General features: G+C 35.0%; 111 protein-coding genes and 9 pseudogenes (2 of these 120 only partly in view). 93 read left to right on the top strand and 27 right to left on the bottom strand.

Translation table 11 applies throughout. The features are described from left to right. From LCF45_RS16950 to LCF45_RS16940, 3 genes and pseudogenes are all read left to right on the top strand, one after another. On the top strand, window positions 1–518 hold the 3' portion of the coding sequence (locus LCF45_RS16950) for a MerR family transcriptional regulator (protein WP_002167877.1). The gene continues 304 nt to the left of window position 1, outside the view; the window shows 518 of its 822 coding nt (coding positions 305–822); the start codon falls outside the window, past its left edge; it ends in the stop codon at window positions 516–518. Window positions 519–599: 81 nt separating this feature from the next. Then, a pseudogene (locus LCF45_RS16945) lies at window positions 600–2,342 on the top strand (amidohydrolase). Window positions 2,343–2,438: 96 nt separating this feature from the next. Then, window positions 2,439–3,488 (top strand): agmatine deiminase family protein, encoded by a 1,050-nt coding sequence (locus LCF45_RS16940; RefSeq protein WP_002128422.1) that lies wholly within the window; start codon window positions 2,439–2,441, stop codon window positions 3,486–3,488. 54 nt (window positions 3,489–3,542) lie between these two features. On the opposite strand, the gene pepF is transcribed toward LCF45_RS16940, so the two are convergent. After that, a complete protein-coding gene (gene pepF / locus LCF45_RS16935) occupies window positions 3,543–5,330 on the bottom strand; it encodes an oligoendopeptidase F (RefSeq protein ID WP_050000670.1) in 1,788 nt (595 codons plus the stop codon). 118 nt (window positions 5,331–5,448) lie between these two features. Continuing rightward, window positions 5,449–6,240 carry an arylamine N-acetyltransferase family protein gene (locus LCF45_RS16930; RefSeq protein WP_002033438.1) on the bottom strand — a complete coding sequence of 264 codons (792 nt, stop codon included), beginning with the start codon at window positions 6,238–6,240 and terminating at the stop codon, window positions 5,449–5,451. A 216-nt stretch (window positions 6,241–6,456) separates the two neighbouring features. Here LCF45_RS16930 and amyS point away from each other — a divergent pair, with 216 nt between their 5' ends. Continuing rightward, complete coding sequence (gene amyS / locus LCF45_RS16925) at window positions 6,457–7,998, top strand: alpha-amylase (protein ID WP_033729931.1); 1,542 nt, start codon at window positions 6,457–6,459, stop codon at window positions 7,996–7,998. A 92-nt stretch (window positions 7,999–8,090) separates the two neighbouring features. Here the strand turns inward: amyS and betA are convergent, their stop codons facing one another. Further along, the gene (gene betA / locus LCF45_RS16920) at window positions 8,091–8,717 is read right to left on the bottom strand and encodes a collagen-like exosporium glycoprotein BetA (protein ID WP_263892997.1); all 627 of its coding nucleotides are present in this window, start codon (window positions 8,715–8,717) and stop codon (window positions 8,091–8,093) included. Between the two features lie 448 nt (window positions 8,718–9,165). Here betA and LCF45_RS16915 point away from each other — a divergent pair, with 448 nt between their 5' ends. The 5 genes from LCF45_RS16915 (at window position 9,166) to LCF45_RS16895 (ending at window position 14,189) form a co-directional block, all read left to right on the top strand. Beyond that, entirely contained in the window at window positions 9,166–9,882 is a 717-nt protein-coding gene (locus tag LCF45_RS16915) for a hypothetical protein (protein ID WP_002167882.1), read from the top strand. A 505-nt stretch (window positions 9,883–10,387) separates the two neighbouring features. Beyond that, a complete protein-coding gene (locus LCF45_RS16910) occupies window positions 10,388–12,289 on the top strand; it encodes an endonuclease MutS2 (RefSeq protein WP_263892996.1) in 1,902 nt (633 codons plus the stop codon). Between the two features lie 6 nt (window positions 12,290–12,295). Beyond that, window positions 12,296–12,820, top strand: a complete 525-nt coding sequence (locus tag LCF45_RS16905) for a GNAT family N-acetyltransferase (RefSeq protein ID WP_263892995.1) — start codon at window positions 12,296–12,298, stop codon at window positions 12,818–12,820. Between the two features lie 160 nt (window positions 12,821–12,980). Continuing rightward, window positions 12,981–13,691 carry a histidine phosphatase family protein gene (locus LCF45_RS16900; protein ID WP_078203385.1) on the top strand — a complete coding sequence of 237 codons (711 nt, stop codon included), beginning with the start codon at window positions 12,981–12,983 and terminating at the stop codon, window positions 13,689–13,691. A 45-nt stretch (window positions 13,692–13,736) separates the two neighbouring features. Continuing rightward, window positions 13,737–14,189, top strand: coding sequence for a hypothetical protein (locus LCF45_RS16895; protein WP_002014201.1), 453 nt, complete (start codon window positions 13,737–13,739; stop codon window positions 14,187–14,189). Between the two features lie 76 nt (window positions 14,190–14,265). On the opposite strand, the gene LCF45_RS16890 is transcribed toward LCF45_RS16895, so the two are convergent. Beyond that, the gene (locus tag LCF45_RS16890) at window positions 14,266–15,231 is read right to left on the bottom strand and encodes a quinone oxidoreductase family protein (RefSeq protein ID WP_002128409.1); all 966 of its coding nucleotides are present in this window, start codon (window positions 15,229–15,231) and stop codon (window positions 14,266–14,268) included. A 122-nt stretch (window positions 15,232–15,353) separates the two neighbouring features. On the opposite strand from LCF45_RS16890, the gene LCF45_RS16885 reads away from it, so the two are divergent. Then, window positions 15,354–16,241 (top strand): LysR family transcriptional regulator, encoded by an 888-nt coding sequence (locus LCF45_RS16885; protein WP_016127368.1) that lies wholly within the window; start codon window positions 15,354–15,356, stop codon window positions 16,239–16,241. Between the two features lie 287 nt (window positions 16,242–16,528). Here LCF45_RS16885 and LCF45_RS16880 read toward each other — a convergent pair whose 3' ends face one another. Continuing rightward, window positions 16,529–17,017, bottom strand: a complete 489-nt coding sequence (locus tag LCF45_RS16880; protein WP_078203384.1) for a DinB family protein — start codon at window positions 17,015–17,017, stop codon at window positions 16,529–16,531. A gap of 202 nt (window positions 17,018–17,219) precedes the next feature. Here LCF45_RS16880 and LCF45_RS16875 point away from each other — a divergent pair, with 202 nt between their 5' ends. Continuing rightward, window positions 17,220–17,675, top strand: coding sequence for a DinB family protein (locus LCF45_RS16875; protein ID WP_002014205.1), 456 nt, complete (start codon window positions 17,220–17,222; stop codon window positions 17,673–17,675). 279 nt (window positions 17,676–17,954) lie between these two features. Beyond that, window positions 17,955–18,991 (top strand): annotated as a pseudogene (locus tag LCF45_RS16870) (DUF4003 domain-containing protein). 122 nt (window positions 18,992–19,113) lie between these two features. On the opposite strand, the gene LCF45_RS16865 reads toward LCF45_RS16870, so the two are convergent. Beyond that, window positions 19,114–19,878, bottom strand: a complete 765-nt coding sequence (locus LCF45_RS16865) for a DUF817 domain-containing protein (protein WP_063225733.1) — start codon at window positions 19,876–19,878, stop codon at window positions 19,114–19,116. 276 nt (window positions 19,879–20,154) lie between these two features. Between LCF45_RS16865 and LCF45_RS16860 the strand changes: the two genes are divergently transcribed. From LCF45_RS16860 to LCF45_RS16835, 6 genes are all read left to right on the top strand, one after another. Then, entirely contained in the window at window positions 20,155–21,189 is a 1,035-nt protein-coding gene (locus LCF45_RS16860; RefSeq protein ID WP_002128403.1) for a FecCD family ABC transporter permease, read from the top strand. Further along, on the top strand, window positions 21,190–22,206 hold the full coding sequence (locus LCF45_RS16855; RefSeq protein ID WP_016120579.1) for a FecCD family ABC transporter permease: 1,017 nt from the start codon (window positions 21,190–21,192) through the stop codon (window positions 22,204–22,206). Window positions 22,207–22,227: 21 nt separating this feature from the next. Next, entirely contained in the window at window positions 22,228–23,136 is a 909-nt protein-coding gene (locus LCF45_RS16850; protein WP_078203382.1) for an iron-hydroxamate ABC transporter substrate-binding protein, read from the top strand. A gap of 378 nt (window positions 23,137–23,514) precedes the next feature. Beyond that, a complete protein-coding gene (locus LCF45_RS16845; RefSeq protein WP_002128401.1) occupies window positions 23,515–24,066 on the top strand; it encodes a GNAT family N-acetyltransferase in 552 nt (183 codons plus the stop codon). 79 nt (window positions 24,067–24,145) lie between these two features. Next, on the top strand, window positions 24,146–24,505 hold the full coding sequence (locus tag LCF45_RS16840) for a nuclear transport factor 2 family protein (protein ID WP_002128400.1): 360 nt from the start codon (window positions 24,146–24,148) through the stop codon (window positions 24,503–24,505). A 232-nt stretch (window positions 24,506–24,737) separates the two neighbouring features. Then, complete coding sequence (locus tag LCF45_RS16835; protein ID WP_002111012.1) at window positions 24,738–24,965, top strand: coiled-coil domain-containing protein; 228 nt, start codon at window positions 24,738–24,740, stop codon at window positions 24,963–24,965. Between the two features lie 71 nt (window positions 24,966–25,036). On the opposite strand, the gene LCF45_RS16830 is transcribed toward LCF45_RS16835, so the two are convergent. Then, entirely contained in the window at window positions 25,037–26,362 is a 1,326-nt protein-coding gene (locus LCF45_RS16830; RefSeq protein ID WP_002014220.1) for an ArsB/NhaD family transporter, read from the bottom strand. A gap of 262 nt (window positions 26,363–26,624) precedes the next feature. Here LCF45_RS16830 and LCF45_RS16825 point away from each other — a divergent pair, with 262 nt between their 5' ends. Together LCF45_RS16825 and bshB2 are read left to right on the top strand one after the other, a co-directional pair. After that, a complete protein-coding gene (locus LCF45_RS16825; protein ID WP_000407039.1) occupies window positions 26,625–26,975 on the top strand; it encodes a YojF family protein in 351 nt (116 codons plus the stop codon). Between the two features lie 15 nt (window positions 26,976–26,990). Next, window positions 26,991–27,653 carry a bacillithiol biosynthesis deacetylase BshB2 gene (gene bshB2, locus LCF45_RS16820; protein ID WP_000439465.1) on the top strand — a complete coding sequence of 221 codons (663 nt, stop codon included), beginning with the start codon at window positions 26,991–26,993 and terminating at the stop codon, window positions 27,651–27,653. 69 nt (window positions 27,654–27,722) lie between these two features. Here bshB2 and LCF45_RS16815 read toward each other — a convergent pair whose 3' ends face one another. Further along, on the bottom strand, window positions 27,723–28,955 hold the full coding sequence (locus LCF45_RS16815) for a MerR family transcriptional regulator (RefSeq protein ID WP_002185253.1): 1,233 nt from the start codon (window positions 28,953–28,955) through the stop codon (window positions 27,723–27,725). Window positions 28,956–29,142: 187 nt separating this feature from the next. Here LCF45_RS16815 and LCF45_RS16810 point away from each other — a divergent pair, with 187 nt between their 5' ends. The 10 genes from LCF45_RS16810 (at window position 29,143) to LCF45_RS16765 (ending at window position 42,617) form a co-directional block, all read left to right on the top strand. Then, window positions 29,143–30,429, top strand: a complete 1,287-nt coding sequence (locus LCF45_RS16810) for an NAD(P)/FAD-dependent oxidoreductase (protein ID WP_002128397.1) — start codon at window positions 29,143–29,145, stop codon at window positions 30,427–30,429. Window positions 30,430–30,442: 13 nt separating this feature from the next. After that, window positions 30,443–31,915, top strand: coding sequence for an aldehyde dehydrogenase family protein (locus LCF45_RS16805; RefSeq protein ID WP_263892985.1), 1,473 nt, complete (start codon window positions 30,443–30,445; stop codon window positions 31,913–31,915). A gap of 45 nt (window positions 31,916–31,960) precedes the next feature. Continuing rightward, complete coding sequence (locus tag LCF45_RS16800) at window positions 31,961–33,379, top strand: MATE family efflux transporter (RefSeq protein WP_078203380.1); 1,419 nt, start codon at window positions 31,961–31,963, stop codon at window positions 33,377–33,379. 44 nt (window positions 33,380–33,423) lie between these two features. Further along, window positions 33,424–33,705 carry a cupin domain-containing protein gene (locus tag LCF45_RS16795; protein ID WP_002128394.1) on the top strand — a complete coding sequence of 94 codons (282 nt, stop codon included), beginning with the start codon at window positions 33,424–33,426 and terminating at the stop codon, window positions 33,703–33,705. A gap of 169 nt (window positions 33,706–33,874) precedes the next feature. Then, window positions 33,875–35,335, top strand: a complete 1,461-nt coding sequence (locus LCF45_RS16790; protein WP_002128393.1) for a CoA-acylating methylmalonate-semialdehyde dehydrogenase — start codon at window positions 33,875–33,877, stop codon at window positions 35,333–35,335. A 30-nt stretch (window positions 35,336–35,365) separates the two neighbouring features. Beyond that, a complete protein-coding gene (locus LCF45_RS16785) occupies window positions 35,366–36,721 on the top strand; it encodes an aspartate aminotransferase family protein (RefSeq protein WP_161793966.1) in 1,356 nt (451 codons plus the stop codon). Window positions 36,722–36,828: 107 nt separating this feature from the next. After that, the gene (locus LCF45_RS16780; protein ID WP_263892983.1) at window positions 36,829–38,448 is read left to right on the top strand and encodes an amidohydrolase; all 1,620 of its coding nucleotides are present in this window, start codon (window positions 36,829–36,831) and stop codon (window positions 38,446–38,448) included. 357 nt (window positions 38,449–38,805) lie between these two features. After that, complete coding sequence (locus LCF45_RS16775; RefSeq protein ID WP_063225737.1) at window positions 38,806–40,005, top strand: multidrug effflux MFS transporter; 1,200 nt, start codon at window positions 38,806–38,808, stop codon at window positions 40,003–40,005. Between the two features lie 137 nt (window positions 40,006–40,142). Further along, a complete protein-coding gene (locus LCF45_RS16770) occupies window positions 40,143–40,691 on the top strand; it encodes a hypothetical protein (protein ID WP_263892982.1) in 549 nt (182 codons plus the stop codon). 534 nt (window positions 40,692–41,225) lie between these two features. Then, window positions 41,226–42,617, top strand: coding sequence for an amino acid permease (locus tag LCF45_RS16765; RefSeq protein ID WP_002167898.1), 1,392 nt, complete (start codon window positions 41,226–41,228; stop codon window positions 42,615–42,617). Window positions 42,618–42,665: 48 nt separating this feature from the next. On the opposite strand, the gene LCF45_RS16760 is transcribed toward LCF45_RS16765, so the two are convergent. Beyond that, window positions 42,666–43,685, bottom strand: a complete 1,020-nt coding sequence (locus tag LCF45_RS16760) for a zinc-binding alcohol dehydrogenase family protein (protein ID WP_002128387.1) — start codon at window positions 43,683–43,685, stop codon at window positions 42,666–42,668. 166 nt (window positions 43,686–43,851) lie between these two features. On the opposite strand from LCF45_RS16760, the gene LCF45_RS16755 reads away from it, so the two are divergent. Together LCF45_RS16755 and aiiA are read left to right on the top strand one after the other, a co-directional pair. Further along, on the top strand, window positions 43,852–44,064 hold the full coding sequence (locus LCF45_RS16755) for a hypothetical protein (protein WP_002128386.1): 213 nt from the start codon (window positions 43,852–43,854) through the stop codon (window positions 44,062–44,064). Window positions 44,065–44,200: 136 nt separating this feature from the next. Further along, window positions 44,201–44,953, top strand: a complete 753-nt coding sequence (gene aiiA / locus LCF45_RS16750) for a quorum-quenching N-acyl homoserine lactonase AiiA (RefSeq protein ID WP_002167900.1) — start codon at window positions 44,201–44,203, stop codon at window positions 44,951–44,953. A gap of 41 nt (window positions 44,954–44,994) precedes the next feature. On the opposite strand, the gene LCF45_RS16745 is transcribed toward aiiA, so the two are convergent. From LCF45_RS16745 to LCF45_RS16735, 3 genes are all read right to left on the bottom strand, one after another. Beyond that, window positions 44,995–45,474 (bottom strand): hypothetical protein, encoded by a 480-nt coding sequence (locus LCF45_RS16745; protein WP_002128384.1) that lies wholly within the window; start codon window positions 45,472–45,474, stop codon window positions 44,995–44,997. Between the two features lie 104 nt (window positions 45,475–45,578). Continuing rightward, the gene (locus LCF45_RS16740; protein WP_002014128.1) at window positions 45,579–46,043 is read right to left on the bottom strand and encodes a DMT family transporter; all 465 of its coding nucleotides are present in this window, start codon (window positions 46,041–46,043) and stop codon (window positions 45,579–45,581) included. A 13-nt stretch (window positions 46,044–46,056) separates the two neighbouring features. Continuing rightward, complete coding sequence (locus tag LCF45_RS16735) at window positions 46,057–46,479, bottom strand: DMT family transporter (RefSeq protein WP_002128381.1); 423 nt, start codon at window positions 46,477–46,479, stop codon at window positions 46,057–46,059. A gap of 134 nt (window positions 46,480–46,613) precedes the next feature. Here LCF45_RS16735 and yeiL point away from each other — a divergent pair, with 134 nt between their 5' ends. The 5 genes and pseudogenes from yeiL to LCF45_RS16715 all read left to right on the top strand — a co-directional run bounded on the left by yeiL (window position 46,614) and on the right by LCF45_RS16715 (window position 49,604). Next, window positions 46,614–47,306, top strand: a complete 693-nt coding sequence (yeiL, locus tag LCF45_RS16730; protein ID WP_002033401.1) for a transcriptional regulator YeiL — start codon at window positions 46,614–46,616, stop codon at window positions 47,304–47,306. 13 nt (window positions 47,307–47,319) lie between these two features. After that, window positions 47,320–47,673, top strand: a complete 354-nt coding sequence (locus LCF45_RS16725; protein WP_002014124.1) for a glyoxalase superfamily protein — start codon at window positions 47,320–47,322, stop codon at window positions 47,671–47,673. A 42-nt stretch (window positions 47,674–47,715) separates the two neighbouring features. Further along, window positions 47,716–47,893 (top strand): annotated as a pseudogene (locus LCF45_RS27065) (metallophosphoesterase family protein); the annotation flags it as partial. A gap of 131 nt (window positions 47,894–48,024) precedes the next feature. After that, window positions 48,025–49,059 (top strand): flavin-containing monooxygenase, encoded by a 1,035-nt coding sequence (locus LCF45_RS16720; RefSeq protein ID WP_002128378.1) that lies wholly within the window; start codon window positions 48,025–48,027, stop codon window positions 49,057–49,059. A gap of 296 nt (window positions 49,060–49,355) precedes the next feature. Beyond that, window positions 49,356–49,604 carry a hypothetical protein gene (locus LCF45_RS16715; protein ID WP_002087603.1) on the top strand — a complete coding sequence of 83 codons (249 nt, stop codon included), beginning with the start codon at window positions 49,356–49,358 and terminating at the stop codon, window positions 49,602–49,604. A 48-nt stretch (window positions 49,605–49,652) separates the two neighbouring features. On the opposite strand, the gene LCF45_RS16710 is transcribed toward LCF45_RS16715, so the two are convergent. Further along, window positions 49,653–50,690, bottom strand: coding sequence for a serine hydrolase domain-containing protein (locus LCF45_RS16710; RefSeq protein WP_002185284.1), 1,038 nt, complete (start codon window positions 50,688–50,690; stop codon window positions 49,653–49,655). A 110-nt stretch (window positions 50,691–50,800) separates the two neighbouring features. Further along, a complete protein-coding gene (locus LCF45_RS16705) occupies window positions 50,801–50,995 on the bottom strand; it encodes a hypothetical protein (RefSeq protein WP_002087600.1) in 195 nt (64 codons plus the stop codon). 280 nt (window positions 50,996–51,275) lie between these two features. Here LCF45_RS16705 and LCF45_RS16700 point away from each other — a divergent pair, with 280 nt between their 5' ends. Beyond that, window positions 51,276–51,557, top strand: coding sequence for a hypothetical protein (locus LCF45_RS16700; RefSeq protein ID WP_002128376.1), 282 nt, complete (start codon window positions 51,276–51,278; stop codon window positions 51,555–51,557). Between the two features lie 29 nt (window positions 51,558–51,586). Here LCF45_RS16700 and LCF45_RS16695 read toward each other — a convergent pair whose 3' ends face one another. Beyond that, window positions 51,587–51,877 (bottom strand): DUF3784 domain-containing protein, encoded by a 291-nt coding sequence (locus LCF45_RS16695; protein ID WP_263892981.1) that lies wholly within the window; start codon window positions 51,875–51,877, stop codon window positions 51,587–51,589. Between the two features lie 122 nt (window positions 51,878–51,999). Here LCF45_RS16695 and LCF45_RS16690 point away from each other — a divergent pair, with 122 nt between their 5' ends. The 8 genes from LCF45_RS16690 (at window position 52,000) to LCF45_RS16655 (ending at window position 60,693) form a co-directional block, all read left to right on the top strand. Further along, window positions 52,000–52,281, top strand: a complete 282-nt coding sequence (locus LCF45_RS16690; RefSeq protein ID WP_012261329.1) for a MazG nucleotide pyrophosphohydrolase domain-containing protein — start codon at window positions 52,000–52,002, stop codon at window positions 52,279–52,281. Window positions 52,282–52,424: 143 nt separating this feature from the next. Next, window positions 52,425–53,198, top strand: a complete 774-nt coding sequence (gene bla2, locus LCF45_RS16685; protein WP_002128375.1) for a BcII family subclass B1 metallo-beta-lactamase — start codon at window positions 52,425–52,427, stop codon at window positions 53,196–53,198. 732 nt (window positions 53,199–53,930) lie between these two features. Further along, window positions 53,931–55,217 (top strand): hydroxylamine reductase, encoded by a 1,287-nt coding sequence (hcp, locus tag LCF45_RS16680; RefSeq protein WP_002137545.1) that lies wholly within the window; start codon window positions 53,931–53,933, stop codon window positions 55,215–55,217. A gap of 582 nt (window positions 55,218–55,799) precedes the next feature. Then, entirely contained in the window at window positions 55,800–56,120 is a 321-nt protein-coding gene (locus LCF45_RS16675; protein WP_002165337.1) for a PadR family transcriptional regulator, read from the top strand. 75 nt (window positions 56,121–56,195) lie between these two features. Continuing rightward, window positions 56,196–56,537: a DUF1048 domain-containing protein gene (locus tag LCF45_RS16670; RefSeq protein WP_002014108.1), complete on the top strand. Its 342-nt coding sequence runs from the start codon at window positions 56,196–56,198 to the stop codon at window positions 56,535–56,537. 168 nt (window positions 56,538–56,705) lie between these two features. Further along, window positions 56,706–57,467, top strand: a complete 762-nt coding sequence (locus LCF45_RS16665) for an ABC transporter ATP-binding protein (RefSeq protein WP_002128370.1) — start codon at window positions 56,706–56,708, stop codon at window positions 57,465–57,467. Further along, window positions 57,468–58,217: an ABC transporter permease gene (locus LCF45_RS16660; RefSeq protein ID WP_016120570.1), complete on the top strand. Its 750-nt coding sequence runs from the start codon at window positions 57,468–57,470 to the stop codon at window positions 58,215–58,217. It abuts the gene before it with no gap. 1,156 nt (window positions 58,218–59,373) lie between these two features. Then, the gene (locus tag LCF45_RS16655; protein WP_002128366.1) at window positions 59,374–60,693 is read left to right on the top strand and encodes an aromatic amino acid transport family protein; all 1,320 of its coding nucleotides are present in this window, start codon (window positions 59,374–59,376) and stop codon (window positions 60,691–60,693) included. Window positions 60,694–60,985: 292 nt separating this feature from the next. Here LCF45_RS16655 and LCF45_RS16650 read toward each other — a convergent pair whose 3' ends face one another. Continuing rightward, the gene (locus LCF45_RS16650) at window positions 60,986–61,948 is read right to left on the bottom strand and encodes a helix-turn-helix transcriptional regulator (RefSeq protein ID WP_002128365.1); all 963 of its coding nucleotides are present in this window, start codon (window positions 61,946–61,948) and stop codon (window positions 60,986–60,988) included. 110 nt (window positions 61,949–62,058) lie between these two features. Here LCF45_RS16650 and LCF45_RS16645 point away from each other — a divergent pair, with 110 nt between their 5' ends. From LCF45_RS16645 to LCF45_RS16635, 3 genes are all read left to right on the top strand, one after another. Next, window positions 62,059–62,538: a GyrI-like domain-containing protein gene (locus LCF45_RS16645; RefSeq protein WP_002014101.1), complete on the top strand. Its 480-nt coding sequence runs from the start codon at window positions 62,059–62,061 to the stop codon at window positions 62,536–62,538. Continuing rightward, a complete protein-coding gene (locus LCF45_RS16640; RefSeq protein WP_078178994.1) occupies window positions 62,525–63,034 on the top strand; it encodes a phage tail protein in 510 nt (169 codons plus the stop codon). Before LCF45_RS16645 ends, LCF45_RS16640 begins: the two co-directional genes overlap by 14 nt. A 165-nt stretch (window positions 63,035–63,199) precedes the next feature. Beyond that, window positions 63,200–63,457 (top strand): DUF3963 domain-containing protein, encoded by a 258-nt coding sequence (locus tag LCF45_RS16635; RefSeq protein ID WP_002128363.1) that lies wholly within the window; start codon window positions 63,200–63,202, stop codon window positions 63,455–63,457. A gap of 115 nt (window positions 63,458–63,572) precedes the next feature. On the opposite strand, the gene LCF45_RS16630 is transcribed toward LCF45_RS16635, so the two are convergent. Then, window positions 63,573–64,331: an NAD-dependent epimerase/dehydratase family protein gene (locus LCF45_RS16630; protein WP_002128362.1), complete on the bottom strand. Its 759-nt coding sequence runs from the start codon at window positions 64,329–64,331 to the stop codon at window positions 63,573–63,575. A gap of 142 nt (window positions 64,332–64,473) precedes the next feature. On the opposite strand from LCF45_RS16630, the gene LCF45_RS16625 reads away from it, so the two are divergent. The 8 genes and pseudogenes from LCF45_RS16625 to LCF45_RS16590 all read left to right on the top strand — a co-directional run. Then, a complete protein-coding gene (locus LCF45_RS16625; RefSeq protein WP_002128361.1) occupies window positions 64,474–65,361 on the top strand; it encodes a LysR substrate-binding domain-containing protein in 888 nt (295 codons plus the stop codon). A gap of 147 nt (window positions 65,362–65,508) precedes the next feature. Continuing rightward, window positions 65,509–65,752 (top strand): annotated as a pseudogene (locus LCF45_RS16620) (GNAT family N-acetyltransferase); the annotation flags it as partial. Between the two features lie 386 nt (window positions 65,753–66,138). Next, complete coding sequence (locus LCF45_RS16615; RefSeq protein ID WP_001142154.1) at window positions 66,139–66,813, top strand: response regulator transcription factor; 675 nt, start codon at window positions 66,139–66,141, stop codon at window positions 66,811–66,813. Continuing rightward, window positions 66,810–68,177 carry a sensor histidine kinase gene (locus LCF45_RS16610; protein ID WP_002128359.1) on the top strand — a complete coding sequence of 456 codons (1,368 nt, stop codon included), beginning with the start codon at window positions 66,810–66,812 and terminating at the stop codon, window positions 68,175–68,177. Before LCF45_RS16615 ends, LCF45_RS16610 begins: the two co-directional genes overlap by 4 nt. Before the next feature lie 182 nt (window positions 68,178–68,359). Further along, on the top strand, window positions 68,360–69,340 hold the full coding sequence (locus tag LCF45_RS16605; protein WP_002128358.1) for an alpha/beta hydrolase: 981 nt from the start codon (window positions 68,360–68,362) through the stop codon (window positions 69,338–69,340). A 293-nt stretch (window positions 69,341–69,633) separates the two neighbouring features. Continuing rightward, a pseudogene (locus tag LCF45_RS16600) lies at window positions 69,634–69,729 on the top strand (YjcZ family sporulation protein); the annotation flags it as partial. Between the two features lie 511 nt (window positions 69,730–70,240). Then, window positions 70,241–70,689: pseudogene (locus LCF45_RS16595) on the top strand (CPBP family intramembrane glutamic endopeptidase); the annotation flags it as partial. Between the two features lie 405 nt (window positions 70,690–71,094). Beyond that, window positions 71,095–71,310 (top strand): annotated as a pseudogene (locus LCF45_RS16590) (hypothetical protein); the annotation flags it as partial. Window positions 71,311–72,039: 729 nt separating this feature from the next. Here the strand turns inward: LCF45_RS16590 and LCF45_RS16585 are convergent. Further along, window positions 72,040–72,672 (bottom strand): lysozyme family protein, encoded by a 633-nt coding sequence (locus LCF45_RS16585; protein ID WP_002035240.1) that lies wholly within the window; start codon window positions 72,670–72,672, stop codon window positions 72,040–72,042. A gap of 267 nt (window positions 72,673–72,939) precedes the next feature. Between LCF45_RS16585 and LCF45_RS16580 the strand changes: the two genes are divergently transcribed. Next, complete coding sequence (locus tag LCF45_RS16580) at window positions 72,940–73,107, top strand: hypothetical protein (protein ID WP_002137499.1); 168 nt, start codon at window positions 72,940–72,942, stop codon at window positions 73,105–73,107. A gap of 1,017 nt (window positions 73,108–74,124) precedes the next feature. Continuing rightward, window positions 74,125–74,319 carry a hypothetical protein gene (locus tag LCF45_RS16575; RefSeq protein ID WP_078203377.1) on the top strand — a complete coding sequence of 65 codons (195 nt, stop codon included), beginning with the start codon at window positions 74,125–74,127 and terminating at the stop codon, window positions 74,317–74,319. Between the two features lie 168 nt (window positions 74,320–74,487). Here LCF45_RS16575 and LCF45_RS16570 read toward each other — a convergent pair whose 3' ends face one another. Beyond that, window positions 74,488–75,744: an ATP-binding protein gene (locus LCF45_RS16570; protein ID WP_002066319.1), complete on the bottom strand. Its 1,257-nt coding sequence runs from the start codon at window positions 75,742–75,744 to the stop codon at window positions 74,488–74,490. Between the two features lie 1,031 nt (window positions 75,745–76,775). Here LCF45_RS16570 and LCF45_RS16565 point away from each other — a divergent pair. Then, window positions 76,776–80,057, top strand: a complete 3,282-nt coding sequence (locus tag LCF45_RS16565; protein WP_078203376.1) for a VaFE repeat-containing surface-anchored protein — start codon at window positions 76,776–76,778, stop codon at window positions 80,055–80,057. Window positions 80,058–80,571: 514 nt separating this feature from the next. Here LCF45_RS16565 and LCF45_RS16560 read toward each other — a convergent pair. After that, window positions 80,572–80,826, bottom strand: a complete 255-nt coding sequence (locus LCF45_RS16560) for a SunI/YnzG family protein (protein ID WP_002128348.1) — start codon at window positions 80,824–80,826, stop codon at window positions 80,572–80,574. A 244-nt stretch (window positions 80,827–81,070) separates the two neighbouring features. On the opposite strand from LCF45_RS16560, the gene LCF45_RS16555 reads away from it, so the two are divergent. Then, window positions 81,071–81,814, top strand: coding sequence for a M15 family metallopeptidase (locus tag LCF45_RS16555; RefSeq protein ID WP_033709884.1), 744 nt, complete (start codon window positions 81,071–81,073; stop codon window positions 81,812–81,814). 1,279 nt (window positions 81,815–83,093) lie between these two features. After that, window positions 83,094–83,465 (top strand): hypothetical protein, encoded by a 372-nt coding sequence (locus LCF45_RS16550; protein WP_078203925.1) that lies wholly within the window; start codon window positions 83,094–83,096, stop codon window positions 83,463–83,465. Between the two features lie 68 nt (window positions 83,466–83,533). Here the strand turns inward: LCF45_RS16550 and LCF45_RS16545 are convergent, their stop codons facing one another. Further along, window positions 83,534–83,740: a hypothetical protein gene (locus LCF45_RS16545; protein WP_000834521.1), complete on the bottom strand. Its 207-nt coding sequence runs from the start codon at window positions 83,738–83,740 to the stop codon at window positions 83,534–83,536. A gap of 503 nt (window positions 83,741–84,243) precedes the next feature. On the opposite strand from LCF45_RS16545, the gene sigI reads away from it, so the two are divergent. The 3 genes from sigI (at window position 84,244) to LCF45_RS16530 (ending at window position 86,803) form a co-directional block, all read left to right on the top strand. Beyond that, a complete protein-coding gene (sigI, locus tag LCF45_RS16540) occupies window positions 84,244–84,966 on the top strand; it encodes an RNA polymerase sigma factor SigI (protein ID WP_002128341.1) in 723 nt (240 codons plus the stop codon). Beyond that, window positions 84,959–86,356, top strand: a complete 1,398-nt coding sequence (locus LCF45_RS16535; RefSeq protein ID WP_078203927.1) for an anti-sigma factor domain-containing protein — start codon at window positions 84,959–84,961, stop codon at window positions 86,354–86,356. The genes sigI and LCF45_RS16535 overlap by 8 nt, the downstream gene beginning before the upstream one ends. Before the next feature lie 180 nt (window positions 86,357–86,536). Then, entirely contained in the window at window positions 86,537–86,803 is a 267-nt protein-coding gene (locus tag LCF45_RS16530; protein WP_000661861.1) for an ArsR/SmtB family transcription factor, read from the top strand. 247 nt (window positions 86,804–87,050) lie between these two features. Here the strand turns inward: LCF45_RS16530 and LCF45_RS16525 are convergent, their stop codons facing one another. Continuing rightward, complete coding sequence (locus LCF45_RS16525) at window positions 87,051–87,374, bottom strand: winged helix-turn-helix transcriptional regulator (protein WP_002033301.1); 324 nt, start codon at window positions 87,372–87,374, stop codon at window positions 87,051–87,053. Window positions 87,375–87,498: 124 nt separating this feature from the next. Here LCF45_RS16525 and LCF45_RS16520 point away from each other — a divergent pair, with 124 nt between their 5' ends. The 4 genes from LCF45_RS16520 (at window position 87,499) to LCF45_RS16505 (ending at window position 91,365) form a co-directional block, all read left to right on the top strand. Beyond that, the gene (locus LCF45_RS16520) at window positions 87,499–88,032 is read left to right on the top strand and encodes an NAD(P)H-dependent oxidoreductase (protein ID WP_002128335.1); all 534 of its coding nucleotides are present in this window, start codon (window positions 87,499–87,501) and stop codon (window positions 88,030–88,032) included. Window positions 88,033–88,243: 211 nt separating this feature from the next. Beyond that, on the top strand, window positions 88,244–89,746 hold the full coding sequence (locus LCF45_RS16515) for a class I adenylate-forming enzyme family protein (RefSeq protein ID WP_050001051.1): 1,503 nt from the start codon (window positions 88,244–88,246) through the stop codon (window positions 89,744–89,746). A gap of 144 nt (window positions 89,747–89,890) precedes the next feature. Further along, the gene (locus tag LCF45_RS16510) at window positions 89,891–90,454 is read left to right on the top strand and encodes a GNAT family N-acetyltransferase (RefSeq protein ID WP_002190220.1); all 564 of its coding nucleotides are present in this window, start codon (window positions 89,891–89,893) and stop codon (window positions 90,452–90,454) included. 11 nt (window positions 90,455–90,465) lie between these two features. Then, complete coding sequence (locus LCF45_RS16505) at window positions 90,466–91,365, top strand: PhzF family phenazine biosynthesis isomerase (RefSeq protein WP_078203922.1); 900 nt, start codon at window positions 90,466–90,468, stop codon at window positions 91,363–91,365. Between the two features lie 35 nt (window positions 91,366–91,400). On the opposite strand, the gene LCF45_RS16500 is transcribed toward LCF45_RS16505, so the two are convergent. Continuing rightward, complete coding sequence (locus tag LCF45_RS16500) at window positions 91,401–91,610, bottom strand: hypothetical protein (RefSeq protein WP_002014052.1); 210 nt, start codon at window positions 91,608–91,610, stop codon at window positions 91,401–91,403. A gap of 84 nt (window positions 91,611–91,694) precedes the next feature. Between LCF45_RS16500 and LCF45_RS16495 the strand changes: the two genes are divergently transcribed. The 18 genes and pseudogenes from LCF45_RS16495 to LCF45_RS16410 all read left to right on the top strand — a co-directional run bounded on the left by LCF45_RS16495 (window position 91,695) and on the right by LCF45_RS16410 (window position 108,277). Then, on the top strand, window positions 91,695–92,444 hold the full coding sequence (locus LCF45_RS16495) for a Nif3-like dinuclear metal center hexameric protein (protein ID WP_078203921.1): 750 nt from the start codon (window positions 91,695–91,697) through the stop codon (window positions 92,442–92,444). 5 nt (window positions 92,445–92,449) lie between these two features. Next, the gene (locus LCF45_RS16490) at window positions 92,450–92,941 is read left to right on the top strand and encodes an NUDIX hydrolase (protein WP_002014049.1); all 492 of its coding nucleotides are present in this window, start codon (window positions 92,450–92,452) and stop codon (window positions 92,939–92,941) included. Window positions 92,942–93,052: 111 nt separating this feature from the next. Next, window positions 93,053–93,892: pseudogene (locus tag LCF45_RS16485) on the top strand (phosphotransferase family protein). Between the two features lie 27 nt (window positions 93,893–93,919). After that, window positions 93,920–94,477: a DUF7010 family protein gene (locus tag LCF45_RS16480; RefSeq protein ID WP_002014046.1), complete on the top strand. Its 558-nt coding sequence runs from the start codon at window positions 93,920–93,922 to the stop codon at window positions 94,475–94,477. 28 nt (window positions 94,478–94,505) lie between these two features. After that, window positions 94,506–95,330 (top strand): MBL fold metallo-hydrolase, encoded by an 825-nt coding sequence (locus tag LCF45_RS16475; protein ID WP_002167930.1) that lies wholly within the window; start codon window positions 94,506–94,508, stop codon window positions 95,328–95,330. 16 nt (window positions 95,331–95,346) lie between these two features. Next, the gene (locus LCF45_RS16470) at window positions 95,347–95,913 is read left to right on the top strand and encodes an SGNH/GDSL hydrolase family protein (protein ID WP_002128326.1); all 567 of its coding nucleotides are present in this window, start codon (window positions 95,347–95,349) and stop codon (window positions 95,911–95,913) included. Between the two features lie 517 nt (window positions 95,914–96,430). Then, complete coding sequence (gene spxA, locus LCF45_RS16465; protein WP_000236196.1) at window positions 96,431–96,826, top strand: transcriptional regulator SpxA; 396 nt, start codon at window positions 96,431–96,433, stop codon at window positions 96,824–96,826. A gap of 30 nt (window positions 96,827–96,856) precedes the next feature. Next, window positions 96,857–96,991 carry a BA3454 family stress response protein gene (locus LCF45_RS16460; protein WP_000573513.1) on the top strand — a complete coding sequence of 45 codons (135 nt, stop codon included), beginning with the start codon at window positions 96,857–96,859 and terminating at the stop codon, window positions 96,989–96,991. Window positions 96,992–97,185: 194 nt separating this feature from the next. Further along, window positions 97,186–97,599, top strand: coding sequence for an Rrf2-family transcriptional regulator SaiR (gene saiR, locus LCF45_RS16455; RefSeq protein WP_001083471.1), 414 nt, complete (start codon window positions 97,186–97,188; stop codon window positions 97,597–97,599). A 125-nt stretch (window positions 97,600–97,724) separates the two neighbouring features. After that, window positions 97,725–98,060 (top strand): IDEAL domain-containing protein, encoded by a 336-nt coding sequence (locus tag LCF45_RS16450; protein ID WP_000987460.1) that lies wholly within the window; start codon window positions 97,725–97,727, stop codon window positions 98,058–98,060. Between the two features lie 1,154 nt (window positions 98,061–99,214). Then, entirely contained in the window at window positions 99,215–100,534 is a 1,320-nt protein-coding gene (locus LCF45_RS16445) for an aromatic amino acid transport family protein (RefSeq protein WP_078203920.1), read from the top strand. A gap of 112 nt (window positions 100,535–100,646) precedes the next feature. Further along, window positions 100,647–101,069: a SpoIIAA family protein gene (locus LCF45_RS16440; RefSeq protein ID WP_078178710.1), complete on the top strand. Its 423-nt coding sequence runs from the start codon at window positions 100,647–100,649 to the stop codon at window positions 101,067–101,069. A 218-nt stretch (window positions 101,070–101,287) separates the two neighbouring features. Beyond that, complete coding sequence (locus LCF45_RS16435; RefSeq protein ID WP_002014036.1) at window positions 101,288–101,797, top strand: heme-degrading domain-containing protein; 510 nt, start codon at window positions 101,288–101,290, stop codon at window positions 101,795–101,797. A gap of 388 nt (window positions 101,798–102,185) precedes the next feature. Beyond that, the gene (gene zwf / locus LCF45_RS16430; protein ID WP_263892978.1) at window positions 102,186–103,670 is read left to right on the top strand and encodes a glucose-6-phosphate dehydrogenase; all 1,485 of its coding nucleotides are present in this window, start codon (window positions 102,186–102,188) and stop codon (window positions 103,668–103,670) included. Window positions 103,671–103,765: 95 nt separating this feature from the next. Continuing rightward, the gene (gene gnd / locus LCF45_RS16425; RefSeq protein ID WP_002014034.1) at window positions 103,766–104,659 is read left to right on the top strand and encodes a phosphogluconate dehydrogenase (NAD(+)-dependent, decarboxylating); all 894 of its coding nucleotides are present in this window, start codon (window positions 103,766–103,768) and stop codon (window positions 104,657–104,659) included. 51 nt (window positions 104,660–104,710) lie between these two features. After that, a complete protein-coding gene (gene fsa, locus LCF45_RS16420; RefSeq protein WP_000667685.1) occupies window positions 104,711–105,379 on the top strand; it encodes a fructose-6-phosphate aldolase in 669 nt (222 codons plus the stop codon). 157 nt (window positions 105,380–105,536) lie between these two features. Continuing rightward, entirely contained in the window at window positions 105,537–107,078 is a 1,542-nt protein-coding gene (gene gntK, locus LCF45_RS16415; RefSeq protein ID WP_033708043.1) for a gluconokinase, read from the top strand. A 137-nt stretch (window positions 107,079–107,215) separates the two neighbouring features. Further along, on the top strand, window positions 107,216–108,277 hold the full coding sequence (locus LCF45_RS16410) for a lactonase family protein (RefSeq protein ID WP_002167935.1): 1,062 nt from the start codon (window positions 107,216–107,218) through the stop codon (window positions 108,275–108,277). Between the two features lie 70 nt (window positions 108,278–108,347). Here LCF45_RS16410 and LCF45_RS16405 read toward each other — a convergent pair whose 3' ends face one another. After that, window positions 108,348–108,521 (bottom strand): DUF1272 domain-containing protein, encoded by a 174-nt coding sequence (locus tag LCF45_RS16405; protein WP_001162783.1) that lies wholly within the window; start codon window positions 108,519–108,521, stop codon window positions 108,348–108,350. A gap of 195 nt (window positions 108,522–108,716) precedes the next feature. Here LCF45_RS16405 and LCF45_RS16400 point away from each other — a divergent pair, with 195 nt between their 5' ends. Next, window positions 108,717–109,571: a pentapeptide repeat-containing protein gene (locus LCF45_RS16400; protein WP_263892977.1), complete on the top strand. Its 855-nt coding sequence runs from the start codon at window positions 108,717–108,719 to the stop codon at window positions 109,569–109,571. Between the two features lie 107 nt (window positions 109,572–109,678). On the opposite strand, the gene LCF45_RS16395 is transcribed toward LCF45_RS16400, so the two are convergent. Beyond that, entirely contained in the window at window positions 109,679–110,566 is an 888-nt protein-coding gene (locus tag LCF45_RS16395; RefSeq protein WP_033729983.1) for a DMT family transporter, read from the bottom strand. Window positions 110,567–110,876: 310 nt separating this feature from the next. Between LCF45_RS16395 and LCF45_RS16390 the strand changes: the two genes are divergently transcribed. From LCF45_RS16390 to LCF45_RS16375, 4 genes are all read left to right on the top strand, one after another. Beyond that, entirely contained in the window at window positions 110,877–111,281 is a 405-nt protein-coding gene (locus tag LCF45_RS16390) for a MerR family transcriptional regulator (protein ID WP_078178706.1), read from the top strand. Window positions 111,282–111,400: 119 nt separating this feature from the next. Continuing rightward, window positions 111,401–112,723: a hemolysin family protein gene (locus LCF45_RS16385; RefSeq protein WP_002137356.1), complete on the top strand. Its 1,323-nt coding sequence runs from the start codon at window positions 111,401–111,403 to the stop codon at window positions 112,721–112,723. Between the two features lie 53 nt (window positions 112,724–112,776). Continuing rightward, on the top strand, window positions 112,777–113,190 hold the full coding sequence (locus tag LCF45_RS16380; protein ID WP_002084378.1) for an ATP synthase subunit I: 414 nt from the start codon (window positions 112,777–112,779) through the stop codon (window positions 113,188–113,190). A 220-nt stretch (window positions 113,191–113,410) separates the two neighbouring features. After that, window positions 113,411–113,962 carry a DUF2179 domain-containing protein gene (locus tag LCF45_RS16375; RefSeq protein ID WP_002014015.1) on the top strand — a complete coding sequence of 184 codons (552 nt, stop codon included), beginning with the start codon at window positions 113,411–113,413 and terminating at the stop codon, window positions 113,960–113,962. 21 nt (window positions 113,963–113,983) lie between these two features. Here the strand turns inward: LCF45_RS16375 and LCF45_RS16370 are convergent, their stop codons facing one another. Next, window positions 113,984–114,271 (bottom strand): DUF3923 family protein, encoded by a 288-nt coding sequence (locus tag LCF45_RS16370; protein ID WP_002014013.1) that lies wholly within the window; start codon window positions 114,269–114,271, stop codon window positions 113,984–113,986. Between the two features lie 75 nt (window positions 114,272–114,346). Beyond that, window positions 114,347–114,727 (bottom strand): hypothetical protein, encoded by a 381-nt coding sequence (locus LCF45_RS16365; RefSeq protein ID WP_263892976.1) that lies wholly within the window; start codon window positions 114,725–114,727, stop codon window positions 114,347–114,349. Between the two features lie 419 nt (window positions 114,728–115,146). Here LCF45_RS16365 and LCF45_RS16360 point away from each other — a divergent pair. Next, a pseudogene (locus LCF45_RS16360) lies at window positions 115,147–115,343 on the top strand (methyltransferase domain-containing protein) (its annotated part continues 262 nt past the right edge of the window); the annotation flags it as partial.

Here is a 115,343-nt window from a genome sequence, read left to right as displayed (position 1 = left end):
TGAATGAAATGGTAAATATGAATCATGCTTTAAATACTGCTTGTCATAGAAATTACGATATATTTATTGGAATGAGAAATGAAATAACAGTAATTGCTCAAAGACTGCAAATAAATATAGATGATATGGATGATTATTTTTATGACTTATATGAAAAAGTACAAAAGCATAACTTACAAATGGTCGGTTCGCCCTCTACGGTCTTTTATGATGAAGAGTATATTCCAAATGAAAGTGATGTTGAATTAAGGATTCCGGTCATGCATGGGAACAATAAAGATGTAGTACAAGAATATGAAATAAAAAAATTAAATCCACATCAAATCGTTACTACTATGCATTATGGAAGTTATGACTATATAGGCTACGCTTATATTGCGTTAGAAAAATGGATTGAAAGAAATGGTTATGTAATAGATGGTTCACCATATGAGGTCTACATAAAGGGACCTGAATGTGATTGTTTAGTAGAGGAGTATGTGACACAAATTTGTTTTTTAGTTACGAAAATAGACTGAGAATAAGGATTGACATTAACATTATGTCAATCCTTATTCTATTTATGTAAGTAATTCATCATAATAAAAAGGAGAAAGAATATGAAAAGAACAATCATGATTATTTGTCTGATTCTAAGTATGACATGGGTTTCAGCGTGTACTCCTGGAGTAGGAGAAGGTGAGAATGGTAGCTTCGTTCTACCAAATCAGTTGCCAAAAAATGTAGTGTTTAAAAATGGTACAATCTATACTTCAAATGACAAGCAAGACATTGTAGAGGCTGTAGCCGTTAAAGAAGGGAAAATTACATTTGTTGGTTCAAACAAAGATGTAGAAGGATTTATAAATGAAGATACGAAAGTGGTGGATTTATAAGGACGTTTTATTCTTCCTGGTTTTGTGGACAATCACAATCATATATTTGAGGCGAAATCGCCAGCAGCAGGGAATTGTAGTGTTTCACCGGATGCTGCGCTGCAAGAACAACGCTCGTATTTAAAGGCTTGTAAAAAAGATGTGAAAGATGGCGAATGGATAAGCGGAACAGGATTTAGTTTGGAAGAGCTGTTAAAAGATATGGACGAAAAATCAGAACAACAAACGCCATTACAAGTTCTTGATGAGTTATTTCCTAATAACCCTGTATTAATTATGGAAAGAACTTCTCATTCTGTATGGGTTAACTCAAAAGCATTGGAAGTAGCGGGAATAAATAAAGAGACGAAAGATCCGCAAGGCGGAAGAATCATCCGGGATCCAGAAACAGGAGAACCTTTCGGGCTTCTGTATGATACAGCAGGGGATATCGTGATGGAAAAAGCATGGAATTCCCAGCCCAATCTCTTTGAAAAAAATTATGAAGGTTTGTTAGATGGTTTAGATGAGGTTGCGAAGAATGGTATTACTACAGTCGGCGATGGACGTCTTTATTGGAAACGAGGCTGGTTAGATGTTTGGAATAAAGTTAATGATGAGAAAAAGTTAACGTCGCGAGTAGTACTTCGTCCGTGGGTATATCCGAACTTAAATGAAGCAGAGCAAATGGAGTATTTCAAAAAAATTAAGCGTGATGATGTATCATCTAGAATGCTTATTAATCAAGTGAAGATGTATAGTGATGGAATTAGCATTAACAGCACAGCTAAAATACTAGAAAAATATAAATTTGAGTGGTTTAAAGGAACACCGTACGGTTTGAACTATATTCCAGAAGAAAAAATGAAGTGGTGGTTGAGTGAACTCAATAAAATTGGTTACGGTGCACTCATCCACACAATTGGAGATGGCGGAGTAAGAGAAAGTTTAAATGCAATTGAAGCAGCGAAAAAAGAAGGGGCGAATCAACCTTATACGCTTACACATGTGGAAATGGTAGAAGATAGTGATATAAATCGTTTTGCTAAGTTAGGTATTAGCGCTGATTTCCAAGTAGGTCATGATTTTGCAGAAGATCCTAAACAAAGCTGGGCAAGTGCGTATTTTACAAATCAACAGATGAAACGAATTATGCCGTTAGGACGCATTTGGAAAACAGGAGCAAATGTATCGCTTAGTAGTGATTGGGACGTAAACGAACTGAATCCACTTGTGATAATTTCGAATGCGTTAAGTATTGAAGAGAAAGGCTTATCTGATATATATGCAGCTATTGATGCTTATACAATTAAGCCCGCCAAAGCATTAGGTCTTGATAATATTACTGGTTCAATTGAAGTAGGTAAATCAGCCGATATGGTATTACTAAATGAAGATATTACTAAAATGAGTGCCGATAAGATTCCGAATGCGAAAGTTTTAGTGACGGTTTTACAAGGAGAAGTAGTGTATCACAAGGGAAAATAAAGAATCAGTTTATGAAGTAGTTAATATATTTCTGTTGACCTTAACACGATGTCAAAGTTTAGACTGAACTTACATTCGAAGAAGGGGTGAACACGTATGAGAAATATAGAAAATAGTTTGTTTTATATGCCTGCTGAGTGGGAAAATCATGAGGGGACATGGCTCCAATGGCCTCATGATAAAGCTCATAGAGGTGAAGGTTACAGATCTAAGCTAGATGATATTTGGGTAACGATGGCAAAGGAGCTTCATTACGGTGAGAATGTGCATATTGTTGTATTTGATGAGGAAGAAAAAGTACATGTACAATCGAAGTTAATTGAAGCGAATGTAGATATGGATAAAATTGATTTTTTAATTGAAGAAACGGATGATGTTTGGATAAGAGATAATGGACCGATCTTTGTAAAAGATAAGGAAGGCAATCTCTGTTTAACACACTGGGTATTTAATGGTTGGGGGGATAAATATCCGTATGAAAATGATGCTGTTATTCCGGAAAAAATAAGTGAAATGTATAGCATTCCAAAAGTTAAATCTAGTGTCTGTATAGAAGGTGGAGGAATAGAGATAAATGGAAATGGCACCTTAATGGCGGCAAAAACTTCTATTATAAATGAAAATCGAAATCCTACACTAAATCAGGAAGAGATTGAAATAGAGTTAACGAAGTATTTGGGAGTAACGAATTTTATATGGATAACTGGTATTCGCGGAGAGGATAATTATGATGAAGATACAGATTACCATATTGATGGGGCAGCGCGTTTTGTAAATGAAAATACAATTCTTTATGAATATGATCCTTTTGGGGAAGGAGAGTCGTACCTTTTGGAGGCGCAGGAAAAGCATTATCAAGAATTGCGACAAGCGAGAAATATAGATGGAAATCCATTTCAGCTCATACCAGTACCGGTGACAAGAAAAGTGGTAAAAGAGGCAGACTGTAAAGGCTCGTATTTGAACTTTTATATTGGAAATGAAGTTGTATTGGTTCCTATATACGGTGATGAACATGATAAGTTAGGACTTCAAATCATTGAAGGGCAGTTTCCAGGAAGAAGAATTGTCGGTGTTTATGTAAATGAACTGTATGCGTATGGTGGTATGATTCATTGTGTGACGCAGCAACAAGTGAATAAATGAAATGTATATTTTATATGAAAAAGCATGCAGATTCTATAATCTGCATGCTTTTTTCTATAATGCTGAAAACTCTTCAACAAGTTGGGTGAATCGATTTAATGCACTTTCAATCGGTTCTGGTGTAGTTAAATCAACGCCAGCTTTTTTCAGTAGGTTTAATGGATAGTCAGAACTTCCGCCTTTAAGGAATTCAATATAGTTTTTCTGAGCATTTGGATCACCGCTTAATAATTTATCGGCGATTTGAATGGCAGAAGCGAATCCAGTTGCGTATTTGTATACGTAAAATGGACGGTAGAAATGAGGGATTCTAGACCAGCCATATTTTACTTCTTCGTCAAATACGAGAGAGTCGCCATTATATTCTCTAAATAAGTTTTCGTAAATTTCACTAAAGACTTTGGCATTTAATGGTTTACCTTGTTCGGCCATTTCATGTGTGATTTTTTCAAATTCTGCAAACATGATTTGTGTAAAGAAAGTACCTTTAAAGCTATCGATAAAGTAGTTAATTAAATGATTACGTACGTTCGTTTCTTTTGCTTCTTTTAATAAATAATGAATTAATAACACTTCATTTACTGTAGAAGCGACTTCTGCAACAAAGATAGTATAGTGTGCAGAAATTCTTGGTTGGTATCCGTGTGAGTAATGCGTATGCATACCGTGCCCGCATTCATGAGTAAGGGTGAAAAGGCTATTTAAATCATCATGATGATTTAAAAGAATGAAAGGATGAACACCGTATACACCAAAGTTATAAGCGCCAGAACGTTTTCCTGGTGTTTCTCTCACATCTATATAGCGTTTATCTTTAAAGTTTTTTAATGTTTCGATATATTCTTTACCTAAAGGAGCTAGTGACGCGATCATTATATCAAACGCTTCGTCGTATGTAATGTCTTGTTTTACACCTTTTACTAAATCAACACTCAAGTCGTATTGTCTTAGTTCATCTACATTTAATTTTTCTTTTCTAAGTTCATTATACGTATGTAATGATTGAATGTTTTTTTTCGTTGTCTCAATTAAATTTTCATATACTTCTTTCGGAACCATGTCGCCAAATAATGATTTTTCTAAAGCTGATGGATATTTTCGTAGCTTTGAGACAGTAACATTGTTTTTAATAGCTGCGGACAAAGTAGAAGCGATAGAATTCTTTAATTGAACGTATGGTTTGTAATAAGCTTTATAGGCTTCTTCACGTTTCTCACGATTCTCATCTTCTATTAGCTTTGAATACATTCCACGTGTTAAATTTACTTTTTCTCCATCATCAGTAGTCACTTCACCAAAAATTATATCTGCATTATTTAACATGCCAAATGTATGCTGCGGGGAGGAGAGTGCTTCACCCATTTGTGATAAAATCTCTTCTTGGTCTTTATTCAAAACGTGTTTTTTATAACGGTATAGCTCAAATAAGTCTTCTTTATAATAGTGTAAGCCTTCGGTTTCTTCTATGTAAGAATATAATGTGTTTTCATCTACGCTAAGTAAGAATGGAGAAAAGAAAGATTTAGCCGCACTTACTTTCACGTGTAATTGTGATACTTTGTCGACAAGGGATTGAGCGTCAGTATCGCGTGTATCAAGATCAGATTGTAATCGTGCATAAGCGAACATTAAAGATATTATGCTAGATATTTCTTCACTCTTTGTTAAATAAGCTAATAAACTATTGCCGTCATGAATATTTCCATTAAACTTGTGTAATTCATTCGTTAATACTTCAATTTTATGAAAATCGCTTTCCCAATCTTCAATTGTATGATAAATATCCGTTAAATCCCATTTTTCTTTATCAGCTACTTGTAGTCGATCTTTAAGTTCAGTCATAATCATTTCCTTTCTAAATATGTAGTTATATTCCTATATAACTATGAAATACAACAAATTGCAAAAAATCCCTGCTGGAAAATGAAAAGCCTTGCCGGAAATGGCGAGGCTTTAAAAGTTATAATGTAATGCCGAACGTTGAATGAAGGAGGTTTGTATATTGCTCTTTTGTAATTGTTTCTTTTGTTTTATTTCTATTTTTCGTTACTGTAAGGCTATCTTTTGTTAATGATGCGTGCCCGTCATGAGTAAGTTTTACAACAAGAGGTACTTTGTTAAATGGTGAACCTTCATGTTCAACAATAATTTTTTGTGCTGCATTTGCTTTCGTTTCATCCACTTCTTCCAAGTAAAATGCATAACCTACTGTCCAATCATCAGTAGAAGATTGATCTAGAAACTCATTGCTTTTACGCATTTCTAAAATATAATTACCTTTTTCAGTCGTTTCTTTACGAATACGATAGTCGCCTGTTACAGAATGAACGATCTCACCTGAGAAAGGAACAGGGGAAAGGGGTAAATATGATCCGAAACCTACTTCAATTAAGTAAAGTTCATTATGATGTTGTAAAACAGTTGCGATATGCCCTGAATCTACAGCCCATATAGAATTTGCAGCGTTATAAACTGTTCCTGAAACGAGATGGACATCGAATTTAGAGTCTTTAAGGAAGTAATACATAGCCGGATTCAATTCATAACAAAGGCCGCCACGGTTGTTTATTAAAATTTTTTCTTTTAGATTTTCTTTTGATATTTCTTTAAAGTTGTTTTCGAGAATATTTAAGTTTTCAAAAGGGACAGTTTGTGCCATTGCGTACATAATGTTAGGTAAATCTTCAAATGAAACTTTGTGTTTTTCTTCTATATTTAATCTTGCAAAAAATTGTTTTTGAAAGTCGGTCATAGAAATCCCTCCGTTATGCTTTTATAGATAAATTGTAAACAATTTTGAATCCGATGTGAATTTTAAACTATATGGGGTACTTGTGGAATAGTTGAATTCATATTTTGAAAAATAATGTGAGAGATTAAAAGATTGTTACTTTACTAACTGTAGAACGAATATTATAATAACTTTAATAAATTATGCAAACGTTTTCTTGAAAGGGATGGTGTAAATATGTTGAAAAGGATTACGGTAGTCTGTTTATTGTTTATTTTGCTTTTTCCTAATATATATGAGGGAAATAAGGCAGAAGCAGCAACAGTGAACAATGGAACATTAATGCAGTATTTTGAGTGGTACGCTCCGAATGATGGGAATCATTGGAATCGTTTGCGTTCCGATGCTGAAAGTTTAGCTCATAAAGGAATCACATCTGTATGGATACCACCTGCATATAAAGGGACTTCGCAAAATGATGTAGGGTATGGGGCCTATGATTTATATGATTTAGGGGAGTTCAATCAAAAAGGAACGGTGCGGACGAAATATGGGACAAAAGCACAGTTGAAATCTGCAATTGACGCTTTACATAAGCAAAACATCGACGTATACGGTGATGTAGTTATGAATCATAAAGGTGGGGCTGATTATACTGAAACCGTAACAGCTGTTGAGGTAGACCGTAACAATCGAAATATTGAAGTATCAGGTGATTATCAAATTAGTGCATGGACGGGGTTTAATTTTCCAGGGCGCGGAGATGCTTATTCTAATTTCAAATGGAAATGGTATCATTTTGACGGAACGGATTGGGATGAAGGAAGGAAATTAAATCGAATTTATAAATTTAGGGGTGTAGATAAAGCGTGGGATTGGGAAGTGTCTAGCGAAAATGGAAATTATGATTATTTGATGTATGCAGATCTTGATTTTGATCATCCTGATGTTGCGAATGAGATGAAAAATTGGGGAACATGGTATGCGAATGAATTAAATTTAGATGGCTTTCGTTTGGACGCTGTTAAACATATTGATCATGAATATTTACGCGATTGGGTAAATCATGCCAGACAGCAAACGGGGAAAGAAATGTTTACAGTAGCTGAATATTGGCAAAATGATGTTCAGGCTTTAAACAATTATTTAGCGAAAGTCAATTATAATCAATCTGTGTTTGATGCACCGCTTCATTACAATTTTCATTATGCTTCAACAGGAAATGGGAATTATGATATGAGAAATATTTTAAATGGAACAGTAATGAAAAATCACCCTGCACTCGCAGTTACTCTCGTTGAGAATCATGATTCTCAGCCTGGGCAGTCATTGGAATCTGTAGTAAGTCCGTGGTTTAAGCCGCTGGCATATGCATTTATTTTAACTCGTGCAGAGGGCTATCCTTCAGTTTTCTATGGTGATTACTATGGGACAAGCGGAAATAGTAGTTATGAAATTCCAGCGTTAAAAGATAAAATTGATCCAATTTTGACGGCACGAAAAAACTTTGCATATGGTACGCAGCGTGATTATTTAGACCATCCAGATGTGATTGGCTGGACAAGAGAAGGCGATGGTGTACATGCTAATTCTGGTTTAGCGACATTACTCTCGGACGGACCAGGAGGATCAAAGTGGATGGATGTTGGAAAGAATAACGCTGGGGAAGTATGGTACGATATTACGGGTAATCAAACAAATACTGTAACAATTAATAAGGACGGATGGGGGCAATTCCATGTAAGTGGAGGCTCAGTTTCCATATATGTTCAGCGGTAAATTGGTGATGAAAAGAAGAGGTAGACTGAAATATAAGTTTCCTCTTCTTTTTACATTGATATCATTCCTAAATCTTTATTTTAATAAATGAACTAGTCGACTTTTGAAACAACAAGAGATGCATTGGAATAAATAATGTCACCCGTGGCTTCTCTTATTCGTACTCGAAGGACATCTCCTTGGTTTAAAGGTAATAGATCAGTTCTAGCGGATGTAGTTCTTACCCCAGAACCACCACCAACTCGTGTTTCAATGGCGAATTGAATGGAATCATTTATTGTAAGGTTTAATATACTAGACGAAATAGCTTGTATCACAAATACAATTGAAAAAGATACAGAGTACACACCAGTGGTATCAATTGTAATGGAGTTGTCTACTGGGGTTAGAGTAGTTCCACTAACAGGTCCTGGAATTGTCAAATTAACATTTGTATTAACTACTGCTGAAAAACCGATACCTACTTCAGAAGTTATTGTTCCAAATACCGGGAGAATTCCTAAACCGGTCGCTCCAGTGGGACCGGTTATTCCGATTCCTGTAGCGCCGGTAGGTCCAGTTATTCCGATTCCAGTAATTCCTGTAACACCAGTAGGACCAGTTATTCCAATTCCAGTAGGTCCGGTTGGGAATGTAAATGATGGAATTGGTGGGAGTGTGGGGCCAATTAAATTTGGTTCAAGAGCAGGTCCATGTAAAATAATATTTTCTTTGCTCATATAGTAACCTCCTATGATTGCTTGTCATAATTATTAAATGTATTAGGGAAAGTAAATGACATTCGCAATAGCGGAGGCGCTTATTTAATTTTTTCGCAACGAAATTAAAGTTATTACTTTAAAGTTGATACAATAAAAACCGTACTGTGATTGCTATAGAACTAAATATTAGTATGTTTTTAACATGATTTTAATAGATGTTATATTTGCTTTACGATAAAATGATTATATTGTAAAATTACACTATAATTGTAAAGCGATAACAAATGGGTGTTTTTACACTTGTGGTTATTAGGGCTTTCTAAAGCAAGATGATGAGTTTTTATTATTCAAGTCAGCGAAGACAATTTGATGTAGCGGTTATTAGAAGAAGTTCTTTATATAAATCGTAATTTAAAATCCATAAGGACATTTCTGTATAGGCAGTAGTAGCAAAAGGAGACGCAAGATGAAAAAAACAAAAATGATATATATCATAATGTTTAGTTTATTCCTATTAACATCATGTGATATATCGAATGAAGAAATTGAACAAAAAGCACAAAGTTATACAAAATCGGAGTATGGTATTTCTGTTAAACTAAACCAAGTTGAAACACTGGATAATGGAAAGGATTTCCTTGGTCCAAAGGGACGGATAGCTTTTGTGCAGCAAGTAGATGAACCGTATTTGCAATTTCAACTTTATTTCGATGGACAAATCTCTCCAGAAGTAAATAATGATAACTATAAAATAAAAAAGGAAACAAATGATTTACAAGAAAAATTTAATAAATATTATGGGAAGAAAGGGAATAACACTATAATTAATTTTGATCAAATGCAGACAGGGGATACTGTTTTCGATAAAAATGCTGAGAAAGAAATAGCGAAGAAAAAATTGAAGCAGTATTATACGGCAGTTTTTAGAAGTGATACTGTTTTAGATGTAAATAATCCTTCACATATGGAAAAATTAGCGGAGGCTGCAAGAAGTATTCAGGAATTTAATAAAACAATTGATAATAATAAGAGTAGTGTGGAAGATATAACGATTCAGCTGCCAGACGTTAATAAGGATGTATTAAAAAATATTGCTATAGACTATATATTAACGGCTGAAGATGCGAAAAAGACCCTTGAGAAAAAGGCTAATTATATGAAAGTTTTACAGTCTACAAAATGAAAAAAGCATTATCCGAAAAAATTGACCTTCCTCAGGTGTGAAAGGCAATAGTCTGACACCTTTACTTCTTACAAAACATATAGTATGATGATTTCAATAAATTAGATTTCAATGAACATAAAATATAAATTAATGAGAGGTGCTTTTTGTGAGTGCGGTAGGTACTAAATAGGAAAAATTTAATGAAATAAATCGGATAAGACCAGGGGATTTTTATGTATATCATACCCCTAATTTTGTCATGCATTTATTTCGAAACCTATGAAGATACCTACAATACTTTATAAAGCGTGTAATAAGGGGAGTGCCATCCGTTTTTATGGCTTATTTCCTCATATGTTATTACTCATGCCTTGTAAATGTAAAAGCTGCGGTATCCCCGCAGCTTTTTTGTATATATTTATGATGTATAAAAATGGTAATTGAATAATGTAGAACTCATTGGAATCTAATGAGTAGGTATCTTCATTTATGATATAAATCAATCATAGTGAGGAGAAACAAAATGAATACGATGACTTTTGAAAAGTTACAATATAACGAATTAATGGAAATAGTGAAATCATATTGTATAAGTGGATTAGGTAAGGAATTATTAAATAAATTAGAGCCGAGTACGAGTATAAAAGTAGTGAGAAATCGCTTAAATGAAACGACAGAAGCACGAGCTATAGTAGATGCAGAAGGGCATGTGCCTTTCTTCGGAATTTCTAATATCGCTAGTACAATTCAAAAATTAGAAAAAGGGATGATTTTAGATCCAGCAGAGTTAGTGAGCGTTTCAGACTTTTTACGTGGGTGCCGAAAGATTAAAAAGTTTATGCTAGATAAAGAATTCTTTGCGCCAGTATTATCTTCGTATGCAAATTCAATGTCTGAATTTAAAAGTATCGAAGAAGAAATTAACTTTTCGATTAAAGGAAATGGCATTGATGCAGCTGCTAGTAAAGAGTTAAAACGAATTCGAAATAACATTGATTCTGTAGACGGAAAAATAAAAGAACGTTTAACAAAATTTTTAAATAGTAGTACAAATAAGAAGTATATTCAGGAATTCTTTATTAGTAAAAAGGATGATCGCTATACGATTCCAATCAAATCTACCTATAAAAATCAAGTTGTGGGAAGTATTGTTGAAGCTTCCGCTAAAGGTTCTACTGTATTTATAGAACCACATACGGTTACAAAGTTAAATGCGGAGCTCGCAAGTTTGAAAGCAGAAGAAGCGATGGAAGAGTATCAAATTTTAGCGACTTTATCAGGAATGGTATTAGAAAATATTTATCATATAAAAATTAATATGGAATTGATTAGTCAATATGATATGGTATTTGCGAAAGCGAAGTTTAGTAAATCAATCGATGGAATAGAGCCGAAATTAAATGATCATGGCTACATTCATTTAGTGAATTGTAAGCATCCGCTTTTAAGTGGGAAAATAGTACCATTAAACTTTGAAATCGGTCAAAACTACCGAAGTTTAATTATTACAGGACCGAATGCGGGCGGGAAAACGATTGTGTTAAAAACAATCGGATTGTTAACATTAGCGACAATGTCAGGCCTGCACATCGCTGGAGATAAAGAAACGGAAATTGCTATTTTTGACAACGTATTTGTAGATATTGGTGATAATCAAAGTATTGAAAATGCACTAAGTACATTCTCATCGCATATGAAAAATCTATCCGAGATTATGAGGATGTCAAATAATAATACATTACTACTATTTGACGAAATAGGAAGTGGTACAGAACCGAATGAAGGTGCGGCGCTTGCGATATCTATTTTAGAAGAATTTTACCTCGCGGGATGTATTACAATTGCGAGTACGCATTACGGTGAAATTAAACGCTTTTCAGAAATGCATGGTGATTTTATGAACGCAGCAATGCAATTTAATAGTGAAACACTAGAGCCACTTTATAAATTAGTGATCGGTAAATCTGGTGAAAGCAATGCACTTTGGATTGCAAATAAAATGAATGTAAAAGAACATGTACTGCAAAGAGCGAAAGCGTATATGGGAAATAAAGAATACGCTATAGAAAAATTGAATGAAAGTAAAATTAGAAAACCGAAATTCGTGCAAGAAAAAAGAGAAAATGACTATGAATATAAAATTGGCGACCGTGTGAATTTGTTAGATCATAACGATTTCGGGATTGTATATAAGGAAAAAGATAATTTCTATAATGTTGTTGTATATTATAACGGTGAATTCGTTGAAGTGAATGTAAAACGTATTACTTTAGAGGTAGCGGCGAAAGAATTATACCCAGAAGGATATGATTTAAATACACTATTTGTCGATTATAAAGAAAGAAAAATGCAGCATGATATTGAGCGCGGATCGAAAAAAGCGCTTCGTAAAATTGAAAAAGAAATAAGAAAGAATAGAGGATAATATAGAATGGTAACGATTAGACAAGAACAAAAAAATGATTATAGAAAGACAGAAGAAGTTGTAAAAGAGGCATTTTTAAATGAAGAATTTAGCGATAAAAAAGAGCATGAACTTGTAAAACGTATTAGAGAATGTGACGCATTTATTCCGGAGTTATCTATCGTTGCGGTAGATAAGGAAACAGTCGGTCACATTATGTTATCGAAAATTACAATAGAACAAGATGGGACTACTGTAGATTCATTAGCACTTGCACCAGTTTCAGTAGCACCAAGCCATCAGAAGAAAGGAATTGGTGGAAAGCTTATCACGGCTGCTTTAGAAAAAGCGAAAGAATTAGGATACGGGTCAGTTGTAGTATTAGGGCATCCAGAGTACTATCCGAAATTCGGATTTAAAAAAGCAAGTGAGTGGAATATAAAAGCACTATTTGAAGTGCCTGAAGAAGTGTTTATGGTAATGGAATTAACAGAAAATGCTCTTGAAGGTGTAGAAGGAATTGTACAATATTCGAGTGCTTTTACTGAGTAGGAGTATCGGTTAAGAAATGTAATCATAAAAGATGCTATCTTTTTGTAGGGATATACAGAAAGATAGCTTTTTTTATTAAGCAGATCTACTTACGTATATTTTGCTCAATGAATAATTGAGATGGTAAAATTGATATAGAAATGTAAAGGGAGAGAATAGAATGAAGAAGCGAGAAACAGATAGCAATGAGAATGTAGTTACGTTATATGTTACAAGACACGGAAAAACAATATTAAATACGAATCAGCGCGCGCAAGGTTGGGCAGATTCTCCGTTAGTAGAAAAAGGTGTGGAAGTTGCCTCTAATTTAGGAACGGGATTAAAAGATGTTCATTTTGCGAATGCGTATAGTAGTGATAGCGGCCGAGCGATTGAAACTGCTAGTTTAGTATTAAAATATAGTGAGCAATCAAAATTGAAACTTGAGAAAAGAAAAGATTTACGAGAATTAAATTTTGGTATTTTTGAAGGTGAAAAACTTGAAAATATGTGGGATGTGGTTGGAAAAGCTGCGGGCGTTGCATCACCAGAAGAACTTATGAAGTTCTCTATTCAAGAAGTGATTAATCTTATTAGAGCAGCAGACCCTACGAAACAAGCGGAAGATTGGGAATTATTTTCTACTCGCATAAAAACAGAGATTGATAAAATTAGTGAAGAAGCTGCTAAAAATGGAGGTGGCAACGTTTTAGTTGTCGTTCATGGGCTTTTGATTACTGCCTTAATAGAAATGTTAGACAGTAGTAAAACAAAACTGGGAGTAGAGAATGCAAGTGTAACGAAAGTTGTATATCAAGATGGGGAATATACAGTAGAATCGGTTGGAGATATGAGTTATGTTGCAAAAGGGAAAGAAAGTGTGGAAATTTAACAGGGTGTATTACGATTCCTTTTAGATTTTCAAAATGGGGGAATAATGGATTTTCAAGATTTGATGGAATTTAAAGGATATATATATTTAAACAAATTGTTTGAACCTGAAGAAAATTTATTGAGGGTACTTATTGATAGGTGCAAAGTTAATAAAACTAAGGGACTTATGAAAATTAAAGATGAGGTTGAAATAGAAGCATCATCCATTGATGTTGATGACAATCTGCCAATTGTGCAATTGGATTTTGAATCGTATATTGCTTACTCCGTTACTAATGAATCGTTTACTGTAATGGATGACTACGAAATTTCAGAAGGTAGAATTTTTAGAGTTTACTCAAAATCAAGATATTTGGATTTTGTTAAAGCAGGAACAATTGCTGAATTTATATTTCCTGAAGAGCAGTTCGTTCACTATCAAATTCCTTGTTTGAACCATATCATCGACATTATTTCATATGATGAGCCGAAAATTACTGGAATAAAAAGAAACTAACAAAATTCCATACTAAAAGAGCATCGGAATCGATGCTCTTTTATATGCTTATCTTTTCTTTTTTTTATTGTAAAGATTACGGAATTAATAAAATCTTCCCAGTACTTTTTCGGCTCTCTAATAATTCATGTGCAAGAGCACCATCTTGTAAAGAGAATGTAGTAGGACTCGCGATGTTTAATTTTCTACTAGCAATCCAATCAAATAATTGAGCGGAGCGCTGCTTACGTTCCTCAAAAGTAGTAAGTACATTCCAAAGGTCTCCACCTGTTAAAGTCTTTGAAGTATCCATAAGCATACGTGGATCTACAGGTATAGGATTACCGCCGGCCATTCCGTAAAATACGACAGTACCGCCAATTTTAGTAGCGTTAAAACTTTCCACGAGTGTAGAACCTACTGATTCATACACAACATTTACTCCGGCACCATTAGTCACCTCAAGTACTTTCGTATGCCATGCTTCAGTATATAAAAATACGTGATCAGCACCAGCTAACGTAGCTACTTGTGCTTTTTCTTTTGATGATGTAAGACCGATTACTGTTCCGCCCAGTAGTTTAATCATTTGAACGAGAAGTTGACCAACGCCACCAGCTGCAGCGTGTACTAAAGCTATATCGCCTTGTTTTATTTGATAGCTATCTTTCGTTAAATAATGTGCTGTTAGACCTTGCAATAAGACAGAAGCGGCTGTTTCAAAAGAAATAGAGTCTGGAAGTGTAATTGCTTTTTCAGATGGAACCGCAACTAATTCTGCATTTGAGAATGGAACGTCAGCAAATGCAATGTGGTCTCCGGGATTGATAGTAGTAACGTTAGCTCCTACTTTTTCAACAATACCAGCGCCTTCATAACCTAATATATAAGGCGGGTTACCAGCGAGATGATAATCGCCGCGGCGTCTATAAATATCAGCGAAGTTTAATCCGATTGCTTGCATGCGAACAAGAACTTCATTTGGATTTATGATTGGATCATGTATTTCTTTATATTGTAGTACATCTGGACTTCCAAACTGTTCGAAACAAAGTGCTTTCATATGGAATACCTCCATTTTATTGTTTGTCGATGCTATTTATCATACAATACAAATATCAATAGAAAAAGAGGATTATTTCGATGAAATCAATCGGAAATACCGATTGAAAAGAGGGATGATAAATGGAGATAAAACAGTTAATTACATTTAAAGTAGCAGCGGACACTTTGAACTTTACGCAAACTGCGAAGAAATTGAACTTTGCTCAATCGAGTGTAACGGCGCAAATTAAAACGTTAGAGGCTGAGCTCGGTACGCCATTATTTGAAAGATTAGGAAAACGTCTTTTCTTAACTGAAGCAGGCAGGAAGTTTCAACTATATGCTGATAAGATGATTGCACTCAGTAACGAAGCGAAAATGGCTGTGAAAGATGATGAGGAAATAGCGGGTACGTTAATAATCGGTGCACAAGAAAGTCAATGTACATATAGGCTTCCATCTATATTAAAGAAATTTAAAGCACAATTTCCCCAAATAAAGCTTATATTTAAACCTGCACATTCCAATAAAGATGCGAAGGAACAATTGATGGAGGGGAAAGTAGATCTTGTATTTATTTTGGACGAATGTAAAACAGAGGATGTTTTACATGTGGAGCCACTTATGAAAGAAGAATTAAAAGTAGTAGCTGCTCCTACGCATCGTTTACTTGAACAACCTTCCGTTTCTACAAAAGATTTAGAAAGCGAAACACTTTTACTAACAGAACTAGGTTGCTCGTATCGGACTTTATTTGAAGAGTTATTCCGTGCGGAAGATGTATACCCAGCAAATAAGATTGAATTTGTTAGTGTCGAGGCAATTAAACAATGCGTTATTGCAGATTTAGGTATAGCTGTGTTACCAGCGATAGTAGTAGAAAAAGATATACGAGAAGGAACGATAAAAGAGTTACATTTAGAAAATACAATCGCTCCGATTTATACGCAAATCGCTTGGCATAAAGATAAATGGATGACATCGCCACTGCAGCAATTTATTGAGGTAACGAGGGAATCTTTTAATTAACAGGTGTTATAGGTGAGGAAGTAATATAATAAACGATTAACTTATTTACGGAAAGAAAGAGCATGTTTTGAAAAATATTAATCAAAACGGGCTCTTTCTTTTTGTGTTTATCCCGCTATTTGTGGGCAGTAAGACTCCCACCTTAAAATTTGGCTGGAGCAAAGAAGTTAGGTGGGAGATCAACTGCCCGTAAACGCCCGATTGGTGAAGGCTAATAATCAGTGGAGGACGAACAAAGTCCTCACTGATTAAAGTTTCACTTTATTAAGTTCAGTTGCAGTAATTAACTAACTAAGGTCTGTGTCAGGAGGAGTGTATCCGAGGTGACGAGCCATTGATACAATTTGACCTTTATGATGAAATTCATGTGTCTCCGTATGAGTTAAAAGCCATAGTGGAGTTGTGCTCCAAGGTTCTTTTTGCCATTTCACTTCATTTGCTATATTTTCGAGCCACCGGTCATTGTATTCATCTAAAAAGCGTTGTACAGTCTCATCTACTATCTTAAATCTAGCACGGACTTTTGTGACATCTGCATGTTCAATTTCATAATCGCTAGCAAATGAGAAATCTGCTCGTTTTTGGTTAAATGCGAATGTTCCAAGCCAGTATCGATAGCAATCGGCTACATGAATATGCGTCTTCATAATGCTACCGCTTCCGAAATTAGGAACTGTGCTGTGCAATTTTTCTCGTGGGATTTCTTCTAAAAACGAAAATAGAGTTTCTCTTGTAGAGCTAATAAGATTATATTGCTGTTTTAAAACATGTAACATGCAACTACACTCCTCTTTTATTTACTAAACTATTTGTGTAGTAAGTAATTCTATATTTACGAGGGGTGAACCTTTTATTATTTTTACTAAGCATATTAGATGTTTTTCTTAATTGTTTCTGATAGATTAAACAAGGTGAAACTTTAATAAGTTTAACATCCTTAGTTCATAATAAATTGTACATAAAAAAGGAGACGATAAAATGAATAGAATAATTGGTTTAAAACAATTTGAAATAACGCGTGGGGCATTACTTCAATTTATGGAAACGTTAGATGATAAAACTGCGGATACGCAGCCGGAGGGCTTTAACAATACAATTCGCTGGCATATCGGTCACGTGTTAACGGCGGCAGAAACTTTCATGTTTGGAAGAGAATTTAAACAATTACCAACTGAATATCCAGGTATGTTTGGGTATGGATCAAGACCATCTAAATGGAAAACAGAAGGGCCATCATTAGAAGTGTTAACGGTTCAATTAAAAGAACAAGCGAAGCGCATTCAAGAAATTCCAGCAGAAGCATTTGAAAATAAACTTCCAGAGCCATTTTTAGGGTTGGAAACAGTTGGAGAGCTTTACGGTATGATGCTTTATCATGAAGCAGACCATATTGGGCAAATGAAGGCGATGGAACGTATTATTAAGGCTCTTTAGTTTTTGGTAATGTTAAATAATATATAGACAAAAAAGGGTAGATAATTTATTATCTATCCTTTTTTGTTGTTGAACTTCTTGAAGGATTAAGGATTATGAACGCTAATCATCGTGATGCTGATGAAGAAGGAAAGAAAACCAACCAATTAGGATAAAGAAACATCCTAAATTTTATGGTAGTTATTATTTTTTTTGTATTACTTAATAGAAAAATATTGAAAATAATACAGAAGAAAGTATAAGGTTGCAAAATCTGTATGAAATAGGGTATTCCTAAATATGGAATATACGTATAATAAAAGAGAGGAACTAGAAAATGGGGGAATACTATGATTACATTGGAACAAAAGTTGGAGCAATACACACATACATATGCACAGTTAAAGGGAGAACTAAAATGGAAAACGAGTGATTCTCGAACAGGTATGATGATTGCTGCTATGTATGCAGGTAGTGATAAACTGTTTGATCTCGGACGTTTTTTAGAAATTAGTAGTTATATTAAGAATCAGGTAGGGATGTTTTCATACTTAAAGTCTTATCATCGCTTTGTGGTGGCCGCAACATTAGATATTCACTTTACAGATTACAAGGAAGCTTTTCGGAGGTTTTTAGATTTATATGAACAATTGGTCGCTGGTGGCTTTAGCCGGAGTATATTTACTTATCTCGCAGCAGCTGTGCTTTTAACAGAAGAAAATGAACAGCATGGCACGCACATTCAGCGTTCGATGCAAGTATATAAACGGATGAAAGAGGATCATCTTTTTCTTACAGGTACAAATGATTATCCGCTCGCGGTTTTACTAGCAGGACAATCAGAGAATGTAGAAACACTTATGGACCGAGTGGAACGTCTGTATCAGAAACTAGCGAAAGCTGGTTTGCGTAAAGGGAATGATCTTCAGTTTTTAAGTCATATCCTCTCACTAAAGAAGGATGTCCGTGAAGAAATGTTAGTTGCAACATGTACAAGCATTTGGAAGTTGTTAAAACAAGAAAAGGTAAAAGTGAAACAGATGCATTATCCAGCTATCGGGCTACTAGCGTTACTTGAGGATGGAGAAAAAGAGATTCATTCTATTAAAGCATTGATTGAAAAATTGCAGGGGGAGAAATTATTCCGTTGGCATACAGATACGAATATTCTTATTGCTATTCAACTGTTTGTAAGTCAGAAAGGTGAGGAGAGTAAAGCAACCAACACAGGTTTACAAACTATGATAGAAGTCCTCATACAAGCACAACAGGCAGCTATGATGGCAACGATTGCCGCTTCATCTGCAGCAACCTCTTCTGCTAGTACTAGTTCATAATGTGCAACTGCTTATGCTCTCGTAAATTATGATGAACCTATAATGCCTTTGATGAGGATGGTTTAAAAAAGGCCCATCACTCTCTAATGAGTGATGGGCTAACTGTTTTTACATAATCAGCATTATCTTTTCGACTGCTTCAAATGTTTGAGTTGTGTAACAATCATAATGCTAATAACAACGAGTAAAAACCATGAGCTAATTTTGCTAAGGTGAACGAGGCTCCATGTTTCACGTTGATTTGGATATTGCCATGCTCCGAAGAAGGTAGCGATGTTTTCTGCAATCCAAATAAAGAATCCGATAAGGAAAAATGAGAGTACGAGCGGCATTTTATATGTAACGCCTCGTAATGAAAATTCCACAAATGTGCGAAAGAAAACAATGAATAAAATTAAAGTTAATACCCATCTAAAGTCATATAGAAAATGATGTGTAAAAAAATTAAAGTAAATCATTGCTCCTAGAGGTATTGCAAAAATAGCTTTCGGCCAATGATGCATTTGTAAATGCAATCTTCTCCACGCTTGGCATATGTAACTTGCGACACTCGCATACATAAAACCGCTGTAAAGCGGAACTCCGAAAACTTTTGAATACGCCTCTTCAGGATAACTCCATGAACCGAAATGTACTTTATATATTTCTAGTAAAAGGCCGATGAGGTGGAAGACAGTAATTACTTTTAGTTCATCTTTTGTTTCAAGACCTGTTTTGTACATAATCCACTGCATAAGAAGACATACGATGAGTATGAAATCATATCGGTACAGCCCTGGAATCGAAATGATTTTTGAAAGAGCAAGTGTTAAAAAAATAATGACAGGGAACAAACAGGATAATGCTTGTTCATAAGTAAAATAGAGTAGTTGTTTTACATAAAACATGTTTTCACCTTCAGGATTATTATTTGAAAAATCAAAATAATAACTTAGTATACTACAAATTTGAAAATAAAACAGTACGTCATTTTGCATGTATTTGGAAGTTTTAGAAGGGAATTGTAATAAGTATTTTGATAGTTTAACAAAGTAAAAAAATAGTTTGCTATTTAAAAAAAGTGGGGATATAATATCTAAATGAAAATGATAATTATTATCAATAATGATTATAAATAAAAAATAATTATAAAAAAGAACTGAATATAAAGGATGAAATGAAACATGTTACATAAGTCTACTGTACATGCTGGCAATAATCGCTGGATACATATTAAGTTCATATGTTTCATGAGCTTAACAATTATATGTTTAATTGGAGCTATATTTTTAGCCGTTGCATTTGGTGCAAAGGATATCCATTTGCAAACTGTGTGGGCAGCGGTTTTTGATTATAATCCGAAATTAACACAGCATCAAATTATTTATGAATTAAGGCTCCCAAGGGTAATTGGCGCAGCAGTTGTAGGAGCTGCTTTTGCAGTCGCTGGAGCTGTTATGCAAGGGGTAACACGAAATCCTTTAGCTGATGCAGGTGTACTCGGAATAAATGCAGGTGCGATGTTTGTAGTAGCACTTAGTTTTGCTTTTTTCCCGCATATGCCGTATTCCTATTTAATGATTGTCTCCTTTATTGGAGCAGTTTTAAGTACAGTACTCATTTTTATTATTGGATCAGCAACATCAGGCGGGCTAACGCCGATGAGGTTAACGATTGCAGGGGCAGTTATGGCCGCGCTTTTACATTCGTTAAGTTCAGGTGTCGCGATTTATTATGACTTAAGCCAAGATTTAGCGTTTTGGTATGCTGGTGGTGTTGCGGGGGTTAAGTGGGAACACTTGAAATTTTTAGTGCCTATTATTCTCATAACAATTGTTTTTGCGACAGCGCTAGGGCGATCTATTTCACTCATATCCATGGGGGATGATGTCGCTACAAATTTAGGTGTAAAAACGAACCGAACGAGAATACTCGGGATGATTATGGTAGTGATTCTAGCAGGTGTTTCTGTTTCAGCTGTTGGTTCCATTGGATTTGTAGGATTGGTCATTCCGCACATTGCTAGAAAATTAGTAGGTGTTAATTATCAACTTATTATTCCTATGTCAGCATTATTAGGAGCTATTTTATTAGTTTTAGCTGATTTAGGAGCAAGAACAGTAAATCCTCCTAAAGAACTTGCGATAGGAATTATGGTAGCTCTTGTTGGAGTTCCGTTCTTCCTTTATATAGCACGTAAAGTTGGGAGGGAGTTATAAGTGAAGGATCTTTTTAGCACGGATAAAAAGAGAGCTATTACTGTAACTACAATTTTCGGATGTATAAGTATCGCTGTAATTTTGATTAGCTTAAATACGGGAACGCTGAGCATCGCACCGCTCAAAGTAATTCAAACGCTTTTTGGCTATGGTGATTTTGAGAGTGCAACCGTGCTATACGATTATCGTATGCCAAGAATTATAATCACAATGTTAGCAGGTATTGGCCTTGGGGTTTCCGGTGCGATTTTGCAAGGATTATCTCGGAATGCTCTCGCAGATCCTGGTATTCTTGGATTACACTCGGGTGCATCTTTCGGGCTTATTGTATTTGTTACTTTCTTTCATTCTATTAACGAGAGTGCATCGATTTTAATACCGTTATTTACATTTGGCGGAGGAGTGTTAGCTGCATTTCTTATTGTTTTGCTTGCGAGTGATCGGTCGAAAGGTTTACTTCCCATTAGACTTATTCTTGTTGGTATTGCAGTTTCAGCTGGTTTTAGTGCACTTTCGTTATTTTTCTCGCTCAAGTTAAATGATGAGACGTATACATTCGCTTCTAGGTGGTTAGTTGGTAACGTGTGGGGAAGAGATTGGATTCATGTCCTAGCGTTATTACCTTGGATTTTGATACTAACTCCGTACGCATGGCTGAAATCCAAAACGTTAAATGCACTGTCACTAGGTGATAGTGTAGCAGCAGGACTTGGTGTATCTGTTCAAAAAGAACGGTTACTGCTTTTAGCTACAGCGGTAGGATTGTCTTGTGCAAGTGTATCAATGGCAGGGGGAATTGGCTTTATCGGCTTAGTTTCTCCGCATATCGCAAGAAAGTTAGTAGGTAGTACATATCAACATTTCCTTCCGTTAGCTGGCATAATTGGAATGATTATTTTAGTACTCGCGGATACGATAGGGCGATCTTTATTTGAGCCAAACTCTATTCCAGCTGGCGTAGTAGTAGCGGCTTTAGGTGCGCCATATTTTCTTTATTTACTTACAAAAACAAAATAAATACTTCAAAGAGGAGAACATATGAAAAAGAAACTTACTATTTTATTTAGCATTATGTTTATTTTAGTATTATCAGCATGTGGTCAAACGAAATCTAGTGAAGAGGCAACTAAAAAAACTGAAAAAAGTAATGATCCAAAAATTGCTTCTATGTCTATTCATTTAACGAATAACTTACTTGCATTAGGAATTACACCGGTAGGTTCTGTAATTGGTGGAGATTTAAAAGATTTCTTACCTCACGTGAAAGAACAGTTGAAAGATACGAAGAAACTGGGCGTTGTAACAGATCCGAATATGGAAGCATTACTACAATTAAAACCATCTGAAATTTATGTGGATGAAAAATATGCTGGCAAAGATTTAGCGAAATACGAAAAAATTGCAAAAACACATACTTTTAATTTAGATGAAGGTACGTGGAGAGATCATTTAAAAGAAGTAGGTAAACTTGTAAACCGTGAGAAAGAAGCAGATAAATATATTCAAGACTATGAAGAACAATCAAACCGAGTAAAAAGTTTAATAGATAAAGAGTTAGGTAATAACGAAAAAGTAATGGCAATTCGCGTTACTGCAAAAGAATTACGTGTATTTAGTACGAAAAGACCGATGGGACCAATTCTATTCCAAGACTTAGGATTACAACCTGCAAATGGTGTAGAGAAAATTGATGGAAACCGTCCTTTCGAAGTAATTTCACAAGAAGTATTACCTGACTTTGATGCGGATGCTATTTTCGTTGTCGTAAACAGAGACGATAAAGCAAAAGCAGCATTTAAACAACTGCAAGAAACACCAATTTGGAAAGACTTAAAAGCTGTTAAAGGTAAGCACGTATACATTATTAATGATCAACCATGGCTTGACTATTCTGCTTTAGGTAACAAAATGGCAATGGATGAAGCAGAGAAAATGTTTACGAAATAATACAGTTTTGCTATTAGGAAAGGCCCTCTAAATTTGGAGGGGCTTTTTATTGTTGTTATTGTTAGAATAAATGAAAAATTATACAATGAAGTTAATTCAATGCAAGGGAGATGTGCCAATGTCAGCGCTTATTGTAAGTATCCCGTTAAAAAAACAGTTTATGGAACAAGGGGATAAAGTGAAACTTTAATCAGTGGGGGTTTTGTTCATCCCCCACTGATTATTAGCCTTCACCAATCGGGCGTTTACGGGCAGCCCGACTCCCACCTAACTTCTTCGCTCCAGCTGAATTTTGAGGTGGGAGTCTTACTGCCCGTTAATGCGGGATAAATAGGCTAGAATTATTGTCCCCGCTATTTAAAAAAGGGGGAGTTTTAGATGACGATGAATCTTTTTCAAAATAAAACTATTAAATTATCAGCTATTAGAGAAGCAGATGCTGAAGTAATGGCTATGTGGCAAGAGGATAGTGAGTACTTAAGAAATGTAGATACAGACTTGGCATTCCCGCAATCGTTACATGAAATAGCGAGTGATGGGCTATTAAAGGGACGGAGATCGAATAGTGTTTCTTTCATGTTAAGAACAGTTCAAGATGATCGCTTAATTGGTTTTGTTGCAATTCACGGCATAGAGTGGAATAACAGAACAGGTCTATTAGCAATTGGTATAGGAGAGGCAAATGATAGAGGAAAAGGGTTTGGGAGAGAAGCAGTGCATCTTATTTTAAAGTATGCGTTCTATGAAATGAATCTACACCGCGTCGGTCTCGATGTTATTTCTTATAATAAAGCAGCCATTGTACTGTATAAAAAGATGGGATTTCAGATGGAAGGATGTATGAGGGAAGCAGTTCAAAGAGATGGAAAGTGTTTTGATCGTATGATTATGGGGATATTGCGTGATGAATGGATAGAGCTGCAGAACTAGCAAAAACATACAGAATAATTGTGTAGTGTAGAGTGAAAAGTTGTAATATTTTGGTAATGATGAGCGGAGGAGTGTACTAATGGAAGGTTTATCTTCATTAAGAGAGTGTTTATATCAGCTAGAGGAACGATTACTTAAACCAGGGGTTCGCACATCTCAAAAGGAGCTTAAAAAGATACTTGCCGCTGATTTTTTTGAGTTTGGGAGTTCTGGTAAAGTTTTATATAAAAATGAGGATATCGATAAAAATGGAATTGGTGTGGTAAAAATGACTTTGAGTGATTTTGAAGTACATCCATTATCCAAAGATGTAGCATTAACTACTTATCAAATATTCAATGAAATGAATAATCAACACTCGTTACGTAGTTCGATATGGAAATTTAGAGAAGGAAGATGGCAAATGTATTTTCATCAAGGTACACCTGCTAAATTTTAGTGAAGCTTTTTGTATGAAAAAGAAACTATAAAGAATAGAATTGTTGAATATATTAGTCCTATATATATAAAGAACTAATGAAAGTTGTCTTTCTAAAATATCTAAATTTGTTCTTAAAAGGGTCTTGTTAATAAAGGTACATTCCATATTATATATGTAGTATGCAGGAGATATAACGATAATTGGCGAAATTTTACAGTAAACTGATTGAATTTATAAGGAGTTATGCGAGATGAACTTAGAAAAAAGTAAGCCAGTAAATGAAGAGGTCGCTGAATTAAAAGAACTAATTAAAGAATTACATGGAAGTGTACATCAACTTCAAAGTGAAGTGCAGCAACTAAGGCACGAAAGGCCGGTTGTTGAAGTGAGGAAAGGTGTTCAATTATCACCAGCAATCATCGGACAAATTGGTGGTATGATTTTAGGTGGATTAGCAATTATAGGTATATTTTGGTGATGAAAAAAGGTTTGTAGCATAGTGCTGCAAACCTTTTTTATTTGACGACATAATTTCATGCAATACAACTTCTACATTAAATAACGTAAATAAATGTAAGCATGTGATAACAATAGCGCAATGATCGTTAAGGGGAAACCGATTTTTAAGAAGTCCATATAAGAGAACCCATGTCCTTCACGTTTTGCAATACCAGCAACGACTACGTTTGCTGATGCTCCAATTAATGTTCCGTTGCCTCCTAGGCAAGCTCCAAGTGATAACGCCCACCATAGTACTTCAATTTGCGGAGAATCGACAGATAGTCCGAGTCCTGTAGCTAAATCTTGAATAAGTGGAATCATCGTTGCGACAAATGGGATGTTATCAATTGTCGCAGATGCGATGCCAGATACCCATAAGATAAGTATAGCAGCGAAACCGATATCGCCATTTGTTACGTCGAGTACTTCTTTTGCGAGTGAAGAAATAAGTCCGATATCAATTAATCCGCCAACGAGAACGAATAGTCCAGCGAAGAAGAAAATTGTTACCCATTCAACGTGGGCAAATACATCTTCAATATCATGTTCTTTCACACCGATTAACATAAGAAGTGTAGCACCTGTCATCGCAATAACGGCAGCGTCTACATGAATAATAGAATGAAGTACAAAGCCTAAAATAGTTAGTCCTAAAATCGTAATGGATTTTAAAAGGAGGCTCTGATCTTTAATATAATCTTTTTCATTTAATGCCATTAGCTTTTCGATTTGCTCAGGCGTTGTTTTTAGTTTGTTGCGATACATGAAGTAAATAATGCCAAGTGTAACGATAGAAATAATGATTACGATTGGAGCTAAGTTTAGTAAAAAGGCATTAAAGTCTAAATGCTTATTAGCTGATCCAATCATAATGTTCGGCGGGTCACCAATTAATGTTGCTGTTCCGCCTATATTTGAAAATAGTACTTCTGAAATTAAATAAGGAACAGGATTTACTTTTAAAATACGTGTAATGGATAGTGTAACAGGTACGATTAATAATACGGTTGTTACGTTGTCCAAAAATGCAGAACCGACAGCAGTTAATAGGGATAGTAATAATAAAATGCGGATTGGTTTTCCGCCAGCTGCTTTTGCTGCTTTTATGGCTACAAATTCAAATACGCCTGATTGACTCGTAATATGTACGAGAATCATCATCCCAATTAAAAGGGTAATCGTTTCCCATTGAATATGCGATGTGAAAGCAGTATGTAAATCTACAATTCCAAAAATAATCATAATAGCAGCACCGAATAGTGCGATTACAGCACGATTCAATTTCTCAGAAATAATAAAACCGTACGTGACTAAAAATACGGCAATTGTAAAATAATATTGCCAATTTGCTACTTCATGTGCTGATTGTTCCAATCATGTCACCTTCTTTAAAGTATGTATTCAATTGTCGAAATGTATCTCGCTGTATTAATACGGGATAAAATATATTGTAGCAAATTCAAAAAAGAAAGAAAACTATTTAACAAAGTGAAGGAAAAAATGCGATTTTTACATATCATATAAAAAATATAAAAAACACAGTGCAAATTATTAGGAAAAGTGGGCGTTGTCCTCTAATATAGAGATAGCAATTTACATTATTTTTGCGTAAAATGGTTTAAAGAGGTGAATTCCGATGGAAATAGTAAAAGATAGTTCTCTTATTCAAAATGAAATTGAACGTTTTGTAAATAAAGATGTATATATTCATTTAGAAACGACGAATGGAGCGTATGCGTCACACTTTAATGAAAAGATGATGACAGTAGGAGCATTCATTCGAAATGCAATTATTCGCTTTGAGCGTGGGAAAATAACTGGAACAAACCCATACCGAGTTGGTTTGAAAATGGATCATGGCTGGGTATATGCAGAAGGCATTACGCACTGGGAAGTAGACGATAAAGAGCGTTTATTACTAGCAGGGCATGATAACCAAGGCCGCTTAGCGGTAGCGCTTGAGCTAAGCTTAACGCCATTTAAGTAAGAAGGAGGGAAACTTATGGAGAGACATGTACTTGTTGTATTTCCGCATCCAGATGATGAAGCATTTGCTGCGGGAGGAACAATTCGCTTATTAACAGATCAAGGAGTACCTGTAACGTACGCATGTGGTACTCTTGGACAAATGGGACGTAACATGGGGAAAAACGTATTCGCTAACCGTGAAACGATTCCAAATATACGTGAAAAAGAATTAAAAGATGCATGTGAAGCGATGGGGATTCAAGATTTAAGAATGCTCGGTTTCCATGATAAAACGTTAGAATTTGAAGATGTTGATTTTGTTGCCGATAAAATCGAAGCGATTATTCAAGAAGTAAATCCATCTCGAATTATTACATTTTATCCAGAACACGGCGTACATCCGGATCATGATGCATTTGGCCGCGCTGTAGTTCGCGCTGTATCACGTATGCCTAAAGAAGAACGTCCAGCCATTCATGCGGTTGCGATTACGAGAAATCGCGAAGCAGTACTCGGTGAACCGGATGTTGTAAATAATATTAGTGAAGTATTTGAACATAAATTAGCTGCACTAGGCGCGCATCGTTCACAAACGGAAGCGATGCTAGAAGAAACGCATGCAAAAATAAAAAACAAAGACGCAGCAACATTAAAATGGCTGCAACTTGAACAGTTTTGGACTTATAAATGGGAGTAGGCTAGAAGGGTACCTTCTAGTAGCTCTTACATAGAAAAAGCGCCGTCACTTGTGATGGCGCTTTTTGTGCTATTGTTTCGTATTAGCCAAATACATGAGCATGTGGAATTTTTCGTCTCTTACATGATAATCGAAATAAGGTCCTGGATCTGTACAGTAACCGATATTTTCATTTTGCATGATTTGAAATCCGTTAACTGATAAATTTTCTTCTAAGTATTTTGGATGTAAAATATGCTCATGGGAATTTGGATATAAGGCTGAAATATTTTTCAAGGATTTGGCCGAGTTATCATAATACGAGTATCCACCGACAATTGTTGAACTGTTATGTAAATAGTTTTTTAGAACATGACTTGGGAACTCTGGGTTGAGCAGTGAAAAATCAGTTATTGTAAAACTATCCACAAAAACATCGATGCTAAGCGGTTTCAATGGTAGATTTAAATCGGAATTCAAAATATAAAGGACGCGTGGCTTCGGATTCACACGCTCAATTCTATTTCTCACCTTCTTGAGCATTGCAAGCGAATAGCCACTGAATACATAGTTTGCGCTTGGTTCAAGAACATCGATATATTTAGGTAGTGATACAAAAGCATCAACGTTTGTTTCCACAATTAATTTGTTTTTCAAATCTATATTTTGTAGAACTTTTTGAAATCGAAAATTACTTTTTTCAAATAAGTTAATCATTTTGGGATTGATCTCTTTAATCGTTTCTTTATCGTAAAAATAAGATGGATAAGGAGACGTCTCGTACAAGTTCGCGGTAATGATAATACCCTCCTCGATAGCTGCTTCGTATCCACAGCTACAAGTTAAACTCCCCGTGTGAATGTAGACTTTTTTAATCGTTACATCTTTCATTTCAAGTGGAATGCGGCATTTTGGACAATAGAGAAAATTTACAAAGTCAAGCGGGATTCCTGTAATACTTTCTTCTTTGGATGAAGGCGAGCTAGTTTGAACCGCTTTTTCAATCAATTGGATAGCTTTTGATATGTCTTCTTTTTTCTTGGTTAGCTCGTCCTTTTTATCAATGAGCGAGTTGTTGTAGTAGTCGATATCCTCATGGTCCGAGAAGTTTGTGACACGTCGATATGATAAAATTCGTTGGATTTCTATCAATGAAAAATGAAATTTTTTCAGCTCAGTAATAAAAGCCATGTCGTCGAAACACAATTGGTTCATTTGATACTGAGTGTTTTTTTTGTCTGGTATTAATAATCCTAGTTCAATGTAATAACGAACGGTATCAGTCGTAACATGAAAAAGCTTCGCAAATGTACCAATTTTCATAGATGTACCCCCCAATGAAAAAAGTGGAGTTACTCCACTTTTTTCGCAAAATGAATTCAAAAAACTCTCAAATAGCTATTGACTTGGAGGAAACTCTAAGTCATATTATTAACTCAATAAGTTTGAATATTAAGAATATTTTTGACTGTATTGTAACATACATGTCACGAAGGGAGAAGGATTAGCTATGGATAAGATGGATCATATGGATACACTCTCACTATGGACAGCGACTGCAAACAGATATGACAAAGGAAAACCTCTTGAAGGAAATGAAGAGGCGGATGTTGTCATTATTGGCGCAGGTTTCACAGGTCTCTCTTCTGCATATCATTTGCAAAAGTTAGGGAAGAGTGTCATTGTCCTTGAGCAGGAAACAATCGGATATGGCGCAAGCGGTCGCAACGGCGGGATGGTATTGCCAGGCTATAAGTCAACGATGCAGGAGCTTGCCAAGAAGTATGGTGCCGAAGAGGCGAGGCAGCTTAACGATCTTTCTCTGCTTAGTGTTGAATTAGTTAAAAACATTATTGACGAGCATCAAATCAACTGTAACTTCAGAAAGACAGGTCACATTGTGGCGGCTTACAAAGCCAAGCATTTTGAAGGGTTGAAACTTGAAAGTGAATACTTAAACAAAAATTTTGGATATGACTGTAGCGTGCTTAATCGAAGTCAGTTGCATCAAGAAATTGATTCCCCGCAATATTATGGTTGCTTAGTCGACGACTCGAGTTACTCGTTCCAACCACTGAACTATGCAATTGGTTTGGGAGAAGCAGCTAAATCGATCGGTGCAAAAATCTTTGAGCATTCGAAAGCACTATCTATTGAGTACGGCCGAAATAGTGTGAAAGTTATTACAGAAAAAGGTACTGTTACAGCGAAAGACATTATTGTGGCTACAGATGGTTACTCCGGAAAAATTATGGCTGAATTGAATAAAGGCGTACTGCCAATTTCGGCACGTATTATTGGTACTGAACAGCTTCCAGAATCATTGGTGAATAGCGTCATTCCTAAAGATCGCATGGTTTTTGATACAAGCAGTTTCCTTTACTATTTCAGGCGTACACCAGATAATCGGATCATATTTGGCGGTGGCGATATTCGTCCAAACTTAGGTGATGCTGTTTATCAAAATGTTTACGATGCCATGGTTAAAATAATGCCAAAACTAGAAGGAAGCAAGATTGATTACAGGTGGGGTGGATTTATCGGGGTTACAATTGATACGTTCCCGGTTATCGGTAGATCCAAAGAAGGCGCATATTTTGCAACGGGTTATACGGGACATGGCGCGTCTCTCTCGACATTGTTTGGTAAGTTATTGGCACAATGGATCGTTACGGGGAGTGCAGGTGGATATCGATTTGAAAAAGAACGCCTTAAATCATTCCCATTCTATAATCAGAAAACGATGCTGGTCAATATAGCACATATTGGTTTCAAACTGGTAGATATTATCGCGTAAAGGAGAGGTGTTTATGAAAATTAACATGTTCATTGACGGGAAATGGGTAGAAGCATTATCGGGTGCTAGACGAAACATTATCAATCCTGCAACCGAAGAGGTTATCGCAACGTCTGCTCATGGATCAGCAGATGATGCGAAGATAGCAATTAAGGCGGCTCGTAAAGCGTTTGATAGCGGGATCTGGTCGGATTTATCGGCTGATGAAAGAGCTGACTATCTATATAAGATTGCAGACCGTCTTGAAGAGAATACAGCTGAAATTGCCCGTTTGGAAACTGCAAATAACGGTAAGGTTATCCGTGCAACAACCTATGTAGATATTCCTGTATCGATTCAATGCTTCCGCTATTATGCTGACTTGATTAAAGGTATGAAAAAGGAATCTTACACTCGTGATGATGCTTCAGAAACGACTATTATTCATGAACCGATTGGTGTTTGTGGACTTATTGTACCTTGGAATTTCCCGCTTATGTTAGCTGTTTGGCAAATTGCTCCTGCACTTGCCGCAGGGAATACAATTGTAATTAAGCCTGCTGACGTCACTCCTGTAAGCGTATTCAAATTATTTGAAATTATCGAAGAGGTTGGACTTCCAGATGGAGTAGCAAACTTAGTATTGGGACCTGGTTCAAAGGTTGGGAATGAGCTTGCAGAGAGCCATGATGTCGACAAAATTGCCTTTACTGGTGGAACAAAAACAGGTCAAAGTATTATGCGCGCAGCTGCAGGCAATATGAAAAAAATCACACTTGAACTAGGTGGTAAATCTCCACTTATTGTGTTCGACGATGTGGATTTTGAAACCGCAGTCGATAATGCGATGTTTGGTATTTTCCACAACGCTGGGCAAGTTTGTTCAGCTGCATCTCGTTTACTTGTACAAGAGACTATTTATGATAAGTTTGTTGAAAGATTGGCCGAGCGTGCGAACAAAATTGTAGTTGGCAACGGGGAAAGTGAGAATATTGAAATGGGAGCGCTTACAAACGAGTCTCATATGAATGAAGTTTTACATTATATTCAGAGAGGAATCGAAGAAGGTGCAAAATTAGTTTGTGGTGGTAAGCGCTTAACAGAAAATGGGCTCGATCGAGGGTTTTTCATTGCACCAACAATCTTTGCTGATGTAAATGAAAATATGTGTATTGTGAAGGAAGAGATTTTTGGCCCAGTCCTTGTTGTACAGAAATTTAAAGATGAGGAAGATGCCATCCAAAAAGCGAATGATTCTATTTATGGATTAGCCGGTGCTGTATTTACGGAAGATATGGACCTGGCAAAACGTGTCATTAGTAAATTGCGTGCGGGAATTACTTGGATTAATAGTTATCATCTCGCTTATGTGGAAGGTCCTTGGGGAGGGTATAAGCAAAGTGGCATCGGCAGAGCGTTAGGTGTTGCCGGACTGGAGCACTTTATGGAAACGAAGCAAATCAATATCCACCAGCATGCAAATCCGGTAGGGTGGTATGCGAATTAATTGAGCAAAACGTGCTATATAAATTATTTATAAGGGGATATGCTCATGAAAATAGTGGACAACGGTCCGTCATCAAAAATAGAGCAACCAGAAATAATGAATAAGCCGGTGGATGATTCAGTGCTAGGAACCAAAAGTATTCTGTTACTATATTTACGGTTTGCTTTGGCGGGAATTATGGCTAACGTAATTTTAGGAGTTGTATCGGTTGTTGATGGCTATTTCGTCAGTGGCTTTCAGGAGCTGGAAGTCGAAGGGATCGGAATTGGATTTACGGTCATGGTTATTACCCGTATGATTGGTGTTCTTTTAGGTGTGGGAGCCGGAGCGGTCATTTCACTTCGACTGGGGAAAGGGAAAATCGAAGAAGCTAGAAGTATTATGGGACAAACTTTATGGTTTACTCTTTTCCTGTCTTCTTTGTTAGCTATACTTGGGTTGGTCTTTGAAAATGATATTATGATTTTATTCGGAGCAAGTGATGAAGCACTTCCGTATGCGGTGCAATATAGCCGACTGCTATGGATTTCGTTGCCATTAACGATATTGGCCGTTGTATTAAGTATTTTAGCTAATATCGATGAAAAGCCTATATTATCAATGAACAGTTGGTTAGTCGCAGCGGTTGTTGCTGGGACTATGGAATGGATTATGGTAGTGAAGTATGACATGGGGATGATGGGTTCTTCATGGGCTAATACGATTTCGCAATCGATTCCTGTTCTCCTAATCTTTTATTTCTGGTTTGGTAAAACAAAACTTAAGCCAAAAATGAAAGATATGATGATTAATCTCAAGAAGATTGGTGAAGTGGTTTGGACGGGCTTTGCATCTTTCTCGAGTCAGTTCATGATGTTTATTGCAATTATTTTCACCAACAACTTACTGCAAAGCTACGGTGGTGGTCTACACGTTGCAGCTTTCACGATTCAAAACGGTTATATTACAAATCTCCTCGCCTTAGCAGCTCTTGGTGGGATGACAGGGCTTCAACCGATTATTAGTTATAATTACGGTGCGGGCAACCTTGATCGTGTGAAACAAGCAATTAAGATGGGACTCATTTTTACAGTTTCCTTCTTTGTAATCGTGACAGCCATACTAGTCATTTTTGCAGATCCAATTGTGTCATTTTTTTCCGGTGGTAATCCTGAATTGCAAAAACTGGGCATTTGGACGACAGTTGTATTCAATTGTTTGTTTACGCTTAGTGCAGTTAGCCTGCTTATCTCCGGTTATTTCGAATCGCAAGAGAGAAACTGGTCCGCAACGTTTATTAGTGTAAGCAAAATATTGTTGTTCATGTTACCGTTTCTATTTATTTTCCCGAAATTCTGGGGTGTAGAAGGTGTATGGTACGCTGCTCCTGCTGCAGAAATTCCAGGTGTTCTCATTGCCATATACTTTATGAAAAAAGAGTTTAAACGTTTAAAAAATCCAAGTGTTAAGGCAGTAGATTTATAGACTTATTCCTTCAAAATTATCAATACGAAAGAGAGAGGATTGTCATGTTTTTTGCGAAAAAACTTACAGCAGAAGAAGCAGAGCAACTAGGTGCCAACGCATGGGAACCGTGGGTAGGCGAACCGAATAAAGGAACGTGGCATGTAGAAGATCAGGAAGTTTTCTATGTGACAGATGGTGAAGTGTTTATTACTGTTGATGGGGAAAAGTATCATATTACAAAGGACTGGATCGTTTCCTTGGCCAAGGACCTTGTTTGTGAATGGGATTGCCCAGTATTTTTGAAAAAGAATTATAAGATGAACCATGAGATCCATCTGAAATAATGTGAACTGGGGAGTGGACAAATGCTAAGCAGATGACTGCTCCTGCGTATTCAATGAATAATAATGTTGAAGAAATGTATGTAAATAAGTTTACATACCGTCAAATGAATGCGCTTTCTTTTTGAGGGCGATAACATAGGACGGTTATCTTAAAATAGGAGGCTTCACCATGGTAGTAATGAAAAATGTACAAACGTTGAAAAATTATATTGGCGGACAATGGATAGAATCCACAAGTAAGCAAGTTGAAGATGTACCAAATCCAGCAACAGGAGAGATTATTGCTCGTGTGCCTCTTTCGACTAAAGAAGATTTAGATAGAGCTGTAGCAACTGCGAAAGAAGCATTCAAAACATGGAGAAAGGTCGCTGTGCCTCGGCGTGCTCGGATTCTATTTCGCTATCAACAGCTATTGATTGAAAACTGGGAAGAGTTAGCTAAACTCGTAACCTTGGAAAACGGAAAAAGTTATAAGGAAGCATACGGTGAAGTGCAGCGGGGGATTGAATGTGTTGAATTTGCCGCAGGCGCACCCACTTTAATGATGGGAGAGCAACTTCCCGATATTGCTACTGGTGTTGAATCAGGGATGTATCGTTATCCGATCGGAGTAATCGCAGGAATAACGCCATTTAACTTTCCGATGATGGTGCCATGCTGGATGTTTCCACTCGCGATTGCATGCGGGAATACATTTGTATTAAAACCATCTGAAAGAACACCGCTATTGGCTAATCGCATAGCTGAACTGTTTAAAGAAGCAGGTCTTCCAGATGGAGTACTAAATATTGTGCATGGTGCACATGACGTCGTTAACGGCATTCTTGACAATGAGGATGTGAAAGCTGTATCTTTCGTTGGTTCTCAACCTGTGGCTGAGTATATATATAAAACAGCAGCAGCTAACGGTAAACGTGTACAAGCTCTTGCAGGGGCAAAAAATCATTCGATCGTATTAAAAGATGCGGACCTTAGTTCTACAGTGAAAGAAATTACAAGTGCTGCCTTCGGTTCAGCTGGTGAACGATGCATGGCAGCGGCTGTTGTTGTCGTGGAAGAAGACGTTGCAGATGAGCTCGTTAATAGACTGCTTCAAGAGGCTAATGCAATTACGATTGGTAATGGTCTGGAAGAAGGTGTTTTCCTTGGTCCCGTTATTCGTGAAGTACATAAAGAGCGGACACTCGGATACATTCAATCCGGTGTAGAGCAGGGAGCGACACTTATTCGTGACGGACGTGAAGACGATGTAGCAAACAGCCAAGGTTATTTTGTTGGCCCAACGATTTTTGATAACGTGACAGAGGAAATGAAAATCTGGCAAGATGAAATTTTCGCACCGGTTCTTTCTATTGTACGCGTAAAAGACTTGATGGAAGCGATTCATGTTGCTAATGCATCACCATTCGCAAATGGTGCATGTCTGTACACAAATAGCGCGAAAGCTATTCGTGAATTCCGTGAAGAAATTGATGCAGGTATGCTTGGGGTTAATCTTGGAGTTCCTGCTCCAATGGCATTCTTCCCGTTCTCAGGTTATAAGAAATCTTTCTATGGTGATCTCCATGCAAATGGAAAAGATGGCGTAGAATTCTATACTCGCAAGAAAATGCTTACGGCTCGTTATTGAAAGAGTGATGTAAAACCATAAAAAGATAGAATGGAGCTGGTGATTGTGCAAGCGACAGAACAAACACAAAGTTTGAAAAAAACAGATGAAAAGTACCTTTGGCATGCGATGAGAGGAGCAGCCCCTAGTCCAACGAATTTAATTATCACAAAAGCAGAAGGGGCATGGGTGACGGATATTGATGGAAACCGTTATTTAGACGGTATGTCTGGTCTTTGGTGTGTGAATGTTGGATACGGCCGAAAAGAGCTTGCAAGAGCGGCGTTTGAGCAGCTTGAAGAAATGCCGTATTTCCCTCTGACTCAAAGTCATGTTCCTGCTATTAAATTAGCAGAAAAATTGAATGAATGGCTTGATGATGAATACGTTATTTTCTTTTCTAACAGTGGATCGGAAGCGAATGAAACAGCGTTTAAAATTGCTCGTCAATATCATCAACAAAAAGGTGATCATGGACGCTATAAGTTTATTTCACGCTACCGGGCTTATCACGGTAACTCAATGGGAGCTCTTGCAGCAACAGGTCAAGCACAGCGAAAGTATAAATATGAACCACTCGGGCAAGGATTCCTGCATGTAGCACCGCCTGATACGTATCGAAATCCAGAGGATGTTCATACACTGGCAAGTGCTGAGGAAATCGATCGTGTCATGACATGGGAGTTAAGCCAAACAGTAGCCGGTGTGATTATGGAGCCAATCATTACTGGGGGTGGAATTTTAATGCCTCCTGATGGATATATGGAAAAAGTAAAAGAAATTTGCGAGAAGCACGGTGCGTTGCTCATTTGTGATGAAGTTATATGTGGATTTGGACGAACAGGGAAGCCGTTTGGATTTATGAATTATGGCGTCAAACCAGATATCATAACAATGGCAAAAGGTATTACAAGTGCGTATCTTCCTTTGTCAGCAACAGCAGTTAGACGAGAGGTTTATGAGGCATTCGTAGGTAGTGATGATTATGATCGCTTCCGCCATGTAAATACGTTCGGAGGAAATCCTGCTGCTTGCGCTTTAGCTTTGAAGAATTTAGAAATTATGGAGAATGAGAAACTCATTGAACGTTCCAAAGAATTGGGTGAACGACTGTTATATGAGCTAGAGGATGTAAAAGAGCATCCAAACGTAGGGGATGTTCGCGGAAAGGGCCTTCTTTTAGGCATTGAACTAGTGGAAGATAAGCAAACAAAAGAACCGGCTTCCATTGAAAAGATGAACAAAGTCATCAATGCTTGTAAAGAAAAAGGTCTAATTATTGGTAAAAATGGTGACACTGTTGCAGGTTACAATAATATTTTACAGCTTGCTCCTCCATTAAGCATCACAGAGGAAGACTTTACTTTTATCGTTAAAACAATGAAAGAATGTTTAGCTCAACTTTAATTAATTATTGATAAATCTTGTTAAAAAGCGGATGAGCCTATTAGGAGATGTAACTTTAAATACTGAATGAATTACTCGAAAAGAGTAATTCCGAAAGGGTTGAGTTTATGAAAGCTGATGTTGTATTGATAAATGGAGAAGTTATTACAGTAGACCAAAAGAATGCAGTAGTCGAAGCTGTCGCAATAAAAGATAATCAAATCGTAGTTGTTGGCTCAAATCAGGAGGTTAAGAGTTTTATAGGAGAAAACACGGATGTAATTGACCTGCAAGGGAAAACGCTTCTTCCTGGATTCATTGATTCCCATCTCCACATCATTTCTCATGGACTAAATCAGTTGGCTGTCAGTTGTAAAGCTGAACATATTGATTCTATCGATGCTTTATTAGATGATCTGAAAAAGAAGGCCTTAGAAACGCCAAAAGGTGAATGGATACGTGCTTGGGGCTTTAATGAAACCGCTGTGGAGGAAAAGCGTTATCCAACAATTACTGAGCTGGATGAAATTTCAGTTGAACATCCTATTATTATAACTCGTACTTGTCACCACATAAGCGTGGTGAATAGCAAAGCATTAGAAATTGCGCAAATTAACGAGAACACACCGGATACGAGTGGGGGAGTTATTGAAAAGAATCAGGCAGGAAGGCTTACAGGAAAGTTAATTGAAGCAGCAAATATGAGTATGAGCGAGGTTGCAAGTTATACAGAAAGTGAAATGATGAAGGCTGTGAAAATTGCATCAGATCATTTCGTTTCAGCTGGCATAACAAGTATACATGACGCAGGTGGAGATGGACCGGAGAGTTTTCGTTTACTACAACGAGCTGTGAAGAGTAGGGATATTCGTGTCCGAATATATGCAATGATATGTCAAATAAATAACTCTCATGAATTTGTTAATAAAATGGTCGAAGCTGGTGTGGTAACTGGTACCGGAGATGAAAGATTCAAAATCGGACCAGCTAAATTGTTTACAGATGGAAGTAGCACGGGGCCTACAATTGCAACCCGTAAGTCATATTCAAGTGACCCTAACAATTACGGCATTCTTTATTATAGTGAGGAAGAAATCTATAAGGTTTTAGGTGAAGCGCATAAAAAAGGCTATCAAATCACTGTACATGCACAAGGTGATAAAGCTATTGAAATGTATTTGAATTGTGTAGAAAGGGCGCTAGAGGAATCACCAAGAAAAAATCACCGTCATCGAATCGAGCATGCGGGAATTTCTTCACCAGATTTACAAGAGAGAATGAAAAAACTCGAGATGATTCCTATTCCAAATCCTCCATTTCCATATGAATTCGGAGAGATATATGTAGAGCACTATGGTGATCGTGTTAATCACATGTACGCTGCTCGTGATTTTATTGATCGTGGCATCATTGCAGCAGGTAGTTCGGATGCACCAGTTACTGACTATAATCCTTTATTAGGAATTCATGTTGCTGTCAATAGAAAAACTAAGTCTGGAATAGAGGTTGGTGCTAATCAATCTATAAGCGTAATGGAAGCTATTAAACTATACACATGGAATGGTGCTTATGCGAGTTTTGAAGAAGAGATAAAAGGAAGCATAGAGGCCGGAAAACTGGCGGATTTAGTTATATTAAATGACAGCATTTTAAGTGTCAATCCAAACCAAATTAAAGATTTAAAAGTAGAAACAACAATTATTGATGGTGAAATTATTTATCAAAAAGAACAATCAGTGAAAATGTAGCAATAAAAAAACGCCCCTTCAATTGTGAGAATGATTTTAACAATTGAAGGGGCGTTTCAGTTGTTTAGTTGCGCTTTTCAAATCGTATTAATTTTCCGAGAGAATTGAAAGGATATTCGTCTACTAACAAATATTCAGATTATGAACACTAGAAAATGAACACAACCTATCATATAATTGAAAGACTATATTTTAAAATCAATGTTAATATTACCCTCCTATAAGTATTAACATGCGTAATTGAGGTGTTTTCTTTGTTGTTTTATGATCGAATTTCTATAATGGCCCCTCCTGTTCCATAGCTAAGGAAAGTCTATTCATTTCTGAGATTTTCAAAGTTATAGGAGGGTATTAAAAGTGAAAAAAGTCTCAGTACCATCACTTTGGTTAATGATTATTCTTGTGGCATTTCCGCAAATTAGTGAAACAATTTACACACCGTCTTTACCGGATATTTCAAAGGCGTTGCACGTAAGTAATAATGAGGTACAGTTAACGCTTAGTGTTTATTTTGCTGGATTTGCTTTAGGTGTATTTTTTATTGGATGGTTATCAGATATAATTGGTCGTCGCCCAGCAATGTTATTTGGAATTGTAGTATATGGCGCTGGAAGTTTCTTATGCTATATTGCAAATTCTATTGAATTTTTATTGTTTAGTCGTTTTATTCAAGCATTTGGAGCAAGTGCTGGTTCAGTTGTGACACAAACGATTCTTCGTGAAAGTGTAGAGGGGCATAAACGTCATGTTATGTTTGCTCAAATTTCGGCAGTCATTGCTTTTACACCAGCGATAGGTCCACTAATTGGGGGCTTTCTTGATCAAATGTTTGGATTTAAAATAGTATTTTTAAGTTTAGTTGTTATGAGTGTTGGGATTTTGTTATATACGTTTGTTTCTCTTCCGGAAACAAAAACGGAATCAGTAACGGATAAAATAAATGTATTTTCTGTATTAAAACGGTTGATTACAAATCCGAAAGTAGTAACATATGGGTTATTAATTGGAGGAGCGAATGGTGTTTTATTTAGCTACTATGCAGAAGCGCCGTTTATCTTTATTGAATACTTTCAGTTATCGCCTAGTATGTACGGATTTCTAGGAATTGTTGTTGCTTCCGCTTCTATTATTGGGGCGAAAGTTTCAAAGCGGTTACTTGCTACTTATAAACCAGAGAAAATTATATATATCGGTTGTCTTGTAATGACAGGAGGAGCTATCTTCTTAACTGTTATTAATTCATTTGGATCAAATCCAAACATAATATATATGATTGGATTTTTAGTAGCGATGTTTATATTGCTATTAGGAATTGGGGTAGCATTGCCTAACTGTTTAAGTTTAGCATTAGTAGATTTTCAAGATGTCATTGGTACAGCTGGAGCATTGTTTAGCTTAGGCTACTATGTAATTGTAACGATGACAATTTGGGGAATGAGTCAGCTTCATACGGGCTCGTTAATGGTGATGCCGCTTTATTTTCTGGCTATAGTAGTTATCATGATGGTATTTACTAAAGTGTTTATTTTTGGTAAACAAACTTCAAAAACGATTTAAATATGAAATGGTAAAAGAGTCTCATTTTTTAATGAGACTCTTTTATATTTTATGAAAATAACTATAGGTATGAATATGTAATTGATGTTAAAATATAACAAAATTGTATAGTTATAGTTTTTAGGGAGGGTAAAAATATGTTAATGAATCTAGTATGCGCTCTACTAATCATTTCCGGACTTATTATAGTTGTAAGAAATACTTTCATTTTAAACCACTATCTTTGTAATTTAATGGCATTCTTTTGTGCTTATATGACAACATCTTCCTACGTATTAGAGCAACTTTCGTTAACAAAAACCATATTGATACTATGTTTGTTGCTGATAACTTTTATTCTTATATACTCACATTTCGAGATTAGAGGGCTCGCTTTTAACGATTATACGGTATTTAATCTAGCTTCTAGCCGAGTGAATATATTAGTGAAAGACGGGTTAACCGAAGCGAACATAGAATTTACATTGGATAAAAATAATATATATTTATCAGGATCTCCTGTTAAAATTCGAATATTGAATAGACCATTACATACAACTAATATTTTATTTAGAAAATGCCCAGAGGATATAAAGACAAAAATTAAAGGTATTATTAAGGAAAAGATAAATGCTGAGGAGAAGAGTTTTCCTCTTTCCGGTGTATTGTTGATTGTTTTAAGTGTAGTTATATTTTTCTTAAAGTAGGAGATGGGATAGAGAATTTTTAGTTGTGAGAACGGGATAAATAAGAGATGTAGAAGCTAGTGACTTTGTTGTTTTACTAATATATTAAATTTATGTGAGAGGTGTTAATCGCATGTGTAAGCAATTACGGTACAAACTATAAATAGTGAAGTATATGCGGTATGAAACCGAGGAAGATAGGATCTCCTCGGTTATCTATATTGTAATAATATTTATACCGGAATCATATTGAATAGATGTATTTTATTGTTAATTTAGTTAAAAATTAATCAAACTAATATATAATAATTTACTGAAAAAATAATTGAACTTTTCAGATAAATGAATTAATATGAAGTGAGCAATTTTAAATTTTATAGAAAATAGGAAGATGAGGGGTTTGGGAAATTTTATAAGAGGCAAAATGAGATTTTAGGATAGCTTTAAAGTTAGTCTAAAATGACGTTTGTTTCATCATTTTCAGGGCCGAAAGGAATTAGGGTACACCATCTTACTTTAAATGCGGCTATGAATCATCTAAGAGGGGGAAATGAAGTGGCAAACAAAGAATTGAAACGAGGTTTAGAAGCACGTCATATTCAAATGATTGCTTTAGGCGGAACAATTGGTGTTGGTTTGTTTATGGGGTCAGCCAGCACGATTAAATGGACAGGTCCGTCAGTAATGCTTGCATATGCAATCGCAGGTGTTTTCATCTTCTTCATTATGCGTGCCATGGGAGAAATGTTGTATATGGAGCCAAGCACAGGTTCATTTGCGACATTTGGTCACAAATATATTCATCCGTTAGCTGGTTATATGACAGCGTGGAGTAACTGGTTCCAGTGGGTTATTGTTGGGATGTCAGAGATTATCGCAGTTGGAGCGTATATGAAATATTGGTTCCCGGATTTACCGGCTTGGATACCTGGTATTATCGCGATGGTTATTCTTGGTGCGGCTAACTTAATTTCTGTTAAGTCATTTGGTGAATTTGAATTTTGGTTTGCGATGATCAAAATCGTTACGATTTTATTAATGATTATTGCCGGATTCGGCCTCATTTTCTTCGGAATTGGGAATGGAGGAGAAGCAATCGGCATATCTAATCTTTGGGCAAACGGCGGTTTCTTTACAGGTGGTTTTTCAGGATTCTTCTTTGCATTATCACTTGTAGTTGGAGCGTATCAAGGTGTGGAATTAATCGGGATTACTGCTGGTGAAGCGAAAGATCCGAAGAAGACACTTACTAGAGCAATTCAAAGTACAATTTGGCGTATTTTAATTTTCTATATTGGTGCTATTTTCGTTATTGTAACTGTTTATCCTTGGGATCAATTAAGTTCAATTGGTAGTCCGTTCGTAGCAACTTTTGCGAAAGTTGGTATTACGGCAGCTGCGGGACTTATTAACTTCGTTGTTATTACAGCCGCAATGTCTGGTTGTAACAGTGGTATTTATAGTGCTGGACGTATGCTTTATACACTAGGAGTAAATGGACAAGCACCGAAATACTTTACGAAGATCTCTAATAACGGTGTACCTTTATTCGGTACAGTTGGTGTAATTATCGGTTTAGCGGTTGGTGTTGTTTTAAGTTATATTGCACCAAAAAACTTATTCGTATATGTATATAGTGCGAGTGTACTTCCTGGTATGGTGCCATGGTTTGTCATTTTAATTAGTCAAATTAATTTTAGAAAAGAAAAAGGAGCAGAGATGAAAGATCATCCATTCAAAATGCCATTTGCTCCTGTTACAAACTATTTGACAATTGCCTTTTTAATTATGGTATTAATCGGAATGTGGTTTAACGATGATACGCGTATTTCATTAGTTGTAGGTATTGTTTTCTTAGCTATCGTCACAATTAGTTTCTATGCTTTCGGAATAGGGAAACGACCTCCGTTAGATGTTCAAAATGATCAAGAGATTTCAAGTAAATAAAGATAGTAAAAAGTCCGATTTCCCGTTTAGAAATCGGACTTTTTATTATTAAAATTTCTCTAAAACGATCTTTCCAATTGTACGCCCACTTTCAAGTTGTGCATGTGCTTTCTTTACGTTTTCAGCGTTAATTGGTGTGAATGTTTCATTTAATGTAGTCTTTAAAATGCCTTCATCTAATAGTTCGCTTACTTTATTTAATAGTTCGTGCTGCGTACTCATATCACCAGTTTCATACATCGCTTTTGTAAACATAAACTCCCAAACGAATGTAGCACTTTTACTTTTTAAAATTCCCATCTCAAGAGGGTGTTCATTTTCTACGATAGAGCAAATTTTACCTTGTGGTTTAATGATGTCACCCATCGCGTGCCAATGCTGATCAGTATTGTTTAAGCAGAAGATATAATCTACATCTTTTAGCCCAAATTCTAATATTTGATCTTTTAAAGGTTGGTGATGATTAACTATATAATCGGCACCGAATTTTTCCACCCAGTGTATAGTTTCGTTGCGGGATGCGGTTGCGATTACGTTTAGTCCAGCCCATTTAGCTAACTGAATAGCAATCGAGCCAACACCACCAGCTCCGCCGATAATTAAAATGTTTTTAAATGAATTTTCATCTTTCTTATTATAATCAATCCCTAAACGTTCAAACAAACCTTCCCATGCGGTAATGGCTGTTAAAGGAAGTGCTGCAGATTCAGCATCACTTAACGTTTTTGGTTTTTTACCAACAATTCTTTCATCAACTAAATGGTATTCACTGTATGTACCTTGCCTTGTAATGCTTCCAGCGTAAAACACTTCATCGCCTTCTTTAAATAACGTACAACCATCGCCAGTTTGCACGACAACACCGCTAGCATCCCAGCCAAGTATTTTTGCTATATCTTCTTTTTTATCTTTCGGAGATCGAACTTTTGTATCAACTGGATTAACGGAAATAGCGTTAATCTTTACAAGTATATCTCTTCCTGTGGCAACAGGTCTTTCAACTTCAATATCAATTAAACTGTTTTCTTCTTCAATAGGTAAGTATTCATGTAAACCAATTGCTTTCATTTTTATTCCCTCCATTAAAGTAAGAGTCTTTTTCTCTTTTATTATAGATGCAGAAAGGTTGTTATGTAAAAAAGTACACTCATTTTTATACTGTCATTGGATTGGTTTTAAAATTCTGACAAATGATATGCAATTAGTATAAAAAATAATGCGAGGTGAATGACTAATGACAGCGAAACTAAGAAAAAGTGATTATGTAATCGTAATGGCAATTATTATAATGTATTCGTTAATTGGTCACGTATTAAATTTAGATATCTTAAAAGTGATGGCTATTCAACAAAATGGAGTTAGTATTAGTTTTGTAGGTATTGCTATATGTTATATCACAGCTAGGTTATTGTTTTTTGCTATTCGGAAATTAAAAAATGATGAGTAATACTGTAATGAAGAATGTGTGAACAACCTAAAAATAATAGTTGAAACAATGGAAGAAGAGAAGGAGTTTATTTCTAGTAGGAAGAATTTTTTACTGTATTGTTTTATCCAAAACTAAATGAAAAGGTGGATACATAATGACAGTAAAGAAGCTTTATTTCGTCCCAGCAGGTCGTTGTATGTTGGATCATTCGTCTGTTAATAGTACGCTCACACCGGGGGATTTATTGAACTTACCTGTATGGTGCTATTTATTGGAGACAGAAGAGGGGCCTATTTTAGTAGATACAGGTATGCCAGAAAGTGCGGTTAATAACGAAGATCTTTTTAACGGTACATTTGTTGAAGGACAGATTTTACCAAAAATGACTGAAGAAGATAGAATCGTAAATATTTTAAAACGCGTTGGATATGAACCGGAAGATCTTCTGTATATTATTAGTTCTCACTTACATTTTGATCATGCAGGAGGAAATGGTGCTTTTACAAATACACCGATTATTGTGCAGCGTGCTGAATACGAGGCGGCACAATATAGTGAAGAATATATGAAAGAATGTATATTGCCGAATTTGAAATACAAGATCATTGAAGGGGATTATGAAGTCGTACCAGGAGTTCAATTATTGTATACACCAGGACATACTCCGGGGCATCAGTCGCTATTAATTGAGACAGAAAAATCCGGTCCTGTGTTATTAACGATTGATGCATCTTATACGAAAGAAAATTTTGAAGATGAAGTGCCGTTCGCTGGATTTGATTCGGAATTAGCTTTATCTTCAATTAAACGTTTAAAAGAAGTTGTTAGGAAAGAGAACCCAATTGTTTTCTTTGGACATGATATAGAGCAGGAAAAGAGTTGTAAAGTGTTCCCTGAATATATATAAATAGAAAAAGTCATGGGCCTAGTAGCTCATGACTTTTTCTATTAAATAACCTTTTTAAATAAGTTATATACTTTTTTTGAATTACCTTCATTTAATTGATAATAAGTAAGGTCTACGTCATCAGGAGTGTTTTGATGGGCAATCATAACTTCACTACTGTTGTTATCTACTATCCAAATTAAATATTGTTTATAAGTTCCATCTTGGAAAGTAATCCACATGTTACAATCTACTAAATCAGAACCTTCTTCATCTAGCGTTAAATCGCCTTTTTTTGCTGTATCCATACTGTTAATGAATGTTTTTAATTCATCTGTTTTTGTAAGGAAGATAGATTTTTTTGTCTTAAGCGACTCTACATGTATATCTTTTATTTCCTGCTTTCCTAAAAAAACAGGAGGTGCATTTGGGTCTCTTTGAGTTGAAATAATAGTAGCTTTCTTCTTTGGTTTACTTGCTGTATAGAGATCTTGAATAGATTTTCCAGAGTTTAAAAACCATACGGTTCCAAAAACAATCAATGCGCTACCTATCAATAAAATGATTTTCTTAATAGGGTATTCTCCTCTCTATGGCTTCATGTGAAGAGCTTTTCTATTAATATATGATAGGTAAGCGTAAAGTATTATAGTTGAACGTGGTTATGCTTCACGGTTTTTATAGGGCGATCAACGAGTAAATTGTAAGTGAGCCCTATTAATACGAGAATTCCACCGATAATTTTTCCGGTTGATAGTTCGTGTGACAGGAAGAAATCGATGATAGTCCCCGTAAACAATTGTCCGATAAAGATGAGTAATGTTAAATAAAATGCTGATATTTTAGGAGTAATATAGTTTGATAATGAGATGACGATAACGCCTACTAATCCGCCTAAGTATACAGCGATAGGTATGGATTGTAACGTATGACTAGAAATATACAACGAATCTGAACTGAAAATTAAAAATAACATGGAGAAAAATAATCCAGTAATATAATTGAAAAATGTGCCTTCCCAATTTCCAATTTCCTTTGCTAAATTCGCGTTAATAATTCTAGCAACAACGATAGAAACACCAGCTAAAATAGCGATACAAATATATAACATTTTCTTGCCTCCATTAATAAATTGTCATGACTATAATTCCAGAAGAGATGAATAATAATCCAATTAATTTTTTCTTATCAAACTTCGAAACTTTCATTCCTAATAAACCAAAATGATCAATAACTATGGAAGCGATGGATTGACCAAGTAAGCTTAATGCAATCGTAATAGAGGCACCAAGAGCAGAGAAACTTATATTATTAAAAAGAACAGTGAATACTCCAATTGCCCCAGCGCTATATAAAAAAAGTGGAATACCTTTATCAAAATGGATTTTATTTTTGTTAAGGATTAAAACGAAAATAACTGCTATTAAACCGACAAGATGAATGACAACACTCGCTGTATAATTACCGATTATTTCAGATAAAATCCCATTCAATGGGAGCATAATGGCAATAAGGACACCAATAAAGACAGAAAGAAAGTTATACAATGTAATATCCCCTTTTTATATTTCATATTTGTAATGACTGTATCATGCTGAAATTGTGTATTACTATGACATATGTCATAGTGAAAGAAGAAAATTTTGTTTACAATTGGGATGAGTTGTAAAGGTGGGGGACTATGAAGAAAGTATGTAATTCTAATAAATTAGCAGAGTATATGAAACAAAATAATATTGATTCATTTTTTAGTAGTGATATGAAACCATATATGGAACTTATATTTTTTAAAAAGAATGAGTTCATTTGCAGAGAAAACGAAGAGATAGATTATTTATATTTCTTTGTTGAAGGAAAAGCGAAAGCGTTTAACACATTAAGTAACGGGAAATCTGTATTATTATGTTTTTATGACAGTTTGCAGTTGCTAGGAGATGTAGAGTTAATTCACTCTCAAAGAATCAATTCAAACGTACAAGTTATGGCAGACTCATATTGTGTTGGGCTACCTTTAGGGAAAGTGAGAAACCAATTATTTCATGATGCGAAATTTTTAAGATGTATTTGCGGTTCTTTAGCCCATAAATTAAATCGACTTTCAAAAAATAGTACAATTAATTTACTGTATCCACTTGAAAATCGACTTGCGAGTTACATGTTAGCAGCAGGGGAACGGGCGGTTCAGCACGGAAATAGAATTGTGTTTAGTGGGAATTTAACGGAAATAGCTGAATTGTTAGGGACGAGTTATCGGCATTTATTACGTACATTAAATGTTTTTTGTGATAAAGAAATTATAAAGAAAAATAATGGTTGCTTTGAAGTGATGAATGTAGATGTTTTGCGGGAATTGGCGGCGGATGTTTATAAATAGGAGGGTATTATAAATGATTACACCTATATTTAGAATTTTTGATATTGAAAAGGCTCAGTTATTTTACTTGAATTTTTTAGGGTTTAAACTGGATTGGGAACATCGGTATGAGGAAAATATGCCATTATATATGCAAATTTCGTTAAATGATACTGTAATACATCTATCTGAACATCATGGGGATGCTTCACCAGGCGGTGCAATTCGTGTGAAAATAGAGGATTTAAAAAGTTATTATGCTATTTTATCAAGTAAAGATTATGCGTATTCAAAACCTGATATAGAGAGAACACCTTGGGATACAATTGAATTAACTGTGATTGATCCGTTCTCAAATAGAATTACATTTTATGAGGAAAGGGTTTAGAAATTGAGGTGTTATAAATAATTTATCAAAGTAGGGGTTACAATGAAGAGAAAAATAGCGATGATTTCAGATATTAATGGGAATAGTCACGCTTTAAAGGCGGTATTAAAAGATATTCGAAATGATAATAAATTTAGGTGATAGTGTGTATGGGCCGTTAGATCCTTTGGGGACAATTGAAATATTAATGAGTAACGAGATGATACATATTAAGGGGAGTTTACTTTATAGTGAACTGCTCTTTTTTATTTTGGATAGATATTGAATTATAAAAAAATAAAATGTTATGATTATGGAAACGTATGAACATATGAACATGTATTCATGTGTTTGTGAGAAGGAGGAATTGGAATGAAAGATATAATTATCGTTGGAGCTGGTCAAGCTGGATTAACAATGGGATACTACTTGAAGCAGGAAGGATATAGTTTCTTATTACTTGAGGCGGGAAACCGAATTGGCGATTCTTGGAGAGACCGCTATGATTCTTTGCAGCTCTTCACACCAAGGGAATATAGTAGTTTACCAGGTATGATATTAAAAGGAGAAGGGAGTGGATTTCCATGTAAAGATGAAATTGCAATTTATTTAGAAGAATATGCAAGGTATTTTCAATTGCCGGTACAATTACAGACTCAAGTTTTAAAAATAAGAAAAGAGAAAGAAATATTTGAATTACACACTCCTACAGAAATTTTACAATCGAAAAAAGTTATTATCGCATCAGGTGGTTTTCAGCAACCATTCATCCCCTCATTTTCACAACATCTTTCATCACATATTTTTCAAATACATTCATCACAATATAAATCACCATTACAAATTCCAAAGGGAAAAGTACTTGTAGTAGGTGGTGGGAATTCAGGCATGCAAATAGCAGTAGAACTTGCAAAAACTCATGAAGTTACAATGGCTATAAGTCATCCGTTAACCTTTTTACCGTTATATCTTTTTAGAAAAAGCATTTTTAATTGGTTAGAAAAAATGGGTTTATTGTATGCCGAAATACATACAAAGAGAGGAAGGTGGTTTCAGAAGCGAAAGGATCCCATTTTTGGTTTTGAAGGTAAGGAACTTATTCGTAGTGGAGCAATAAAACTACAGGGAAAAGTGGTAAGTGCATCAGGAAATAATATTATGTTTCAGAATGGTGGCACGTATAGTGCACAAAGTATTATATGGTCCACTGGTTTTGTTCAAGATTATAAATGGATTGAAATAGAAAAGGCAGTGAATATGAATGGATTGCCTAATCATACAAAGGGAATGAGTCCAGTAAGAGGATTGTATTATATTGGACTGCCGTGGCAATCTCAAAGGGGTTCTGCGCTTATTTGTGGTGTAGGAAAGGATGCGGTGTATTTGCTTTCTGAAATCAAAAAATAGATCAGTAGCAACAGCTACTGATCATCCATATGTACATGAATTAGGAGAGGTCAAACATTTCAAACGTTTATTAGCTTTAGTATAATAGATTTTCATGAAATAAAAAACTGAAAATTATAATTTTTTGTTGAGAAAGTTTTTTGTATCGAAATATATAAAAAAACGGGGATTTCTATTGAAAGAAAATATGATATTTATATTTTAGTAAATTATGATATAGTCTATATAAGATTCTTTTCCTTAAATTAGGTTTTTTGTATAGTAATTACATTCGTAGTTGGAAAGGGGAAAAAATTGTGAAGTTTGATGATCAACGTCTACTAGGAATACGATTAGGTTCTGTACTCATAACAGAAGAAAATCAATATTTAGTAATTAAGAAGAAAGATCATTATGCACTATTAAACATACATAATTTAGAATGCACACATGTCGAAGTGCAGTTAGAGCATATTGAAGAACTGCTGCATGAAGATTTCCAAGAAAGTATAACTGAAATTATCGCACCAGAACATATTAAAATTGTGGTGAAAAATGTTATATAAAGAAAGAAGCTGGGAGAATCAGCTTCTTTCTTTGTTTTACTTCGTTAATTATAAGGATAACATTTTTAAAATCTCACCAATAATCCCATCCTTTTGATGAACACCTAAATCCGAGTTCGTTATAATAACAGCGCCATTACCTCGGTATGGATTACATACCATCATACATTGAAATCCAACACCCCAGCCAAGTGAATGAATTTGTAAGTCTTCATTAGAATACTCTAGAAAAACACCTAACCCAGTCCATTTGGTGCATCCTTGAGGAGAAATCATATCTTGTACTGTTTTTTGAGAAAGTTCCAGTTTGCTATTTCCCTGTAAGGACTGAATGATTTCAATAATTAAAGTTGATAAGTCAGTTGGTGTTGTCCAAATGCCTGAAGCAGCTGCGAATGGATAAAATGGATACTTCTCATTTGTAACGGTGCCATCTTTATTATGTCCACAAGCAAATGTATCTAATTTATTTATATCTTCAGTAGGGAATACCGTACTATTCTTCAGTTGAAGTGGTTGAAAGATATATTCTTCAAGTAAAAGGTTGAATCGTTTTCCAGTTATATTTTCAAGTAGTAGTTCGATAATACAAAAATTTGCGTCAGAGTAGTGGAATTGGCTTTCTGGTGCATAAGTTACTTCTATAGGTACTGGGCAATATAATGTTTTACCAGCAAGGAGCTTAGGGATTTTAGGTATTCCTTGCACTAGCTTATAATGTTCAAAACTATTGGGAGGATCAATGATTCCAGATTGGTGACTTAATAAGTTTCGCAGCGTGACTTTTTTCTGTGAAGTAAATAGATTGGTAGGGATGTTCCAAGATGTGAGTTTATCATTTACGTCTTCATCTAAATATACGATTCCTTGATCTGATAACGTTAGTACAAGCATTGAAGTGATGAATTTGCTAATAGAACAAGAATTGAATATGGAATCCGTAGTGACAGTTCTAGTTGTTCCAGATTCAAGTGTTCCGAAAGCAGTAGCTTCATCAAGTTTACCGTCACGTATAACGGCAAAGCTTAACCCTGCAACAGAATATTGGTTCATTTTCTCATATATATTGTTACTTTTTAAGTTCATAGTGACTCCTTTCTTTTAAAAACAGAATATTAACTTTATTATACAGTAGTAAATAGAGAGAAAAGGAAAACACTTCATCTTTTATCGATGAAGTGTTTTCTTAGTTTAAGTTAATTCGAAGTAAATGCTTTAAAAAATTTATCTCTGTACATGTACATAAGCCATGAGGCTGTTATAAAGGAAATAAAGATTTGTTTGTTTTTAATTGGTGCATTGAAAACAAGCCAACCAACTATATCAAATAACAAATGTAGTGCAATTGAAAGAACTACAAATTGTAGTAACGTCTTAAAAAATCTCTTCATAAAGTGTCCCCTAAAATAAAAGGTTTTATCCCGCATTAACGGGCAGTAAAACTCCCACCTCAAAATTCGACTGGGGCAAAGAAGTTAGGTGGGAGTCGGGCTGCCCGTAAACACCCGATTGGTGAAGACTAATAATCTGTGGGGGACGAACAAAACCCCCACTGATTAAAGTTTCACTTTATCAACAATGTTGTATATTACTATTATACATTAAATGTGTCCTGTGGTAAAATTTACATAAATCACTTAAATAAAACAATGCTAGTGAGGAGGAACAGTCTTGGAATTTTGGATTGTCATACCGATAGCGGCCTTTGGATTTATGTATCTCGCTGAAAAATTAAATAAAATCGAAAAGAAAACAGATACGCGTTTAAAGAGGATGGAAGATAGATTACAATTAATTTCGAAAGAAATGGGAATTGTAGATAGAGAACCTGAAATTAATAAAGAATTACGCCAGCTTGTGGAAGAAGGAAAAACAGTTACAGCAATTAAGAGAGTAAGAGAGGCTTTTGGATTTTCATTGTTAGAAGCGAAGCAATATGTTGATAAGTTATAAAAAAGATCATCCAATTGGATGGTCTTTTTTTACTGAACCATACGTGTATTTACATAAGCAGCGATTATAACGTGGCCAATAATAATGATGGGAAATATAATTTTAACATTAGGAGTAATGAAGACACTGCCAATTGTGGCAATAACACCAGCAATTAAATTATAAAGACCAACTATTTTTGATAACTTCACTTTGTCAGGTACACGGCGTTCATTGAATCCTGATAAGAGCCAAGTGTATTGTTTTACTCCGATGAAATAAGCTAGTGCAAATGAAATGATGGTTAGTATGAATAATGATGGCGAAGCGAAGAGAGTCATTGAGAACACCTCCGTTAAAGGGCTATAAATAAATTATAGTATGAATGTTATAATTTAACAAAATACATTTTTGATTTTAAGTTTATTAAAAATGAGATATTTACGATGAAGGGAGATTACATATGAATATTTCGGAATTCCAGCAATATGTATCGAGTTTCAGTAAAGAAAAAGGATTTCAAGATACAACAATTGAAGAGCGTACGATGTATGCGATGGCGGAATTAGGTGAATTAGCGGAAGTTATATTAAAGCGTGATAAAATACAAGATTCGAAAAGAGAGATTGGTTTAGAAATGTTTGATGTAATTTGGAATGTATGTGATTTAGCAAACAAGTTAGAAATTGATTTAGAGAAGGCGTTTGAAGAAAAAATGATGATTAATAAAAAACGTGAATGGTAAAAGGAAGGTTAAAAAGCGCACAAAATTTTGTGCGCTTTTTATTAATGGTATGAAAAATATGTAAAAAAAGATGGAACAAACATTTGAGATGAATTGTCTAATATAGGAAATAACTATTTAGTTTGAAAGAAGGGGTGGAGAAAATGAAAAAGAATATATTATTAAAAGTAGGGGTATGTGTTAGTTTACTAGGAACAATTCAATTTGTTAGCACAATTTCTTCTGTGAAAGCGGAACAAAAGCTAGAGCAAAAAGTAATAAAGAATGAGACAGGAACTATTTCAATTTCTCAGTTAAACAAAAATGTATGGGTTCATACTGAGTTAGGTTATTTTAATGGAGTAGCAGTTCCTTCGAACGGTCTAGTTCTTAACACTTCTAAAGGGTTAGTGCTTGTCGATTCTTCTTGGGATGATAAGTTAACGAAGGAACTAATAGAGATGGTAGAAAAGAAATTTCAGAAGCGCGTAACGGATGTCATTATTACACATGCGCATGCTGATCGAATTGGCGGGATAAAAACGTTGAAAGAAAGAGGCATTAAAGCGCATAGTACAGCATTAACTGCGGAACTAGCAAAGAAAAATGGATATGAAGAGCCACTTGGAGACTTACAAACAATTACGAATATGAAGTTTGGAAATATAAAAGTAGAAACGTTCTATCCAGGGAAAGGGCATACAGAAGATAATATTGTCGTATGGTTACCGCAATACAACATTTTAGCTGGAGGCTGTTTAGTGAAATCTGCGGAAGCTAAAGATTTAGGGAATGTTGCTGATGCATATGTAAATGAATGGTCGATATCGATTGAGAATGTATTGAACCGATATGGAAATACGAATTCAGTAGTACCTGGTCATGGTGATATAGGTGATAAAGGATTGCTTTTACATACACTGAATTTGTTGAAATAAGAAACAAGAAATAAAGTAATAATGAAGCGAATTGTAGATTTAAGAAATTTTTGGAATACAAAAGAGAGGAGAAAACTATTTCCTCCTCTTTTTCTTTTAACTATATTGAAATGCCGAAGCTATTGATTACGCCTAAATATGTTACTGAGATTTTAATTCTAAATATACAAATACCAGTACCGTCATAATTGCTATAACAACGTAAGTAACATCAAGCATTATAAGTGTCTTTAAAGTTTCAGTCATCCTAATTCACCCCTGGTATGAAAATATAACATAATCTCTTATCAATCAGTTAAGAGATTATAAAGATAACAATGTACATGAAATTTCTTAAGTAGTTTCTATATAAATATATCATATAAATAATGTAAAAAATGTTAAGATGGTGTAAATGTATTGTAAATAAAGAGGTTTCCTATAAAATCTTTAATCAAAAAATTGATAGTTCTTCAAAATGAAAAAACGCTATTCTTTCTGTTGAATGATAGAATAGCGTTTTTGTATGCTTATTAGTTGCTAATAGTTCTCTAAATCAATTATCTAGCTATTTGAAAGCATCAACAAAGTTGTCCATTTTTCTGTATGTTTTTTGATGTCAATAAAAATATTATGTCAACAATATGAACTGTCACAAATTTATATATATTATTGTGATTGATATCACATCCCTTTTTCTCAATGGGTATTATGCTTAATTTGTAACGAATGATTGGGAGAGGGTGGGATGATATGTTTTGTTATCAATGTGAACAAACGCCAACAGGCGGATGTAAAGTGATGGGTGTTTGTGGTAAGAATGAAACAATTGCAAGTTTACAAGATACGATTGTGTTCGGATTAAAAGGAATAGCGGCTTATCGTACGCATGCTGCGCAGCTAGGGTATACAGATGCATTTGTAGATGCTACAACTCAAGAAGCGCTATATATGACATTAACAAATTCTAACTTTAATGAACAAGAACATATTGATATGGCTATGAAAGTAGGGAAATCGGCTTTACGAGTAATGGAGTTATTAGATGAGGCACATACGAATCACTTTGGTGTTCCGGAGCCTGTTCAAATTACGCAGAACCATGTAGAAGGTAAGGCAATTGTAGTTACTGGTCATAATTTATTTGCATTAGAAGAGTTATTAAAGCAAACAGAAGGAAAAGAAATTAATATTTATACGCATTCTGAAATGCTACCAGCACACGGATATCCACAACTGAAAAAATATAAACATTTAAAAGGAAACATCGGTAAGGCATGGTATGATCAACGACGCCTTTTCGAAAAATTTACAGGTGCCATATTAGCTACAACGAACTGTGTTATGCCAATTAAAGGATCATACTCTGATCGATTCTTTTCATATGATATTGCAGGTTTAGAGGGTGTACAAAAAATTGAAAATGATGATTTTGCACCATTGATTCAAAAAGCGCTTGAACTTCCAGAAGTACATATGGAGTCGGATGAGCAGTTAGTAACAGGGTTTCATCATAATACAGTATTATCATTAGCTCCGGAAATTATTAATGCAGTAAAAGAAGGAAAGATTAAGCGTTTCTTTGTCATCGCAGGTTGTGATGCTCCGGGAAAAGGCGGAGAATATTATCGTGAATTAGCAACGTCGCTTCCGCCAGAAACGGTTATTTTAACAACTTCTTGCGGGAAATTCCGCTTTAATGATGTGAGTTATGGTGTTGTACCTGGTACGGAGATTCCGCGTTACATTGATTTAGGACAATGCAATAATTCAATTTCTACAGTGAAAATAGCGGCCGCTTTAGCAGATGCTTTCCAATGTGAAGTGAATGAATTGCCAGTAAGTATTGTCTTATCATGGTTTGAACAAAAAGCGGTTGCTATTTTACTTGGGCTATTTAGCCTTGGTATTCAAGATATTCGCATTGGTCCAAAGGCACCTGAATTTATTTCACCTGGTGTGCTTGATGTATTACAAGAGACATTCGGTTTAAAACTAATTACAACCGCAGCAGAAGATATGAATATGATGTTATCGTAACAAAAAGGATGTCCTATATGTAGAGTTGACTTTATAAAGAGTTTGTATGTATTCGCAAGCTCATGTATTAGATGCACAGGTGCATTAGTAGAAGAACAAAAGAATGATCCGTCTTTTTAATAAGGAGAGCTATCTACATTCATTAACTTCGGAATATTATAACGCCCAAAATAAAAATGCGGAATTTTTGTTTTGGGTATTTCCTTTTCTTAGCTGGATAGGTATGTGGTGAGATTTCTTAAGAAGAAAATAGGCAGTATCCAATAGATAATAGCGGATTTAAGAAAAAATTTAAAAATCGAGTTGACATTCCATCTACATAGTCATACAATGTAGTGGTAATGAGTAATACTGAATAGCGTAGTTTTTAAAAATATATTCAGTATCCAATAGGCAAAAGCGGATTTAAGAAAAAATTTAAAAATCGAGTTGACATTCCATCTACTTAGTCATACAATGTAGTTGTAATAAGTAATACTGAATAGTGAGGTTTCTCAAAAGCTATTCAGTAAAAATTAGCCTTAGTACTCTGTGATACTGAATATAAGTCAGACAGAATAGGGGGTAAAGGAGGATCAGAATATGGAAAATTTAACTGAAATGTTGAAAGGTTCGCTGGAAGGATGTGTTCTGGAAATCATTAGCCGCCGTGAAACTTATGGCTATGAGATTACCCGCCACCTTAATGAGCTTGGGTTTACTGAAGTCGTGGAAGGAACGGTCTATACCATCCTTGTGCGATTAGAGAAGAAAAAACTTGTGAATATTGAAAAGAAACCGTCAGACATGGGGCCGCCTCGCAAGTTTTATTCACTAAATGAGGATGGCCGTCAGGAGCTTGAATCATTTTGGAGAAAATGGGATTTTGTATCATCAAAAATTAACGTCTTGAAGTCAAACTAGCCTCATAAGATTAAATATTCGGCCGATATTTTGGGAGTTTCTTGTTCTGCTTTATAAAAAAGGAGGAAAAATAATATGTTGGAAATGTTCAAAAAATTAATTGGTGATAAAAAAGAGTACAAAATGATGATGGCACGTGTTGGAGCTCTGCCAGAGGACTATCAGTTTGTGTTTAAGAAAATTCAAAACTACATGTGGAATTTCTCAGCTGGTAACGGGATGGATATGCTACACATACAGTATGAACTAATCGATTTGTTTGAAGCCGGTGCGGCGGAAGGCAGACAAGTGCTAGAAATCACTGGGGAGGACGTGGCATCCTTTGCTGACGAACTAGTGGCAAACGCTAAAACTTATGTTTCCAAGTATCGTGAAGATTTGAATGAAAGTATCATGAAGCAATTGAGAAAAAAATAAATGCAACAGGTAATACCGACTGATTAGCTGGTTACAAATGTGAATTGACGCCATTGCTATTCAGTTATATTTTTAAATCAGTACTAAGTAATACAGATTATCAGTAATACTAAATAGAGGGTGTAGGCAGTCTATCTTTACAAAACATTTTTTAAGGAGGAAAAAAGCATGACCAATACAGCGATTTCTGTAAAAGGATTAAAAAAATCCTTTAAAGATAAGGAAGTGTTAAAAGGGGTAGATTTTGAAGTGCAGCGTGGCTCCATTTTCGCACTGCTGGGCTCAAATGGAGCGGGCAAGACGACGATAGTCAATATCCTCTCGACGCTGATGAAGCAAGATGGCGGCGAAGTAGGTATTTGTGGTTTTGACGTTCAGCGTCAACCGGATCATGTTCGTCAAAGTATCAGTCTGACAGGGCAGTTTGCAGCTTTAGACGGAATGCTCACGGGGAGAGAAAACTTGATAATGATTGCCAATTTGCGTGGAGTTTCTAGTCCTGCTCAAGTCGCTGATAATTTGCTTGCAAGATTTAGCCTGACTGATGCAGCCAACCAGAGGGCAGACCAGTATTCAGGTGGGATGAAGCGCCGGCTTGACATCGCGATGAGTTTGATTGGGGCGCCAGCAGTCATTTTTCTCGATGAACCGACGACAGGGCTTGACCCTGAAGCGCGGATTGAAGTGTGGGATACCGTCAAGGAACTTGCCGGCGGCGGCACAACCATCTTGCTCACGACCCAGTACCTCGAGGAAGCCGAACAACTGGCGGACCGTATCGCTATCTTGCATGGCGGAAAAATTATTACGACTGGTACTCTTACAGAACTTAAAGAGATGTTCCCGCCAACAAAAGTGGAGTATATCGAGAAGCAGCCGACATTGGAAGAAATTTTCCTTGCGATCATTGGCAAAAAGGAGGAGATGTAAATGAAGAGCAAAACAGGGGTATTATTAGGGCGTTTAATGCGCAACATTATGCGCAGTCCGGATACAATTATTACGGTAGCGATTACGCCGATTATGATGATGCTGTTGTTTGTCTACGTATTTGGCGGCGCCATAAAGACAGGAACGGATAACTACGTCAATTATTTATTGCCGGGAATCTTGCTGATGGCTATCGCATCCGGTGTCGCTTACACTTCCGTACGGTTGTTTACGGATGTAAAGAGCGGGCTGATGGCACGTTTCATTACTATGCCTATCAAGCGTTCGTCGGTATTATGGGCTCACGTATTAACATCACTTGTTGCTAATGTGCTTACTATCGTGGTGGTTATCCTTGTTGCGCTCTTAATGGGCTTCCGTTCCAGTGCTAATATTCTGGATTGGCTCGCGGTAGCTGGAATACTCGGGATGTTTACGCTGGCGCTGACATGGTTGGCTATCATTCCTGGGTTGACAGCGAAGTCTATGGAAGGGGCGACAGCCTACTCGTACCCACTAATTTTTCTGCCCTTTATTAGTTCGGCCTTTGTTCCTACCGAAACTATGCCAAAAATTGTTCGTGCGTTCGCTGAAAACCAGCCTGTGACTTCAATCGTGAATGCGATTCGTGCCCTCTTATATGAAGGGAATGTTGGCAACGATATTTGGATTGCACTTGCTTGGTGTGTGGGCATTATGGTTATCGCTTACTTCTTCGCCGGCAAAGCATTTAAACGTCAGTTAGGGTAACACCACCAGTTCGGTGCACAATGGCAACTAAATCTTCTGGAATAATATATATATGGGAAAATGGATTTAAATCACATTAATCTTAGTTATTGCTATAATTGTTAGTATTCTTACTGGTTATGCAGTTGGTACGTAAGTAGGCTCAGACGTTGAGAAAAAGCAGACTGAGAGAGTTAAAAGGGAAGAGATAATATTTTGACCTCAATTCTAATTGCCATATAATAAATGCAATTTTTATACATGAAAAGCCCACCTATTTCCGTAGGTGGGCTATATCTTTACTACACAATTCGAAAGGATACTCTCTTTTTCTGAATATGTAATTATCCATATTTAGAAAAAACTACACTTAATAAATATTACATATAGTAAATGGAAACTTATGGTGTAATTCTTTTAACAGGCTTAACATGATAACCATTATATAAGGTGCGTAGGCTCCTTTTAAAAAGTTCTTCTTTTCTGAAAAATGAATATTGATTCGTTATATGTAATAAAAATTCATGATAATAATTTTATGTTTTCTAAATTTATTCCTTTACATCAATGTGTATTATTTATTACAACAGCTTTCATGTCAAAGATAAGATGTGAAAGCAAAGGGAAATATAAGTATCTTTATAACGAGTTCCTAATATAATCAATGTGTTAACGAAAGGAACTCTGTATTATGTTTGCTTTTCTATTAACTAATACAGCTTCAAAAAATAGACACAATTGTTACATACCAATTGTAATTTATTATCTATTCATAATTCTGTTTATTCTGTCTTTCTAAAAATAAAAAAATATTAGACTCGCAAATATAAACGTTATAATGAGGGCGTCGAGAGGTAACCGATTACCTACGAAGAAAATATCAAACATTTTAAAATTGGACAGACTGAAACGATTAATTACAGAAAGGTGTGTGACCAGAAGGGGAATTTCTTCAAAATAGTTTAGTAGCAGCGGACATCGTATTAGCTGGTGTAAACAATATCATCAATGGAAGTATAGGGTTGGAGGATAAATGCCTCGCACATTAAGAGAGACAGCTTTAGGTGGAATCGTTTACAATATGGCGCATCTAGTAAGCGGTTCATTTTTTAAGAATGGTCTATATTCTTAAGCCTAAAAAGAGACGTAAGAATAGGATACAAGGGGGATTTATTATATGAATGGGAATACTGCAAAAAAAATAGAATTTCAAGCTGAAAATAATGCAGTGAAAAATGAGAACTATCTAGATCCTAAAAAGTGGCATAAACAAGATACTACTTGGGCATTGAGCCTTTTTGGAACAGCAATTGGAGCAGGAGTACTCTTTTTACCTATTAATGCAGGTTCAGGTGGTTTATTATCATTACTGTTAATTACGATACTTGCATTTCCTGTTATGTATTACTCACATAGGGCGCTTGCTAAAATGATATACGCTTCTAATTCTGCTGATCAGGGGATTACAGGTACAATTAGAGAGTATTTCGGAAATAAGGCAAGTATCATTTTTAACATAGTATATTTCGGCTCAATTTATACAATCGTACTGATGTATTCGGTTGCGCTTACAAATACTGCAAGTAGTTTTATCGTGCATCAATTGCACATGCCGGAGCCTCCAAGGGCCATTTTATCGCTTGTATTAGTGCTTGGTCTTATCGCTATACTAAATTTTGGTCAAGATATTACTGTAAAGATCATGAGTATGCTAGTGTATCCTTTCATAGCTTCTTTACTTTTTATCGCAATATCTTTGATCCCGCAGTGGAATACGTCAATGCTTAGTTTTTCAAGTGTTTCTACTGCTTCAACAGGAACAGGATATTTTGGAACGATATTGATGATACTACCAATCATTGTATTCTCATTTAATCATTCACCTATGATTTCATCATTCGTTGTGAAACAGAGGGCTACGTATGGAATAGAAGCTACTGATGCCAAATGTGCACAAATACAAAAGGTTTGTTATATCATGACATTCGTGGTTGTTATGTTCTTCGTCTGGAGCAGTACATTGAGTTTGACTCCAGAGGATCTTAAAATGGCAAAAGAGCAGAACTTATCGATCCTTTCATATCTTGCTAATGAGCTTAATTCGCCTGTAATCACTATTGCAGCTCCTATCATTGCTTTTGTGGCTATTACAAAGTCTTTCCTTGGCCATTATATAGGGGCATATGAGGTAATGCGTGACGTAATTATCAAGTTTGGAAAAACACGCGGAAAAGCTATCGAAGAAAAAACAGTTAAGACAATGATTCTTTCTTTTGTCGTATTAACATGCTGGTATGTTGCTTATGCAAATCCAAGTATTCTTGGAATCATTGATTCCCTTAGCGGTCCGTTAGTTGCTGCTATCTTATGTCTATTACCAATGTATGCGATTCGTAAAGTACCAGTACTAGCTAAATACAGAGGGAAAATGAGCAATGTGTTTGTCATTGTTGTAGGTATACTTACTGTCCTAGCAAGTATTAAGTCATTATTCTAATTCGTTATTGTTAGTTCAAGTGCTAAAATAGTGGGATATGAATAAAGAATGAAAGAGATTATGGATAAGATAAATCCACATTCGAATTTTAAACAAGTAATTTAATGAGGGTTAAACTCTAATATAAAAAGACATGAACAAAGATTAGTTCATGTCTTTTTTGTGTTGGCGTTATTACTAGAAGAGCGTTTAAAGTAGCGGTAGTAAATAAAATGTTTTTACTAGGTATTTGAATAGAAGTAACTGGCATCTAGTCAAACTCAATATTATTTTGGGTTTAACTGGTCACTGCTTATGGGCAGTATAAACATAATCTCTCTTTTAAACCTTCTAACACTTCTTCAGGCACTTCCTTGATTTTGATATCTTTACCTAGGAAAAGTAGCCAATTTGTTATTTCTGTTAATTCATCGAGATTGTTAACATTGATAAAAGTCTTTAGAATGGCTGTGGATTGGTAAGGATTAGTATAGGAAATAGAAATTTTTATAGGATGGTATTTTTTGAACTGGGCAATCGCTTTTGGACCAAGTTCAAGTACAAGGTTGATTGCCTCGTCCTTCTTACTTAGTTTTTCTAAAATTTTTTTCTTACTTAATCTCTTTTTCGTCGTATAGGGTTCGACATTGATGAGATGATCGACAGGGAGCATCTTCTTTTTTTCTTCTTTTATGTCAAAGGCTTCAATTATCCAATGGCTTTTTTCTTGATAAAGGTGTAGTAGATAAATTGGATAAGACTTGATTTCTTCCTCTTCTTTTACGGTAATCAATAAATGACTATCCAAAAGAAGGATTTGGATGAGTTTTTCTAACATAGGATGGGGGAGGTCAGAAAGCTCAAGTAGGTCAGGATTATGAGGGTTAGTTCCTTCAAAAAGCAAGATTTGATTTAAAAGAACAAGGTCATCCTGCTGGATTTCTGAGATGAGTCCTAGTAATTTTTCGGCTAAAGACTGACGACTCTTTAGATAGGGAAGTTGTTGATTTCTTGTGGCCATAAAGGCAATAAAAAGAGCTTTGACCTCATTATCAGTAAAGCGAACAACGGGCAGGATAGAGTTATGCATGACAAAATATCCTCCATCCCTGCCAACTTCAGCGACGAGCGGCATCCCCATGGCTTCAATTTCTCTAATGTCTCTAATAGCTGTCGATCGTGAGATGTTAAATTCTCGTATGATTTCAGAAATTGTAAAGTGGGAGCGGTTGTTAATGTACCGCATGATCGTATTAATCCGTTCAACTTTTTTCATGTTGGTCTCCTAAACAGTATCATTTTTTGACATGATTTAAAGATATTATAAACTCATCAAGTGAAAAGATAAATCGTTTGATTAATTTAAAAGTGAGGAAGGTTTTAAATATGAAAAATTATACAATAGAAGAAAAAGATAGCTTTATCGTGTTAGGTATTGGAACTGAACTTAAGAGTCACTATACAGACTTTGCGGGCATAAACAAAGAAAAGGCAGACTTTTGGCTGGCCGTCGAACAAGATGGAAGGTTGGACACTTTAAAAGCTTTAGCTACAAATGATTACATTTTTTCTGTGAGTGAAGCGGTGAATAACAAGATGATGTATTACGCTGGTGTCATGACAGAGGCAACGATACAAGAAGAATCTAGAGTTATCCAGTTTCCGAGGGGAGAATACCTAGTAGTTAAAGGGGAAGGCAATACAGCTGAGGAGCTAAGTAATAAGCTTACTGGTATTGCATTTGGTCAAGCATTAGCAGAAGTAAAAGATTTTTCCTATGTTGGTGGGCCAAATACAACAGTTGAGATGGGGCAGCGAAACGGCTTAGTATTTGGTGAAATATGGATTCCAGTTGTTAGGAAGTAAAGTGTTAAAAGGAGAGATGGAATTGTCCAATATAGTTGATTTTAAAAACGTAACTACAGCTGGCATGGAGTCTTCACCTGTAGCAGAAGCACTTGCTGGTTTACGTGCCCATGAAGCACGTTACTTTATGAATAAATACAAGCATGAATTTACGGTTGTACCAGCTAGTGAAAGCGAGAAGACTCTTGATTATGTGAACCGCATTTTGAAAGAAGAACGTGATATTGAGTTTGCGGCAAAACCTTTAGAAACATCGTGTTTTCAAGTGGAAAATATTAAATTTGCCTATGTCTTCTATGAGGATGGTCTTGCAGTCAACGTCATGTATACGTTGGATAACCCAAAGAAGCGGGCCGTTGGATTTAAGCTTTCTGAGGGAATGGAGATACCAACGGAGTTAGTAGAGAAGTTTAAGTTTGCTAGACAGAAGTCTAAACTTGCTGGAACAATTCGAGGTTCGTTTTTTGTAATAAAAGGAGAATATAGTGTAAGTTGAAGAATCATTCATTTGTTATATTGAGTTATTTTTTAAAAGGCGCGATTAAGGCTAACAATCTTAAATTGTTAGCCTTTTTTTACATAAGTATAATATTCATAGTCTGCTACACACTACGTTCAGATAAAATAGAACGAAAGGAAATTACTGTAGGGTGGTGGTGGCGTGAGCAAAAAAAGGCTATTTGAGTTATTCTTAGTAACTTTTGCTTTACTATTCCTTCATGTAAGCACATTTACTAATGAAAAATTGAATGATAAATTTGGTAACTTTACCTTCTTTGTTGTATTTCTCATGTTTTATATCAACGTTGCATTTATAGAACGGTATTTTGATGATATACAAAAGTGGATTCGAAATATCACATTTCTTCTTGCCTTGTTAGTAGTAACTTTAATATCACTATGGATAGGTTACTTTTAAAGCCTTATGATTAAGGAAATTTTGTTTTGTTATCTTTCCTTAACAACAAACAAGACGCCAACCAGATCATGGTAGCGCCTACTATAATATAATCTCTTTTCTAGATATGCCTTTATCAAGCATCAAAAAACTTAATACCACTTAGTACAAAAGCATCAGAACTTGGGCTATAACCAACTAACTTTCTTGTTCCTTCAATATCAATTCGTTTAAACCTGTTGTTAGATACACCATGTAAAATTGAAAATGGAGGTAAGTTCTTTGCCGTCATCGACTTTAAGAGAAGGTCCATAAAATCTTCTGGGCTTAAGTATGCACTCATATCTCTAGCTGTTAGTGGTTTACCATATGGATTATAATCATCATATGCACCTATACGAATAGCAAGACTTTGTAACCCTTCTTCATAAGCAAAATAAGAAGCAACAGCCTCTGCAAAACACTTACTTACCCCGTACATATTTTTGGGCCTCGTGGGTGAATAAGCATGTGGTTGATAATCCAAAGGATAGCCTTCAATTGTTTGAGCACTGGAAGCAACTATCACTTTGGATACATTATTATCACTAGCAGCTCTAAAAATATTATAGGTTCCCTTTATATGATTTTCTAATAAGGAGCCATAAAAATCAGCATTTGGTGAAGGATTACCTGCCAAGTGTATAACTATATCTATACCTTTCGTAAATTCTTGACAAGCAGCTAAATCAGAAACATCTAAATATATGATTTCATGATTTGTATCTTTAAAAGTTTCTAAAGCAGATAAGTTAATATCTGCTAGCCGTAACTGGTAATTCCCTTGCTTATCTAGGAATCTTGTAACATCTTGGCCAATCTTACCTGCAGCACCTGTAACTAAAATTTTTTGCATTTCACTTCATCCTTCCATAAAAAATACATCCCTTGTCAAGGGTCATATAATAGAGCATGCACTTATTGTATGTTGGTAATGGCATTAAATAAAACGAAGAAATATAATGGAGACATGAATAAAATTCATGAGGAGGACCATAGTGACTTTAACAAAATATGAAATATTTAACAAAGTGGCAGAACTCAATAGTTTTACAAAAGCTGCAGAAGTGTTAGGTTTCACCCAATCTGCTGTAAGTCATGCAATTAGCAGTTTGGAAAAAGAGTTTTCCTTTCCTTTATTTATTCGTAATCACTCTACTTTAACATTAACCAAAAATGCAGAGGAGCTTTTAATTACCGTTCGGAAAATTTTATACTATAACAACATGCTGAAGCAGGAAGTAGCCGCTATCAATGGGTTCCAAAAAGGAACAGTAAGAGTGGGGGTTTTTTCGAGTATTTCTAAAAACTGGATTCCTGGTATTCTTAAAAAAATGGAGGGAAAGTTTCCAAATATTGAAATCGAATTACTGGAAGGAAACTATGCTGAAGTTGAGAATTGGTTACAAAACGGGAGATTAGATTGTGGATTTATTAATAATGATACTTACTTTGAATCCTTTGAAAAATCCTTTGAAATCGTACAATTGAAGAGGGATCGACTTTTATGTGTTGTATCTAACCAATCCCCATTATGTAAGGAAAACCAAGTATCAATGCAACAAATAGAAAATGTACCTTTTATTATGCCAACATATCAGTGTTATGATGATATTCAAAAAATATTTAGGGAGAATAAAGTTAGCCCCAATATTCGATTCGAAAATATGAATGAATACTCAGTGATCTCCATGGTGGAGAATAATCTAGGAATTAGTATATTGCCAGAAATGATTATACCGACATCAAAAATTTCTTTTGCAGCAATTCCACTTGAAAGTGATAGCTATCGAACTATTGGATTAGCTATAAGAAAACCAACCTCACTCGCGACTAAGAAATTTTCTGAGATTACTAAAAGGTGGGTATCATTTGAATCAATTTAATTTTGCCAAAATCTGAGTTATTTAAACTGATATGGTTCTTCTTGAACGGAGCAGATTAATTCAATAAGCAATGAGAAAAAGTTATATATTATGTGTCGATGTAGAACTATAATATACAAAAATCAGGAGGTGATTATATAGTAATATATAAATTGTACGACAGAACACCCTAATAACTTTGACTAATTACTAAACCTATATGAATCTTTATGATGGAATTCACTTAAATTAACAAGTAATGATTTGGAACGAATGTGCAATCAAAGTTGATACGCCATACACATTTGATGAAAAATAATTAGTGGGTATGGGACGTGTTATTTCAGATGGTGTAATTACTGGAGTAGTTTGGGGAATATGCGTTCTATCAATCTATCTGTCCGAAGGAATCGCCGCCATGTACAAATCGCGCTGGGCAATTGAATCATTTTTCCGCTGGATTTAGCTGAATTTGAACGTTCCCGTATTGTTTGGCACAATATCCAATGCGTTGTTCAATCAGTTATTCACAGCTATAATTGCCTATGCTTTGCTGAAATTTCTTCGTGCACAAGGCCAAAAGACAAAATAAACGCTTGTCATTTGCAGGTTTCACACGCCTGTTTCTTTGTGAAGCCTTGTCAATTGAGTGGCAAATTAGTTTGAAAGAAACACTTGAATTCTACAGGTCGATAAATCAAGAAACTGTATTACTTTGGTTAATCAACATACGTGTTAATCTATAGTATAATGATTGCTTGAAATAATGCGGTGGAAAACAGGGAAAAGAGGGAACCGATGCCTACTATACTAGTTGCTGACGACGATGCGAACATTCGCGAACTCGTCTGTTTATTTCTACGCAACGACGGATTCGCAACAGCTGAAGCAGCGGACGGCAAGGAAGCACTGGCCGTCTACATCTCAACGAATGTCGATCTTGTCGTACTTGACATTATGATGCCGATTATGGATGGTTGGACGTTAAGCAAGGAGCTCCGAAGAGCCAATCCTGATCTACCTTTACTTATGCTGACTGCGAGAGGAGAAACATGGGAGAAAGTGAAAGGTTTCGAACTTGGGACGGACGATTATTTAACCAAACCATTCGATCCGTTAGAGTTGACGGTTCGTGTTAGGGCACTACTCAAACGATACAAGATTGGCTCCACGCAGACGATCCATTTAGGGAACGTCATCCTTGATCGACAGACCTATAAAGTGATGAAAGGGACGGAGTCGCTTACGTTGCCGCTAAAGGAGTTCGAATTGCTGTATAAGCTCGCTGGAACACCCGGACAAGTCTATACGCGCGTGCAGTTGATCGATCAGATTTGGGGTATCGATTACGCCGGAGATGATCGAACGGTAGACGTACATATTAAACGGCTGCGTGAACGGTTCGCGACAACACCCGATTTTCGGATCGAAACGGTGCGCGGGCTTGGGTATCGGCTTGAGGTTTATGAATGATCAGATCCTTATATATACGTGTTGTCCTGACATTTTTAGTCTCCATCATCGGGGGCACGATCATTTCTTTTTTGGTGTCAACTTGGATATTCGAAGATAAATTGAACGAAAATGCTCAAATCAACTTACGTAACTTTGGCCAAGACATCGTCCGGATTTACAAGACCTTTCCGTTACGTGAAGCGGACTTGTTCGTAAGTGAAATGAAGCAGCTCGATTCTTATTATATTCGAATCTACGAAGCAACGGGTCAGTTCAAGTCTTACGGTAAACTTCACGGACACAAACCTGCGCCTGTGACGATGGAGCAACTAAAGAAAGTATTAGATGGAGGTGTTGTTCAGGACACTCCTAATGGTATTGCCACGGTCCTCTTAGGGTTGCCGTTGAAAACGGAAATGGGAACGAAAGCGATATTTTTGGAAGCGCTCGCCCCTCCTTCAGCCTCTTTTGTCACAAAGTGGGCATTGGTCTTTGCAACATGTTCGTTGATTGCAGGAAGCTTATTGATTCTAGTTGCCTCTGTATTCCTGGTAAGACCGATAAAAAAGCTGACAAAAGCGACCAAGCGGATAGCATCTGGAGATTTCAACGTCAAGTTGAATATTAAGCAAACGAGTGAGCTGGGTACTTTGGCTCGCAGCTTCGAAGAAATGATGCACGATCTGCAGCAACTTGAGCAGATGCGCAGGGAATTCGTAACGAACGTGTCGCACGAGGTTCAGTCTCCGCTCACTTCGATATCCGGTTATGCTCTAGTGCTTAAGCAAGTTGACCTTTCAGAATACGAACGAAGCCGTTATCTTGATATTATCATCGCTGAAGCGAAAAGGATGTCCAAAATGAGCGATAACCTGCTAAAGCTGAGTTTTCTTGAATCGCAGTCAAAGCAACTGCGGCTCGTCACACTCAGCCTCGATGAACAAATCCGACGGATAATCGTGGCGCTCCAGCCACAATGGTCTGCTCGCGATATACATTTCGAGCTTGATTTACAGACAGTTAAAGTAACGGCTGATCATGACCTGTTAAATCAGGTATGGACGAATATCCTCAGAAATAGCATCAAATTTTCCGAGGATGCCGGCGTGATTAACGTAAGCATCAAACAAGATATCAAAAACGTGACAATCCTAATATCCGACACTGGTATTGGTATTCACCTTGACGACCAGAAGCGTATATTCGATCGTTTTTTTAAGGCCGATCGTTCCCACAGTCGTAAGTATGACGGAAGTGGTATGGGACTCGCTATCGTTAAACAGATCGTGTCGCTTCATCAAGGTGACATCCGAGTGAAAAGTGAACTTGGTCAAGGAACGACCTTCATTGTCACCTTGCCAATCACTACACCAACAGATTAGTTAGATTCATTCTCTATGCTACGACTCATATGCAAGCTTACTTGCATATAGAGCCGTAGCATTTTTTTTGGCAGTTCATATTCAGTTCATATTGTCGTCATGGTGAGTACATCTTCATTGGTTAAGTTTTCATTACAGGCACATGAAGGAAGGCAAACAGATCAGGACAGGAGAAGATGAAAGTGACACAACAAGAGGAAAAGAAAACGCTGAGGGGAATGAAAATAAAGAAAGTGCGAAACATCTTACTTAAAATCATAGGAGCAATCGTTCTAGTCATTGTACTTTTTTTAGGTATTGTTTATATCGTAAATGTGATGAGTAGTCATTCGGAGCAAAAACGAATAGTGCCCTACGGGCAGCACGTATCTGTAGACGGGAAAAACATGAATGTGTTAATTCAAGGCGAGGGCGAGGAAACGATCGTGCTCCTGCCTGGTTATGGAACAGCTACTCCAGGGCTTGATTTTAAGCTTCTTATCGATGAATTATCTCCATTTTACAAAGTTGTTGCGGTAGAGCCTTTCGGTTATGGATTAAGTGATGAAACTGTAAAAGAGCGAACCACGGAGAATATGGTAAGTGAAGTTCATGAAGCTCTACAGCAGCTTAATATTAACAGATACATGCTCATGGGCCACTCCATTACAGGCATTTATGGAATTGATTATGTGAACAAATATCCAAACGAGGTGACTGCATTTGTCGGAATCGATAGCAGTGTTGCAACACAACCGGGTATGGATATCAATTTCCCATTAAAAACGTTTGCATATCTCAAAAAATCAGGTCTCTTAAGATTGGCTATGAAAATCAGTGCTGACCCCTATGCTGGACTGGCATTTGATGAAAAAACCGTAGAGCAAATGAAAATGATTTCGAATAAAAACATGTATAATGACACAACCTTGAATGAGATGGATCATATTTCGTCTAATTTTAAAGGGGCTCAAGGTTTAATCTTCCCTAAATATCTTCCACTTCTTCTCTTTGTACAAGCGAATAATGAAGATGTAGCAGGATGGATACCTCTGCATGAAGGGCAGATCAAAGACTCGGTACATGGAAAAGTAGTAACCATGGATGGATCACATTATTTACACCATACCAAATTCAAAGAAATCGCTGAAAACGTTAGACTATTTATGAAAGAAGTAAAGTAAGTGTTCAGAGAAAGGTTCATTCGTTATTTTATGCATTTGTCTACAGTCTGCAAGACCATCATTTCGATGGTCTTTTTTATGTCCAAACAGTTGTATATTTCCAAACCAAGATTATACTTTCGCCTGAAAGACATTGGGTTTCATTTTCATATTAACTAACGAGGCAGGTGTGCGGCCGATCCTAGGTCGTATCATATAACGGGTGGGATTCCCGTCGAGTAAGAACTAGCCATTCGCTCGTAGCGAGTCTTGGAGGGCTAAAGGTAACTTTAGTCTTTAAGCGTAGACAGTTAGGTGGCGGATTTGCTTTACTGATCGTTCTATTCATCCTGTTAATCATTATAGGATGTAGTTGTTGGGGCGGCGGTAGCGGCGGATTCGGTTACTAAAAAAAGGGGCACTCATAAGAGTGTCTTTTTTCTCAATATAAGAACTCTAAGAATATGATATTATTTTAATGCAAATTCCCTTTTGTGCAATGAGATAGTAATGCCTAACAAAAAACCCACCTATTTCCGTAGGTGGGCCTTATCTTTATTACACAATATCAAAGTATACTCTCTTTTTCTCGTGAATTTTATGTAATTATACATATTTGTAAAAATTACATAAAATAAATATTACATGTAGTAAAATATAAATTGTGGACACGTTCTATAAAGCTGATTCTCCGATTAGAAGGCGTAACACATCTCAACCATATAGGTGTGGTGTGGCGTTGCTTTAATCTAGCCAAACAAACGATCTCGATTCTCTTGTATTTGTACACTAACAATCTGTTGAAAATAAATGATTCTGTTTTATAGGACGTGTTTACTTAATGTCCAATACATATTATTAAATTAAAGTGGTTCAAGTCGGAGGAAGGCACCTTAGGGTGTCTTTTCTTTATGGGGTCTCACCACATCGGTATCTGACTTATTTTTTATGTTTATCATGCAATTTTTTGTTGTTGCATTTATTGAGGAAATCTTTTTTCGTGGATTTATGCTCAAAATGTTGTTTTCAAAGGGGATAAAAAAATCAGTTTTGATTTCAAGTTTTTTGTTTGGTATCACCCATTTATTACAACTAATTGGTGGGCAGTCTATTAAAGATACCATTTTACAAATCATATATGCATTTTTAGTTGGACTTGTCTGTCCTTACTTATCGTAAATAAGCAATCAATTATTATCACCATTACTTTCCACGCTTTTAATAATTTCTTTAATTTTATGGGGAATGTTCAAGCCTCGTCGCTTTTTGCATATATTATTATTGCAATTTTATTCTTCTACACCATATATTTATGGAAACGTGCTAATAAAAAAGAGTGTATTCGACAGGAAATAAATATAGCAGTTTGAGTTGTGATATTACCTTTTCAGTATAGAGGGCAGCCTGGTACCACAATATTACCTTTAAAGGGGCTTGCTGCATGCTCATCAACTTAAGAGATTAATTATTCCCCTAAAATGAAAAAATACGGTATTCTTTCTGTAGAATCATAGGAAAGGATGGCGTTTTTTTCATTCTAGGGGGCATTTCTTTTTTATTAGCTTGATAGCGATGTGGCGGTACCCCATTAATAGAAAACTACTGCAAGAGTTATAGTTTTATGTTTTCATTTCCCTTTTGGCATTTATCTTTTAATCAGATGAATGCTTTTTTTAGTACATAATAAAAAAATAACCAGAAAAACTGTCACAAAATCCGTTTTTCTGGTTTCTCTATAATACAGGCATCAAATTGAAAGTGAGGTTTAAACTAACATGTTAACCATAGAAAATGAAGAAAGTCATGCTTCTGATATACCTTTTGAAGATTTATTTAAGCAGTACTATGCTTATGCTGTGAAACAGATTATATGGATTGTTAAAGATCAATCTATCGCTGAAGAGTTAGCACAAGAAGTGTTTTTACAATTATATCGTAGCGACTGGAAAGTAATTGAAAACATACCTGGATGGTTGATTAAATCTTCTACTATTTATACGCGTTGTTACTATACGCTAAGGAATAGTAATAAAAAGATGATGCCGATAAAACTATATAAAAACCAAAAGAATCCTAAGATGGGGAATGTTTTATGAAAATTAAGCATGGTAAACCTCCTTGGGTATATAAAGGATTATAATACATCGTTGGTCTATTTAGAATACTAACCATGAATTGGAGGGCATTAGGCATGGTTAAACTAATAGAAATGATACATTAAACGTATTTAATGAGTCTGCTAGGTATAAAGATAATTGATAATCATACAATGATATGGAAGGGCCTTTTCTAACGTGTTAGTTACCTCAACGTATATGTATCTCTTGGCGCCTGGGCGAGGGTGCTTTTTTTATTGCACATTATAATATGGACAAGCATAATATTATGTAACAGGACGAGTTCTTCGTGTCCTATTCAATGCTCAGGATAAACCCCAATTCACATTGAGAGCACCAATAGCGAGGGTGCTCTCTTTTTATTGAATCTACATTTATTTTTATGCCTAATGAATTCGCTAAGTGGATACTATTTCATGTAAAATGGTGATTTTATTTATATTCTGGATAGATTTCTTGCGAAATATGTAACTAGAGCCGTATTTAAATTGAAATATGATACGATAGTTGTATATATACATTTAGATGGTAAGAGGGGATAAAAGTTGATGAAAAACCATATAAAAGTAAATGGAAAACTCCTTCAAACAAATATATACAATTTTAATTTTTTTGGAGGCGTTCTTCAATAAGTTTTGCTTTTTCATTCACTTTTGTTGTATATGTGAAATCACCGTAACAATATGGATATCTAAAATTTTGTTTATTTCCACCACAAGTGTATGTAGCTGGATTCTGATCAACTTTCAACTTAGAAAACTGTTTAGCTGTATCTTCCGAGTGTTGTTTAGCTTCTTGATTGGCAATAAAATCAATATAGCCTGGCCCCATATTATAGCTTTGAATAATTGTATCCATGCTAACACCTTTTTCTTCTCCATATCTATACATTTGAACAAAGTGCTTTACCCCTTGTTTAATGCTCAAGTTTATCTCTTGGATTTCATTTGGCTTTAATCCAAGTGATTCGGAAGATTGCATAGGGTCGTTGCCCTCACCCCTACTCTCGTGGTACATAATTCCTAGTAAAATTGCTGTTTTTTCTCCCAAATTATATTTTTCTAATTCTTTTTTCATGATGGGCTCATATTGCAATAAACGTTCCTCGGTAGCAAACGCTTTATTTTTTTGAGTATTGGTTTTGTCATTAAAATATAGTATCCCGATTATTGTTCCTAACCCTAAAATACTAATAAAGAATAATATAATAGTTTGTACTTTTCTCTTATTCTTCAAATATTACTCCTCCTTTTACAAGAAACCCTATTTTCAATGGTGGCTGGTTATTAAAAAAATTCAATAATTCTCTATTTCCCAGCTTTTTTAGACTCGAAAATTTTTTTCTAAATGCTAAGTTTAATAGAAAAATTTAAAGATAAGGTAAAGATAAGATAAAGATAAAATAAAGTCCATTTTTTAGGGTATCCATTATGTGTTCTAAAGGCTCCAGATTCAAGAGATATATTATCTACATAACCCATAAGAGAGAAGGAGGTAAGCAAAATGTCACTTGAAACAGACATAATTCTTTCTTTATTAGATATAAAACTGTGGATGGCCCATCATTCGGAAATTAGTCGCTTAAAAATAAAAAAAAAATTAAAATCAGAACCGTACCTCAATAAGTCTTCAAGTGTTAATAAAAGAAAACTATATAAGGTGAGGGAATAAAGATTCAACACCAATGATTATCAATAATTGAAGTGCTAATGATTATAATAAAAAGAACCTTCAATAGGTTCTTTTTTATAGTTGGTAAATATGTTATCAACAATAGATGGTAATAAAGATAGAAATTTAGACACTTTTTATTAATGGGCTAAGTTTTCTTAGGAAGAAATCTATTTCTCATGACTGATCGCTAGATATAACAGGATATATCATTTATTAATTTTGGTGGGTGATTTAGCTTTTTGAGTTTACCACACTAAAATTTAAATTTTGTTTAGGGACAAAATGTTAAAGTGTTACATTCTGAATTAACAGAAAATTAAGACGGTAAAAATCCTATTAAATCTTTTATCAGGTAACTCATATTTCTTTGGCCTTATTTTCATGGTATTACCGAACGTTTATATGTCTCTAAGGGAAAGAAATACTTTAAGTTTTATTACCATCTAATGTTTGATTAAGATGGTAACATGAAAATAAAACGTTTACAACTAGAAAATAAAGAAAAAATATAAAAATTCGACTTTTTTCGACATTATTACTATGAGAGAAAGAATCTAAATTAAGTAAATCTTATATTTAGAGGGGATATTTACCTTATACATAACGGTTAAAACATTTGCAAATGTTTCACGAGTAATTAAAAACGTCGAATATAAAATTATATTGTGACAATTTTAAACGAACATACTTTATAATTCATACTTAGACCAATAAATTAATTACTAATAAATTAAATACGCTATATTTAATAGAGTATAATACGGAATATTTAACTTTAATGTTCCATATTATATATAATTATGAATCATTTAATATATTTGTTGCGGAAAATTTTGACATAAGATATTTTAAATATTAAGCACAGAAACATTTCAAAGAAAAAGAGCTATTTTAAAATGTACCCTAAAAACGTTTTTCCTAAAAAGTAGTAAGATTTTGCAAAACGTTTCTGTGCCTAATTAGATGAAAATAATATAATAAATTGTTTAAAAGAGATAAAAATAAGTTACTTTTATGGAGAAATATACATCTCATACTATTAAAATTATGTCAAATTGTAGTTTGCAAATTACATTTCAAAGTATAAAAGGGGCATTTATTGCAGCTCGAATATCTATTACTGATTTATTGCATAAAAAAGTAGCTGCACAAAAGTACAGCTACTTTTTTCTTGAAAACATTATTATGCAAATAGCATACTTAACGTAAACTTGCGCTTAACGGTACTTGTGAATAAATTGTGAAATTGCTGCTCTATGTTTCTAACTAACATTTTTGCACCAGAACCATATAAAAAGAGGACGAATAGTTACGTCTTCTTTTTATATGGTTATATTAGCTACAAAATAATATCATTTAAATAAATCTTCTATTATATTAGCAGGGGATAGTGATAGAGAAGTGTGTTCCTTTTCCTAGTTCACTTTCTATCTCTATATCTCCGTTTAATTCTTTAATAATACTGTACGCAATCATAGTACCAAGCCCAGTACCTTTTTCTGTTGTTGAATAAAATGGCAAGGCAATACGTTTTATTTGTTGGGAAGACATTCCTATTCCTGTATCAATAATATCAATTACAATATTATCTTTTATTTTTTGTATATTTATTTGTAATACGCCACCATTTTTCATAGCCTCAATTCCATTTTGTATGATGTTGGTTAGACATATTTTTAATTTTTCAGTATTAGCATTTATGTAAAGGGAATCTGTTGTAATATGCTGTTTTATTTCAACATTATATGAAAGAGCGAGTGGTGAAATATTATCTTTCACTTGATTTAATATGTAATTAATATCTAGTTCCTCTTTTATAATGTTTTGTGGTTTGGTTAAAGATAAATAGTTATTAATAGTAGATTGTATTTGCTGCATTTCAAGTAACATAATTTCTAAGTACTTATCTTGAGACATCTTAGCACTCTCATCTTCATTTAGTAATTGAGTGAATCCACGTACCGTGGTCAGTGGATTATGAATTTCATGCGCGATCGATGCAGCTAGTTCGCTAGCTATATAAAATTTTTCTGCTCTTTGCATTCTTTCTTTTATTTTATATTTCTCGATCATTCCTTCTATTAAATAAACTGATAATAATACTGTGAAAATATTTATGATTATATAATTGAATAAAAATTCAATGAGAGTAGAGTCAATTTTAACACCTGTATTTATTTGCGTTACAATACCGCAGATAGAAAGGGAAGTTGTACATATCAAAATAAGTAGAATACTTAATAATATCTTCTTTTCCTTGAAATAAGTAGGTGACAAGTAACGAAACATGATTGTAATAACAGAAATAATAGTAAAGATAATAAATGATGGGAAGACTCCGCTTCCACCTAAGTAAAATCTATAAGAAAGATATAAAACTCCAATACAAATAATGCTCTTTGTATTTCCATATAGAAAAACTAATATAATGGGAATAAAACGTAAATCATAAATGAACCCAGCGTGTAAATGAAAAGGAAAAGTCATACAAAAAATAATTGCAATGGAGGAAAGTACAGAAATTAATATATTATTACATGCCATTTTTTCTTTATGTTCTAGCCAAAATACTTGGTAACTAAGGATACAAATAATAATAATAAATGTATTTAATAATAGTGTAGGAATTCCCATAGTTTATACCTCTCTGAGAGTTTGTAAGTAGGATTATGTATGTGTTTAATCTAGGTGTTTGATTTTATTAGATTTTCTATCTTTAAAAAAGAAAAGGAAGGGCACTTGAAAAAGTGCTTTTTTACCATTTATATTAAAATCGATGAGGAAGATAGAAATAAAAAGTTACTTTTACTTATGAACAAAAAAATTGAAAGTAGCCCTTGTATAGGTAAAAGATAAAGCAAATTACAGAAATAGTTACGTTTCTCTGGAGTGAATATTCCGAAAAAACATTGTGTATGGCGAAATCCATTTTATAACCTTCGCCATATTAACATGTAACTTATTAAATTACAAAGAAAAAAATTAAAAATTATTATTTTTTTGTTATTTTAATTTATTTAAAAACGTAAAAGTATTCAAGAGGTTACCATTGAGATGCTAGGGTACTTAGACCAATATTCGAACTTAGTAATAACGTTGTTACTTTTTTACTAATATTCTTAATACTAATTTTAGTATAATTAATTGATTGAAAGTTCTAATAATTATCTACGTGCCCCTTTTTTTATATCATTTTATATTAAATACAATGATATTTATTGTCACATAATAATGCAAATTTCCAGTAAACTAATAGAAAAAATCCTATAAAAACATAATTTACTATCTTTTATATAAACATTGCAGGTGTAAATGCAATAAAATTTCATTATTAATACATATATTCAATCTGAAAATATCTGTTTACATATTAAAATATCTTTGTAGTGGTCCTTCATGCCAAGAATCGTTTCCGTACTCCAACTACCGTTATTCTAGTATTTTACCAAGTTTCTTATTTTGCTAAGGTATCCTAATATTGTTATTTTTGTGAAATGTAATGTTTTAATATTATAATTTATAGTGGTTGTTGAGAAAATAAATAATTTGTAAAAATAATATAATATTTGTAACTTTATGTCTTATAATATGAAATATCTTCGTTGTGATTATTTTAAATATTTGAATAATACATCGGATTCATTTTATCTAGGGAGGTTTTAAAATTGGGGAGAAGAGTTGTTAAAAGAGTTTTTGCATTATTATCAGTACTAGCATTATTCTTTAATGTGTTTCTACCGAAGGCAAATGCCGAGGTTATGACGCATGAAAAGTATTCAATGAACTGGAGTTATAGCAACAGTTTAGGTAAGTACATTCGAACTGAAATTATTAAAAATTCAAGCGGTCAAATTGCTTATTGTTTAACTCTTGGCTTAAAATCACCAAATGGTGAAGATCTTCCTGAAATGGGGAAAACAGATAATGTAGTATATAGGGTTCTATTAAATGGTTTCCCACAAAAAAGTATAGAACAACTGGGAGTAGCTAATAAGAATGAAGCACATTATGCAACTCAGCTTGCGGTTTGGAATGCATTAGGTCAACTTGATGTAAATGAATTAAAGCATGAAAATAAAAATGTTGAAAAAGCGGCTAAGACAATTATTAATGCTGCAAATACAAGTGAAGATACTCAAGATGTTTTTATGAATGTGATTCCTGCTGAAAAGCAAAAGGCAGAATTAAAGGGTGAGTTTTTTGAAACAAACCTATACACAGTACAAACAAATGCTAAGAGTGGTTCTTATAAAGTAGTAGCGAAAAATGCACCTAATGGAGTTAAAATTGTTAGTGAAAATGGAGAAGTGAAAGATCAGCTTTCACTTGGGGAAAAATTCCGTATCCAAATTCCTAAAGATACAAAAACAGGTGAATTTAATCTAAGTGTTGCTACAAATTTAACTAAAGTTCAAGCAATTGCTTATCGCGGTACTGATACTGTTCAGAATGCTACAGTGCTACTAGAAAGAAATGAGGAAAAGCTTAGTAGTGACCTTGCAGTAAATTGGGAAGCTGCTGGTTCTTTAAAAATTAAAAAGGTTGGGGAAAATGGAGAAATATTAGCTGGTGCAGTATTTGAAGTCTTTAATGCAAATAATGAATCAGTTGGAAAAATCACGACGGGTGCTGATGGTACTGCAGAATTAAATAACCTACCAATTGGTACCTACATAGTAAAAGAAATTAAAGCACCAACAGGTTATGTTTCAGGTGATAAACCACAAACTATTGAAGTTAAGACAGGGGAAATAGGAGCTGTTCAAGTAGTAAACAACAAAGTAAAAGGTAACATCGAAATAAAAAAACTTAGTGATTCAGGTAAGATGTTACCTAATGTTGAATTCACGGTCTTTACTGAAGATGGAAAAGAAGTGAAAAAAGTAGTAACAAAAGAAAATGGAATTGCAAATGTTGATGGTCTTACGTATGGTAAATATTATTTCTTAGAGACAAAAACACCTAATGGATATATTGGAAATAAAACAAAGTATCCTTTTGAAATTAAAGAGCACAATAAAACACTTACTTTTACAGTGGAAAATACAGAAGTGAAAGGTAGTGTGAAATTACTAAAAGTAGATAATGAAGATATCAGTAAAAAATTAGAAGGTGCAGTATTCGAGCTAAAAGATGCAAGCGGGAAAGTAATTGGGGAATATAAGACAGATAAAAATGGTGAAGTTAACGTCAAAGATTTAGCGTATGGTAAATATTCATTTGTAGAAAAGGCTTCTCCAAATGGTTACGTTCTTATTACAGAACCGATTGTGTTCGAAATAAAGGAACACGGAAAAATTATTGAGCTATTAGCAGTTAATCATCTTATCAAAGGTAATCTAGAAATTACAAAAGTTGATGTAGCTGATGGAAACAATAAGCTTCCGAATGCAGAGTTTACTATTTATAATGAAGCAGGAAAAGAAGTAGTTAAAGGGAAAACAGACGATAAAGGTATCGCGAAGTTTGAAAAGTTACCATTTGGAAAATACACATATAAAGAAACTGTTGCACCAAAAGGTTATGTATTGAATGAAGAAATATTCTCTTTTGAGATCAAAGAGAATGGTCAAATCATTAAACATATTGTCAAAGATGAAAAGATTCCATCAGTAAAAACAACAGCTACTGATAAAACCGATGGTACAAAAGAAATGCACACTTCTAAGTCTGTAACAATCCAAGATAAAGTGGAATACAAAGACCTACAAGTAGGTAAAGAGTACACTTTAAAAGGTAAATTAATGGATAAAGAGACTAATAAACCATTAGTTGTAAATGGTAAAGAAGTAACTGCTGAAACTAAGTTTACACCAAAAGAAGCAAACGGTTCTATTACACTAGATTTCACTTTTGATGCAACTGGTTTAGAAGAAAAAGAAGTAGTAGTATTCGAAGAGTTACTGAAAGACGGAAAAGTTGTTACTACACATGCTGATATCAATGATAAAGGTCAAACAGTTAAGTTCGTTAAGCCATCAGTAAAAACAACTGCTACAAACAAAGCTGATGGTGGAAAAGAGATTCATTCAAAGGATTCTATCACTATTCAAGATAAAGTAGAGTATACTAACTTAGTTGTTGGTAAAGAGTACACTGTAAAAGGTAAATTAATGAACAAAGCTATTAACAAACCATTATTAATTGATGGTAAAGAAATAACAGCAGAGACTAAGTTCATTGCAAAAGAAAAGAATGGTTTTGTAACATTAGACTTTACTTTCGTTGGTGCTGAACAGCAAGGAAGAGAAGTAGTTGTGTTTGAAGACTTATTGCATGAAGGTCAAGTAATTGCAACTCACGCTGACATTAACGATGTAGGTCAAACAGTTCGATTTGTAGAGCCTTCCATTAAAACAACAGCTACAAACAAAGCTGATGGTTCTAAAGAGTTAGACGCTTCTAAATCTGTAACAATCCAAGATAAAGTGGAATACAAAGACTTAATCGTGGGTAAAGAGTACGTTGTAAAAGGCAAACTAATGGATAAAGCAACAAACAAACCATTATTAGTTGATGATAAAGAAGTAACAGTAGAATCTAAGTTTACTGCAAAAGAAAAAAATGGTTCTATCACATTAGATTTCACATTTAATGCTTCTGCATTACAAGGTAAAGAAGTAGTAGTATTTGAAGAACTGTATCAAGATAATATTTTAGTAGCTATTCACGCTGAATTTGAAGATAAGGGACAAACAGTGAAATTCAAAGAGGTAAAACCGGAACAACCTAAACCAGAACAGCCGAATCAAGATAAAAATACTCCAACATCAGAGCAACCTAAAGAGCAAGTAAAAGAGCAACCACAACCTAAGAAAGAAATTCAATCTAAAATTGGATGGTTACCCCAAACAGGCGCTGACCTTACAAGTTGGATCTCTATGGCTGCAGGTGCATTATTGTTAATTGTTGGTGGAGTGATTTTCCTAAAACGTAAAAATGCATAAAAATTAAAAAATAAGCACATCTGTTTTTTTACAAGATGTGCTTATTTTTTATGTTAATAATTTAGTCCTATTTACAGTATTTTAATCTATTTGCTTATTTTTGAGTTGTTGTAATAATTCCCTGTTTTCTTTTCCTTAGCTTCCAAAGTGTCTGCTTCTAAATTCACTGTGAGACAAAATCCCTTAGCTATTTCAAAAGGTCTCATAGAGAACTGGGGGATATAATGCTCTTTTTTTACAAACTGTGTTCTTTCTGCCGTGATAAAGCAACAAATCCTTTCCTGCTATCATTATAGAGATAATTTTATCAAAAAAAGAGAGCGTTATCTCTTCAATTTAGATAAATGGGACACAAAGTAGTATGGTGTGACAGAAGTGGCTTTGGCCTTACTGAAATGTTAAAGGGAATTTTCATTCATATAGATTGTTTTAAAAAAGGTGCGAAGTCAATTCTATGACTTTGCACCTTTTTATTTCACTTGAACTTTGTTTAAGCGCGTTTATCTACTCATTGTTACGCGTGAATTGCGTTTAAAATCGACACTTTATTCGTAGTAAATAATACATAATTTTGTTTTACAGTTTTAATTAATATACGATCAGTTGTCCCATATGCTGTTCCGATACGGATTGCACTTGGTTCTTCAACACCGGCATAGGTAGCATCTTCGGTAACCTCAATCACATCACGTAATGGAATCGTGACCTCCGCAAATTGCCATGAAATAATTAACTCTTCTTTTGTTTTTTTGACATCAATGCCTAGCAGTATACCAAGACCTTTCTATAACAGAATGCTACACTTCTTATCTTATTATACAAATTTTTAGATTATTTTTCTACATGTATAAATAGAGCTGATATTTTAAGGGTATCAAAAGAACGGGAAGATATACTATCAATCTATTAAGGAATGCGTTATGAAGAAAAGTTCACAAGGAATTAATATGGATTTGATATGGTTGAAGTATGATGAATGAGTAACAGTAGGAGTTGCAGGAAGGAAATGAATGATGAGACTTAAATTAGTAGGAACCTTAACTTGTATAGTAGTAATGCTAGGTATCTTTATCATTTACACCAATATATCTATTGGTAAAGAACCATATAAGACAAACCATGAAACTAGTGAAAACTCCATAAATAAAGAAAAAAATAGTAAGCAAAATGGGACTTCAAATAAGATAGCAAGTTCCTTTGCTAGTATACAGGCTGTAGTAAATAAGGAATATGGTTTACCCGAAGACTATATGCCAGAGGATTTAGTTGTACCAAATGTACCGTTCTCATTTAGTGGAACGGTAGAAAAGAGTCATCTTCGTAAAGAAGCAGCGGAAGCGTTAGAAAAACTATTCCTTTTAGCTAAGCAAGATGGGATCCAGTTGAATGCTGTTTCAGGATTTCGTTCCTATGAGTATCAAAAAGGTCTGTATGCCAACAATGTTAAAAAGAAAGGGCAAGAGCATACGGATCGCTTCTCTGCAAAGCCAGGGCATAGCGAACATCAAACAGGGTTAACGATGGATGTTTCTTCTAAAAGTGCGAACAATGAACTAGAGCTATCCTTTGCGAATACGAAGGAAGGAAAATGGCTGAAAGAAAACGCGCATCGTGCAGGGTTTATCATTCGTTATCCTAAGGGGAAGGAAAGTATTACGGGTTATGCATATGAACCTTGGCATATTCGCTATGTAGGAGATATTGCTGAAAATATATATAAGGAAAAACTGACTTTAGAAGAATATATGAATCTGTGAAAATAGAATTGAAGAGTTAAACTGTATTCATTGTTTATGAATGCTACTTTTTCTATTAAAAAGCCTAATTTCTCAATGTTTTGTAGAGAAATTAGGTTTTTTTCATCACTTCATTAGAGTTTTTTAGGCTTCGTTCGTTGGTATACTTCACACAATATTATAAAGGAAATAGAACTTACTGAAGATAACATATGAATGTTTTATAAATGTATCAAAAAAGTGAACAAAATCGTTATTTTGCACAACAAGGTAGTCAGCTTAATGAAATAACTGCTTGTAAAAAAAGAAGCCCTACAGGAAATATTACAGGGCTTCACCAAGTTGAGTTATGTCGTATTCACAAGGGATTTTAACATGATATTTGTGTTGAATAAACTGGTAAATGTGTCCAAGTAATTTGGAGCTATTTTATAAAAAAAGAGAAGCGCTTAATCAGGACGCTCCTCTTAATGCCAATACACAATAACTATCCCATTATACTATATAAGCGTAAAATATTTAACAATTACCTTCATGGTAAATATTTCATTTTGTCTTAGTACCTTTAAATCACGAAAAAAGGTTCTGCTGTTTCCAACAGAACCGTTCCTAAAATGGCAAAGAGTAACTCTTACCTTACTCTTTGTTCATATACTACAGGAGTTTTAATGAAAATCCAAGGCTCCTTATATTGAGAAATAAAGAAGAATCATTATAAAAAATTTTATCTTTTTTCATAAATAAAAGAGCAGCTAGCAAAAACTAACTGCTCAATACAAGGAGATACAGAGAAAACTAAATGGATTTTGGCATACAGCCTATCAACATTATGGACATAATATTGATTTTTATTCGAAGGAATTCATGTTTTACAAATCAGATTATGATAGTCGATATTCTCCATATTGACCAGAAAAGAACCAAGAATTCTAGTGAAATTCCAAGTGTTCTTTTCCTAGTTTTTTGAAATTCTTTTGCTAAATAGCCAATAGCGCTAATTGCTAGAAGAATGAAAAGAATAAGTTCTAGTGTAACTGGCATTTGATCTACTCCTAATCCATTATTTTAATTTAGTATATAACGATTATAAGATATTTTTTGTGGTTAGTGGTGAGAAATTAAACAAAACCATCTCTTTACGAAAAAAGGTCCTGTTGTTTCCAACAGAACCTTTCCTAAAATGGCAAAGAGTAACTCTTACCTTACTCTTTGTTCATATACTACAGGAGTTTTAATGAAAATCCAAGGCTCCTTATATTGAGAAATAAAGAAGAATCATTTAAATTGTTTTTGAGTAGAAATGAAAATAGGGGTTTGCCTTAAACATTTATTATTAATCAAGAATATGAGTATAGAAACAGGCTTAAATTTTGTAATGGTGGAGGGGATTGTTGTGGACATAACTCAAAGTGTGGTAAGAATAGTGGTTAATGGGAAAGACCTTCCGTTCACTTCAGTTCAAACCTCTGCATGGAATCATAGACCTGTAAATGATTTAATCGTTTCGACGAATCAGAGAGTGAATGAGCTTTATCAATTCATGTGGTCACAAGTACCAGTTACGATCTCGGTGTATTTTCTTCAAGGGGCGGACTTAATGAGATTCGCTAGGATCGCTGGAATTAATGAACGTGTAACGGGAGAATATATATATCATTTCATTTGGGGATAAGAAGAATTCAAAGTAGCTTAACAGCTGCTTTTTTATTTTGCATAGAAAAAGGAACCATAATAGGCTCCTTAATTTGATTCAGAAGTTGTGTAGTTTTTCTTGATGATATCTTTTATGTTGATAATTAAGGATATAAGGAATCCAGCAGCTAGGATACCGTTTACCCAGTAATATGTATTCCCGGATGTAAATTTATTATAAAAGGAATCGATATTATAATACACTAAGCCTGCTGAAATGACGGTAGAGATTACTAACGTACCAAAACTTTTCATGACGCTGCCCTCCGATTCTGAAATTTTAGACTTTTAATACAATTATACATTTAAATAAAAAGGTTTACAAAGGAATTACCATAAGGAGGAGTTATAACGAGTTTCTTCCAATTGATGGTTTTTATTTTTGAAAAAATAACTATTTTATAAAAAATATTTTTTTGACCCCCATAAAATTATTTGTTCCTTCGAATATATATAAGTAGAAGAAAAAGCTAAAATTACCAAAAATATAGCGAAGAGTTATTCAAAGATTGCAGCTAAAATAGAAAAGAGCAAGAAGAACAAGTGGTATTGCAAAAGAAAACAAGAAAGTAATACAAAATACAGACTTCACTTTAGTACAAGTGGAAAAAATAGTCATATAAAAAGTCGGCCTCGAAAAATATGAGCACCAGCAAGAAGACAAGCCCAAAGAAAAGTACTAAGAAAATGTGGTTAAATGGTCACTTGTTTAGTGGCCATTTTGCTATTTGAAGCAGAAGGAGGCAGGGAGATTACTAGTGTTGAGTTTAGTAATGAAAATCTTAAAAAAAACGAAAATAGAAGATATCGTATTTAACATACAAAACAACGGAGGAGATAAGGAAGCTTTTATCGTACAGTATCAGCCGTTTATTAGAAAATCAATCTCGTCTGTCTGCCGCAGGTACATTACAGAACAGGATGATGAATATAGTATTGGATTGTTTGCGTTTAACGAAGCAATTGAACAGTATTCATATAAAAAAGGAAAATCTTTTCTAGCGTTTGCTGATCTTCTTATAAAAAGAGATGTAATTGACTATATACGCAAGGAGTCTAAGCATAATCTTGTCTTTTTAAAAGAAGATAAGCAAGAGGAAATATTAGAAATACAAGTATCGCTTACGGAGTATATGAAAGAGATGGAAAATAGTAACCGTAAGGAGGAAATTCTTCATTTTCAAAGTGTGCTAGCTGAGTTTAAAATCACATTTTCAGAGCTTGCTAAGGAATCCCCTAAGCATCGTGATACGCGTGAGCACTTAATAGAAATTGTAAAGATTATTATAAAAGACGAGAAAATGATGGAAGAGCTGTTCCGAAAGAAAAAGTTACCCCTTAAACATATTGAACCACGTGTTAGGGTAAGTCGTAAAACGTTGGAGCGACATCGAAAATACATTATTGCGATGTGTATTATCTTTGCAAACAACTATACATATATTCTGGATTATATAAGAGGGGAGAAGCATGATGAATAAAGGAATTGTGATGGATATAAAGAAACATAACGTAGTTGTTTTAACTCCAAATGGAGAGTTTATTACGTTTAAAAGAAAAGTACACTCTTACATGATTGGAGAGGAAATCTCGTTTAACGAACAAGAGCAAAGAGCACCGCGTTTTTCAATCCCTTCTTTCTTAAAGCCTGCATCATTACTTGTTACTTGTTTTCTATGTGTGTTGCTGTTTTTCTACAACCAACCGGAAGAAAAAGTATTTGCTTATGTCTCAGTTGATATAAATCCAAGTTTAGAGGTGAGCGTAACAAAGGATCTTCGTGTTATAGATTTGCGAGCTTGTAATGATGATGGAAGGCGTATTTTAAAAGAAATGAAAGGGTGGGAAAATAAGTATCTGCAAGACGTAATACGTACTATTATAAAGCAGAGTCAAGGGGATAAGTACTTAACGAATGATAAGCAAGTTATGCTAACAGCTGTTACAAAGGACAAGTCGTTAGAACCACAGTTGGAAAAGGTTATGCAGGAATTAAAGAAAGAGTATGAGATAAAACATATTACAGTTGAATATCAAAGCAGTACGATGCAAATGCGGGAGGATGCCAAGAAAGCAGGGGTTGGAACGGGCGTTTATATAAAACAAGAGAATGAGAAGCAAAAATCGCTTACTCCACCTGCACCTCCGTCTAATCAAGAACAACAAAAGTCATCTTCTGATGCATCATCGGACGCATCTCCTGTAAAAGAAGAAAGCAACGAGAAGAAAGAGCATATAGAACAAAAGCAATCTAAGGAACAACAACCGAAGCAAATAAAAGAAAATAATGGGAATCAGCAAGAGAACAACGGAAGAGGATCACAAGGAAATAATGGGAATGGGCAAGGAAACAACGGCAGAGGGTCACAAGGAAATAATGGAAATGGGCAAGGAAACAACGGCAGAGAGTCACAAGGAAATAATGGAAATGGGCAAGGAAACAACGGCAGAGGGTCCCAAGGGAATAATGGAAACCAGCAAGGGAACAACGGAAGAGAATCGCAAGGGAATAATGGACATCAGCAAGAAAACAACGGTAGAGGTCCACAAAAAGAAAATAATGGACACCAGCAAGAAAACAACGGTAGAGGATCCCAAGGGAATAATGGGCATCAGCAAGAGAATAACGGAAGAGAATCGCAAGGGAATAATGGAAATGGTCAAGGAAACAACGGAAGAGAATCGCAAGGGAATAATGGGAATGGTCAAGGAAACAACGGAAGAGAATCGCAAGGGAATAATGGGAATGGTCAAGGGAACAACGGAAGAGAATCGCAAGGGAATAATGGGCATCAGCAAGAAAACAACGGTAGAGGATCGCAAGGGAATAATGGGCACCAGCAAGGGAACAATGGTAGAGGGTCTCAGTAAGGAAAGCTCCTACCACATAATATCGAGTGAAAGAAAAATCTATAGAATATTGAACAGAGGGATTCCTTCCATCTGAAGGAATTTCTTAATATTTTTTAAAATGACGGACATAAAATCGTATATCCTTTCGAATTATATATATGGATATCATTAATATTTATATAAAAGGGGAGAAAAAATATGAAAGAAATGTATGAAGAAATCACTGAAGTATTAAAGGTGTTGGCGCATCCTGTCCGTTTATCATTAGTAAAAATAATGCTTGCAAAAGGTCCTATTAACGTAACGACAATGTATGAAACATTACAAATGCCTCAAAGTACAATTAGTCAACATTTATCTAAACTAAAAGCTACTAAAGTCGTTACAGGTACTCGGAAAGGATTAGAAATTTATTATGAGGTAACAGATAATCGTACAAAAGCGATATTATTAAGCTTGGCTTAAAGGGTAACTGTTTAGATTTCAAAATTAAGTAAGCAATTCAGCGACTATAATTTTCTTATTAACATTAGTCGTATGTGTTGTTGTTTTTAATTTGTTTAATACATTTCTTTATTAGGGTCTTGCCGTATCACTATCAAGCTAAAGTTTAAATGGATTATAAAAATGAAAGTTTTCTTATTAGGGTCTTTTTGTTAGCTTGATAGTGATGTGCCATTCCCACTAGTATGTAAAGAATTTGGTAGTTTTTTTAGTCATGTAATCTTTTGATCTGATGGTCTTTTCCCCATTCAAATAGTTCATCCATAATTTGCATTAAAGATTTTCCATGTTCGCTTATTGTGTACTCAACCTTTGGTGGTACTTCTTGATATACAGTACGATGGATAATCCCATCAGCCTCAAGTTGCCGAAGTTGCTGTGTGAGAACTTTTTGTGTAATGTTTGGAATTTCTCGTTTTATTTCATTTGTTCGCATTTTTCCATCCGCCAAAACACATAAAATATGAATTTTCCATTTTCCACCGATCACGTCGAGTGTCGTTGCGATTGGGCAATTATCATTTTGATTCATATAACACCTCCAAAGGTACTTTAAGGTTCCTATAGCACTTTAAAGTACGTACTTTTCAATTATATGTGACTCACTCATACTAATACGTAAAGGATTGAATAATTTAAAAAGGGGATGGAAGATGATGAGAACACTTGTAATTGTAGCACACCCTGATATTGAAAAATCAAAAATTAATAAAAGATGGATCGAAGAACTTGAGAAACATTCGGATGAAATAACGGTGCATGAATTATATAAAGCGGCACCAAATTGGGAGTTTAATATTGAAGAAGAGCAAAAGCTATTAGTAGAACATGACAGATATATATTTCAATTTCCGCTTTATTGGTACAGTTCACCACCATTATTAAAAAAATGGTTCGATGATGTATTAACATATGGATTTGCCTACGGATCAAAAGGGGATAAAGTGAAGGGGAAAGAATTTGGTGTAGCTATTTCTATAGGTGGGTTAGAAAAAGACTATAAAAATAGCGGAATTACAATGGATGAATTAACGAAACCATTCCACGCTACGAGCTTATATACAGGAATGGAATTTATACCATCATTTTATTTATATGGTGCGGAATATGAAATCAGTGATGAAGAGATTGACAAAAGTGCACCTGAGTATGTGAAATATGTGATGAATAAGGAGTTTTCTAATATATAAGGAGAAATAGCCATTTACTTGTTAAGTAGATGGCTATTTTTGTTTATCCCGCATTAACCGCCCGTAAGGTGTGGACTAATAATCAGTGGGGATGAACACCTCACATCGACTAAAGATTCACTTCATTTAAATTCACTAAGTTTAATCTTTAGTAAATTAATAATTAATCTGGTAAAATAAAAACCCTAACACATATAAAGGGGAGTTTTACTTGAGAACGATGCGACAATTATTACAAAAAAGAGCAATGCAGTCACCAAATTTGGAAGCGCTTATCGGTGGAGAGAAAAGGTATTCGTTTCAGCAGTATAATGAACGAGTAAATCAGCTTGCACATTATTTGTTACATACCGGTATGGAAAGAGGGGATCGTATAGGAATTCTATGCAAAAATAATCATCCGTTTCCAAGCGTTATGATGGCAAGCTTAAAAATTGGAGCGGTATTTATTCCGCTTAATCATCAGCTTACTGCTTATGAATTAGAATCGATTGTAAAAGAAGCGAGATTAAAAGTATTAGTTATTGATGATGAATTTAGTGAAGTTGTATTAAAGATTAATGGAGTTAAAGAAATTCCTTATGTAATTGAGACGACAAAAGAAGGATTTGGCTCATTTGAATTAAAATTAAAGGAACAGCCAATAACAGAGCCGAATGTGGAAGTTCATGAAGATGATGATGCCATTTACTTATTTACTTCAGGAACGACTGGACAGGCAAAAGCATGTGTAATTGGTCATAAAAACTTACACCATTATTTTACTGAAATTGCGGGGCAAAGAGAAATTCCAGCAGGTGAACGCTTTTTATCAGTGCACCCATTGTTTCATATGAGTGGCGTGCTTTCTATTTTAAATTGTATTTATCATGGCGTTACGATGGTCTTTTTAGCTGATTCGAATCCTACTCTTATTTGGGATAAGATTGAAGAAGAGAAAATTACTACGATGCTTGCGTTCCCAGCTGTTTATAGTTACATGCTTGATGAATTAGATAAAAAAGAGCGCAACATTTCGGCCTTTAAAGTAGCGCAAAGTGGTGGTACAAAGGTGCCAGAAACACTCATTCAAAAATATATGGAAAAAGGCATTTATATGGTGCAAGGTTATGGGAGTACAGAAGGTTGGGTAGTAACTTCTTGGCATCCAAATATGGGAAAAGAAAAAATGTCTTCTGTAGGGAAAACTTTGAAACATGTAGAGCTGAAAATTGTTCATCCAGAAACAGGTGATGAGCTAACAACAAATAAAGTTGGAGAGATTCACGTGAAAAGCCCGTACATGTTTAAAGGATATTGGAATAATGAAGAGGCAACAAAGAAGGTAGTAAAAGATAATTGGTTTAACATGGGTGATGCCGGTATGATAGATGATGATGGATTTCTACATATTATGGGAAGATATAAAGACGTTATCGTACGCGGTGGTGACAACGTATATCCAGATCAAGTAGAAGATGTAATTCATGAAATAAATGGCGTTTTAGAAGTTGCAGTAGTTGGGATTCCAAATGACTTTTGGGGGGAGGTTCCAACAGCTTACATTGTAAAGGACATTCAAACGTCTTTAACAGAAGAAGAGATTATTCAGCATTGTAAAGAAAAACTAGCAAGCTATAAAATACCAGAAGTTGTATTTATGGACGAATTACCGAAAAACGCTTTAGGGAAAGTGTTGAAGAGGGAATTAAGGGATGTTTTTCTTGTGAAATAAAAGGTTATTAAATAATGAAGAATCCAGTTATGTAAAAAGCATAACTGGATTTTTGTTTATAAAAAACATAATGATTTACTAGATTTTGTATTTTGTGTAAGATAATAAAGAATATTCAATTAACAATTAAAGGAAGAGATATAAATGAAGCTGCCACTATTACAAGTAGAGACAGAGAGACTGATTATTCGTCCATTTCAAAAAGAGGATTATGAAAGTTGGTTAGATGGATTCAATAAGAGGTTACCATCTCAATATAAATACGATGATGGCTATCATGACATGTCGTCTTCAACGAAAGAATGGTTTACGGAATGGATAAGAGGATTTGATGAGGCGGCAAGACGGGATGAAATGTACGTTCTAGGTATTTTTCAGAAAGAAGATGGCGCCAATATTGGAAAGCTAGAACTTATAAAAATTTTACGTATGGACTATCAATGGGCGATGATGGGTTACTCTATTCATAATCAACATTGGAAAAATGGATACGGAGCAGAAAGTGTAATAGCTGCGCTGCCGTTATTTTTTAATGGCCTTCAATTTCATAGAATCGAATTACATATACATATCGATAATGAGCCATCTATTCGTCTTGCAGAAAGAGCTGGTTTTTCATTTGAATGTACGAGAGAGGCATTTTCTATGGGGAATGGTAAGTGGGCAGATTTTCTTATTTATTATAAAAATAATGAAACGAACAAATAAGGGGATAAAAAATGAAGACTATAAACGTATTTCATTACGACGCATTTACGAATAAACCAAATATGGGAAATCCAGCAGGTATTGTATTAGAGGTGGATGGATTAACGGAAGAGGACATGCAGCGTATTGCTGAAAAAGTTGGATTTAACGAAACATCTTTCGTTCTTTCTTCAGAAGTAGCAGATATAAGAATGCGCTATTTTACACCAGGGTTTGAAATGGATTTATGTGGTCATGGGACAGTTGGAACTATATATGCCTTGCGTGAAAGAGGTTTATTAGAAGAAAAAACAAACCTTACGATTGAGACGAAGGCAGGTATTTTACCAATACAAATAGGTGCAAATGAAAATGGAGAAACCTTTATTAAAATGAGGCAGGCAGCACCTCAGTTTAAAGATTTTGCAGGTTCAAAAGAAGAATTAGCTCATAGTATCGGGTTAGAAGTAACTGATTTAGATGCAAGTGTACCAATTGTATATGGAAGTACGGGGAACTGGACTGTAATTGTACCGATTAAAAATCTAGATGCATGTGAAAGAATGAAACCTAAAAATGAGGCGTTTCCATCGGTATTAAAAGAAATACCTAAGGCTTCTATCCATCCAGTTTGTCTAGAAACTTATGATGAACAGGTGCAAATGCACGGTCGTCATTTTTCATCACCTTATTCTGGAATGATTGAAGATCCAGTGACAGGAACAGCTTCAGGGGTAATGGGAGCGTATTATGCGACGTATTTGGAGAAAGATTTTGACCGTGAATTGGAGTTAATCGTTGAGCAAGGACAGGAAATAAATAAAGATGGTCGTGTAACGGTTTATGTAACGAAAGATGTAGAAAATGATAACTTACAAATTGATATTGCTGGAACAGCGGTGTATGTAAAAGAGTTTGAAATTTCAATATAAAAGAATGAAGCCCAGTATATAAACTGGACTTCTTCTTACCTGTTCAACACTTCAATATACGAAGCATCCCCAGCTGTTCTAATAGTAGAGCGGAAATTATTGTTTTCTAACGTTTCAGCAACTTGTTTTAATTGCTGTGCATCATCGTGATGAATAATTAAACTATCTGCACCACTTTCTTCTATATGAATATGCTCAACATTTCCAATCGCTTCATGTATAGCTTTTAAAAATTCAGGTTTCATATTGTCCTCCTATATGTATGTAACGTCGTTAAATAGTATTTCCTTATTTTTGAAATATAAAAGTAAATGAAAGGAGAAATGAAAATGAATATAACGCAGTTCAAAGAACATATTACATCACTTTTTGAAGAGCATCTTAATAAATACGGTGATGACGAGTATGGCTTCACTCACATTAGTAAAGAGGAATTTCACAAAATAGGTTACACGACAAATTTGACGCTAGAAACAATTGAAGAAGCGTATAGAAATGGTGTCGATATGATAGTTACACATCATGCACTGTGGAGTTTTCTATTCGGTATGGAAGAGGCTTGTATTGAGAAATTAAAAGAATATGAAATGAATCATTTTTGGATTCATTTGCCGTTAGATTTTGTAAAGTTTGGCACGTGTACGTCGTTATTTAATGAAATTGGGATAGATACAATACTGGAATATTCCACGTATGAGGAAGAAGAGCTACCGGGAATAGGAGAATATAAAGAAGCGATTCCGTTTTCAAATTTAGTTGAAAAACTTGAAGAGAGAATGGAAGAGAAAGTGAAGAGCTGGAAAAATCATGACAGGCCAGTAAAACGGATTGCGATATTAACAGGTGCAGGAAACAATACAAACCTTATTGAGCGTGCGCTAGAAAAAGGTTGTGATACGTACATAACGGGAGAAAAAACATTATATACAGTGCAACATGCGAAATTTAAAGGCATCAATTTGATTGTAGGAAGCCACACATTTACAGAAGTATTTGGTGTAGAAAGTTTGGCTCGTAAGTTAAAAGAAAGAGATCGTGCAATAGAGATTATTAGATTAAATGAAGAGCATTTGGAGTGAGGGAAATGGTAACTATATGCGCAAATTATGGGGAATCAAAAGTGAGGTTAACGTGGAAAAAAGATTGTATATTGCCAGAATACGAAAGAATCACGAGTGTTCACGGTTTTTGTTTTCATAATAATAAGGTTTTACTGATAGACCATGAGCAGCGTGGTTGGGACTTTCCTGGTGGGCATATAGAAGAAGGGGAACTACCAGAAGAATGTTTTAAAAGAGAAGCGTGGGAAGAAGGTTATGTAAAAGGAGAATGTACTTTATTTGGATATATTATCGTTGACCATAGTGATAATCCAAATTGGAATGAAAATAGTCCGTATCCAAAAGTAGGGTATCAGCCGTTCTACCGGATGGAGATTAATGAAGTGCATAAGTTTGACGGTGAGTATGAATCCGATAAAAGGATGTTTGTTAGAGTAGAAGAGAGTGCAGCGTATCATTATAAATGGAATGAATTATATGATGAAATCTTGAAGGAAGCCGTTTTGATAAAATGAAAATTAATTTCTGCAATATTAAGATGTTAGAAGGGATTCTCTTGCGATTGTCAAATAATAGTAAAGTTGTCTTTTGAATTGAGGGAATCTTCGGAATTAGAGGGTGAGGGAATGGACATTTCAATAATTGCTGCACAACTAGTTAAGGAGAAAGTTATTTCAAATTATCCAAATAGCGTAAAAGCGTTGAACGGAGGAACGACAAGTACTGTATATTTGTTGGACGAAAAATATGTAGTAAAGTTGAATGAAGCGGAAGTAATACGTGAAGAAGCTAATTTTCTCTCATTTTATGAGGAGAATAGTTTATTTTCAAAGCTTTTGTATAAGGAACCTTTACATACATATTTCGTGTATTCTTTCCTTGAAGGTAATACTTCGTGTAAACAAGGATATAAACGAAGTACGCTTCGTACACTTGTAAAAGAAGTTATCAATAAGTATAAAATGGTTCCAGAGGCAGAAGGCTGGGGATGGAAAGAAAGTCCGGTTCAATGTTGGAATGAATTTTTAACGGCAAATGTGATGGAAGCTAATGAAAATGTAAGACGTTACATAAGTGAGGAAGATTATAGAATTGTTCTTAAACTAGCAAATAGGGACGCCGGAGTAAATCAGCCATTTTTATTACATGGTGATTTCGGATTTCATAATTTTATATTTCGGCAGAATAGGTTACATGGGGTAATTGATCCGTTACCTATTTTAGGAGATCCTTTATATGATTTAATTTACGCGTTCTGTTCAACTCCGTAAGATTTAACAAAAGAAGTGATTGGTTATGTGATAAAACCATGTATATTTCATAAAAAAGAACGAGATTTATATGAGGAAATAGTCATAGGTTTATATTTGTGTATAGATACATGTTTGAGACACCACCCGAAAGATTTAGAAGATTACTTAGTAGCTTGGCGTTATTGGATGAACGAAATTGATCCGGCTTTATAGTACAAATAGTTTGGGGGAGGTAGTGAAATGAACATAGCAGAAGCAAAACGAGATTTAGCACAAAGAACGAAAAAAGGATTTCCAGTTATAATAGCTGGTATTTTATTTTGGGTTGTAGCGAGTATAACGGGTGTTCTTCTTTCAGAAAAGCAAGTTGTGTGGGTGTATTTAATTGGTATGGGGTGTGTGTTTCCTTGCGGCCTAATGATAGCTGCCATATTAAAAATTGATATGTTTGCGAAAGGAAATCCGCTCGGGACTTTAGCAGGAGTAATTGGCGGGATAAATGTATTAAATATTCCGTTTGTGTTACTTGCCTATTTTCAATTTCCAGAGTGGTTACCTTTTGTAGTAGCGATGTTAATAGGTGTTCATTTTGTACCGTACGTATGGATTTATGAAAGTAAAAGTTATGGTTTACTGTCAGTAGGGACCGTATTCGTAACGTCAGTTTGCGGGATTCTTTTTGCTGACAATGGATTTACTGTAATTCCATTGTCAGTTACAGCTGTCTACTTACTAACTCTAATAGGTTTATTAATTGAAAATAAAAAAATAGATCATTATCAACAAAAATCAGCTTAATAAAAATATATGGATAGGGGGAATTATTATGAAAAATTTCGTTTGTACAACGTGCGGCGTACAGTATGCAGCGAGTGTGGAAGAACCGGTAAGTTGTGTTATTTGTGATGAGGAGAGACAATATGTGAATCCGAAAGGGCAGTCTTGGACGACTTTAGAAAACTTGCGAACGAGTGATACATATAAAAATGAAATAATAGAAGAAGAGCATAGACTTTATAGCATTACGACAAAACCTAAATTTGCGATCGGTCAAACAGCATTTGTCATAAAAACAGATTCCTATCGTTTATTATGGGATTGTATTACTTATTTAGATGAAACGACAATTGGGAAGATAAAAGAGTGGGGCGGGTTAGATGCGATTGCACTATCTCATCCTCATTATTATTCGATACAAGTAGAATGGGCAGAAACGTTTGATGTACCAATTTATATACATGAAGACGATAAAGAGTGGGTAGTACGCCCGAGTAGTCGTATTATTTATTGGTCTGGTGAGTCTTTACAATTAGCGGACGGAATTACTATTCATCGTCTCGGAGGACATTTTAGCGGCGGTTCTGTATTACATTGGGAAGAAGGAAATGATGGGAAAGGTATTTTATTAACAGGTGATATTATTCAAGTCGTAGCGGATCAGCAGTGGGTGAGTTTCATGTACAGCTATCCAAACTTAATTCCATTGCCAGCGAGAAAAGTGGAGGAAATGGCGAATCGAGTGAAGCCATTACAGTTTAATCGTTTATATAATGCTTTTCACGGAGTAGTGAAAGAGAATGCAAATGAGGCAGTGGAACGTTCTGCTGAAAGATATATTAAGGCGGTAGAAGGAAAGTTATTTCGTACGTGAAAGGAGAATTAGCTCTATGAAAACGTTAGTATGCTTCGGTGATAGTATTACAGCTGATGAAACGTTTTTTGATGGAACGCCAAGGTTAACACCGCGTCTGCAAGAGATGTTTCCAAATTGGAAGGTGGTAAATGCGGGGGGTCCGGGCGATAATACGTTCGATGCGTTACATAGGGTTGAAGATGATGTACTATCACATAAACCAGACTTTGTAACAGTTTTTCTTGGTACGAATGATTCGGTGTTATTTGATCCAGTGCCATTACAATCTTACAAAGAAAATTTAGAGAAAATTGTAAGTGCGATTTCATCAGAAAAAGTATTACTTATTAGTCCTGCACCAGTTGATGAAGCAAGGCAACATAATAGAACGAATGAAGTACTCGGTCAATATGCAAATGTGGTTGAGGAAGTGGCGAAAGAAACAGGAAGTCATTTTCTAAATTTGTACGCTGAAATGATTCAAGAAAAGGATTATAAGAGATTTGTAGAAGATGATGAAAAGGACGGTTTACACTTTGGACCACAAGGTTATGAATATTTAGCGAAGTTAATTTGTGAAAAGTTAAAAGGGATTTTGTAGGAAGCAAAGCGTGGGCGCTTTGCTTTTTTGTTCGCGTATTTCCTCCTACAATGCAGTAGCTTTTATTATGCTAATTATATTTCATAGTAGCACATGTAAGAATGAAATGAATAAAGTGAAATATAATTAGACCTTACCAATTGGGTTATTAAGGGGAGCCCGACTTCGACCTAACTTTTTTGCTCTTGCCAAATTTTGAGGCGGTGCACTCAAATAGCGGGATAAAATGTACTTTAAAGAGGTGGTTAGCCGTAACACTATGAGACATTCGTACAAAAGAAAATGATTTGTTCCGCTAATGGAATGTATCCAAGACTTAACAGTTGATTAATTGAACTGTAAAGTTTAAAATTACAGTATAGTTTTTAGAAGTGAGTTGCTATTTTTTGTGAAAAACAGATAAATTAAATATTCTCGAATGAATAATATAACGTGTATTTCATTCTGAACTGTAATTTTTTTTAATACATTTCAATAATCTATATAATAATTTAAAAAGTAAAGGAGTGTGTAAAATATGGTGATTTTATATACGACAGCAAGCTGTAGTTCATGCCGAAAAGCAAAAGCATGGCTTGAAGAACATCAAATTGATTATACCGAAAAAAATATCGTATCAAATTCTCTTACAGTCGATGAACTTAAATCCATTCTTCGTTTAACTGAAGATGGTGCTACTGAAATTATTTCAACTAGATCTAAAACTTTTCAGGAATTAAATATAAATATTGAGGCGCTTTCGCTTAATGAGTTTTATAAATTAATAATTGAGTATCCTCAAATGTTACGTCGTCCAATTATGCTGGATGAAAAAAGATTACAGGTTGGTTTTAATGAGGAAGAAATTCGCAAATTTTTACCGCGTAGCGTTCGAACATTTTTGAATATAGAATTGCAAAAAATGGCTAATTAATAAGTAATATTTTGAAAGGAGGAAACAGAAGTGATTGAAGTATGTGTTACAGTTAATTATAAAGATAGAAACTATCACACAAATGTTATTGTGAGTAAAGATACGATTTGGACAAAAATTAAACAATTGGCAGAAGAACAAGTTAAGAAACAGTGGACTGTTTAAATTTATTTGCAACTTAAAAAGCTAAATGAAGTTAGGAGATATAGGGGAGTTCTGATAGAATATAAAGGAATTTATTTTTTCATGCTAAGCATGCTTCTTATATATTTTAACGTTTGACTAACCTATCTGTAATATTTATGGCTACAGTATGTTACTAAACGAGAAATCATATTTTTTATCGTAGGAGGACAACAATGAACAGCGACTTTACCTTGGCCATTCACAGTTTAACTTATTTAGCTTTACAGCCAGATCGGATGTCAACAAGTAATGCTATTTCCGAAAGTGCAGGTGTTCATCCAGTACGCATTCGCAAAGTGCTAAGTTTGTTAAAAAAACATAAGTTTATACAATCAAAAGAGGGAACGGGTGGAGGTTTTATTTTTGCCCGTGATTTAAGTGAAATTAATCTTTGGAATATGTATCAAATAACCTCTGAAGGGGCATTGCAGCCGAAGTGTCCAGAATCAAATGATCAGTGTATTGTAGGTTCGAACATGCGGAAAGTTCTTTTTGCTATTTTCTTAGGTGCGGAAGAACATCTAGGTGAATATTTAAAGAATTATACAATGAAAGAAGTTGTTGATCTTATTAATCAAGAACGTTAAGCGGCTTAATTATTGTGTAGCCGTGAGTTCTTAAAAAATAAATGTAATAAAAAACATTACAGTTTAAATTGGTTTTTATATCTTTTTTATCGTTACAAAAAATATTTATAAGCAGGTGAAAAAGTATGATGTCAAATAATAATCATGTTTTAAAAGTGGGAGATTGGGTTCGTGGAATATCAAATGAGGGTGAATTCATAGTTGGTTACATTGTATCACTTGATGAAGTGGAAGGTGTAGTTACAGTTAGCATTGTGAAACGTGACGACAAGTACACAATGAACGAAGCGATTTTACTCTTTAGTAAACATGTTAACAAACTCCCTGAATCAAAGGTAATAAATAAGGAGCAAATCCTTTATCTTATAGACCTTGCATTATTAACAGGGGATGAAGAATGGTTTATTGAGCTCTCTGCAAAATTAAACTTGATAAAAGAGCTAGTTAATGAGGGGTTTTAAAGATTACATTATTCGTTTTTAATAGGTTGGATCGTGCAATAAGCAATAATATCATCTAAAAGGAAATGAAATAAAACCCATTCAATACAAACATAGAAATATCCCTGAAGAAGAGTTGAAAAAACTAAAATTAAGATGACATTGAAGTGATTCGTTTGCCCACTCCTAACAATGATAATGATGTAAATAAGCTGTCCATATGGGCAGCTTATTTTATTTTTTCGTTTAGCGAAGATTTTTGCAAAATGTTAGCGGTTCTCTTATTGTCATCAAGTTAAAATATGTATTTTCCTAAAAATGTATATGAATGCAATATTGATAATATATAACCTGAAAATTGGTTTATGTATTTAAAAAGAAATTTCTTTTTAACCACGTTAATTATTTATTAGAATATCTTTTTTAAGTCAAAATAAAATTTTTAGATAAAGAAGAATATAAATATTTTTAAAATGAGTAGCTTGAATAAACAATATTTTACTGTGTTTTTTGCTGATTAATTCCGTTATAAGCGATAGGAACAAGGGTTGCATGCTAACTGTAAATTATTATCCATGTAAAATTATATCCATTAAATATTTCTGGAAATATAAAAATATTAATTTTATAAATATACACGTTATAATGAGGGCGTCGAGAGAAATTTTATGATCTCTGGAGAAAATATAAAAAATGCGATTAATAGAAAGAAAGGCGTGTGATTAGAGGCGAAATGTATGTAAAGTGCTTCAGTGGCTTGTGTAATCAATACCATAAATGCTGCCGAAGTTATGAAAGTGATGTATAGAATTGAGAAAGAAATGCCTCATAAATGAAGAGAGGCCGGTTTATCTAAAATTACTGTTACAAGTAAGTAAGAGAAACCATTAAAGTAACACACTGTTATTAGAAATATTGCAACGTATTTATGAAGTCTATTCAATATTGTTCTCTTAAGCGGTCTTTATATAAAGAGCGGATAGTACGAGTAAACTTTTTTGTGAACGCTAACATTTATGTTAGGACGCTAACTAGCGAATGTTTCAATTTGGATTCATTATGATGAAGGACATACAATGTGGGGCAACTTGTAAGGAATTTATTTTCCGAAAAAAGGGAATGTTCGTTAGCTATAAAGAGATACGCAAGAATAGGATACAAGGGGGAGTTATTATATGAACGGGAATACTGCAAAGAAAATAGAAGTTCAAGCTGAAAATATCGCACTAGAAAATGAGCAATATGCAGATCCGAAAAAGTGGCATAAGCAGGATACTACATGGGCATTGAGCCTATTTGGAACTGCAATTGGAGCAGGGGTGCTCTTTTTACCGATTAATGCAGGTTCAGGTGGTTTATTATCATTACTACTAATTACATTGCTTGCATATCCAGTTATGTATTACTCACATAGGGCACTTGCTAAAATGATATACGCTTCTAATTCTGCTGATGAGGGGATCACAGGTACAATTAGAGAGTATTTCGGAAATAAAGCAAGTATCATTTTTAACATCGTATATTTCGGTTCAATTTATACAATCGTGCTAATGTATTCGGTTGCGCTTACAAATACTGCAAGTAGTTTTATCGTGCATCAATTGCACATGCCAGAGCCTCCAAGGGCTATTTTATCACTTGTATTAGTTCTTGGTCTTATCGCTATACTGAATTTTGGTCAAGATATTACTGTAAAGATCATGAGTATGCTAGTGTATCCTTTCATAGCTTCTCTACTTTTTATCGCAATATCTTTAATTCCACAGTGGAATACGTCAATGCTTAGCTTTTCAACTGTTTCTACTGCTTCAACAGGAACAGGATATTTTGGAACGATACTGTTGATTCTACCAATCATCGTATTCTCATTTAATCATTCACCTATGATTTCATCATTTGTTGTAAAACAGAGAGCTACGTATGGAATAGAAGCTACTGATGCTAAATGTGCGCAAATACAAAAAGTTTGTTATATCATGACATTCGCTGTAGTTATGTTCTTCGTTTGGAGTAGTACATTAAGCTTGACTCCAGAGGATTTAAAAATGGCAAAAGAGCAAAACTTATCAATCCTTTCATATCTTGCTAATGAGCTTAATTCACCTGTAATCACGATTGCAGCTCCAATCATTGCTTTTGTGGCTATTACAAAATCTTTCCTTGGCCATTATATCGGAGCATTTGAAGTAATGCGTGACATGATTATTAAGTTCGGTAAATCACGTGGGAAAGTTATTGAAGAAAAAACAATTAAGACAATCGTCCTTACTTTTGTTGTATTGTCATGCTGGTTTGTTGCTTATACAAATCCAAGTATTCTTGGACTTATTGATTCTCTAAGCGGTCCATTAGTTGCTGCTATCTTATGTCTATTACCGATGTATGCAATCAATAAAGTACCAGTACTAGCTAAATACAAAGGGAAAATGAGTAACGTATTTGTTATTATTGTAGGTGTACTTACTGTTTTAGCAAGTATTAAATCATTATTCTAATTCACGATTGTTAGTTCTAATGCAAAATAAAATAGAAAGATTTTGGGACAGACTTCTCCGTTTGGAGAGTTTGTCCTTTTTTAATGCGTAACAATTTTATCTTATTGATTTTATGAGATATTTCCGCATAATTGTAACTAAGGGAGATGATTCCAAGTTGAGTAAGCTGAATATAAGCACAACAGTTTCAGGAGATATAATTGTTACCCATCTTATTGGCAAGATTAAAACAGATGATGTTTATGAATGGTTTAATGGCTTCGAGCAGGTTTGTCAGCAATTCATTTCCGAGGGTCGGAAATACAAATTGCTGGTAGATAGAAAAGGGTACACGCCAGATCATTTTTCTGTTCAAAAAGCATGGAAAGATAAGTTTTTCAATGAAACGATTTTGAATCACAGTAAGGCAATTGCTTTTCTCCTTGAAGAAGGGGAGATACTGAATTATTTACAACAGTCCAATACAAAAGAATCTGTGAAATTTTTTGATGATTATGAACAAGCATTAGTTTGGTTGAATGGATATCCCATATGAAATTGTTAGCGAACCAGTTGCCTAAGTAACTGGTTTTTTTATGCTTGTAAGAAATATCCGGAAGAAAACTTCTATACGAGATGTTTAGTACGAAAGGACATACTTTTTTAAGGTGTTAAATATAATTCATAATAGCACCAAGAAGAAAAGAATACGCTTTACGGTATTAGTTATATGGAAAGGCCGTACGATAGAGTCACAGAAATTCAAAAATATCAATGTGGCATAAAGTGAGTAAGGGGGATAAACATATGAGCGCTTCAAATTTGAATGAAATAAGTAAGCAAATTTTAATAGAGGAGGAAACACTTCAATTTTCCTCTTTTACAAATGAAGATGCACTGCAAATAGGTTTATTTATCGTTGAAACGGCGAGGCAAGAAGGGAAATTGATTGCTGTTGATATAGCGAAAAATGGTGTGCAACTATTTCATTTCAAGATGACAGGGACAACTGCGGAAAATACGCAATGGATTGAGCGTAAAAAACGAGTTGTTTCTTTGCATAATCATAGCTCGTATTATATGCAGATACAAAGTGAAATAACGGGCGTTCCATATAATGAAAAGTATCTTTTAGATAGGTCGGATTATGCTGCGTTTGGTGGCTGTGTTCCTGTCCAAATAAAAGATGTAGGAGTTATTGGAATGATAACAGTTTCAGGATTACCACCAGAAGAGGATCATGAATTAGTTATAAGGGCAGTTAAAAATCATTTGAAACAATAGTAAAAAGGCAAAATCGAACAAGAATATGTTCGGTCTTGCCTTTTTATTATTCAGTTCATGAACATATTTCTAATAAGATGTTACGGAATTAAAATTTTTAATTCGAGACACTTTTCTTGACGATTATAATCTATGTAGTTAATATGATAGACGTAACGTAATTAAATTACTAAAAGTAATTAAGTTATTTTATATAAGTTAAAGTAAGTAAGTAGCATGTGGTAAAAATGCTTTGAATTGCCACTATTAATATTGGGGACAATTAGAAAGCGACAAATATAAAAAATTAGAAGTTAAGAAGTAAGGTTGGATCAAAAATAATAGTAGCTTCTGTACAATGCATTTTTACTAAGGTGACAATGACTATACATCACGAGGGGGACTGAAATTGGAATCAATGACCTTTGTTTTATTTGGAGCAACAGGAGATTTAGCTAAAAGAAAAATTTACCCCGCGCTATATAACTTATATAGAGATCAAAAGATTCCAAAGCCAATATCCGTTATTGGGCTTGGAAGACGTGAAGCATCTCATTTAGATTTTCAAAAAAGAGTAAAAGAATCCATAGACACTTTTTCTCGTCGCAAAGATGAAGGTACTCCGAAAATAGAAGATTTTTTAGAGTATTTTCGTTATTGTCCCTTAGATGTGAATAAGCCAGAAGATTATAAAAGGTTATTACAAGTAGTTCGTGAAAGGGAAGAAGAACAAAATATACAAGGGAATAGAATGTTCTACCTTTCAGTTACTCCTGACTTCTTTGAGACCATTGCTTTAAATATTAAGGAAAGTGGACTCGATGGAACGGATGGATGGAAGCGCCTGATGATTGAGAAACCGTTTGGTCATGATCTTACATCTGCCCGAGAGCTGAATGATAAGCTTAGTCGAACGTTTGAAGAAGACGAAATATACCGTATTGATCATTATTTAGGTAAACCGATGATTCAAAACATTGAAGCACTTGAATTTGCAAATCCTGTTCTCCAATCGATTTGGAATAAAGAACATATAGCGAATGTACAAATAACAGCTAGTGAAATGGTTGGGGTAGAAGAAAGGGCAGCATATTATGATCATGCAGGAGCCATTCGCGATATGGTTCAAAATCATATGTTGCAAATATTAATGATGACTGCTATGAATCTGCCGGAAAAGATAAATGCATGTGAAATTCGTGAGGAAAAACGAAAGGTAATGGAAACTCTTCGTAAAGTGAAAAAAGAAGACGTTCAGAACCATATCATTCGCGGACAGTATGCTTCAGGAGAGATAAAAGGACAACAAGTTGTAGCGTATAGAGAGGAACCAGGAGTAAATCCTTCTTCTCAAACAGATACATATGTTGCGGCTCGCTTATGGATTGATAACCCATTTTGGACTGATGTTCCTTTTTACATACGAACAGGAAAAAGAATGAAAGAAAAGTCTACTCGTATTGTAATTGAGTTTAAAAATACATTAAAACAGCAATATCAAGATAGTAATCCAAATGCAGAGCCTAATTTGTTAATCATTGAAATTAGCCCAAATGAAAATGTTTCACTCCAATTAAATAGTAAAAATCCATTGAACAATGGAGAGCTAGAACCGATCCGTATTCATTTTACTTGTGAGCAAACAGGAGTGGGAATACCTGAAGCCTACGAAAGGCTTATCTATGATGCTGTATGTGGAGATTCTACATTCTTTGCACACTGGAGAGAGGTTGAATTGTCATGGGAATGGGTGCAGCCAATCCTTGAAGCGTTCGAAGAAAACTTGTTACCTTTTCATGAATATGAGTCTGGCTCGTATGGTCCGGATGCTGCTCATGCTCTATTACAAGAAAGTGAATTTAAATGGTGGTTAGATGAGGGATTGAAAAAATAAGTACATTCTTATAAGTAAAGCAATATGACAAAAGATATTCATCATTTTATTAACATGTATTTATGATGAAAGGTAATTCAAGGAGGAATTGTATTATGAGAGTAGGATTAATTGGTTTAGGTAAAATGGGATTAAATTTAGGGAAGAATTTAATTGATCATAAACATGAAGTAGCTGCATTCGATTTAAATACGAGTGCAGTGGAAGAAATGAAAGCGTATGGGGCTACAGGTACGTCTAGTTTAAACGAACTTGTTCAATCATTAGAATCACCAAGAATTCTATGGGTTATGGTTCCGCACGCTGTTGTTGATTCTGTTATTAATGAGGTTACACCGCTGTTATCAAAAGGAGATATTTTAATTGAAGCTGGGAATTCACATTATAAAGAGTCTATTCGCCGATATGAGCAACTAAAGACAGATGGCATTCACTTTATGGATGCAGGAACTTCTGGCGGAATGGAAGGTGCTCGTAATGGTGCTTGTTACATGATCGGAGGAGATCAAGAAGCTTGGGACATCGTTGAACCTATTTTCCGAGATACAGCTGTAGAAAATGGATTCTTATATGCAGGAAAAGCTGGTAGTGGTCACTTTTTAAAAATGATTCACAACGGAATTGAATACGGAATGATGGCTGCCATTGGTGAAGGATTTGAGGTTTTAGAGAAGAGTGAATTTGACTACGATTATGAAAAAGTATCAAGAGTATGGAACAACGGTTCAGTCATTCGTTCATGGTTAATGGAATTAACTGAAAATGCATTTTCTAAAGATGCAAAACTGGATGAAATTAAGGGCGTTATGCATTCTTCTGGTGAAGGAAAATGGACAGTAGAAACAGCATTAGACCTTCAAACAGCAACTCCTGTTATCGCAATGTCTCTATTAATGCGCTACCGCTCATTAGACAATGATACATTTACAGGAAAAGTTGTAGCAGCACTGCGCAATGAATTTGGCGGACATGCAGTAGAAAAGAAATAAAAATTTTAAAATTATAACTCGTTAGCGTTTAAAAAATGGAGGGAATGAATCATGAAGTTTTTTATTGATACTGCAAATCTTGAGGACATAAAAAAGGCATATAAACTAGGGGTTTTAGCTGGCGTTACAACGAATCCTTCTTTAGTAGCGAAAGAGGGCATTAAGTTTGAAGACCGTATTGCAGAAATTTGTCAGGCAGTACCTAACGTTGAATCTGTTTCGGCAGAAGTAACTCCAGATGTTGTTGCAGCTGAAGAAATGATCTCTCAAGCAGAAGAACTAATTAAAATTAACGGTGGTGATAAAAACATCACGATAAAACTTCCGATGACACTAGCAGGATTAGAAGCTTGCCGCTACCTTACTGAAAAAGGTGTGAAAACGAACGTTACACTTATTTTCACTGTGAACCAAGCTCTTTTAGCTGCTCGAGCAGGTGCAACGTACGTCTCTCCATTTTTAGGACGCTTAGATGATATTTCTGAAGATGGCGTATTATTAGTTGCTAAAATTGCTGAATTATTCGATGTTCATCAATTAGATACACAAATTATTGCGGCTTCTGTCAGACACCCAGACCATGTCACTCGTGTAGCGATGGCAGGTGCTCACATTGCAACAATTCCTTATAAAGTCATTGAACAACTTGCTATGCACCCATTAACAGATCAAGGTATTGAAAAGTTTGCTGCGGATTGGGCGAAAGCGCCTAAGTTATAATGAAATGAAGATTTCACTTTTCAAAATAGCACTATAGTTATGAAAAGGACCTCCTTATGAGAGAGAAGTTTATTAAAACGTAGCTCTCATAAGGGAGCGTCTTTTTTGTATACATCATGGTGCTCTTTTGTTATAGGAATAATTTGAAAGGGGTTACATAGTGAGCTCGAAATATATGATTGGTGTAGATATTGGGACAACTAGTACAAAATCAGTTTTGTTTTCGATTGATGGATCAGTTATTGCAAGTCATGGGATTGAATATCCTTTATATTCTCCCGCACCAGAAACAGCAGAACAAGATCCAGAAGAGATTTTTCAAGCGGTCATACATACGATTAAAGAAACTATACAATCAAGTAATGTGCAGCCAGTTGATATTCTTTGTGTTTCTTTTAGTTCGGCAATGCATAGTGTCATTGCTGTAGACGAAGCAGGGAAGCCGTTAACGAGATGTATCACTTGGGCAGATAATAGAAGCGCAAGCTGGGCAGAAAAAATAAAGAATGATATGAATGGTCATGAAATTTACCTTCGTACTGGAACACCAATCCATCCTATGTCACCACTTTCGAAATTAGTTTGGCTTAAGAATGAACATGATGAGTTGTTTGCAAAAAGCTATAAATTCATCTCTATTAAAGAGTATGTTTTCTATAAGTTATTTAAGGAATATGTAATTGATTATTCTATTGCATCAGCAACAGGAATGTTCAATTTGAAATTTTTAAAATGGGATGAGGCAGCTCTTCGTGTCGCAGGAATTACCGATAAAAAGCTATCTACAGTTGTTCCAACGACGCACAGTTTAATAGGGATAAATGAAGAACTTGCAAGAGAGATGAATGTACTTGTTACTACTCCTTTTATAATCGGTGCGAGTGATGGGGTACTATCGAATTTAGGTGTAAATGCAATAGAACCTGGAGTAGTTGCTATTACAATTGGTACGAGCGGTGCAGTGCGAGTTGTCACAAATCATCCTGTAACGGATCCGAAAGGTAGGACTTTTTGTTATGCGTTAACTGAGGACCTTTGGGTAATTGGTGGACCGGTTAATAATGGTGGTATGATTTTTAGGTGGGTTCGCGACCAATTATGTACGTTAGAAGTTGAGCATGGGAAGCGTTTAGGAAAAGATCCATATGAAGTGCTTACGGAAATAGCGGCAAAAGTGAATCCTGGATCTGATGGTTTATTATTTCATCCGTATTTAGCAGGCGAAAGAGCTCCTTTATGGAATGCAAATGCGCGGGGATCTTTCTTTGGGCTTGGACTACATCATAAGAAAGAGCATCTTATACGTGCTGTTTTAGAGGGAATCATTTATAACTTGTATACAGTTCTTCTTGCGTTAAAAGAACTAATTGGCGAACCGAAAAAAATTCAAGCGACAGGTGGTTTTGCAAGGTCAGAACTTTGGAGACAGATGATGGCAGATATTTTTCATCAAGACGTATACGTTCCTGAAAGTTTCGAAAGCTCTTGCCTAGGAGCGGCAATCCTCGGTTTATATAGCTTAGGTGAAGTAGATACATTACATGTAGTTTCTAATATGGTAGGTGCCAATTTTTATCATGAGCCAAACATGGAAAGTGTGGAGAAATATAAAGATTTAACACCGATCTATATTCGTTTGGCCCGTCACTTGGAAGAAGAATATGAAAGTATAGCAGCTTTTCAGAAAAAGTGGGTTTAGAGGCTATTTGGCAGAAAAATATGGTAGCGTATAAAGAGGTACTCCGATTTTTTAGGATATTCTTTCAATGAATAATAGTTTTAGGTTGCTTAGTAAGAAGTGTGATGAACAAAAACTATAGGGAGAGGGTTATGAAAATGACGGATAACAAAGAGTTTATTGGATATGTTGGAACTTACACGAAAGAAAATAGTGAAGGAATATATACTTTTACTTTACATACGGAAGCGCAAAAAGTTAGTAATGTAACACTTGCGGCTAAGCTGGATAACCCTACATATGTAACGATTAGCAAAAATAATCAATATCTCTATTCTGTTGTAAAAGAAGGAGAAGCTGGTGGTGTAGCTGCTTATTTGATTAATAGTCATACTGGAGAGCTAGAGGAACAAAATAGACAAGTAGTAGAAGGGGCTTCTCCTTGTCATATTAGTGTGGATAGTGGAAATCAAACGGTAGTTACAGCGAATTACCATAAAGGAACGATTGAGTCTTTTGAAGTAGATGAAGAAAATGGAACTGTAAATCCTGCTTCATCTATTATGGCACATGAAGGTTCAGGTCCAAATAAAGAAAGACAAGAAAAACCACATGCACATTACGCGGGATATACTCCTGATGAAAAATATGTGGTAGGTGTTGATTTAGGGATTGATAAAATAATTACATATGGAATAAAAGATAGTACATTAAAAGAAGTGAATAGCTTGTCTGTGAACCCAGGAAGCGGTCCGAGACATATTGCTTTTCATCCAAATGGAAAGTACGCTTATGTGATGACTGAACTTAGTTCGGAAGTCATTGTGTTAACATATTATCCGGAAGAAGGATCCTTTACAGAGTTGCAGTATATTTCTACAGTTCCAAAAGAATTTGATGGAAATAGTCAAGGAAGTGCTATTCATATTTCTTCTGATGGCCGTTTTGTATATGCGGCGAATCGTGGGTATAATAGTATCGCTGTTTTCAGTGTAAATCAAAACTCAGGTGAACTTACATTTGTTGCACATACATCTACAGAAGGAAATTGGCCGAGGGACTTTGTGTTAGATCCTACTGGAAAATTTCTTATTGCTACAAATGAAAAGTCACATAATCTTGTGCTATTTTCAAGAAATGAAACGACAGGGAAGTTAACACTGTTACAATCTGATGTTGTTGTACCAGAGCCTGTTTGTGTTAAGTTTTTAAATGTTTAATTTGTGATTGGTAGAATTTCTATATACCCCAGAAACAGAAAAAAGCAAAGCGATATCGCTTTGCTTTTTTCTATTTCTTCTTCGGTCTACGTACTAACTCGCCGCCACAATTTGGGCAAACGTTTTGTCTTTCCTCTGTACATGGTGCACAAAATGTACATTCATACACGCATATGTATGCTTCAGAATCAGGCTGAAGGGAATGGTCGCAAATTTGACAGTTTGTTTTCATTTCTAATGCCATCGTAATCCTCCTCGTTATTTGAAAGTTCTTAATTTAATTATAATTAATGTTGTAGTGGGTGTCCTTTTTAAATGAAAAGAAATAGACGGATTATGTTGTTGTTTGAAATGAAATAGGTCCATTTGTTTTGAAATTGATTATTTAGTGCAGTTGGAATATTATGAAATAGTCAAAAGACAACAGGGGGTATATATTTTGACTAATCATAACGACTATTTTCGTGTAGAAGAGGATGTAAATTACAATAGTTTAAAAGCGGATTGTGAAAAATGTTTTGGATTATGTTGTGTAGCATTACCGTTTGCAGCATCAGTAGATTTTGCGGTGAATAAAGATGGTGGTAAACCTTGTACAAATCTACAATCAGATTATAAATGTAGTATACATAGAGATCTTAGAGGAAAAGGCTATAAAGGTTGTACAGTATTTGAATGTTTCGGTGCTGGACAAAAGATTTCTCAAGTTACGTTTAAAGGAATTGATTGGCGGACAGATGCCGAGCATGCGAGAGAAATGTATGATGCTTTTCCGGTTATGCATCAGCTTCATGAAATGCTTTGGTATTTGAAGGAAGCTATTCTATTAAAGGCGACGCAGACAATTCATAAAGAGCTGAAGGAAGCAATTGAAGAGACAGAGCGTCTTTCTAATTTAAGTTCAGATGAGTTAATGGAAGTAAATGTGCCATTACACCGTGCAGAAGTGAACATTCTCCTTTTAGAGACGAGTGAATTAGTATGGAAGGAAATGAATGTTGCACGTAAAAAACGAATCAGTCACCACGGAGCAGATCTTATGGGAGCTAACCTTAAAAAGAGGGATTTACAAGGAGCAAATTTAAGAGGAGCTTATCTTATTGCGGCTAATTTACGAGATGCAAATTTAAGGGGAGCGGATCTCATCGGAGCAGATTTGCGAGATGCAGATATTCGCGGGACAGATTTTACAAATAGTATTTTTCTTACGCAAGTGCAAATTAATGCGGCGAAAGGGGACAAATATACGAAATTACCGAAAATGTTGTCTCGTCCAGCGCATTGGACTGCGTAAATTGTATGTAGTGGAGTACAAAGCAGTATACCAATTTGTATAGGGTTCCATGATCAAGACCCAATTATACGAACAGGCAGAGACTAAGTCTCTGCCTGTTTTTTATACTATTTTCGCTTTTCAAAAGTAGTAATTATAACACTACATATAATAAGGATACCACCAATAAAAAAGTTACTGCTTAACGTCTCATTTAATAAGAACCAACCAAGTAATGATCCAACGATAGGTTGAAAGAAGAAAAATAATGAGCCGATGCTAGCATCCATTAATTCTAATCCTTTATTCCAAAGAAAAAATGCACCTGCGGTTGAGATGATTCCTAAATAGAGTACGCCTAATACTACATACATGTTCATATGTTCAATAGGATTTGTTTGGAATTCCCATACCATAAAAGGTGTAATGAAAAAGAGTGAAAAAAATATTGCGTACGTTGTAATAACTAAAGATGAAAATCGAGCAGAAGCGATTTTTACATAAATGGACAGTAAAGCCCACGTAATAGCGGCCCCAACTAAAATGATTGTACCGATAAAATAGGAGCCGATTTCAAAATCCCATCCGATAACGATAACGACACCGATTGTCGCTATTATAGTTGATAAAAGTCTACGAGCAGTTAGTTTCTCTTTTAAAATGAGCGCTGCAAATATAACCATAAATGCAGGTGTAGCTGATGTCACTAAGGAGCCTGTATGAGCATCGGATAATTTCGTTCCGATAAATTGACATGTGATCGAAATGAAATAACCTACGAATCCGATCCAAGCGAATAATAGCCAATCTTTTTTGTGTATGGTTACGTTTTTCTTTTGCTTTTTTTCAGTTGTTTTCAAAATCACATATAAAACAACAAAAGCGATAATAAAGCGTAGCCAAACGAGTGTAAGCGGCGGGATAAAGTCGAGTACGTATTTACTAACGACGTACATACCGCCCCAAATACTTGCTGCTAGTGATAAACATATAGCTCCTAAAATGGTTTGTTTCATTTGAATGACCTCCGTCTATTTTTAGGGTTATGATTTATTCCCTAAGACGAGGCATGGTGCACTTGTTATATGGATGCCCGTCTTAGATTATAGACGGCCTACAGGTTGATCGTTTTCGAATGAAGTGTTGTAGTACATGAACGTAGCCTCCCTTCTTCTTTTAATGATATTATAACTTAATTTTCTGATTATTAAAGAGTGTTATGGAATTGTGCATAAAATGTGAATAACAAACCGTCACGTTTGACTGTACAGTTTATGTATTGTATGATAATAGTAATATAAACAAGGGGGGAAGATCGTTGGGAAGGTGTATCGAATCGGACAGTTGGCTCTCATGGCTCACGTGTCGAAACGAACGATTGATTATTATACGAATCTAGGAATCTTAAAAGCGGAGCGATCTCAATCTAATTATCGCTATTACGACGAAACAGCATTTGAGACATTACAATTTATTGAGAAGTGCAAAGAAATGCATATGCCGCTTTGTGAGATTAAAGAGAAGATCGAGGAGAAGAAGCTGCTCGGTATCAATGAACACGTTTCGAAACATGTGAATGAAGTGACAGACCATATTCATAGATTAGAAGCAGAACTAACAGAGTTAAAGCCTCTTTTAGATGAATTGACTGATTCACAACGTGAAAAAATATCGAAATCTTTATCTGGTCAAACGACAGCTTTAATACAGACACTTGCTCTATTATTATAGAATAAGTGAAATCCGACCTCTTTAATTTTTGTATCGGGCTATGTTTTCTAACGAACAAATAAGAAAACATTATAGTATACAGGAGGTGGACACCTTAGTTTTTTAACTAAGGGGATTCATTGGAAATATTTAATTTAGTCATGGTTGCGATTTTAATCGCATTTACTGGATTTTTCGTAGCAGCAGAGTTTGCGATTGTTAAGGTACGTTCAAGTCGCATTGATCAGCTTGTTGCGGAAGGGAAACGCGGCGCATTAGCAGCGAAAAAGGTAACAACAAATTTAGATGAATATTTATCTGCTTGTCAATTAGGTATTACAGTTACAGCGATGGGATTAGGTTGGTTAGGTGAACCGACAATCGAAAAGTTATTACACCCGTTATTTGAGAAATGGAACATAAATCCTTCTATTTCATCAGTATTAACTTTTGGTCTTGCTTTTATGCTAATGACATATTTACACGTTGTAGTAGGGGAATTAGCTCCGAAAACGCTGGCAATTCAAAAGGCTGAAAAAGTAACGTTGTTATTGGCAACTCCGTTAATGATGTTCTATAAAATCATGTATCCATTTATTTGGGTATTGAACGGTTCAGCTCGTGTTATAACTGGTTTATTCGGTTTGAAACCAGCTTCTGAACATGAAGTAGCTCATACAGAAGAAGAATTACGTCTTATTCTTTCAGATAGCTATGAAAGTGGCGAAATTAATCAAGCTGAATACAAGTATGTAAATAATATCTTTGAATTTGATAATCGCATCGCGAAAGAGATAATGGTACCGCGTACAGAAATCGTTGGTTTCTATCTTGAAGATTCAGTAGAAGAACACATGAAAGTAATCCAAAATGAACGATACACACGTTATCCGATTTTTGGAGAAGATAAAGATGATATTATCGGTATGGTCAACGTAAAAGATTTCTTTATTCGATATATGAACAACGATCAAGAAGATTTATCATCGATTCGCACGTATATGCGTCCGATTATTGAAGTTATGGAAACGACTCCAATTCATGATTTATTACTGCAAATGCAGAAGAAGCGAATTCCAATGGCTGTTTTATATGATGAGTACGGAGGAACAGCTGGAATTGTAACGCTTGAAGATATATTGGAGGAAATCGTCGGCGAAATTCGTGATGAATATGATGAAGATGAAGCACCACCAATTCAACATGTGAACGAATATCATAAAATTGTTGATGGAAAAGTGCTTATCTCAGAAGTAAAAGATTTGTTTGGATTACACATTGAAGAAGACGATGTGGATACAATCGGTGGATGGATTATGATGCAAAATCATGAAATCGAAGAAGGACAATACGTTGAAGCAGAAGGCTATGAATTTAAAGTGTTAGAAAAAGATGCTTATCAAATTAAACGTGTTGAAATTCAAAAAATGGAACAAGAACAAGAGAAAGCAGCAACTGTGTAAGTTGCTGCTTTTCTTCTGACACATAATAAAATGTGAAATTAGGAGCGGATATTTTGATTCAAGTAGCCTTACGTGTATATCGATTACAATTGTATACGATCTTTAGTGGTTTACTACTAATGTGGGCGGTTACTCCGTTTGGGAAACAAGTGACAGGGTTCGGTATCGGTTTAGCAGTTAGCGCATATTGTCTTTGGCTATTAGCTCGCAGAGTGGAGAAATTAGGAAGAAGTATCGTGATGAAAGAAAAGGCTCCTGGATTAGGAGTTCTAAACCGATTTGCAGCCGCAATATTAGGGGCTATCATTATGTTTGAAATTGAGCATGAAATGGAAATGTGGGCATTCGGTACTGGAATATTGGGTGGACACTTTTTAATGATTGCGAATTTAGCCTATGCAAATATGCAGCTAGTAAAAGAAGAAGAGAAGCAAAAGGAAAATGCTTCGAAAAACATAGAACTCTGATGAAAGGGACCTAATCAGGTTCCTTTTTTGCGTTTAAAAATAAATGATATAATACGAATGATTTACTGGTACTTATCGAATTTATGCCAAACATAATACGCTTATTTTTGGGGCATTTCAATAGTATGAAAAAAAATTAAAAAAAATTAAAAAACCCATCGATTTCTAAAGCTTATGTATGTTATCATGACAAAAGAATTTGCGAAAGAGGTGGATACCAATGTTACAAGCTTTACTTATTTTTGTGCTTCAAATTATTTACGTTCCAACTTTAACAATCCGTACGATTTTGCTTGTAAAGAATCAAACAAGATCCGCTGCAGGTGTAGGATTGTTAGAAGGGGCTATTTACATTGTCAGTTTAGGTATTGTGTTTCAAGATTTATCAAATTGGATGAACATTGTTGCCTATGTCATCGGCTTTAGTGCGGGACTATTATTAGGCGGTTATATAGAAAATAAATTAGCAATTGGATATATTACGTATCAAGTTAGTTTGCTAGACCGTTGTAATGAATTAGTAAATGAATTACGCCATTTTGGATTTGGCGTTACAGTATTTGAAGGTGAAGGAATAAATTCTATACGTTATCGCTTAGATATCGTTGCAAAGCGTTCTAGAGAAAAAGAACTGTTAGAAATTATTAATGAAATTGCACCGAAAGCGTTTATGTCTTCTTATGAAATCCGTTCGTTTAAAGGTGGATATTTAACGAAGGCGATGAAAAAGAGAGCATTGTTGAAGAAGAAGAAAGATGAACATGCATCGTAAAGAAAAGGGAGTAGTGCAGCTTTAAAAGCACGGCATAATCCCCATAGAAAAAAGAGAGGAATCTATATTGAAAAAGATTCCTCTCTTTTTTCTGCTTTTTCTCAGATTAACAATTAACCATACAACTTGAATAATTAGTGGTAATATAAATGCAATTAATAAAACGATAAATGCCACTAATTTAAGCTCTGGTGTTTGAGTAACAGCAGCACCATCAACCTCTCTTAGCCAAATGATAGCTGCCAATATCCCAAAAATGGTAATCCAAAATATGTTACCAATCCACCAAAAAATCCATCGTCTTTTCATATTAGCACCTCTTATATTTACCCTCTGTTAAAAGTATATTTTCGGTTGTTATATTTAAATGAAATAACTATAAAACTACTTTTTTTCAACTGTATATCTAACTTGTTTAAAGGTTGCCATGTCTCCATTTTCGTTATCATCTTTCGTTTGCAAAAGTTGAACTCTTGGCTTGTAGTCTGTCCTATGAGCGTGCTCGATATCTTTAATGTTAAGTTTGTAGGATTCACCATTATTTATTTTTTTTTCCAATACTTTTTTATTGGCAACATAAATAAAAGTTACTTTATTTTCATCAATACCTTCAGTCTTAATTTCTAATTCATTATCTTTTGTTGTAATCGTTGGTGTTAATAATTCAATACTGCCGCTTCCGGTTTCTAAAGAATTTTCTACTATAGTTGAACATCCGGATAAAATGATTCCGATGAATAGAAGAACAATTAATTTCTTTTTCATAACATCCCCCAATTTCAAGTGATTTTTGATTTTGGTATTGCTAGACTGCTAGTGTGGAACGTAAATGTTTAGCTAGCACTTTTTATTGTACCATAATATGTAAATTAATATAGGTTATATATCCAATTTAAGGGAGATTGAAAAGTTTACTTATTGTTGAGAATCAGTATTTTTACAGTAGGTATTTATTTTCTTTACAAAGCGGTGTTGATAAAATCATTACGAATTGGATATCCAAATATATGATGAAATGTAGACAGGAGAAAGAGCTTAATACGAAGCAATCTTATTTTTATAGAAATTACAATTTTTACATATTAAAATAATGATAGGGAATAGATGAATTCATTCACTTCGGAGGTAGTTACTTGAACATTAACAAGAAGGCAATTGAAATGTTTGAACAAAATGAATATGAGGAAGCAATGGAAGAGGAAGTGGATATTCCGAAAGGGTATTTTGATATTGTATATTCCATTTATGCATTAGGTTGGACTTCAGATTTAGGAAAAACGTTGGAACTGATTCATTCATATGTAAAGCCAGGAGGAAGCTTTGTTTTTAGTTGGGAGCATCCGGTATATTCAAATTTACAATATGGTACAGAAGAAATTGC

The sequence above is a fragment of the Bacillus sp. 41-22 genome, from assembly GCF_025809295.1.
GTDB lineage: Bacteria > Bacillota > Bacilli > Bacillales > Bacillaceae_G > Bacillus_A > Bacillus_A mycoides.
Note: the sequence above shows the minus strand (reverse complement) of the source record. Positions and strands in the feature narration are given on the sequence as shown.

What these genes read in the sequence shown, in the direction of transcription:
- LCF45_RS16940 (WP_002128422.1), top strand. Translation starts at nt 2,439, where the DNA reads ATGAGAAATATAGAAAATAGTTTGTTTTATATGCCTGCTGAGTGGGAA.
- pepF (WP_050000670.1), bottom strand. Translation starts at nt 5,330, where the DNA reads ATGACTGAACTTAAAGATCGACTACAAGTAGCTGATAAAGAAAAATGG.
- LCF45_RS16930 (WP_002033438.1), bottom strand. Translation starts at nt 6,240, where the DNA reads ATGACCGACTTTCAAAAACAATTTTTTGCAAGATTAAATATAGAAGAA.
- amyS (WP_033729931.1), top strand. Translation starts at nt 6,457, where the DNA reads ATGTTGAAAAGGATTACGGTAGTCTGTTTATTGTTTATTTTGCTTTTT.
- betA (WP_263892997.1), bottom strand. Translation starts at nt 8,717, where the DNA reads ATGAGCAAAGAAAATATTATTTTACATGGACCTGCTCTTGAACCAAAT.
- LCF45_RS16915 (WP_002167882.1), top strand. Translation starts at nt 9,166, where the DNA reads ATGAAAAAAACAAAAATGATATATATCATAATGTTTAGTTTATTCCTA.
- LCF45_RS16910 (WP_263892996.1), top strand. Translation starts at nt 10,388, where the DNA reads ATGAATACGATGACTTTTGAAAAGTTACAATATAACGAATTAATGGAA.
- LCF45_RS16905 (WP_263892995.1), top strand. Translation starts at nt 12,296, where the DNA reads ATGGTAACGATTAGACAAGAACAAAAAAATGATTATAGAAAGACAGAA.
- LCF45_RS16900 (WP_078203385.1), top strand. Translation starts at nt 12,981, where the DNA reads ATGAAGAAGCGAGAAACAGATAGCAATGAGAATGTAGTTACGTTATAT.
- LCF45_RS16895 (WP_002014201.1), top strand. Translation starts at nt 13,737, where the DNA reads ATGGATTTTCAAGATTTGATGGAATTTAAAGGATATATATATTTAAAC.
- LCF45_RS16890 (WP_002128409.1), bottom strand. Translation starts at nt 15,231, where the DNA reads ATGAAAGCACTTTGTTTCGAACAGTTTGGAAGTCCAGATGTACTACAA.
- LCF45_RS16885 (WP_016127368.1), top strand. Translation starts at nt 15,354, where the DNA reads ATGGAGATAAAACAGTTAATTACATTTAAAGTAGCAGCGGACACTTTG.
- LCF45_RS16880 (WP_078203384.1), bottom strand. Translation starts at nt 17,017, where the DNA reads ATGTTACATGTTTTAAAACAGCAATATAATCTTATTAGCTCTACAAGA.
- LCF45_RS16875 (WP_002014205.1), top strand. Translation starts at nt 17,220, where the DNA reads ATGAATAGAATAATTGGTTTAAAACAATTTGAAATAACGCGTGGGGCA.
- LCF45_RS16865 (WP_063225733.1), bottom strand. Translation starts at nt 19,878, where the DNA reads ATGTTTTATGTAAAACAACTACTCTATTTTACTTATGAACAAGCATTA.
- LCF45_RS16860 (WP_002128403.1), top strand. Translation starts at nt 20,155, where the DNA reads ATGTTACATAAGTCTACTGTACATGCTGGCAATAATCGCTGGATACAT.
- LCF45_RS16850 (WP_078203382.1), top strand. Translation starts at nt 22,228, where the DNA reads ATGAAAAAGAAACTTACTATTTTATTTAGCATTATGTTTATTTTAGTA.
- LCF45_RS16845 (WP_002128401.1), top strand. Translation starts at nt 23,515, where the DNA reads ATGACGATGAATCTTTTTCAAAATAAAACTATTAAATTATCAGCTATT.
- LCF45_RS16840 (WP_002128400.1), top strand. Translation starts at nt 24,146, where the DNA reads ATGGAAGGTTTATCTTCATTAAGAGAGTGTTTATATCAGCTAGAGGAA.
- LCF45_RS16835 (WP_002111012.1), top strand. Translation starts at nt 24,738, where the DNA reads ATGAACTTAGAAAAAAGTAAGCCAGTAAATGAAGAGGTCGCTGAATTA.
- LCF45_RS16825 (WP_000407039.1), top strand. Translation starts at nt 26,625, where the DNA reads ATGGAAATAGTAAAAGATAGTTCTCTTATTCAAAATGAAATTGAACGT.
- bshB2 (WP_000439465.1), top strand. Translation starts at nt 26,991, where the DNA reads ATGGAGAGACATGTACTTGTTGTATTTCCGCATCCAGATGATGAAGCA.
- LCF45_RS16815 (WP_002185253.1), bottom strand. Translation starts at nt 28,955, where the DNA reads ATGAAAATTGGTACATTTGCGAAGCTTTTTCATGTTACGACTGATACC.
- LCF45_RS16810 (WP_002128397.1), top strand. Translation starts at nt 29,143, where the DNA reads ATGGATAAGATGGATCATATGGATACACTCTCACTATGGACAGCGACT.
- LCF45_RS16805 (WP_263892985.1), top strand. Translation starts at nt 30,443, where the DNA reads ATGAAAATTAACATGTTCATTGACGGGAAATGGGTAGAAGCATTATCG.
- LCF45_RS16800 (WP_078203380.1), top strand. Translation starts at nt 31,961, where the DNA reads ATGAAAATAGTGGACAACGGTCCGTCATCAAAAATAGAGCAACCAGAA.
- LCF45_RS16795 (WP_002128394.1), top strand. Translation starts at nt 33,424, where the DNA reads ATGTTTTTTGCGAAAAAACTTACAGCAGAAGAAGCAGAGCAACTAGGT.
- LCF45_RS16790 (WP_002128393.1), top strand. Translation starts at nt 33,875, where the DNA reads ATGGTAGTAATGAAAAATGTACAAACGTTGAAAAATTATATTGGCGGA.
- LCF45_RS16785 (WP_161793966.1), top strand. Translation starts at nt 35,366, where the DNA reads ATGGAGCTGGTGATTGTGCAAGCGACAGAACAAACACAAAGTTTGAAA.
- LCF45_RS16780 (WP_263892983.1), top strand. Translation starts at nt 36,829, where the DNA reads ATGAAAGCTGATGTTGTATTGATAAATGGAGAAGTTATTACAGTAGAC.
- LCF45_RS16770 (WP_263892982.1), top strand. Translation starts at nt 40,143, where the DNA reads ATGTTAATGAATCTAGTATGCGCTCTACTAATCATTTCCGGACTTATT.
- LCF45_RS16760 (WP_002128387.1), bottom strand. Translation starts at nt 43,685, where the DNA reads ATGAAAGCAATTGGTTTACATGAATACTTACCTATTGAAGAAGAAAAC.
- LCF45_RS16755 (WP_002128386.1), top strand. Translation starts at nt 43,852, where the DNA reads ATGACAGCGAAACTAAGAAAAAGTGATTATGTAATCGTAATGGCAATT.
- aiiA (WP_002167900.1), top strand. Translation starts at nt 44,201, where the DNA reads ATGACAGTAAAGAAGCTTTATTTCGTCCCAGCAGGTCGTTGTATGTTG.
- LCF45_RS16740 (WP_002014128.1), bottom strand. Translation starts at nt 46,043, where the DNA reads ATGTTATATATTTGTATCGCTATTTTAGCTGGTGTTTCTATCGTTGTT.
- yeiL (WP_002033401.1), top strand. Translation starts at nt 46,614, where the DNA reads ATGAAGAAAGTATGTAATTCTAATAAATTAGCAGAGTATATGAAACAA.
- LCF45_RS16725 (WP_002014124.1), top strand. Translation starts at nt 47,320, where the DNA reads ATGATTACACCTATATTTAGAATTTTTGATATTGAAAAGGCTCAGTTA.
- LCF45_RS16720 (WP_002128378.1), top strand. Translation starts at nt 48,025, where the DNA reads ATGAAAGATATAATTATCGTTGGAGCTGGTCAAGCTGGATTAACAATG.
- LCF45_RS16710 (WP_002185284.1), bottom strand. Translation starts at nt 50,690, where the DNA reads ATGAACTTAAAAAGTAACAATATATATGAGAAAATGAACCAATATTCT.
- LCF45_RS16705 (WP_002087600.1), bottom strand. Translation starts at nt 50,995, where the DNA reads ATGAAGAGATTTTTTAAGACGTTACTACAATTTGTAGTTCTTTCAATT.
- LCF45_RS16695 (WP_263892981.1), bottom strand. Translation starts at nt 51,877, where the DNA reads ATGACTCTCTTCGCTTCGCCATCATTATTCATACTAACCATCATTTCA.
- LCF45_RS16690 (WP_012261329.1), top strand. Translation starts at nt 52,000, where the DNA reads ATGAATATTTCGGAATTCCAGCAATATGTATCGAGTTTCAGTAAAGAA.
- bla2 (WP_002128375.1), top strand. Translation starts at nt 52,425, where the DNA reads ATGAAAAAGAATATATTATTAAAAGTAGGGGTATGTGTTAGTTTACTA.
- hcp (WP_002137545.1), top strand. Translation starts at nt 53,931, where the DNA reads ATGTTTTGTTATCAATGTGAACAAACGCCAACAGGCGGATGTAAAGTG.
- LCF45_RS16675 (WP_002165337.1), top strand. Translation starts at nt 55,800, where the DNA reads ATGGAAAATTTAACTGAAATGTTGAAAGGTTCGCTGGAAGGATGTGTT.
- LCF45_RS16670 (WP_002014108.1), top strand. Translation starts at nt 56,196, where the DNA reads ATGTTGGAAATGTTCAAAAAATTAATTGGTGATAAAAAAGAGTACAAA.
- LCF45_RS16665 (WP_002128370.1), top strand. Translation starts at nt 56,706, where the DNA reads ATGACCAATACAGCGATTTCTGTAAAAGGATTAAAAAAATCCTTTAAA.
- LCF45_RS16660 (WP_016120570.1), top strand. Translation starts at nt 57,468, where the DNA reads ATGAAGAGCAAAACAGGGGTATTATTAGGGCGTTTAATGCGCAACATT.
- LCF45_RS16655 (WP_002128366.1), top strand. Translation starts at nt 59,374, where the DNA reads ATGAATGGGAATACTGCAAAAAAAATAGAATTTCAAGCTGAAAATAAT.
- LCF45_RS16650 (WP_002128365.1), bottom strand. Translation starts at nt 61,948, where the DNA reads ATGAAAAAAGTTGAACGGATTAATACGATCATGCGGTACATTAACAAC.
- LCF45_RS16645 (WP_002014101.1), top strand. Translation starts at nt 62,059, where the DNA reads ATGAAAAATTATACAATAGAAGAAAAAGATAGCTTTATCGTGTTAGGT.
- LCF45_RS16630 (WP_002128362.1), bottom strand. Translation starts at nt 64,331, where the DNA reads ATGCAAAAAATTTTAGTTACAGGTGCTGCAGGTAAGATTGGCCAAGAT.
- LCF45_RS16615 (WP_001142154.1), top strand. Translation starts at nt 66,139, where the DNA reads ATGCCTACTATACTAGTTGCTGACGACGATGCGAACATTCGCGAACTC.
- LCF45_RS16610 (WP_002128359.1), top strand. Translation starts at nt 66,810, where the DNA reads ATGATCAGATCCTTATATATACGTGTTGTCCTGACATTTTTAGTCTCC.
- LCF45_RS16580 (WP_002137499.1), top strand. Translation starts at nt 72,940, where the DNA reads ATGTCACTTGAAACAGACATAATTCTTTCTTTATTAGATATAAAACTG.
- LCF45_RS16575 (WP_078203377.1), top strand. Translation starts at nt 74,125, where the DNA reads ATGGAGAAATATACATCTCATACTATTAAAATTATGTCAAATTGTAGT.
- LCF45_RS16570 (WP_002066319.1), bottom strand. Translation starts at nt 75,744, where the DNA reads ATGGGAATTCCTACACTATTATTAAATACATTTATTATTATTATTTGT.
- LCF45_RS16555 (WP_033709884.1), top strand. Translation starts at nt 81,071, where the DNA reads ATGAGACTTAAATTAGTAGGAACCTTAACTTGTATAGTAGTAATGCTA.
- LCF45_RS16550 (WP_078203925.1), top strand. Translation starts at nt 83,094, where the DNA reads ATGAAAATAGGGGTTTGCCTTAAACATTTATTATTAATCAAGAATATG.
- LCF45_RS16545 (WP_000834521.1), bottom strand. Translation starts at nt 83,740, where the DNA reads ATGAAAAGTTTTGGTACGTTAGTAATCTCTACCGTCATTTCAGCAGGC.
- LCF45_RS16535 (WP_078203927.1), top strand. Translation starts at nt 84,959, where the DNA reads ATGAATAAAGGAATTGTGATGGATATAAAGAAACATAACGTAGTTGTT.
- LCF45_RS16530 (WP_000661861.1), top strand. Translation starts at nt 86,537, where the DNA reads ATGAAAGAAATGTATGAAGAAATCACTGAAGTATTAAAGGTGTTGGCG.
- LCF45_RS16525 (WP_002033301.1), bottom strand. Translation starts at nt 87,374, where the DNA reads ATGAATCAAAATGATAATTGCCCAATCGCAACGACACTCGACGTGATC.
- LCF45_RS16520 (WP_002128335.1), top strand. Translation starts at nt 87,499, where the DNA reads ATGAGAACACTTGTAATTGTAGCACACCCTGATATTGAAAAATCAAAA.
- LCF45_RS16510 (WP_002190220.1), top strand. Translation starts at nt 89,891, where the DNA reads ATGAAGCTGCCACTATTACAAGTAGAGACAGAGAGACTGATTATTCGT.
- LCF45_RS16505 (WP_078203922.1), top strand. Translation starts at nt 90,466, where the DNA reads ATGAAGACTATAAACGTATTTCATTACGACGCATTTACGAATAAACCA.
- LCF45_RS16500 (WP_002014052.1), bottom strand. Translation starts at nt 91,610, where the DNA reads ATGAAACCTGAATTTTTAAAAGCTATACATGAAGCGATTGGAAATGTT.
- LCF45_RS16495 (WP_078203921.1), top strand. Translation starts at nt 91,695, where the DNA reads ATGAATATAACGCAGTTCAAAGAACATATTACATCACTTTTTGAAGAG.
- LCF45_RS16490 (WP_002014049.1), top strand. Translation starts at nt 92,450, where the DNA reads ATGGTAACTATATGCGCAAATTATGGGGAATCAAAAGTGAGGTTAACG.
- LCF45_RS16480 (WP_002014046.1), top strand. Translation starts at nt 93,920, where the DNA reads ATGAACATAGCAGAAGCAAAACGAGATTTAGCACAAAGAACGAAAAAA.
- LCF45_RS16475 (WP_002167930.1), top strand. Translation starts at nt 94,506, where the DNA reads ATGAAAAATTTCGTTTGTACAACGTGCGGCGTACAGTATGCAGCGAGT.
- LCF45_RS16470 (WP_002128326.1), top strand. Translation starts at nt 95,347, where the DNA reads ATGAAAACGTTAGTATGCTTCGGTGATAGTATTACAGCTGATGAAACG.
- spxA (WP_000236196.1), top strand. Translation starts at nt 96,431, where the DNA reads ATGGTGATTTTATATACGACAGCAAGCTGTAGTTCATGCCGAAAAGCA.
- saiR (WP_001083471.1), top strand. Translation starts at nt 97,186, where the DNA reads ATGAACAGCGACTTTACCTTGGCCATTCACAGTTTAACTTATTTAGCT.
- LCF45_RS16450 (WP_000987460.1), top strand. Translation starts at nt 97,725, where the DNA reads ATGATGTCAAATAATAATCATGTTTTAAAAGTGGGAGATTGGGTTCGT.
- LCF45_RS16445 (WP_078203920.1), top strand. Translation starts at nt 99,215, where the DNA reads ATGAACGGGAATACTGCAAAGAAAATAGAAGTTCAAGCTGAAAATATC.
- LCF45_RS16440 (WP_078178710.1), top strand. Translation starts at nt 100,647, where the DNA reads ATGAGATATTTCCGCATAATTGTAACTAAGGGAGATGATTCCAAGTTG.
- LCF45_RS16435 (WP_002014036.1), top strand. Translation starts at nt 101,288, where the DNA reads ATGTGGCATAAAGTGAGTAAGGGGGATAAACATATGAGCGCTTCAAAT.
- gnd (WP_002014034.1), top strand. Translation starts at nt 103,766, where the DNA reads ATGAGAGTAGGATTAATTGGTTTAGGTAAAATGGGATTAAATTTAGGG.
- fsa (WP_000667685.1), top strand. Translation starts at nt 104,711, where the DNA reads ATGAAGTTTTTTATTGATACTGCAAATCTTGAGGACATAAAAAAGGCA.
- LCF45_RS16410 (WP_002167935.1), top strand. Translation starts at nt 107,216, where the DNA reads ATGACGGATAACAAAGAGTTTATTGGATATGTTGGAACTTACACGAAA.
- LCF45_RS16405 (WP_001162783.1), bottom strand. Translation starts at nt 108,521, where the DNA reads ATGGCATTAGAAATGAAAACAAACTGTCAAATTTGCGACCATTCCCTT.
- LCF45_RS16395 (WP_033729983.1), bottom strand. Translation starts at nt 110,566, where the DNA reads ATGAAACAAACCATTTTAGGAGCTATATGTTTATCACTAGCAGCAAGT.
- LCF45_RS16375 (WP_002014015.1), top strand. Translation starts at nt 113,411, where the DNA reads ATGTTACAAGCTTTACTTATTTTTGTGCTTCAAATTATTTACGTTCCA.
- LCF45_RS16370 (WP_002014013.1), bottom strand. Translation starts at nt 114,271, where the DNA reads ATGAAAAGACGATGGATTTTTTGGTGGATTGGTAACATATTTTGGATT.
- LCF45_RS16365 (WP_263892976.1), bottom strand. Translation starts at nt 114,727, where the DNA reads ATGAAAAAGAAATTAATTGTTCTTCTATTCATCGGAATCATTTTATCC.